Source organism: Kitasatospora sp. NPDC005856, assembly GCF_040629945.1.
GTDB lineage: Bacteria > Actinomycetota > Actinomycetes > Streptomycetales > Streptomycetaceae > Kitasatospora.
Genome location: NZ_JBEXWT010000029.1, coordinates 1 through 98,757 on the forward strand (window position 1 = coordinate 1; position 98,757 = coordinate 98,757).

Below are 98,757 nucleotides of genomic sequence, written 5' to 3' on the forward strand. Positions count from 1 at the left end.
GCCACCCAATCCGACGAACCCCCACCATCCCCAACCACCGGAACCGGCACCGACACCCAGTCCACCGCGAACAACGCCTCCGGCCCACCCACACCGGCCGACCGAAGCCCCTCCACCGACACCTCACGCATCGCGAGCGAGGCCACGGTGGCGACGGGCTCGCCCACGCCGTCGGCGAGGAGCAGCGACACGCCTTCCGCCGTGCCCTCGACCCGCACCCGGAGCACCGACGCGCCCACCGCGTCCAGCCGGACACCGGTCCAGGCGAACGGCAACCGGGTGCCGCCGGCCTGGACGACCGGGGACAGCCCGACCGCGTGCAGTGCGGCGTCCAGCAGTGCCGGGTGCAGACCGAAGCCGCCCGCCTCACCCGCCGCCTCCTCCGGCAGCGCGACCTCGGCGTAGACCGTGTCACCGACCCGCCAGGCAGCCCGCAGACCCCGGAACACCGGACCGTAGCCGTACCCGCTCTCGGCAAGGGCCTCGTAGAAGCCCTCCACCGCCACCGCGGTCGCCCCCGACGGCGGCCAGACGGTGAGGTCCGGACCGGCGTCGGCGCCGGCCTCGTCGGCCAGAAGCCCGACCGCGTGGCTGATCCAGACGGCGTCGCCGGTGCCCTCGGGCCGCGAGTAGACCTCGACGGTGCGTTCACCGGTCTCGCCGGCGGCGCCCACGCTCACCTGGATCTGCACCCCGGCGTGCTCGGGCAGCACCAGCGGCGTGCGCAGGACCAGTTCCCGGATCGCCGGGGCGCCGGCCCGGCGGCCGGCCGCCCAGACCATCTCGACCAGCGCGGCACCGGGCACCACCACCCGGCCCAGGATGACGTGGTCGGCCAGCCACGGGTGGGTGGCCGACGACAGCCGGCCGGTGAGCAGCAGGCTGCCGCCGTCGGCCACCGTGACGGCGGCGCTCAGCAGCGGGTGGCCGACCGGCTCCAGGCCGACCGTGCCCGGGTCGCCGGCCACCGGGACCGCCTCCGGCCAGTAGCGCTCGCGCTGGAAGGCGTACGTCGGCAGTTCGAGCCGTCGGCCGGCCGGCAGCACGGCCCGCCAGTCCACGTCCAGGCCCGCGACCCAGACCCGGGCCAGCGCGTGCAGCGCGGTGGCCACGTCCTCCCGGTCGCGACGGGCGACGGGAGCGAACACCCCTTCGGGGGCGGACTGTTGGGCCAGGCCGCAGAGCACCGCGTCCGGCCCCAGTTCGACGTAGCGGGTGACGCCCTGGCGGTGCAGGGCCTCGACGCCGTCGGCGAAGCGGACGGCCTCGCGGACCTGGCGCAGCCAGTACTCCGGGGTGGACAGCAGGCCCGGCTCGGCGAGTTCACCGGTCAGGTCGGAGACGACCGGCAGCTGCGGCTCGGCGAAGGCCAGACCCTTCAGGACGGCCTCGAACTCGTCGAGCATCGGCTCCATCAGGGCCGAGTGGAAGGCGTGCGAGACCGTCAGCCGACGGACCCGGCGGCCCTCGGCCGACCAGCGTCCGGCCAGCTCCTCGACCACCTCGACCGGACCCGAAACCACCACCGAGGCAGGCCCGTTGACGGCCGCCACGTCCAACCGCTCGCCGATCTCCGCCCGCACCTCGGCCTCGGTCGCCTCGACCGCGAGCATGGCGCCACCGCTCGGCAGCGCCTGCATCAGGCGGCCGCGCGCCGCGACCAGCGCGCAGGCGTCCGCCAGCGAGAACACCCCGGCGACGTGCGCCGCCGCCACCTCACCGATCGAGTGACCGAGCAGGAAGTCCGGCGCCACGCCCCAGGACTCCAGCAGCCGGAAGGACGCCACCTCCACGGCGAACAGCCCGGCCTGCGCCCAGACCGTACGGTCCAGGTCCTCCGCACCCTCGAACACCACGTCCCGGACCGGCCGGTCCAGGTACAGGTCCAGCTCCGCGCAGACCGCGTCGAAGGCGTCAGCGAACACCGGGAACGCCTCGTACAGCCCCCGGCCCATGCCCACCCGCTGCGCACCCTGTCCGGTGAACAGGAACGCCGTCTGGCCCTCGACGGCCGCACCGGCGACCACGTGCCCCGACGGGGTGCCCGCGGCCACGGTGTCGAGCCCCTCGGCGAGGCCCGCCGCGTCCGCTCCGAGCACGACCGCGCGGTGTGCGAGCGCGGCCCGGGAGAGCAGGGCGCGCCCGACGTCGGCCGGGTCCGGCTGCGGACGCCCATCGGCCCCGTCGACGGAGCCGACGAACGCCGCGAGCCGCTCGGCCTGGGCCCGCAGGGCGGGTTCCGTCCTGGCCGACAGCAGCCAGGGCAGCACCGGCGGCGCCACCGCGGTCCGCCCGGCCGGGGCGGGGCTCGGCACGGCCTCGATGATGACGTGGGCGTTGGTGCCGCTGATCCCGAAGGAGGACACGCCCGCGCGGCGCGGACGGTCCGCCTCCGGCCACGGCCGGGCCTCCGTCAGCAGCTCCACCGCACCCGCCGACCAGTCGACGTGCGGGGTGGGCTCGTCCACGTGCAGCGTGGCCGGGATGACGTCATGACGCATCGCCATGACCATCTTGATGATCCCGGCGACGCCGGCGGCGGCCTGGGTGTGCCCGATGTTGGACTTGATCGAGCCGAGCAGCAGCGGGCTGCCCTCCGGCCGGCCCTGGCCGTACGTCGCCAGCAGCGCCTGCGCCTCGATCGGGTCGCCGAGCCGGGTGCCGGTGCCGTGCGCCTCGACCACGTCCACGTCGCCGACCGACAGCCCGGCGTCCGCCAGCGCCTGGCGGATCACCCGCTCCTGTGCCGGGCCGTTGGGCGCGGTGAGGCCGTTGGAGGCGCCGTCCTGGTTGACGGCGCTGCCGCGCACCCGCGCCAGCACCCGGTGCCCGAGCCGCTGGGCGTCCGACAGCCGCTCGACCAGCAGCACGCCGACGCCCTCGCCCCAGCCGGTGCCGTCCGCCGCGGCCGCGAAGGCCTTGCAGCGGCCGTCCGAGGCGAGCCCGCCCTGGCGGTCGAACTCGCCGAAGGTGGCGGGCGAGACCATCACCGTGACACCGCCCGCGAGCGCCATCGCGCACTCGCCGCGCCGCACCGCCTGGGCCGCCAGGTGGAGTGCCACCAGGGACGAGGAGCAGGCGGTGTCCACCGTCACCGCGGGCCCCTCCAGGCCGAAGGTGTAGGCGACCCGGCCGGAGATGACGCTGTTGGCGGTGCCGGAGAGCAGGTGTCCCTCGGCGCCCTCGAAGCCGCGCGCGCCGCCCCCGCCGTAGCCGGAGGACGAGGCGCCGACGAAGACGCCGATCTGTCGGCCGCGCACCGAGCGCGGGTCCAGCTCGGCGGACTCGAAGGCCTCCCAGGCGGCCTCCAGCAGCAGCCGCTGCTGGGGGTCCATGGCGAGCGCCTCGCGCGGCGAGATGCCGAACAGCCCGGCGTCGAAGCGGGTCGCGTCCGTGACGAATCCGCCCTGGCGGGCGTACGAGTCCTCGGTGGCCGCGAGCTCCCAGCCGCGGTCGGCGGGGAAGCCGGAGATGCCGTCGGCGCCGGTGGCGACCAGCTCCCACAGCTCGTTCGGCGAGGCGATGCCGCCGGGGTAGCGGCAGCTCATGCCGACGATCACGATCGGGTCGTCGGTGCCGGTCGCTGCCGCGACGCCGGCCGGGACGGCCTCCGGGGCCGCTTCCAGGTCGTCCAGCAGCTCGCCGGCCAGGTGTGCGGCCAGCTCGCCGGGGGTCGGGTGGTCGAAGACCAGGGTCGCCGGCAGCGCCAGGCCCGTCTCGGTGCCCAGCACGTTGCGCAGCTCCACCGCGGTCAGCGAGGTGAAGCCCAGGTCCCGGAAGGCCCGGTCCGCTCCGACGGCCTCGGCGGTGCCGTGCCCGAGCACCGTCGCGACGCGTGCCCGCACCAGGTCCAGCAGGATGCGGCCGCGCTGCGGGGCGGGGGCCGCCGCGAGCCGGCGCACCAGGGCGGTGCCGCCCTCGGCGGCGGGTTCCTCCCCGGCCGGCCGCTGCGCCGCCTCGGGCAGGTCGGCCAGCAGCGGGCTGGGGCGGCTGGAGGTGAACGCCGGGGCGAAACGCTCCCAGTCCACGTCCGCGACCACCACGCAGGTCTCCCGCCGGTCCACCGCCTGGGCGAGCGCGGTGACGGCCAGCGTCGGCTCCAGGGCGGGCAGTCCGCGCTTGCGCAGGAAGTCCTCCGCCTCGCCGCGCACCGCCATTCCGGCCTCGGCCCAGGGGCCCCAGGCCACCGAGAGGCCGGCCAGGCCGCGCGAGCGCCGCTGCTGGACCAACGCGTCCAGGTAGGCGTTGGCGGCGGCGTAGAGCCCTTGCCCACCGCTGCCCCAGACGCCCGCGATGGAGGAGAAGGTGACGAACAGCTCCAGGTCCAGCCCGGCGGTGAGCTCGTCCAGGTGCGCCGCGCCGGTCACCTTGCCACCGGTGGAGGAGAGCACGTCGGCGGGGCCGGTCCAGTCCAGCGGTGCGGTCTCGGCGACGCCGGCCGCGTGCACCACGCCGGTCAGCGGGAGGTCGGCCGGGACGGCCGCCAGCAGCTCGGCCAGCGCCTGCCGGTCCCCGGCGTCGCAGGCGGCGACCGTCACCCGGGCGCCGAGCCCGGTGAGTTCGGCGACCAGCTCGGACACGCCCGGGGTGGCCTGCCCGCGCCGCCCGGTGAGCACCAGGTGCGGCGCGCCGCGCCCGGCCAGCCAGCGGGCGACGGCCGCGCCCAGCGCACCGGTGCCACCGGTGATCAGCACCGTGCCGGACGGGGTCCACGGCTCGGCCGGGGCCTCCTCGACGGCCGCCCGCACCAGTCGGCGGGAGTAGACCCCGGCGCCGCGCACGGCGACCTGGTCCAGGCCCTGGTCGCCGGTCAGCACCGAGGCCAGCCGGGCGGCCACCCGGCCGTCCACGGCGGCCGGCAGGTCGACCAACCCGCCCCAGCGGTCCGGGTGTTCCAGCGCGGCGACCCGCCCGGCGCCCCACACCTGGGCCTGGAACGGATCGCGCAGCGGGTCGGAACCGCCCACCGACACCGCACCGCTGGTGACGGTCCAGAGCGGCGCGCCGATCGCGGCGTCGCCGAGCGCCTGCAGCAGGACCAGCGAGGCGGTCAGCCCCTCCGGGCCGAGTGCGGTCAGCGACAGCACGCCCGCGTACTCGGCCGGCAGCTCCGCCAGCCGTCCGGCCAGCGCCGCGCGGCCCTCGGCCGCCGGGTCGCAGCGGAACTCGACCAGCTCGGCCCCGGCGGCGCGCAGCGCCGCGAGCAGTCCGGCGGCCACGCCCGTCTCGGCGGACTCGGAGGCGTCGGCGGGCTCCTCCGGCAGCACGACCAGCCAGCTGCCGGTGAGTTCGCCCGCGCCGAGCCCGTCCGTGACCGGCTTCCACGTGACGCGGTAGCGCCAGGAGTTGACGACCTGGTCGGCCCGGCGGCGGCGCCGCCAGGAGGACAGCACGGGCAGCAGCGGCTCCAGCTCGCCCGCCGCCTCGACGGCGAGGGTGCTGGCCAGCTCGCCCAGGTCCGCGCGCTCGACCGCGTCCCAGAACCGGGCGTCCAGGGCGTCTGCGCCGCCGTTCGCGGGCGCGGGGACGGGGCCCGGCTCGGGCCAGTACCGCTCGCGCTGGAAGGCGTAGGTCGGCAGCTCGACCCGCCGGCCGCCGCCCAGCACGGCCCGCCAGTCCAGCGGGACACCGGCCGTCCACAGCTCGGCGACGGCGCCCGCGACCGCCTGCGCACCGGTCCGGTCCCGGCGCTGCATCGGCACGAACACCCCGTCGGTGACGGTCAGTTGGGCCATGCCGCAGAGCACGCCGTCCGGCCCCAGCTCGACGAACCTGCGGACGCCGTGGCTCCGCAGGCAGGCCACGCCGTCGGCGAACCGGACGGTCTCCCGGACGTGGCGCACCCAGTAGTCCGACGTGCCCAGGGTCTCGGCGTCGGCGAGGGCGCCGGTCAGGTTGGAGACGATCGCGATCCGCGGCGCCTCGAAGGTGATCGTCTCCAGCACCGCGCGGAAGTCCGCGAGCATCGGCTCCATCAGCGCGGAGTGGAAGGCGTGCGAGACCGCCAGCCGGCTCGTCCTGCGGCCCTCGGCCCGCCAGCGGGCGGCGAGTTCGCCGATCACGGCCGCGTCGCCGGAGACCACCAGGTCGGCGGGCCCGTTGACCGCGGCGATGTCGGCCCGTCCGGCCAGCGCCTCGCGGACCTCCGCCTCCTCGGCCCGCACCGCGAGCATCGCCCCGCCGGCCGGGAGCGCCTGCATCAACCGGGCCCGGGCCGCGACCAGCCGGCAGGCGTCCGCCAGCGAGAACACCCCCGCGACGTGCGCCGCCGCCACCTCGCCGATCGAGTGGCCGAGCAGCAGGTTCGGCACCACGCCCCAGGATTCGAGCAGCCGGAAGGTGGCGACCTCGACCGCGAACAGGCTGGTCTGGGCGTGGACGGTCAGGTCCAGGTCCACGCCGTCGGCCGCCACCTCGCGGACCGGCCGCTCCAGCGCCGGGTCCAGTTCGGCGCAGACCGCGTCGAAGGCGTCGGCGAACACCGGGAAGCGCGCGTACAGCTCCTCGGCCATGCCGGCCCGCTGGGCGCCCTGGCCGGTGAACAGGAAGGCGGTGCCGCCGGGGACCGCGGTGGCGGCGGCCAGTCCGTCGAAGTCGGCCAGCCGGCCGAGGAGTTCGGCCCGGTCCTCGCCGACCAGCACCGCGCGGTGCTCCAGCGCGGCGCGGGTGGTGGCGAGCGCGTGGCCGATGTCGCGCGGGTCGGCGTCCGAGTCGGCGAGGAAGGTGCGCAGCCGCTCCGCCTGGGCCCGCAGGCCGTCCCGGGTGTGCGCGGAGAGCGGCCACAGCGCGAGCGCGGGGGTCTGTGCCCGCTCGGGCCCGGCGGCCGGCGGCTGCTCGATGATGACGTGGGCGTTGGTGCCGCTGATGCCGAAGGAGGAGACGGCGGCCCGGCGCGGCCGGTCCCGCTCCGGCCAGGGCCGGGCCTCGGTGAGCAGTTCCACCGCGCCGCGCGACCAGTCCACCTCCGGGCTGGGCTCGTCCACGTGCAGGGTGGCGGGCATGACCCCGTGGCGCAGCGCCTGCACCATCTTGATCACGCCGGCCGCGCCGGCCGCGGCCTGGGTGTGCCCGATGTTGGACTTGATCGAGCCCAGCCACAGCGGGCCGTCCTCCGGCCGCCCCTGGCCGTACGTCGCCAGCAGCGCCTGGGCCTCGATCGGGTCGCCCAGCACCGTGCCGGTGCCGTGGCCCTCGACCAGGTCGACGTCCCCGGTGGACAGGCCGGCGTTGGCGAGCGCCTGGCGGATCACCCGCTGCTGCGCGGGGCCGTTGGGCGCGGTGAGGCCGTTGGAGGCCCCGTCCTGGTTGACGGCACTGCCCCGGATCACCGCGTGGACGCGGTGGCCCTCGCGCCGCGCGGTGGAGAGCCGCTCGACCAGGAGCAGGCCGACGCCCTCGCCCCAGCCGGTGCCGTCCGCGGCGCCCGCGTAGGAGCGGCAGCGCCCGGTCGAGGAGAGCCCGCCCTGGCGGTCGAACTCGCCGAAGGCCGCCGGTGAGACCATCACCGTGACGCCGCCGGCCAGGGCCTGCTCGCACTCGCCGCGCTGCACCGCCTGGACGGCCAGGTGCAGGGCGACCAGCGAGGAGGAGCAGGCGGTGTCGACGGTGACGGCCGGGCCCTCCAGGCCGAAGGTGTAGGCGACCCGGCCGGAGATGACGCTGTTGGCGGTGCCGGACAGCAGGTGCCCCTCCCCGCCCGCCGAGCCGAGGCCGCCGGCGCCGTAGCCGGAGTTGGAGGCACCGGCGAACACGCCGATCTGCGCGCCCTGGACGGAGCGCGGGTCCATCCCGGCCGATTCGAAGGCCTCCCAGGCAGCCTCCAGCAGCAGCCGCTGCTGGGGGTCCATGGCCAGGGCCTCGCGCGGGGAGATGCCGAACAGCGCCGCGTCGAAGCCGGTCGCCCCGGCGACGAAGCCGCCCTGCCGGGCGTAGCCACCGTCGTCGCCGAGGTCCCAGCCGCGGTCGGCCGGGAAGCCGGTGACGCCGTCCTCGCCCGCGGCCACCAGGCGCCAGAGGTCGTCCGGGGACTCCACTCCGCCGGGGTAGCGGCAGCTCATGCCGACGATCACGACCGGGTCGTCGTCGGTGGTGGTGGCCACGGCGGCGCGGGCGTGCGCCGACGGCGTCTGCGGCTCGTCGAACAGCTCGCCGAGCAGGTACGCGGCCAGGGCGGTCGGCGTCGGGTGGTCGAAGACCAGGGTGGCCGGCAGCTGGAGGCCGGTCTCCGCGTTCAGCAGGTTGCGCAGCTCGACGGCGGTCAGCGAGTCGAAGCCGAGGTCGCGGAAGACCTGGTCGGGGTCGACAGCCTCGGCGGTGCGGTGGCCCAGCACGGCGGCGGCGCGCTCCCGGACCAGGTCCACCAGCACCTGGTGGCGGTGCCCGGCGGGCCCGGCGGTCAGCCGCTGCCGCAGCGCGGCGCCCAGTTCGAAGTCGGCGGCCTCCCCCTCGGCCGGCTGCGCCGCCTCGGGCAGGTCGGCCAGCAGCGGGCTGGGGCGGCCCAGGGTGAAGGCCGGGGCGAACAGGCCCCAGTCGACGTCGGCGACGGTCACGCAGCCCTCGCCGTGGTCCACGGCCCGTGCCAGGGCCAGCACGGCGAGGGCCGGGTCGAGCGCGTTCAGCCCGCGGCGGCGCAGGAAGTCGGCCGCCTCGCCCCGGACGGCCATCCCGGCCTCGGCCCAGGGGCCCCAGGCGATCGAGGTGCCGGCCAGGCCGCGGCTGCGGCGGTTGTCCACCAGCGCGTCCAGGTGGGCGTTGCCCGCCGCGTAGGCGGCCTGGCCGCCGCTGCCCCAGGTCGCCGCGATCGAGGAGAAGGTGACGAACAGCTCCAGGCCGTCGGTCAGTTCGTCGAGGTGCGTGGCGCCGGCCGCCTTGCCGGCGACGACGGCGGCCAGGTCGGCGAGGCCCAGCTGTCCGATCGGCTCGTGGGCCGCGACCCCGGCGGCGTGCACCACGCCGGTCAGCGGGAGGTCGGCCGGGATCCGCGCGAGCACCGCGGCCAGCGCGTCCCGGTCCGCGACGTCGCAGGCCTCGACGGTCACCCGGGTGCCGGTGGCGGTCAGCTCGGCGACCAGGTCCTCGGCGCCCGGTGCGGCGGCGCCGCGCCGGGCGAGCAGCAGCAGGTGCGGCACTCCGCGCCCGGCCAGCCAGCGGGCGACGGCCGCGCCCAGCGCACCGGTGCCACCGGTGACCAGCACCGTGCCCGAGGGGGTCCACGGCCGTTCGGCGGCCCGGACCGGCTCCGGGCGGCCCAGTCGGCGCCCGTAGACGGCGGAGCCGCGCACGGCGACCTGGTCCTCGCCGGTGCGGCCGGCCAGCACCGCGGCCAGCCGGGCACCGGCCCGGCCGTCCAGGGTGGCCGGCAGGTCGACCAACCCGCCCCAGCGGTCCGGGAGTTCCAGGGCGGCGACGCGACCGAGCCCCCACACCCGGGCCGCCGCGGGGTCGCACGGCGGGTCGAACCGGCCCACCGAGACGGCGCCGGAGGTGAGCAGCCACAGCGGTGCGTCGATGCCCGCCTCGCCGAGGCCCTGAACGATGGTCAGCGCCTCGGCGGCCGGGTCCGCGCCGGCCGGCAGCGCGACCACGCCGACCACGCCGGCCAGGCCGGCCGGGTCGTCCGGGTCGTCCGTCGGCCACGCCCCGGGCGCGCAGCGCAGGACGGTGGCGCCGGCGGCCCGCAGAGCCTGCTCGACGCCCTCCGCCCGCCCGTCCTCGGGGGCGGCGGACAGCAGCCAGTCACCGGTCAGCGGGGCGGCGTCGCCGAGGCCGGTCAGCGGCTTCCAGGTGATCCGGTAGCGCCACGAGTCGACGACCGACTCCTGCCGCTGGGAGCGCCGCCAGGCGGCCAGCGCGGGGACCACCTCGTCGAGCAGGCCGGGGGCCTCCTCCAGCTTCAGGGTGGTGGCCAGCTCGGCGAGGTCCGCGCGCTCCACCGCCGCCCAGAACCGCTGGTCCCGGTCCGAGGCGTCGGTCGGCGGGGCGACCGGGGCCGCCATGCTCCGGGGCCAGTAGCGCTCGCGCTGGAAGGCGTAGGTCGGCAGCTCCACCCGGCGGCCCTCGGGCAGCACGGCGCGCCAGTCGACCTCGACCCCGGCCGTCCAGATCCGGGCCAGAGCCGTCAGCGCGGACTCGGCGTCATCCCGGTCACGGCGCAGCACCGGGGCGAACACGCCCTCGGCAGCGGCCTGTTGGGCCATCGCGCAGAGCACGCCGTCCGGGCCGAGCTCGACGAAGCGGGTCACGCCCCGGGCGGCCAGGCAGGCGGCGCCGTCGGCGAACCTGACGGCCTCGCGCACATGCCGCACCCAGTACTCCGGGGTGGTGAGCAGGTCGGGCTCGGCGACGGCTCCGGTCAGGTTGGAGACGATCGCGATCCGGGGGCGGGCGAAGGAGACCGTCTCCAGCACCGCGCGGAAGTCCGCGAGCATCGGCTCCATCAGGGCGGAGTGGAAGGCGTGCGAGACCGCCAGCCGGCTCGTCTTGCGGCCCTCCGCCGCCCAGCGGGCGGCCAGTTCGTCGATCACCTCCGCGGTGCCGGAGACCACGACCGAGGACGGGCCGTTGACCGCCGCGACGTCGGCGCGTCCGGCGATCGCCTCGACGGCCTCGGCCTCGGTGGCCTGGACGGCGAGCATCGCGCCACCGGCCGGCAGCGCCTGCATCAACCGGCCGCGCGCGGCCACCACGGCGCAGGCGTCCGCGAGCGTGAGGACGCCCGCGCAGTGCGCCGCGGCGAGTTCGCCGACGGAGTGGCCGAGCAGGAAGTCGGGGGCCACGCCCCAGGATTCGAGCAGCCGGAAGCCCGCCACCTCGACGGCGAACAGGCCGGCCTGGGTCCACATCGTCCGGTCGAGGTCGCGGCCCGTGAAGACGGCGTCCCCGACCGATCCGCCGAGGTGCCGGTCCAGTTCGGCGCAGACGGCGTCGAAGGCCTCGGCGTAGGCGGGGAACGCCTCGTACAGCCCCCGGCCCATGGCCGCGCGCTGCGCGCCCTGGCCGGTGAACAGGAAGGCACAACGGCCCTCGCCCACCACGCCCGTGACCGCCGTGGTCGGCCCGCCCTCGGCGAGCGCGTCCAGGCCGGGGAGCAACTCGCCGAGCACCACCGCACGGTGGTCCAGGCCGGCGCGGGTGGTGGCGAGCGACCAGGCGAGGTCGGCCGGGTCGGGCGCCTCGTCGCCGGCCCCGGCCTCGGCGAGGTGGTCGCGCAGCCTGCGGGCCTGGGCGCGCAGCCCGGCCGCGCCCTTGCCGGAGAGCGGCCACAGCGAGGGCCGGCCGGCCGTGGGCGCCGGAACGGCCGAGTCGGCCGGAACCGCCGAGTCGGCCGGGGTGGCCTGCCCGGTGTCGGCGTCCGGCTCCGCCTCGCCCTGCGGCGTGGCCGGCGCGGGCGCCGCTTCGATGATCACGTGCGCGTTGGTGCCGCTGATGCCGAACGAGGAGACGCCGGCCCGGCGGGGGTGGTCGGTCTCCGGCCACGGCCGGGCCTCGGTGAGCAGTTCGACGCCGCCCTCGCTCCAGTCCACGTGCGGGGTGGGCGCGTCCACGTGCAGGGTCGCCGGCAGCAGGCCGTGGTGGATCGCCTGCACCATCTTGATCACGCCGGCCACACCGGCCGCGGCCTGGGTGTGCCCGATGTTGGACTTCACCGAGCCCAGCCACAGCGGGCCGCCTTCGGCGCGCTCCCGCCCGTACGTGGCGAGCAGGGCCTGGGCCTCGATCGGGTCGCCGAGCCGGGTGCCGGTGCCGTGCGCCTCCACCGCGTCCACGTCGGCCGGGGAGAGCCCCGCGCCGGCCAGCGCCTGGCGGATCACCCGCCGCTGGGACGGGCCGTTGGGGGCGGTGAGGCCGTTGGAGGCGCCGTCCTGGTTGACGGCGCTGCCGCGCACCACGGCGAGCACGGGGTGGCCCAGCCGCTGGGCGTCGGAGAGCCGCTCGACCATCAGCAGGCCGACGCCCTCGCCCCAGCCGGTGCCGTCGGCCGCCGCGGCGAAGGCCTTGCAGCGCCCGTTGCCGGCCAGGCCGTCGAGGCGGCTGAACTCCGCGAAGACGCTCGGCGAGGACATCACGGTGACGCCGCCGGCCAGCGCCAGCTCGCAGTCGCCCGCGCGCAGCGCGTGGACGGCCAGGTGCAGGGCGACCAGGGAGGAGGAGCAGGCGGTGTCGATGGTGACGGCCGGGCCCTCCAGGCCCAGCGCGTAGGCGATCCGGCCGGACACCACGCTGGCCGCGTTGCCGATGGCCAGGTGGGTGGCGGCGCCCTCGGGCAGGGAGTGGGCGCCCTCGGCGTAGCCGGAGGCGGAGGCGCCGACGAAGACGCCGACCCGGTTGCCGGTGAGCGAGCGCGGGTCGATCCCGGCCCGTTCCACGACCTCCCAGGCGGATTCCAGCAGCAGCCGCTGCTGCGGGTCCATGGCCAGGGCCTCGCGCGGGGAGATGCCGAACAGCGCGGCGTCGAACTCGGCGACGCCGTCGACGAATCCGCCCTCGTCGGCGTAGCCGGACCCGGCGGCCGGCCAGCCGCGGTCCTCGGGGAACCCGGTGATGGCGTCCTCGCCCCGGGTCACGAGCTGCCACAGGTCGGCCGGCGAGTTCACCCCGCCCGGATAGCGGCAGGCCATCGCGACGATCGCGATGGGCTCGCGCTCGCGCATCTCCGCCACCTGGAGCTGACGACGTGTGCGCCGGAGGTCGGCCGTCACCCGCTTCAGGTATTCGAGATACTTCTGCTCTTCCCCCACGCTGATCAACCCCTACTCCCGGCCCGTGGTGAACCGCAGCCGGTACCGATTACCCGTGAGACCGCAGCGATTCGCATCCTAGGAATTGAATCCGCGTGCGATACCCCTAGCCGACCCCAGAAAAAGGACTTCAGATGGCACGGGCCGTCCCGGGCCGTTCGCCACCGGAGCGGGAACCGCGTGCGCGCGATTCCCGTTCCGGAATTCGGTCCGGAAATCCGCGCCGCCGGGCGGCACGGATTTCCGTCCGGTCGTTCAGCCGATCCGCAGCGAGGTCTCCCCCGGCGCCCCGGCGTTGACCAGGGCGGCCAGGTTGCCGACGCCCTGCTGGTTCGCGTAGAGCATCTGGTGGGCCTCGCCGATCTGGTCGAAGGTGCCGCACCAGGTGATGCACGGGTCGAGCCGGCCGTCCGCCATCAGCCCGATGACCGCGCGGTTCTCCCTGGTGTTCGAGGCGTGCGAGCCCTGGAGGCGCTTGCTGCGCATCCACAGGTAGCGCAGGTCCAGGTCGCCGTTGTAGCCGCTGGTGCCGCCGCACAGGACGACCATGCCGCCGTTCTCGCAGACGAACAGCGAGGTGGGCAGGGTGTCCTCGCCGGGGTGCTCGATGACGATCTTCGGATTGCGGCGCTCCCCGAGGATCTCCCAGATCTTCGCGCCGAACCGGCGTGCCTCGGCCGTCCAGGCCTTGCCGGCCGCCTCGTCGTCGAGGTCCGGCAGCCGTCCCCAGTGGGTGAACTCCCGGCGGTCGATCACGCCCGCGGCGCCGAGGTCCAGGCAGAACCGGACCCGGTCCGGGTTGGAGACCACGGCGATCGGGATGCCGCCGAGCAGCTTCACGATCTGGATCGCCGCCGAGCCGACGCCGCCGGAGCCGCCCCAGATCAGCACCGGGTCGCCCGGGCGGACGTCGTGGGGGGCCCAGCCGGTCAGCTGCCGGTAGGCGGTGGCACCGGTGACCAGGTAGCCGCCGGCGTCCTCCCAGGACAGGTTGGCCGGCTTGCGGTGGAGCTGGTGCTCGCGCACCAGGGTGTACTGGGCGAAGGAGCCGTAGTTCGTCTCGTAGCCCCAGGCCCGCAGCGACTTCGAGGCGATGGGGTCGACGCCCATCCGGACGTCCTCCGCGGTCTCGTCCCAGGTCGCGCCGGAGAGGATGACCTCGTCGCCGACCTTGAACTGTCTGACGCCCTCGCCGACGGCCCAGACGACTCCGGAGCCGTCGCTGCCGCCGATGTGGAAGTCCTCCTTCTCGCCGAGCATCCGCTGTCTCATCGCGATGACGTCGATGGGTTCGCCCAGCGACGCCCAGACGTTGTTGTAGTTGATCCCGGCGGCCATGACGTAGACCAGCACTTCGCCGTAACCGGGCTCCGGCACGTCGACGACCTCGGTCTGCATCGCCTTGAGGGGCTCGCCGAAGCGGTCCTGCCGGATGACGGTCGCATACATCTGCTCGGGCACGTAGCCGAGCGGAGGAACCTCACCGAGTTCGTAGAGCGACTTGGACACGAACGACTCCTCTGGGCAGTTTTCCGGAATTTCCGAGGACCGCCTCGCAGAGCAGTTCTGGGCCGGTTCGGAACCGGCTGCCCTTCAACACGGTCGATTCGCGTGGATGAATGACGCGGAGGAACGACGGAGCGGTCAGCCGAGCCTGGTGCGGATCCGGTCGACGACGGTGTTCGCGTGGGCGTTGAGGTAGAAGTGGCCGCCGCGGAACACTTCGAGCTCGAAGGGGCCGGAGGTGTGCTCGGCCCACTTCCGGGCCTCGTCCACGGTGACCTTCGGGTCGTCGTCGCCGACCAGGGCGAGGACCGGCGCGGTGAGCTTCGGGCCGGGGGCGGGGCGGTAGGTCTCGGCGGCCCGGTAGTCGCTGCGCAGCACCGGGAGGACCATCCGCACCATCTCCTCGTCGTCGAGGAGGTTGGAGTCGGTGCCGTCCAGCCGCTTGATCTCGGCGAGCAGGCCCTGGTCGTCGAGCTGGTGGAACCGCTCGTCGCGGTGGGCGCCGGGGGCGCGCCGCCCGGAGGCCCACACGGTGTGCGGCACGATGCCGAGGTCCTCCAGCCGCAGCGCCAGCTCGTACGCCACGGAAGCGCCCATGCTGTGGCCGAACAGCGACAGCGGGCGGTCGGCCCAGGGCTTGACGACGTCGACCAGCAGGTCGGCGAGTTCCTGCACGGACTCCACGCAGGGCTCGTGGCGCCGGTCCTGGCGGCCGGGGTACTGCACCGCGAGGACCTCGACCTGGGGCGACAGCGCGCGGGACACCGGGAAGAAGTAGCTCGCGGACCCGCCGGCGTACGGCAGGCAGAGCAGCCGGTGCCGGGCCTCGGGCGCGGGGTGGTAGCGACGCACCCACAGATCGTCGATAGCGGCCATGGTGACTGGAATCCCTCCGGCGGTCGGCGTGGTGGGACCGCGACACCGGTGAGCCGCCGCCCGCGGACCTGCGGGCCGCGCGCGGAGAACCGTCTCACCGTGATCCGCGGGCGGGGGGCGCACGAGGGTTCGTGGCCGGCCTCCGGTCGCCCGCTGTCCTGTCGGGACCTCAACGGCTCCTACCGTGACGGCGTCGGCCCCCGCCGGACAACCCCTAGCCGCGCGGCACGGGCGCGCACACGCGGGGCCGTTCGGGCGGCCCGGGTAGGGGATGCCCGGCGGGGCCCCGGCACGTCCGCGGGCCGCTGGACTGCGGCGCCGTGCGGGTGATCGGCCCACGCTAGTCGATCGTGCCGCCCGGACAAGGGGGCCTCGTCGCGCCGGGGGGAGGTTAGGGGGCGGCCGGTGGCCAACTTTAGGGGTGTCGGCCTGATCGCTCCGGGGAACCGGACCCGCTGGTTCCACCGGCGGAACCGCAGCCGGCACCCGGCCCGGCGACTCGACGGGTCACCGGCGGAACGTGCGGGCCGGGCAGGCAGAACGTGTGCGGAACGAGCGCCTCCGAACCCATCCGGTAGTACCGGAAGGATTCGGTCCAGTTCCCCTCGCCCGGCCTGCGCGCCGACGCCGAATGCACTGTCATGTTTTCGGCCATCGAAAAGAAGCGGAACAGCCGATTCAGCCCCTTCCCACCGGTGACTTAACGGGCCGGACCGAAAGCCCTCAGCCGGCCCACCGCGTGATGGACCAGCAGGTGGCCCCAGATCTCCTGCTCGACCCCCTCGGGCGAGCAGGAGCGCAGCACCCTCACGGCGCTCAACTGATCCTCCGTCAGTTCCCGAAGGGCCGTCACCCCCGATCTCCACCCGCCGTGCAGCGCGGCCAGCTCGGCGGCGGGTGCCCGTACCGGGTCGAGGATCGTGGTGAGCAGCCGGCCGGGCTCCCCTGCGGAGCGGTCCTCGACCACCCGCACCACCGCCACCCCCGCCCGGCCACGTCCGCGTCCGCCTCGGCCTCGACCTCGGCCTCCGCCACCGTCGAGGGCGACCCCGGTCAGGTACGAGCCGTCGAGGGCCGCCCCCGTCAGGTAGGAGCCGTCGGACAGCTGCTGACACACCGGCAGCACCGCGTCCGGACCGGCCCGCCACAGCAGGTCCGCCCCACCGGCCGAGGCCGCCCGCCAGGACATCGGATCGTCGAACCCGCCGTGGTCGGCGAGCAGCAGGTCACCGCCGCCGAGGCGGTCGAACAGGCCGCGGGCCAGGTCCGGGACGGCGGCCGACGGCGGACCCGCGGCCGCCGCGGTGACCGCGTTGCTGCCGCAATCGGCCAGCGCCACCAGCCGCACCCGCGGATACCCGCCCTCGGTCTCCGGCGGCCCGAAGTGCGCCAGGTTCTCGGCACTGTCCGGCACCTCGAGCACCGCGCCCTCGACGGCGACCAGGCGCCACCCCCGGTACCGGGCTCCGCCCGCCCGTCCGGCCCCCGCGGCCCCCGCGGCCCCCTCGGCGGTCTCGGCCGGCTCCGGCCGGGCGACCTCGGCGAACAGCTCCCTGAGCGGCCCCGCACCCAGCTTCAGCCGGGCCCGCGAGATCGCCGCCGTACTGGGCACCTGCCCCGGCGCGGCACAGCGCCTCCCCCAGGCCAGGCCCCCGGCGAGCGTCCGGGCGACCTCCCGGTAGCCCTGCCCGGGGAACAGACACATCGCCAGGACGAAGTAGACCGTCACCTTCGGCGTCATCAGCCGGTTCCGCTGCCCCTCCCGTCCACACCGGGCCACCACCCGGTCCACCAGCTCCGGCGGGAACGCCCCGGTCAGCAGCCCGACCGCGATGCGATCCGGCAATCCCCCACCCGGCTCCACGCCGAACTGCCCTGGTCGCGACATCCGACACCTCCTGAAACCACGTTACCGACCCGAGGCCTAAGTCACCGGTGCGGTGCCGAACCCGATCCCTAGCCGCGGTCGTTGAAGTTCGCCTAGGGTGAAAGTAGATGCAGACCCGGGCTCTCGGACCCGTCGGCGCCGCATGTGCTGTGCACGTTGCGCATCTGATTGATCACGCAAAGTCATGGAGGCTCAAGGCATCACGGGGGAGTCAGCCTTTCCGTTGCGGTGGATGAAAGTCTTTTACACAACAACTCGGAGGCATTCTTGCTGATTCGAGCCGAACAGCATGAAGCGTTGGAGTATTTACTGGCTCTATTCGACGGACTGTCCAGCGGAAACGGGCGGGTGGTCCTCGTCAGTGGAACCCTGGGAAGTGGTAAGACCCAACTACTGCACGATTTCTCGGCACTGGCGGCGAAAGAGGGGGCGCTGGTCCTCCAGGCCACCGGTTCACGGGCGGAGCGGGACCTCCCCATGGGGGTCGTCGAGCAGTTGCTGCGCTGCGCCGAACTACCGAGCGAACTCGCCGCGGAGATCCCCGGCCTGGTCGCGGAGGCGTTCGGCGACCACCTGGGGTCCGGTCACCGGTTCGAACGGCCGAGGGCCGTGGAGAACGAGACGATCCGCCGTCTCGGCAACGTCCTCCTGGGCGCCTGCGACGGCCGCCCCGTGGTGGTCGGCATCGACGACGTGCACTTCGCGGACGCCGCCTCGCTCCAGGCGCTGCTGTACCTCCAGCGGCGCATGCGCCCGCAGCGCATGCTCATGGTGCTCAACGAGTGGGACCGGCCGCAGCCCACGCTGCCGATGTTCCGCGCCGAGGTGACCCGCGCGCCGCACAGCAGGATCCAGCTCAAGCCGATGTCCGAGCCCACCATCCGCGACATCCTCGAACGGACCGCGGACCACGCGATCGAGCCACGACTCGCCCCGGCCGTCCACCGGCTGAGCGGGGGCAACCCGATCCTGGTCCACGCGCTGATCGAGGACAACCACTTCGACGCCGGCCACGGCCGGGCCCGGCCCGACGACGCCCCTCACGTCGGCCGGTCGTTCGAAATGGCCGTACTGGCCTGCCTCTACCGCTGGGAGCCGCAGATCCTCTCGGTCGCCAGCGGCATGGCCGTCCTGCGCGAGCACGCCTCCCCGGCGCTGCTCGGCCGGCTGCTCGACCTCGACCGGCAGTGCGTCGGGCAGGCGTTGGAGATCCTCACCAACGCCGGCCTGGCCAACGGCGACGAGCTCCGCCACCCGAACGTCGCGGCCGCCGTCCTGGCCTCGCTCTCCCCCGAGGAGCGGACGGCGCTGTACACCCGGGCCACCAGGCTCCGGCGCGAACTGGGCATGGCCACCACGGACATCGCCGCCCAGATCGTCGCCGCGGGCGAGGCCGGCGGCGACTGGACCGTGCCGATCCTCACCGACGCCGCGGAGCAGGAGCTGGCCTCGGGGAAGACCTCGACCGCACACCTCTACCTCAACCTGGCGCTGGCCGCGGCCAACGACGACCAGCACCTGGCCACCCTGCGCACGTACGTCCGCTCCACCTGGCAGACCAACCCCAGCGCGGTCGCCCCGCACACCACGGCGCTGCGCGAGGCCCTGGTGGAGGGAAAGCTCACCGGCCGGGACGTCGTCACGCTGATCCGCGCCCTGCTGTGGCGGGGCGACCTCACCATCGTCTCCGCCGTCCTCGCGGAGGCCAAGCACGCGGACCTCACCCTCGGACACGAGGACGGCGCCGAACTCCTGCACGTCTTCCACTGGTTCTTCGGCCCCTCCTTCACCCGGTCCTGGAACCTCGACGAGCTCTGCGGCCCCACGACCGGGGGCGCCCGCCCGCCCACGGCGGCGGAGGCGATCGACGTCTTCTCCCGGGCCTGGTCCCGGGGCGGCGACGCGGCGAGCGCCTCGCTCGCCGAACGCGTCCTGTCCTCCTGCCGGGTGGACGAGATGCCGCTGGAGGCGATCACCACGGCGATCCTCGCCCTCGCCGACGGAGACCAGACCGGCCGGGCACTGCTCTGGTGCGACGAACTGATCGGCCACGCCACCCGGCGGGGTGCGACCACCTGGCTGGCCCAGCTCAAGGCGGCCCGCGCCGACGTCTGCCTGCGCGACGGCGACCCCGGCACCGCCGCCGAACTGGCCTCGGACGCCCTCTCCTTGGCGGGCGAGGAGAACTGGGGGGTGTCGATCGGCTATCCGCTGTCGGTGCTCATCCAGGCCCACCTCGCGCTGGGCCGGACGGACGACGCCGCCAAGGAGGCCGGCCGGGAGGTCCCGAGCGCCATGTTCGAGACCGTGATGGGCATCCGCTACCTGCACGCCCGGGGCCGTCTCGCCCTGGCGGCCGGTCGGACCTCGGAGGCGCTCGACGACCTCCGGACCTGCGCCCGACGGCTCAGGGTCTGGCAGTTGGACATCTCCGCGCTCATCCCGCTGACCGCCAGTCTGGTCGAGGCCACCTTCCAGGCCGGCGATCCGGAGGCCGCCCGGGACCTGGCGGCCAGTCGGCTGGAGGAGCCGTCGCTGGACGACCGCGCCCGCGGCGTCCTGCTCCGCATCCTGGCCGACCACGACGGGGGCCGGGGCCGGGAGGAGCCCGCCCTGCCACCCCGGGCGGTCGACGGCCTGCGGGCGTCCGACGACCGGCTCGAACCCCTCCGGACGGAGGCCGCGTCAGCGGCCCGGGCGGAGGCCGGGTCGCGCCGGGTCCGGACCGGGTTCGTCGCCGCGGCCGAGCACGAGCGGTCCGGCCACGGCGACGGGTCCGGGCGCGACGAGGAGCCGCGCCCGGGCGGGGCGGCACACCTCGGCACCGACCGGCACACCGGTGCCGGCCTCGGCGACGAGGACGGTCCCCGGGACGGCGGCGGACTCCCCGCGGACGACGGGCCGCGCGACGACGTCCCACACGTCGCGGTACCGCACAAGGTCCCGCACGACGACGACGGCGCGCGCGTCGCCGTCCCGCACGACGGCGTCTCACGTCTCGCCCTCTCGAACGACGACGGCGAGGCGGCGCTCCTGCTGAGACCGGCGCCGACGACCGTCGCGGGCGGCGCGGCGGCGTGTTCGGTGCTCACCGGCCTCAGCCGGGCCGAGCTCCGGGTGGCGAGGCTGGCCGCACAGGGCGACAGCAACCGGGAGATCAGCGACAAGCTCTGGATCACCGTCAGCACGGTGGAGCAGCACCTGACGCGCATCTACCGGAAGCTCAACCTGAGCGGCCGGGCCGGCCTGGCGGGCCTGCTCCGCGCGGAGCTGCTCCCCGCCGATGCCCCCGTCTTCCGGGACCCGCCCGGCGGATCCGCCCGGATCGGGCCCGAGGTCGGCTTCCACGCCGTGGAGCTGGTGGGCTGCGCCGCCTCCGCGGTGGAGGCGCTGGAGGCCGTCGGCGACGCGGCCGGCCTGGCGGCCGACGGGGTCGCCGTGGGCTGAACAGCCCCGGCCCGCAGCCGATTTCACGGCACGGCGGACAGCGCTCGAACGACACCGGGCACCCTCGCGGACCCTCCGCGGCGGTGCCCGGTGGCGTGTCCGGCGCCCTGCCCCGTGCCCTGCCTCCGCCCCGTCCGGTGGTGCCCGGGCGCGGGTGCCGCGAGCGGCACACTGACGACGGGCCGCCTCCGGCCCCGTCCCGACGCACCGGGCGTCCGCACAGCCGCCCGGGTCCTGACGTGTCCCTGCCCACCCCACCCGCCGCCCACACCCCAAACACCCCACCACGGCCGGCCCCGCACACTTGGCCGAATCCCGCCGCACACCCCGACTCGGCCCGACCCGGCCCCTCGCGCAACCGACCCGCCGGCGACACCCGGCACCGGCCCACACGGCCGACCATCTCGCGACCCAGCCCCACCAACCCGCCGTCCACCCCGCAGCCCGCAACCACCCCCGCCGGAAACCGTCCGGAAGGACCGGTTCCAATTTGTGACGTGACCCTGTCTAGTTCGTTCCCGTCCTGGTGTGGTGGGATGAGGCCTCACGGGGATGAAACCGCTGACGGGGGTGTACTGGTGCGGAGTGGATGGCTGCGGGAGCTGGACGGGGACGCGGCGCGCCTGGCGGCCGTGGGGCTGGTGCGGCTGGGGGCCCAGGACTGGCTGAGCACGGAGGCCGGGGTGCCGGCCTGGGTGGGCGGACTGCGGGCGGCCTCGTTCGCCGATGCCTGGCTGGCGTTCGGTGACGGACCCGCGTCCGGGCTGCGGGTGCCCGCCCCGGCGGTCCTGCGGGCCGTGGTGGCCCGGGCCGCCGAGCTGGTGCTGCGCTCCTGCCGGGAGGACGGGCCGGCGGCGCTGGAGTGGCTGGGGCAGCGCTCGGCGGAGACCCGTGAGCAGGCGCAGCGGGAGGGCGCCTCGCACCCGGCCGAGCCGTGCGCGCTGACCATGGTGTGGCACGGCGTCCAGGCGCTGACCACCGAGGACGGGCCGTGCCACGCCCGCCGGATCGAGGAGCGCGGCGAGGCGTACGTCCGGGAGCGGCACCGCCGCCAGGACACCCTGGCGCTGGTGCTGTGCTGCACCCGGATCGCCGCGGCCGCGCTGGTGGAGCTCTGCGAGGGCGATCCGGACCGGGTGGGCGGGTGGCTGGAGCAGGACGCGGCGCGTTCCATGCCGCGCGGCGGCCGGGTGCCGCTGTGGGTGCCGGGTCGGCCCGCCCTGCCGGCCGGCTGAGCGCGCCGAACGGGCCGCGCCGCCCGTACGGGCCGGTCAGGCCGCGTCGAGCAGCCGGGCGACCTCCGTCATGGCCTGCCCGAGCGGCAGGTCGAGCCGGAGCGCCGCGAGTTCGTCGCCGCGCGTCGGCCCCTGGTTGACGATCGCGACCGGCAGCCGCGCTCGGGCGGCGCGGCGGACGAAGCGCAGCCCGGAAAGGACCGCCAGGGAGGAGCCGAGGACCACCAACGAGCTTGCCGCGTCGACCAGTTCATAGCAGTGCTCGACCCGGGGCGCCGGAACGTTCTCGCCGAAGAAGACCACGTCGGGCTTGAGCACTCCGCCGCAGTCCGTGCAGGCGGCGACCCGGAAACCGTCCACCACGGGCTGCGGCAGCTGGGCGTCGCCGTCGGGCCGCAGCTCCGCCCGGGCCGACCGGAAGCCCCGGTTGAGCTCGTCCAGCCGCCGGTCCAGCTCGGCCCTGGTGCTGGTGCGGCGGCAGCCGAGGCAGACCACCCGGCGGAGTCCGCCGTGCAGTTCGACGGCCTCCCGGGTGCCGGCCGCATGGTGGAGGCCGTCCACGTTCTGGGTGATGACCGCCGCGACGTGCCCGGCCCGGCGCAGCCGTTCCACGGCGTGGTGCCCGGCATTGGGCCGGGCCCCGGCGATCGCGGGCCAGCCGGTGTGGCTGCGGGCCCAGTAGCGGCGCCGCGCGTCCGCGCTGCCGGTGAATTCCTGGTACGTCATCGGGGTGCCGCTGCGGCGCCGGCCGGTGGCGCCACGATAGTCGGGGATGCCGGACTCCGTGGACAGCCCGGCCCCGCTGAGCACCACCGTGCCGCGCCGGTCCAGCAGCCGCACCAGGGCTTCCAGCTCCTCCCCCGGCGGAACGGCGGCCCGTCCGCCCGGGTGTTCGAACGCGTCCATACCGTCGAGGTTAGACCGACGGCGGCCGGTGGCTCCCCGCCCGGCCGGAGAGCTCCCCGACGGCGCCGGTGGCGAAGGCCGTGATCCGCCTCAGGGGCGGGTTCCGCGCAGGCGGCGGCTCCGCCGCGCGGCCGGGCCACGGCGCGGCTTGTTGACGAAAAGTCAGCAAGTTCGTCCCATCGCCTTGACGGCACCCGGTCACGGCTGGACCCTATGGACCCGGAAACGCCGCGCGCTCCCCGGTCCCCACCGCTCGGGGGAGCCGCGAGAGGACGTCTTCTCGCCCCTCACCGAGGAAGAGGTTTTCCCATGCGCTTCAGCCGTCACCTCGCCGTCACCGCCGCCGCCGTCTGTGCGGCCGGCGCGCTGGCCGCCGCCCCCGCCTCCGCGTCGCCGCAACCCCTCTCCGCCGGTCCGGTGCTCACCACCGGGAGCGCGGGCGGCAGCGCCGTCGCCGTGGGCGACGCGCTGGCCGTGCCGCTCGCCACCGGCACCAAGGCCACCTTCTACTCGACCGCGACCAGCACCACCGGCGTCACCTGCGCCACCTCGCAGCTCTCGGCCTCGGTGCTGAGCAACCCGGCGGCGCCGGGCAGCGCGACCGCGTCGCTGACCGGGCTGACCTTCGGCTCGTGCACCGCCAACGTCACCGGAGTCACCTCGGTGCGCAGCCTGACGGTCGGCAACCTGCCGTACGGCGTGACCGTCTCCGACGCGCCCGGCCTGCCGGTCACCCTCACCGGCGGGTCCGCCGGGACGATCCAGGCCACCGCCGTGCTGGACACCTGGTTCGGCACCATCACCTGCTCCTACCAGCTGAGCGGCGCGTTCACCGGCAGCGCCGACAACGCCGCGCACAGCCTGGCCTTCCGCACCGAGCACTTCGCCAAGAGCGGCGGCTCGACGCTCTGCCCGGCCGACGGGTACTTCTCCGCGACGTACGGCCCGGTCAGCGACACCAGCCAGGCCGGCGGTCCGGCGGTCTTCGTCAACTGACCGCTCCCGCAGCACTGTCGGGGCGGTCACGGCACCGCCGCCGTGCCCGCCCCGACAGGCCGCTCAGGCGCCCGGCTCCCGGTGACGCCACCGCACCGGGTCCACGGCCCCCGCCGTGCCCGGTCCGGACCGCACCGGCGCGGTCCGGGCCGGCGCCCGGTGGCCGGCGGTGGAGAGCACCAGCATCTCGTCGGCCCCCGGCTGGAACTCGTAGGCCACCCGCTCCACCCGGCTGGGGACGCCGATCCGCGCCAGCTCCTCGCGCAGCGCCGCCAGCCCCTCGTAGGGCGCTCCCGTGTCGTACACCACCAGCGGGAAGATCCGGACCTCCCGGCGCGCCACCCGGGCGAGCTCCAGCAGGGCCGCCCGGTGGAAGTCCTCGTCCAGCCGGTTGCCGTACGAGAACAGCAGGTGCGAGCTGAGCACCAGGTCGAAGGAGTCGTCGGCGAAGGGGAGTCGGGGCAGCGAGCCGGCCACGTAGCGCTCCGGACGGGCGGCGATGTCGGCGCGGAAGGTGCGGGCGTTGGCGGTCCACCGGCGGATCATGTCGTCCGCGTCGGCGTACCAGGTGTGGACGAAGCCGGCCGTCTCCTTCGCCAGCCGCTCGCGTTTGAACGCGGTCTCCCGCTCTACCAGCAGGCCCAGCTCCTCGCGGTGCTCGGCGTACTGGCGGTCGGCGGCGACGGCGTCGATGCCGCGCCGCCCGGCCTCGGCGACGAAGCTCGCCGCGCCGGCGGGGCAGTCCAGGATGCGCCGCTCCAGGTCCCGGTCGCCCAGCGTGAACATCGCCCGGTACTCCGCGAAGGAGCGCGCGCTGACCAGCACGGCTCAGCCCCTTCCGACGAACGGCATGGTGGTCGGCAGCACCACCAGGGACTGGATGGTGGTGTCCGGCGGCTGCGAGGCCATCAGCAGCAGCGCCTCGGTGAAGCGCTCCACCGGGATGGTCGCCTCGACGGCCATGGTCCGGTCGGCCTGCATCGCGGCCGGCTGCGGGCCGCCGTCCACCGGGGTGACGTTGCCGACGTCGATCTGCCCGCAGGAGATGCCGTACGGCCGGCCGTCCAGGGCGAGCACCTTGGTGAGGCCGAGGACGGCGTGCTTGGCGGCGGTGTAGGCGATCGAGTCGGGGCGCGGGACGTAGGCCGAGGGCGCGCCGTTGTTGATGATCCGCCCGCCTTGCGGGGACTGGCTGCTCATCACCCGGAAGGCCTCGCGGGCGCAGAGGAAGCCGCCGGTGACGATGGTGTCCAGCACCCGGTTCCAGTCCTCGAACGGGGTCTCCGTGATCGGCCGGCGCGGGGCGGCGGCCCCCGCGTTGTTGAACAGCAGGTCCAGCCGGCCGTACCGGTCGACGACGGCGTCGAAGAGCCGGGCGACCTCCTCCGGGCTGCGGATGTCGGTCGGAACGGGCAGCACCCGGTCGGCGGCCGGGCCGGCCAGGGCCGCGGTCTCCTCCAGCGCGTCCTTGCGGCGCCCGGCGACGGCCACGGTCCAGCCGGCCGCCAGCAGGGCCAGCGCCGAGGCCCGGCCGAGCCCGCTGCCCCCGCCGGTGACGATCGCCACCCGGCCGTGCGGTGCGGTCACCGCGCCGGGGTCTCCTCCGGTGGTCACGGCTCCAGTGGTCACGGCGCCCACTCCTCCCCCTCGTTCACCCAGACCCGCAGCATCCGCCGGGCGTACGGCCCTGGCTCGTCGACGAACGGCGAACGCCCGTGCAGCACCCGGCTGTTGCGGATGATCAGCAGGTCGCCGGCGGCCATCGGCAGCCCGAAGGCGATCTCCGGCCGGTAGAGCACCTCGTCCAGCACGCCGAGCGCCTCCCACTGACGGTCCGTCAGTTCCGGCCCGCCGCGGTCGGGGGAGGAACGGACGGTGCGGGTCTGGTAGTAACAGCCGATCGTCCCGTCCTTGCGGTCGTACAGGATGGGGGTGACCACCACCTGCGGACCGGCCCGGCCGCTGCGCTCGAAGGTCCAGTTCTCGCGGAGCGTGGCCAGCGCGTCCGGCCGCTCCCGCTCGATCAGGTCGTGCACGTGCCGGGCGCTGGCCAGCTTGGTCAGCCCGCCGCCGTCGAAGGCGGGCCGCAGGCAGAGCAGGACCAGCAGGTCGCAGGTGTCGCAGTGGAAGCCGAGTTCGGTGTTGCCGTCGCCGTCCTGGTCGTGCAGCACCGAGGTGAGGTCGCCGCGCCCGTTCTGCGGGACGATCCGGCCGAAGTCGCCCAGCAGGAAGGAGAGTACCTCGGTGATCTCCTGTTCCGGGTGGGCCGGATCCACCAGCCCGCTCACATGGGTGACGCCGACCGAGTCGGCGGCGTTGCGGACGAACTCCCGCAGTCGGGCCCGCACCTCCTCGGCCGCGTCCCACCGCCCGGCCCGCGCGTCGGCCCAGAGCAGCCGCCGCTCCCGTTCCCCCAGCGGGAGCGACCAGAGCTCCCGCCGGGCATCCAACTCCAGGCTGCTCCAGCCGATTTCGGTCACCGCGTCCATGTCCTCTCCTTTCCCTACCGGCCGCCGGCCGAGGCGGCCTTCGCCCACAACTCCAGGCCCTCGTCGATCTGTTCGGCCGTGACGACCAGCGCCGGGATCATCCGGACGACATTGAGGTGGATCCCGCACAGCAACAGCAGCAGCCCGTGCTCGGCCGCGCTCTGCTGGGCGCGCCGGGCCGCGTCCGGGTCCGGCGTGCCGTCGGGACGGCAGAACTCGCTGGCGGCCATCAGTCCGAGCCCGCGGACGTCGGCGATCCCGGGCGTCCCGGCGGCCACCTCCCGCAACCCGGCCAGCAGCCGGGCGCCCTGCTCGGCCGCGTTCTCGACCAGCCGCTCCTCGCGCAGCACGTCCAGGGTCGCCAGGGCGGCGGCGCAGGCCACCGGGTTCCCGCCGTAGGTGCCACCCTGCGAGCCCGGCCAGGCGCGCCCCATCAACTCGGCCGGCGCGGCGATCGCGGACAGCGGGAAGCCGCTGGCCAGCCCCTTCGCGGTGATCAGGACATCGGGGCGCAAGCCGGCCCCGTGCGGATGGGCGCTCTCGTGCTCGTGGGCCCAGAACCGGCCGGTGCGGCCGAAGCCGGTCTGCACCTCGTCCACCACCAGCAGGATGCCGTGCCGGTCGGCCCGCTCGCGCAGACCGGCCAGGAAACCGGGCGGAGCGGGGACGTAGCCGCCCTCGCCGAGCACCGGCTCGACGAACATGGCGGCCGTCTCGGCGGGAGCGGAGACGGTGGCGAGCACCTCGTCCAGCCCGCGCAGGGCGTACGCCACCGCCTCGTCCTCGGACAGGCCCAGCCGGAACGCGGCCGGGAAGGGCGCCACCGCGACCCCGGGCATCAGCGGGCCGATGCCGGCCCGGAACCGGGTGCCGGCCGTGGTGAGCGAGGCCGCGCCCATGGTCCGGCCGTGGAAGGAGCCCTCGAAGACGATCACGTTCTGCCGCCCGGTGGCGTGCCGGGCGAGCCGCAGCGCGGCCTCCACCGCCTCGGTGCCGGCGGTGGCGTAGAACAGCGAGTCCAGGCCGGACGGCAGCACCTCGCCGAGCCGCTCGGTGAGCGTGAGGAGCTGGTCGTGCAGCACGGTGGTGTACTGCCCGTGGATCAGCCGGCCGGCCTGTTCCCGGACGGCCTCGACCACCTTCGGGTGACAGTGGCCGGTGCTGGTCACGCCGACGCCGGAGGTGAAGTCGAGGTGGCGGCGTCCGTCGGCGTCGTAGAGGTGGAGTCCTTCGCCGCGTACGGCGACGACCGGGGTGGCCTGCTTGAGCGCCGGGGAGAGCTGGGACACGGGGCCTGCCTTCACGAGTTGGTCCTGCCTTCGGGGATGTCTTCACCGATGTCGTCACCGGCGACGTCACGGATCCGGTCGCGGGCGACATCACTCATGTCGTCACGATCGGCCGGGCTCGGGCCGACGGGCGGCAGGTAGCCGGCCTCGGCGGCCCAGGTGAGCGCGGCCGACCACCACTGCGGGGTCGGCGCGGCGAAGCGCACGCCCAGCCGGTCGAGCACCGCGGTCGTGTACGCGCTGTCCACCACCACCCGGCGCTCCTCCTGCGCCGCCCACGCGGCGGCCACCCGGGCGGCCGTCGGATGGCGGCGCTCGGCCCGGGCCAGGGCCGCCGCGAAGCCCTCCTCGTCGGTGAGCCGCACCCGGTGGCCGTGCCCGGACAGCCACCGCACCAGTTCGTCGTGCGGAACGGAGTGCGGCGTCTCCACGTGGTACGCGCCGGGCGCGGCGTACGGGTCGAGGGCGATCGCGGCGATCCCGGCGGCCACCGTGTCCACGTACGAGAACGCGAAGGCGGTGTCCGGCCGGCTCGGCGCGGCGCCGGCCAGCAGGTAGCCGCGGATCAGCTGGTAGATCCGGTTGTCGCCGGCGTTGGCCTGGAAGGCGCCGGTCCTGCTGTGCGCCGCGATGTGGCCGCTGCGGTGCAGATAGGCGGCGTGTCCACGGGCGGCCCAGGCCCGGACGGCCTGCTCGGCCCGGTACTTGGTCCGCTCGTACGGGGTGCGGAAGTGCTGGCCGATCTCCAGGTCCGCCTCGCTGAACCGGCGCTGCGGGCCGTCGACGCCGCCGGAGACGGCGAGCGTGGAGACGTGGTGGACCCGGGCGTCGGGCGCGTTCTCCCCGACCCAGTCGAGCAGCCGCCGCACCGCCGTGTGGTTGGTGCGCTCCAGGTCGTCGGGCGAGGCCACCAGCCGGACGTCCGCGGCCGCGTGCACCACCAGGTGGGCGCCCCGGGCGAGTTCCCGGGCGGCCGGGGAGAGGCCGAGGCCGTCCCGATCGATGTCCCCGGCGAGCGCGCGGGCGGGGCCGGCCGCCCCGGCACCGAGCCGCTTCAGCGCCTCGGCGTCGTCCCCCGCCCGCACCAGGCAGGTGACCTCGGCACCGCGCCGGAGGAAGTCCGCCAGCAGGTGCCGCCCGAGGTAGCCGGTGGCGCCGGTGAGCAGCACCCTGGCGGGTTCACGCACCCTCGCCCGGGCGGCCGGGGCGACGCCGGGGTGCAGCAGCTGGCCGGAGGTGGACAGCCGCGACCGGACGGGCGGCGCGGCCTCCGGTTCCCGGGCCTCGGCCGCCACGGCCCCGGCGAACCGCGCGGTGATCCGCTCGGCGGCGGGGTGCGGCAGGCCGGGCCGGCCGTACACCAGGTCGGCGACCAGCCGCTGTTCCACCACCCGTGCGGTGAGGCGCAGTTCGTACAGCGGGTCGCCCCCGGCGCAGCGGGCCGTGCCGGCCTGTTCGGCGGCGACCGTCCAGTCCAGCGCGGGCTCCTCGGGCAGCCGGAAGGTGCCGAGGAAGTTGAAGCCGACGACGGGCCGTTCGCCGAGTGCGTCCATCGGCCGGACGGGCGCCTCGCGCAGCCGCCGCGCCACGGTGTCCGGGGTGGCCCCGGCGTCCAGCCCGATGTGCTTGACGGCGGTGAACCAGCCGACGGTGTCCAGGAATTCACCCTCGTCACCGGCCGTGTCCCGGCCGTGGGTCTCGACCTCCACGGCAAGCCGGGACCGACCGCGATCGGCGGTGACGGCCCCGGCGAAGGCGGCCAGCAGTACGGCCTCCAGCCCGGCCCCGGCGCCGTGCCGGGCGATCAGCCGGGCGGTGGCCTCCGGGTCGAGCGCCCAGCTGAGCGCACCGGGCTCCTGGAGCTCCTCGGCTGCGGTCTCTCCGACGGCGGTCTCCTCCGGCACCGGCTCGCCCCCGGGAGACGGGTCCGCGGGAGACGAGACCGCGGGAGACGAACCCGCCGCCCAGGCGTAGAAGTCCGCGGTCGGCGGCAGGTCGGCCGGCTTCCGGTCGAGCACCGCCCGGTACGCGTGCGCCAGGTCGTCCAGCAGGATCCGCCAGGACAGTCCGTCGACCACCAGATGGTGCGCGATCAGCGCGAGCCGGTCGTCCGTCCCGGGCGGACCGGTGAACAGGTGGGCGCGCAGCAGCCGGCCGGCCGACGGGTCGAGGCTGCGGTGGAGCTCGGTACAGACCCCGGCGACGGTGTCGGCGATCTCCCCGGCCGCGCACGGGATCCGGGAGAAGGAGACCGGGTCGAGCCCGGCCACCGCCCGGAGCTCGCCGCAGCCGTCCGGGGTGACCGGCCGGCGCAGCGCCGGGTGCCGCTCCAGGACGGCCGGGACGGCCGCCGAGAGCGCCTCCGGGTCGATGGCGGTGCGGCAGCGCAGCAGCACCGACTGGTTCCATTGCCGCGGCTCCCGCAGCGACCGCTGCCGATACAACCAGCGCTGCGCCGGGGCGAGTCGGCGCCGGCCGGCGTCACCGCGCGGGACCGGGACGGACGGCGCCACGGGGACGGCCGCCGCCGCCAGGCCCTCGGCCGTCGGGTGCCGGTAGAAGTCCTCGTAGGCGACCCGCAGTCCGGAGCGCCGCAGGAAGGCGATGGTGCGCATGGCGAGGATGGAGTCCCCGCCGAGGCTGAGCACGTCGGTGCGCGGCCCGACCGTGGGCAGGCCGAGGGCGCCCGCCCAGAACCGGGCGATCTCCCCGGCCGGGCCGCTCCCGGCCGTGCCGCTGGACTCCGCCCGGGCCTCGACCAGGTCGGCCGCCAGCTCGGCCAGCCGCTGCCGGTCGAGCTTGCCGTTCGGCCCGACCGGGAACCGCGGCAGCACCAGGATCGGCTGCGGCACGGAGTAGCCGGGCAGCCGGTCCCGCAGGTGCACCCGCAGGCTCTCCAGGCCCTCCTCCCCCGCCGGCCCCGCCGAGGTTTCCGACAGGCTGACGACGCCGATCAGTTGGTTGCCGAGCGAGGTCTCCCGCAGCAGCGCCGCCGAGCGGGCGACGCCCGGGTGACCGTCCATGGCCCGCTCGACCTCGGCGAGGTCCACCCGGTAGCCGCGGATCTTCACCTGGCGGTCCACCCGACCCAGGAAGACCAGGTTTCCGTCCGCCCGCCGGCGACACAGGTCACCGGTGCGGTAGACGAGTCGGCCGTCGTGCCGGACGAAGCCGCGCGCGGTCTCGGCCGGCCGTCCGTCGTACCCGGCGGTCACCCCCCGGCCGCCGATGAGCAGTTCGCCCACCGAGCCGTCCGGCACCGCCCGGCCGGCAGCGTCCACCACGGTCAGCAGCACCTCGCCGATCCCGGTGCCGATCGGTACGGTCGGCTCCTCGGTGGGCAGTTGACGGGCGGAGGTGACGAGCAGGCAGGTGGCGCCGACGGTGGTCTCGGTCGGGCCGTAGTGGTTGGCCAGCCGCGCGGTGGTGCCGCCGTCGAGCAGGGCGGCGGCCAGCGGGCGGGGCAGCGGCTCGCCGCCGAGCAGCACGGTGTGCAGCGGCGGGGAGTCGACCGGACGGCCCTCCAGCAGGGCGGTCAGGTGCGAGGGGGTGGTCTTCAGCACATCCACCCGGGCCCGCCGCAGCGAGGCCCAGAAGGCCTCCGGGTCCCGGACCTCACGGTCCGGCACGAGGTGCACCGAGCCGCCGGTGGCCAGGGCGAGCAGCCAGGCGGTGTGGCCGAGGTCGGCGGCCAGGGTGGTGACGTGCGCGGCGCACGGCGCGTCGGCCTCGGTGAGGTCGAGTCGCCCGGCGAGCGCCCGGGCGTAGTGCACGGCGTTGGCGTGGGTGACGGCCACCGCCTTGGGTTCGCCGCTCGACCCGGAGGTGAAGGAGAGGTACGCGAGGTCCTCACCCCGCACCTCGGGGGCCGCCGAAGCGGGCGCCGACGGCGCCCCTGCCTCCGCGGCCTTCCCGCTGTCCGCCGCCTCCCCGGCCGCGACGTCCGCCACCGTCCCCGCGTCGACGTCCACCACCTCTCCGTCGAGCCCGCCCTCGGTGGCCAGCACCCGGGCCACCCGGACGGACGCCAGCCGCCGGGCCAGGTCGGCCGCCGACCAGTCCGGGTCGGCCAGCACGGCCACCGCGCCCGAGCGCAGCACCCCGTGCAGCAGCACCAGCATCCGGGCGTCCCGGGGGCCGACCAGGGCGACCCGGTCACCCCGGCCGGTGCCGGCGGCGGCCAGCCGGGCGGCGATCCGGTCGGCCGCGGCGTCGACCGTGCGGTAGTCGAAGCTGCGGACCCCGTCGCCCAGGGCGGGCCGGTCGGGGTGGGCCCGGGCGAGGTGCGCGAGCAGCTCGGGCAGTGAACGGGCGCGGCGGACGGGGTCGGCCGAGCGGCCGCAGGACGCGGACGGGAGGTGCTGCGTCGCGGAGGTCACGCCGATTCGTCCTCCGTCCGGCCCGTCCGGCCCGCCGGGGCGGGCCCGGCGACCACCTCCGGGTCGCCCACCAGGTAGCCGTCGAGCAGCGCCCGCTCGGGCAGCCGCCCGGCCAACTCCCAGGCCAGCATGCGGTGCAGGCCGTCGAGGTGGATCAGCCCCGACCGGACCGCGAGGTCCCCGTAGTCGGAGTGGTCGACGGGGGCGGTGCTGAGGAAGAGGGGCGTGAACGGCGCCCACCGCAGCAGCCGCAGCTTCGCCGCGCAGACCGGGTTGGCGGCGGTCCAGGCGGCTCCGCCGAGGCGGACCCGCTCGGCCGCCTCGGCCACCGTCAGCCCGGAGCGCGGCACCATCTCGAGCTCCCCGCCCTCGCTGAGGTGCCAGGGCAGCACGACGTTCAGGACGTCCGCCCGGGAGAGCCGGATCCGCCACCAGCCGCCGGGGATGCGGTCGGCACGTTCGAGGTTCTCCTCGCCGTACATGTTGCTGTTCGCCTCGTGGGCCCGCTCCACCGGGTGGTCCCGCAGGTAGGCGTCGTGGACCTCGGGGAAGGCGACGGCGGTGACGATCTCCACGGCAGTGCTCCTCAGACGGTTCCGGTGAACTCGGTGCGAGCGTGGTCGCCACGCGTGCACTCGGTGCGAGCGTGGTCGCCGCCGCCCGCGTACTCCGTGCCGGCGCGCTCGCCACCGCCCGCGTACCCCGTGCCGGCGCGCTCGCCGCCCGGGTACTCGGTGAAGTGCCGCTCGGCGAACAGCTCGGGCCACTGGCCGTCGGCCAGGTCCAGTTCGCGGGCCCGGGCGAGCATCTGCCGCCAGTACGGCTTCACCGGGCGCCAGCGCGCCCCCACCTGGCAGTAGGAGGCGTCGACGAAGTACCGGGGGTGGCCCGGGCCCTCGGGCGCCGGCCTGCGGGTGTGGAACAGCGCCGAGTTGAGCAGCACCGTCGTGCCGGGCGGCAGCCGGTCGATGACCACCTCGCCGGGCAGTTCCGCGGTGCCGTGGTGGGCGAGGGCGGACTTGCCGGCGGCGCGCAGGTGCGAGCCGGGCAGCACCGCCAGGCTGCCGACCTTCTCGTCCAGTCCGCCGAGGTAGTGCAGTGTGTGAACCATCAGCAGCGACGGGTCGGAGCGGTCGTTGGGCTCGCAGTCGTGGTGCCAGGCCTTGCCCGGGATCCCCGGGTCCTGGCGGTCGCTGTGCAGGTGGTGGAAGACGAAGTCCGGCCCGAGCAGGCGGGTCAGGGTGCGCAGCAGCGGCGGGTGGGTGAGGAGCTCGCCGTGGGCGGGCAGTTCCAGTTCCAGCAGCGGGGGTGGTCCGAGGCGTAAGGGGTCGGCGCACGCGGCGATCGACCGGGCCCGCAGGCCCTCGTCCACCCATCGGTCGACCTCGGGGGCGAGCCGTTCGCGCAGTGCTTCCGGCAGCAGGCCGGGCAGGACCAGGTACCCGGATTCCAGGAACTGGCGGCGGTGCTCGGTGTCGAGGGCCTCACGCCCTCCGGAGGACAGCGTCACCGAACCGATCCCCTCCTTCCGTCGGGCGGGCACACACAGAGACGTGGCGCCACGGGGCGTGGCGCGGGCAGTGGGGGCACACGGGTCCGTCCAGACCTCGGGTGGCGGGGGAGCGTCCGTCACGGGCGTCTCGGCCGCCACGGCTGAATCGCGATCACCACGAAGAGGAATGCGTTGATCACGCAAGGTAGTCCGCCTCAGGAGTATGAACCCGTCATCGCGTCCACGACAAGGCCGATGCCGGCTCGTGGACACCTTCCCGCCACCGTGCCGTTCAGCTCCGGCCACGACTCGACTCCCGCCCCACCGGGAACTCCGGGCCGTCCGCGCCCCGGGGATTCGCCGCCGTCACGACGGATGCGGCACAGTGAGGTCATGAGCGACAGGAGTCACCCCGTCCCGGGGCCGGTCAGGCGCCGTCCGGTCCAGCAGCGCAGCCTGGAGCGGTACGGCCGCATCCTGGACGCCTGCGCCGGGCTGCTGGACGAGGTCGGGGCGACCGCGCTCACCACCAAGGAGGTCGCCCAGCGCGCCCAGGTGCCGATCGGCACCCTCTACCAGTTCTTCGCCGGCAAGGAGGACCTGCTGGCCGCGCTCGCCACCCGCAACCTCGACCGGTACCTCCAGCGCCTGGACGCCCGGCTGGCCGCCGCCGCCCCGGTCGGCCCGGCCGTCTTCACCGACCTCGCCGTGGAGGAGTTCGTGGCGATGAAGCGCGCGGTGCCGGGCTTCGGCCAGCTGGACTTCGGCCTGGCGGGTCCGGCCGTCCCCTCCGGCGTCCAGGACGACCTGCACCTGCTGGACGCGGGTGTGGACAACAACACCGCCGTCGCGCTGCGGCTCCAGGCACTCGGCGGCGAACTCTTCCGGGCGGGCGACCCGAGGGCCACCACGCTGGCCCTGCGGGTGGCCCTGGAGGCCGCCGACGCGGTGCTCAAACTGGCCTTCCGGGAGGCCCCCGACGGCGATCCGGCGCTGATCGCCGAGTGCAAGCGGTTGGTCCGCGGCTACCTCGCGCAACAGTCCGCCGCCCGCTGACGCCCGGCCCCGCGGCGCCGGCGCGTCCCGGAGCGTCCCAGCGCGTCCCGTCCGCCCGAGGCGTTGCGAGCTCGCCCCACCCGCAGCACAGTGGATAGCGGGAACGGCCGTGGAGGCGGCCGGGCACACGACCCGAGGGAGCAGACCATGCACGCATCGGTAGGCGACCAGCTCCACATCCACAGCAGGTCGGTGGGCATGACGGACCAGAAGGGCGAGATCGTCGAGGTGCGCGGCGTCGACGGAGAGCCGCCGTACGTGGTCCGGTTCGAGGACGGCCACGAGGGCCTGATCTACCCCGGCCCCGACTGCAACATCGAACCCCGCAAGGCGAACCGCTGACCGAAGCCCCCGCCACCCCGCCCCGCGCGAGGTGGTGAGGAGCGGTGTCCGCTCCCACGACTCCCCTGCCCGGGGCACTCGCCGGGCTCGCGCCACTGCTGGACCACTACGGGTACCTCGCGGTGGCATTGCTCGTGCTGCTGGACAACTGCGGCATCCCGGTGCCCGGGCAGACCATCCTGGTGCTGGCCTCGGTGTACGCCGGCACCGGGCACCTGGACTTCGCCACCGTGCTGGTGATCGCGGCCGGCGCCGCCACGCTCGGCAACAGCCTCGGCTACCTGATCGGCCGCACCGGCGGGCGGGCCTTCGTCCACCGCTGGGGCCGCTACGTGCTGCTCACCCCGGCCCGGATGGAGCGCGCGGACGGCTTCTTCGCCCGGCACGGCGGCCAGGTGGTCACGGTCGCCCGCTTCGTGGACGGGCTGCGCCAGTACAACGGGATCATCGCCGGGACCACGGAGATGCCCTGGCGCCGGTTCTGGCCGTTCAACCTGCTGGGCGCGGTGCTGTGGACGGCGGTCTGGGGCACCCTCGGCTACGTCGCCGGGGCCAACATCGGCACCGTGTACCGCACGGCGCTGCGCTACCAGGTCTGGTTCGCGGTCGGGCTGGGCGTCCTGGTCGCCGCCTTCCTGCTCCGGCACGTGCTGCGGCGCCGGCGCCGGCGCCGCACGGGCACCGACGCCGGGTCCGAGTAGCCGCGGGTCGACGCCGGCCGCCGGTCAGCACAGCGGGTCAACGCAGCGGGCCTGCACAGCGGGCCTGCGCAGCCGGTCAACGCAGCCGGTCAACGCAGCGGGAACACCTCGAACGGCACCGCGAAGCGCGTCCCGAGCCGGGTGCCCGCGCCCCGGCTGGCGCCCTCCAGGAACTCCCGCGGCTCCGCCATCGCCCCGCCCAGCCCGGCCAGGTACGCCTTGTGCTCCTCCAGCGAGGCGACGCCCCGGTCGAAGTGCTCGGTGGTGTCCACCGCGTGCTTCGCCTCCGGCGAGGCCGCCGCCCAGATCTGCCGCACGCCGTTCCACGGCTCGTGGCCCTCGGCCAGCAGTTCGCGGAACACCCAGCGGTTCCCGGCGTCCCGGACCCCGTCCAGGGTGGCCCGGCCGACCGCGATGTGGTCGGCCTGGTTGAGGAACACCCCTCCGTAGGTGTCCCGGAAGTTGCTGGTGATCACGATGTCCGGCCGGTGTCTGCGCACCACCCGGGCGATGTCCCGGCGCAGCGGCAGCCCGTACTCCACCACGCCGTCCGGGTAGCCGAGGAACTCGACGGTGTCGACGCCGACCACGCGCGCCGAGGCGACCTGCTCGGCCTCCCGCAGCGGGCCGCACTCGGCCGGGTCCAGCGAGTCGATGCCCGCCTCGCCGCTGGTGACCATCGCGTAGACGACCTTCTTGCCCTGCGAGGTCCAGCGGGCGACGGCCGCGGCCCCGCCGTACTCCATGTCATCGGGGTGGGCCACGATCGCCAGCGCGGTCTGCCAGTCCTCGTCGACGGGCTCGAAGGGCTCGGGGGCCTGCTCGGTCATGCTGCTCGTTCCTCTCGGTGCGGCTCACGGTCGTACATCCGCACTTCGGCCGTACGGTCGTACCGCACGCGACTCTAGAAGACCCGCGTCCCCCACGCCCCGTCAGACACCGCCGCACCCGTACGACTTGCCCCTGACGCAAGCGGCAGGGGTTACCGTCCGGCGTCCCGCGGCGCCGCCGAGTGCCGCCTCCCCCTGCTCCGAGGAGTGCCGCCATGGCCCTGCCCACCACCGCCCGCGTCGTCCGGCTGTCCGCCGCACCGGTCGGGCTGCCCACGCCCGGGGACTTCGCCGTGGCCGAGGAGCCGCTGGCGGCCCCCGGCCCCGGGGAGGTGCTCGTCCGCAACCGGGCCTTCCTGGTCTTCTCCGGCCTGCGCACGCTGATCGGCGGCGCGGGCTCCGGCCTGCCGCTGTCGCGCATCGCCCCGGGGGACGCCCTGTTCGGGCCCGCCCTCGCCGAGGTGCTGGCCGCACCGGAGGACGGGCCGCTGCGCCCGGGCGACCTGGTCACCCACCTGTACGGCTGGCGGAGCCACGCGCTCGCCGAGGCCGCGCGGTTCACCCCCGTGCCGTCGGACTTCCCGGACCCGCTCGCCCTGGTCTCCACCGCCTCGGCCGGCTACGGCGGGCTGACCCGCTCCGCCGGGGTGCGCCGGGGCGACGTGGTGTTGGTGACCGGTGCGGCGGGCGCGGTCGGCACGGTGGCCGGGCAGGTCGCCCGGCTGCTCGGCGCCGCCCGGGTGATCGGCACCACCCGCTCGCCCGCCAAGGCGAAGCGGCTGACCACCGAACTCGGCTACGACGCGGTGCTGGTGCCCGGCGAGCGCCCGTTCGCCGAGCAGCTGGCCGAGGCCGCTCCGGACGGCGTCGACGTCGTGCTGGACCTCGTCGGCGGCGAGCAGCTGACCGCCGCCGTGGACGCGGCCCGGCGCGGCGCCCGGTTCGCCCTGGTCGGCGCGCTGGCGGGTCAGCTCGCACCGGAGCGCCCGGGCGGGGACGCGCCGTCCGTGGTCGACGCCTTCCGGGTCGTCACCCTCGGCCTGACCCTGCGCGGCCACACCGGGCTCGACCACCCGGACCTGGAGGCCGAGTGGCGGGAGCGCCTGGCCGGCTGGCTGCGCGCCGGGAAGATCGCCATTCCCCGGACACCGGTGGCGGGCATCGACCGGGCCGCCGAAGCGTTGACCGGACTGTTCACCGGGAACACCTTCGGGACGACGATCGTGGAACTCTGACGACCAGGGAGCGGGCATGCGGATCGGGGACGCGGCGGCAGCGGCGGGCACCACACCCAGGGCGCTGCGCTTCTACGAGGAGCGCGGTCTGCTCCACCCGCCCGCCCGCTCCGCCTCGGGACAGCGCGAGTACGGCCCGGCCGAGGTCGCCCGGGTCCGGGTGATCCGCCGACTCCTCGCCCTGGGGCTGACGGTGGACGACCTGGCCAGCCGCGCCCACCGCCTCGACCTGCTCCAGCAGGACCCGCCGGTACGCTGCTCCGGCTCCCCCGGCCCCGACACCTACGCACCCGTCGTCCACGCCCGACTCGCCGCCCTCGACGCCGAGATCGCCCGCCTCACCGAGCTGCGCGCCAGGCTCGCCCGCCACATGGCCACCGGCGGCGCGGACGTGCCGGCCGGGAGCTGACGGGGTCCGGAAGAAGGAGAACCCGCCCGGGCCCTCGCGACGGGGGTGCGAGGGCCCGGACGGGGGTGCGGGGCCGGCCTCAGGTCGGATCGGCTTCAGGTCGGATCGGCCTCAGGTCGGGTCGGCCTCACGTCGGATCGGCGGCGAGTCCGGGGTCGGCGGCGGACGCCGGGGTCTGTGGGCCTGGCCAGCCGATCCGGGTGGCGCAGAGCGAGACGACGGCCGCCGAGGCGGCGACGGCGGCCATGCCCCAGAGCAGGCTGGTGGCGCCGGCGATGAAGCCGATCACGGCGGGGCCGGCCAGCAGGCCGGTGGTACCCATGGCGGCGACCAGCGAGAGGGCGTCCGCGCCCTGCCGGGCGGCGGCGACGTAGACGCACGGGGTCACCGCGGCCACGCCGAGGCCGACGCAGGCGAAGCCGAGCAGGGTCGGGACGACGCCGCCGACCGCCAGGGCCAGGGCGAGTCCGAGGGCGGCCAGCAGGCTGCCGGTGCGCACGATCCGACCGTCGCCGAAGCGGGTGCGCCAGCCGTCGGCGAAGATCCGGGCGCAGACCATCATCACCGAGACCACCGCGATGCCCATCGGGGCGAGCCCGGCGCCGGCCTGCACGTAGTCCTTGAGGTAGAGCGCCGACCAGTCGTTCATGGCGCCCTCGGTGACGGTGCCGAACACCATCGCCAGACCCATCCAGAGGGTCGCCACGGTCGGCAGCACGAAGCCGCGGCGCTGCTTCTTCTTCTCCTCCTCCTGCTGCTGCGGTTCGGAGGTCTCGTCCGGCCGGTCCGCCAGCAGCCCCGGCCGGGCGGCCGCGACCAGCACCGCGAGCAGCGCGGCGGCCACCCCGAAGTGGGCCGCCAGGGTGCCGGTGACCGACGTGACGCCCGAGGCCAGCAGTGCGGCGAGCAGCGAGCCGGCGCTGAAGGTGGCGTGCAGCCTGGACATCGTGGTCCGCTCGAAGCGGGCCTCCAGCGCGGCGCCCTGGGCGTTCATCGCGACGTTCAGGCAGCCGACCGCGATGCCGTCGAAGAACAGCACCAGCAGCGTCACCGGGTAGTTCGGCACCACCGACAGCGCGAGCAGGACCACGCCGAGGGCGAGCGCGGACAGCACCGAGAGCAGGCGGGAGCCGAGCCGCCGCGTCAGCACCGCGACCAGGGGGAAGGACACCGCCGCGCCGATTCCGCAGGTCATCAGCAGCAGGCCGATCTGGGCCTCGCCCAGATCGAGCCGGGCCTTGAGCGCGGGCACCCGGGAGACCCAGGTCGCGTACTGGAATCCGAGGACGAAGAACAGCGCTCCGATGGCCACTTGGGACCGGCGGAAGTCGTCGCGAACGGGGGACATCGGTATCAGCCCACTTCGGCTCTGGAGTACGGCCCGGGGACCGGCTCCGTGGAGTACGGCCCGGGGCGCTGGTCGGTGGAGTGCGGCAGCGGCCGGACCGGGACGGGCTCCAGCGGCATCGCCATGTAGACCGCCCGGGTGCCGTAGCTCTCGGGCAGGTCGATCTCGGGCCGGGCGCGGTAGCCCAGCGGCGTCCACAGCACGTGCGAGCCGCGGACGGCGACCAGCGAGGCGGTGCGGTAGCCGGCCGTCCGGGCGGTCTCCTCCAGGTGCCGCAGCAGCCGCAGGGACAGGCCCCGGCCGCGTAGTTCCTCGGAGATCACCAGGTCGTGGGCGTGCATGTTGGTCGGCCGCTCGCCCGCACCGGCCCCGTCCTCGCTGCGGCTGAGGTCCGGGCAGCGGAACAGCGGGTACGGCAGGGCTAGCAGGTAGCCGCCGAGGCCGCCCGGGTGCTCCAGCACGAAGCAGGTGTCCGGCGAGGCCCGGTGCCGGGACTTGAGCGCCTCGCGGCCCTCGGACAGGCCGCTGGCGGCGTAGGCGCGCTCCTCCAGCGCGACCACGGCGTCCCAGTCCTCCTCCTGGAGCAGCCGGATGCGGTACTCGCTCATGTGTCTCCTCCGTTGCGGTGCCCGCCGATGCAGCTGTACGGCAGCGGCGCGAAGCCGTTGAACCCCCGGGTGGCGTAGGCGGTGGCGTACGCGCCGCAGGAGTGGACCCACACCGGTTCGCCGGAGCCGATCGCGCGCGGGACGCGCACCAGGCCGCCGTCCTGCGCGTACGCGTCGTCGCTGTCGCAGGTCGGGCCGGCCACCACGGCGTTGACGAACTGACCGCCCGGGTGGGTGGGGAACTCCAGCCGGTACTGGAGCTGGTCCATCTCGTACAGGCCGTTGAACTTGCCGCAGCTGAGGTAGAGCCAGTCCTCCCGGGTGCCGTCGGGGCGGTGGCGGGAGGTGAGCCGGGAGACGTGCGCGCGGATCGCGCCGTGGTCGGCGACCAGGTGGCGTCCGGGCTCCAGCAGGAACTCCAGCGGCCCGGCGTTGACGGCGCGCAGCCGCTCCATGCCCTCGCGGATCACCGCGAACATCTTGTCCAGCGGCGGGTCGAGCGGACGTCCGCCGCGGTCGAGGACGCCGAGGGCGGGCAGTCCGCCGCCGAGGTTGATCCGGGTCGGGGTGATGCCGCGCCAGTTGAGCGCCTCCAGTACGGCGGCCAGCGACTCCACGGCGGCGCCCCAGGCCTCGGCGGTCATCTGCTGCGAGCCGACGTGCACCGACAGCCCGGACGGCACGAGCCCGGCGTCGCGGGCCTCGCCGAGCACCCGCAGCGCGTCCTCGGGCGAGCAGCCGAACTTGTGGCTCAGGCCCCACAGCGCGCCCTCGCCGGTGGTCGCGATCCGGCAGAACACCCGTGCGCCGGGCGCGTGTTCGGCGATCGCCGCGACGTCCTCCAGGCTGTCGGTGGCGAAGTCCCGCACGCCCAGCCGGTGGGCCTCGGCGATGTTGCGGTCGGACTTGACGGTGTTGCCGTAGTGGATCAGCTCGGGCGGCACGCCGGTGCGCAACGCCTGCGCGATCTCCTGCGGGCCGGCCGCGTCGAAGCCCGAGCCGAGGGCGGCGAGGTGGTCCAGCACCTCGTCCACCGGGCAGGCCTTCATCGCGAACCGGACGGCCACGCCGGGCAGTTCGGCGATCAGCGCGGCGTACTGGCGGCCGATGCCGTCGAGGTCGTAGATGATCCGGTCGTCGGTGGCGGCGGCGAGCGCGGCACGCAGCGCGGTGTGGTCGTGCTCGTCGGAGCGGGGTGCCTCGGTGTGCACCACGGAGACGGCCGGGGCGCGGTGGGCGGGCGGGTGGCCGGCGCCGTGGCCGGCCGTCGGGCCGCCCGCGCGGCCGGTGGTGCGGGCCGCGGCACGGCCGGCGGCATGGCTGGTGTTCTGACGTATCACGTGGGGTTCCCCGTCCGGCTAGCGCGGCGGCCGGACGGCGGGGGTGGCCTTGCTCGCCCGCACCAGCGGGCCCCACGCGTCGATCAGCGCTGCGAAGTCCTCGATGTCCGCCTGCGCCTCGTCGAGCAGGCGCGCCCGCAGGGGCGCCAGGTGGTCCGCGAACTCGGCGTACTTCCCGCCGAGCCGCCGGTAGCAGCGGTCCAGCTCGGCGAGCCTGCGGTGGTTCTCCGCGCGGTCCGTCGCGGCACTGCGACGGGCGGCGTCGGCGATCGGCTCGGGGCGGACGCGGTGCTGTTCGTCCAGCAGCGCGTCGCCGGCCGCCTCCGTCTCGGAGTAGACCGGGTAGAGGTAGAGCATGGAGAGCAGGAACTTGGCGTAGCGCAGCTGGTAGGCGGTGAAGCCGGGGCCGGTGCGCCGTTCCGGGGTGTGGTAGTTGACGATGTGGCGGTTGTGGGTGACACCCGGCAGGGTCGCGTCCCGCACCAGGTGGTGCAGGAAGTAGTCGCTGCCGATGGTGTCGGTGGCGGGTGGCAGTGGCACCCGCTCGTACACCTCGTGGTGGAGGCCGATGTTGCACATGTCGATGTGCCAGATGTCGGGCAGGTCGAGCACCGCGCGGTCGGCGGTGAACGGCTCGGTGCCGCCGCCGGTGAAGGAATCGGCGACGAGTTCGCGCTTCTCCTGCTCGCTCGCTCCGGTGGGCGCCCAGAGCGCGACCACGTCGTGGTAGGCCTCGGGGTCGAGTTCCCGGATCTCGCCGACGTCGACGGAGAGTTCACCGACGAAGGAGGCGCCGACCAGCGCGACCGGCTTGTCCGCATGCGCCGGGTCGAGGCTGTTCCCGGTGACGGCGGCGGCCGCGTCGGCGGCCTTCACCCCGAGCGTGGCCAGCTCGTGCTCGATCGGGAACACCGGTTCGCCGTCGAGCAGTTGGTAGCGGCTGTCGGAGTCACGGCGGTGCACCGACTCGCAGCCGAGGGCGGCGGCCAGCAGGAACGCCCGGTTGGTGCAGGCGCCGTAGGAGACGGCGTCGGGCAGCATGAGGCCGAGCAGCCGCTCCGGGCCGGCCGCGCCGGAGCGGTCGATCACCTCGCGCAGGAAGGCGCGTTGGGCGTCCTCGTCCAGGTGGTGGACGACCACGCCCTCGACGACCGGCAGGTCGGCCAGGGCCCGGGCGTGCCGGGCGCGGTCCGCCGGGTCGGCGGAGTCCAGCACCAGCAGGTGCACCCGGACGCCGAACCGCCGTACGGCGTAGGCGGCTTCGGCGCCGATCGCGGTGACGGTGTCCGCGCACTCGCGGTTGGTGGGCAGGGTCAGGCAGACGTCGCGCATTCCCGCTCCCCCGTGGCACCCCGGCGGTCTTCCCCGTCCTGCTCGAACGGCTTGCCGCTCCACGACCGCAGCCCGAGCAGCTTCTCCCCCAGCTCGGTGAGGTCGGCGGCACCGTAGCGCTGCGCCTCGGGCCGGACGGCGTCGCCGACCAGGGTGCGGTTCCAGTCCGGGGTGGCGAGCGTGCGCCAGGACTCCACGCGGGAGCGGCGCAGCTTCTCGGATTCCTCCAGCGCGGGCATCATCGACAGGTACTGCACCGCGCGCACGCCGTTCACGGAGGTGTTGGGCGCGACGCCGTGGGCGAGCAGGCCGTTCCAGATCAGCAGGTCACCGGCCTTCAACTCGGGCCGCACGACGGGGAACTCGGCGCGGTCGACGTCCGGGCGGATCGGGTCGCGGTCGGCCGGCTGGGCGGCCTGCCACTCGTTGAAGCGGCGGAACAGCTCGGGGTCGCACTGGAAGCCTCCGTGGTCGGGGGCGGTGTCGTCGAGCGCGATGATGCCCTGGACGCGCTGCGGCAGGATGCTCCGGGTGGTGTCGACGTCCCAGTGCAGCTCGATGTCGAAGCCGCGGTCGGTGGGCTCGATCAGCGCGCGGTCGCGGTTGCGGACGTTCGGCGGGTTGAGGTTGAGCCGGTCGAGGGTGACCCAGAGCTCCTCGCAGTCCCACACGTCCACGAAGGCGTCGTAGACGCGCTGCGACTGGCGGCTGTCCCAGATGAGCTGGTGGTGGTAGGCCTCGACGAAGCCGTAGACGTGCAGGTGCCGGTCGAGTTCGTCGCGGTACTCGCGCTCGCGGTACCAGTCCTCGGGGCGGTCCGGCGACATGCCCTGGAACTCCCAGGCGAAGTCGAGCAGTCGGCGCGCGGCCTCGGCCGGGACGGCCTGCTTCACCACCACGTAGCCGTACGTCCGCCAGAACGCGTGGTCCTCCTCGGAGAGCACCCGCAGCGGGTGCTTCTTGCGGATCTCGCGCAGCGCCGTCGGGGCGAGGTAGCTCTCGGTGTCGGCACTGAAGTAGGGGCGCTCCGACGCGGCCCGGTACAGGTATTCCCCGGCGGGTCCGTCGGGCTGTTCGACGGGGCTCGGCATGGGCAGTCACTCCACGGTTCGTAGTCGACGCGCTGCTTCCCCACCCGCTCGGTGCGGGCACGGCGGGTCGACGGCCGGTCACCGGCCACAACAGGAATTCGAGCGCGGGCCGGAGGGCCGTCCGCACACGGCCCTTCTCGCTTCGGGCCACGGTCGCGGGACAGCGCCACGTCAGGGGGCCAATCCGCCCGCCCGGCAAGGTCTCTCACCCCGCATCAGTCTGTGCCGAACCGCGCTCCCCATACGTTGGACTAGACCAACTAATGGTGTCAACCCTTTCCCGTGGGTTACCGATTGGGAAATCCGCGCAGCTCACGGCGCCCCTCGGGGTTCGCTTTATGTTTCGGAGACTGACATAAGCGCGGGTATGTTTCCGGAATTGACATAATCGCGAGAGGGTGAACCGTCCGGGCCCGCCGTACGTTGGCCGCATGGCACGCGCGCTGACGGCTCCCCCGTGGCTGACCGAGGGCCTGCGGCCCCGGGCCGCGCCCGTCCCCTGGGCCGCGGTCGCCCGCGCGTCCGTCGCCCTCTCCGCCCCGCTCGCGGTGGGCACCGCCACCGGGCGGCCCGCGTACGGCGCGCTGGTGTCCATGGGCGCGCTGTCCGGAGTCATCGGGGACACCGCCGACGCGTACCGGATGCGGGTGTACAACATCGCCGTGCCCCAGCTGTTCGGCGCCCTCGGGCTGCTGTGCGGCACCCTGGTGTTCGGCTCCGGCTGGACGGCCGTCGCGGCGGTCACCCTCGTCGCGCTGGTCTCCGGCATGATCTCCTCGATCGGCGCGGTCGCCTCCGTCTCCGGGCTGCTCCTGCTGCTCAACGCGGTCGTCGGGGCCGGCCTGCCGCTGCCCTCCCCCTGGTGGCTGCCGCCCGCCCTGCTGCTGCTCGGCGGCCTGGTGGTGCTCGCCCTGACCCTGCTCGCCTGGCCGCTGCGGGTGGGCGTCCCCGAGCGGGCGGTGGTGGCCGGCACCTACCGCGCGGCCGCCGACCTGCTGGAGGCCGCCGGCACACCGGAGTACGACGGACGCCGCCGCGAACTCACCCGGTCGCTCGACCACTCCTACGACCTGCTGCTCGCCCGCCGGGCCCGCCGGCACGGCCGCTCACCCACCCTGGTGCGGCTGCTCGCCCAGCTCAACGCGGTGATCCCGGTGGTCGAGGCGGCCTCGGCGGCCCAGCTGCGCCCGCCCGAGTTCGGCCCGCTGCCCGCCGACTACCCGGCCGCCGTGCGCACCCTGGCAATCGCCGTCGAGACGGGCCGCACCGGCCCGACCCCGCCGCTCGGTCTGCCGGTCCCCGCCGGCCCGTCCACCCGCGCGCTGGTCGAGGCGATCGGACATGCCGCCACCGTCGTGCACGAGGCCGAGCCCGACCCGTACGCCACCGACGACCGGCTGGGCCGCCCGGCCGGGATCGAGGTCCGGGCCCGGCGGGCGGCCAGGGCGCTGCTGCTGTCCGGCGCGTCCTGGCGGTACGGGCTGCGCCTCGCGCTGTGCGTCGGACTGGCGCAGGTGCTGGTCTCGGTGATCGCGGTGCCCCGCTCGTACTGGGTGACGCTGACCGTGACCTTCGTGATGAAGCCCGACTTCGGCTCGGTGTTCTCCCGCGCGGTGCTGCGCGCGCTCGGCACCGCGGCCGGGCTGCTGATCGCCATCCCGGTCCTGGCCGAGGTGCCGCACGGCTGGTGGGACGTCCCGGTGATGGCGGCGCTGGCGACGCTGATCCCGGCCCTGTCCGCCAAGGGGTACGCCTTCCAGACCGCGGCCATCACCCCGGTGATCCTGCTGCTCTCCGACCTGCTCAACCACCAGGGCTTCCACCTGGTGCTGCCCCGGCTCTACGACTCGCTGATCGGCTGCGCCATCTCGCTGCTGGCCGGCTACCTGCTGTGGCCGGAGTCCTGGCACACCCGGATCGGCGACCGGCTCGCCGACGCCGTCCAGGACACCGCCTCGTACGTGTCGCTGGCCCTCGCCACCGCGCCCGGACGGGACGAACCCGCCCGCGCCCGCTACCGGCGCCGGCTCTACCGGGACCTGTCCACCGTGCGCGGCGAGTTCCAGCGGGCCCTCACCGAGCCGCCGCCGGTCGGCACCCGGGCGGAGGCCTGGTGGCCGGTGGTGATCGCGGTCGAGCGGATCGTGGACGCCACCACCGCCACCCGGGTGCGGATCGAGCACGGCGCGCCGGTGCCGACCGGCGCCGAGGTCGCCGCCGTCACCCGGGAGCTGACCGGCCTGGCCGAGGCGCTGCGCACCGGCGAACCGCTGCCGGTGGCCGAGCCGGACACGCTGTCGCCGCACTGCGCGCTCGCCCGGCTGCACCACGAGGTGCACGCCGCCCGCTCGGTGCTGGCGCCGGCGCTCCGGACCCCGACACCGGCACCCTGAACGCGGCCCGCCCCGGCGCGGCCCGGCGCGGCCCGACCGGCCCGACCGGCCCGGCGGCTTCGGTCCCGGGCCTGGCGGGGTCGGCCCCGGACCCGCCGGGTTCAGTCCTGGATCCGCCGCCAGGGCCGCTCCTCCTCCAGCGCGAAGGCCAGTTCCAGCAGCAGCCGCTCCTGCCCGTGCGCCGCCGACAGGTGCACCCCGACCGGCAGTCCGCCGGGCTCCGAGCCCACCGGCAGCGCGATGCCCGGCCCGCCGGTCACGTTGTTGACCGGGGTGAAGGCGACGTAGCGCATCAGCCGGTCCATCAGCTCGTCGAAGTCCACGTTCGGGCTCAGGTACCCGATCGGCGGGGCGGTGTGGGCCAGCACCGGGGAGAGGATCACGTCGTGGCTGTGGAAGATCCGCGCGTACACCCCCTCGGCCCGGCGCAGCCGCCGCAGCACGCCGGGGGTCTGCGGGAACTCCGACTGGAACCGGCGGCGCAGCCCGGTGGTCAGGCCGTCCAGCTTCCCGGCCCGGAAGCTCGGGTCGATCAGCAGCCGGCCGGTGGCCGCGATGGCCCAGGCGATGTAGCCCCAGTAGCTGACGAAGTCGCGGGAGAACTCCTCGCCGAAGGGCAGCTCGGTCGGCTCGACCAGGTGGCCCATCGCCTCCAGCCGGGCGGCGGTCTCCTCGACCACCTGCCGGGTCGGCGCGTCGGTCTTGGCGATCGGCGAGTCCACCACCAGGCCGATCCGCAGGCGCCGCTCGCCCGGCCCCTCGACCAGGCCCAGCGGGGGCAGCCCGGGGTTGCCGCGGTGGCGCTCGGCGGCGGCGAAGAAGGCGGCGGTGTCGCGCACCGAACGGGTCAGCACGCCGTCGGTGACCAGGTCGATCGGCAGTTTGCCGCTCTGGGCGTTGGTGACCAGCCGGCCCCGGGTGGGCTTGAGCCCGACCAGCCCGCAGCAGGCCGCCGGGATGCGGATCGAGCCGCCGCCGTCGTTGGCGTGCGCGATCGGCACCACGCCGGAGGCCACCAGGGCCGCCGCGCCGCCCGAGGAGGCGCCGGGCGAGTGCGAGGGCTTCCACGGGTTGCGCACCGGCTGGGCGGTGGCGAACTCGGTGGAGGCGTTGAGGCCGAACTCGGGCAGTCTGGTCTTGCCGAGGACGGCCAGGCCGGTGGAGAGGAACTGGTCGGTGAAGCGCGCGTTGCGGCGGGCCGGGCGGGCGCGGTAGGCCTCGCTGCCCATCGCGGTCGGCAGGCCGCGCAGGTCCACGTTGTCCTTGAGGTAGGTCGGCACGCCCCACAGCGGACCGCCGATCCCCTCCCGGCTGATCTGCGGCTTGTCGTACGAAGCATGGGCGACGGGCATCAGCGCGCCGTCCACCCGCGCGGCCCGGTCGACGGCCGCGCCGACCAGTTCCCTCGGGTCGACCGCACCGGCCCGGACCAGCGCGGCGAGCGCCACCGCGTCATGGGCGCCCAGGGCGTCGTCGGCGAACGCGTGGACCCGCTCGTCGGTCATCCGATTTCCCCACTCCCTGCCGGACGATCCGCCGTCCGGCGATCACAACGACTGGTCGTACCTGCCCGGCTCTACCGGCCGGTAATCTCGCTGGGGCTCCGAGTGTAGGCACGACCGGTGGCCGCGGCCCGGCCGGGGCCGACTCCAAGGGGTAAACGCTCCATCAAATCTTGCAGGGCGCACGGCCGTTCGGCCCGCGCCCCCACGTTCACCCCGTCCGCCGGTCCACGATCGTTTCGCCGCACGCCGCCGGGAAAGATCACGTTCGCGATTCGTCCCGGTCCTCCCGCCCCAACCAAGGTGACGCCCGTGCCGACCCCCTTCTTCCCGACCACCCGGTTCACCGCGGCCACCGCCCCCGGCGGTCTCCCGCTGCTCGGCCACGCCCCCGCCTTCCTCCACCGCCCGCACGAGTTCGTCGCCGGCCTGCCCGCCCACGGCGACCTCGTCCGGCTGCGCCTCGGCCCGCTCCACGCGTACGTGGTCTGCCACCCCGAGCTGGTCCGCCGGATGCTCGCCGACGACCGCACCTTCGACAAGGGCGGGCCCCTGCTCGACCGGGCCCGGGAGGTCTTCGGCAACGGCCTCGCCACCTGCCCCGCAGCCGCCCACCGGCGCCAGCGCCGGATGCTGCAACCCGCGTTCCACCGCGACCGGCTGCCCGGCCACGCCGCGCTGATGGCCGAGGAGATCGCCGGCGCCACCGCCCGCTGGCGCGACGGCGAGGTGATCGACGTCCCCGCCGCGATGTATCGCCTCACCACCGCCGTCACCGCCCGCTGCCTGTTCGCCGCGCACGAACGGGCCGGCGCGCTGCCGGTGCACCGGAGCATGGACGTCGTCACCCGCGGCGTCGGCCGACGGATGATGCTGCCGCTGCCCGGCGCCGACCGCCTCCCCACCCCCGGCAACCGCCGCTTCCGCCGCGCCCAGCAGGACCTGCGGGAGATCACCCGGCGGCTGATCGCCGACCACCGCGCCGCCGGCACCGACCGGCACGACCTGCTCTCCACCCTGCTCGCCGCGACGGACCAGGACGGCCGGGGCCTGTCCGACGCCGAGGTCCACGAGCAGGTGGTCACCTTCCTGCTGGCCGGCACGGAGACCACCGCCGCCACCCTCTCCTGGGCCTGGACGCTGCTCGCCGCCAACCCGGCCGTCCGGATGCGGCTGCACGCGGAACTCGACACCGTCCTGGACGGCCGGCCCGCCCGCCACGAGGACCTGCCCGCCCTGCCGCTCACCGCCCGGATCGTCAGCGAGACCCTGCGGCTCTACCCGCCGCCGTGGATCCTCAGCCGCACCGCCACCACCGACACCGAGCTCGGCGGCCACCGCGTCCCGGCCGGCGCCACCCTGCTGTACAGCCCCTACCTGCTGCACCGCCGGGGCGACCTCTTCCCCCGCCCCGACCGCTTCGACCCGGACCGCTGGCTCACCACCGCCCGCCCCGCCCCGGGCACCTACGCGCCCTTCGGCCTCGGTGCCCGCCGCTGCATCGGCGACGTCTTCGGCACCACCGAGGCCGTCCTCGCCATCGCCACCATCGCCGCCCGCTGGACCATCGCTCCCACCCCCGGCCGACCGGTCCGCCCCACCCGCGGCGCCTCCCTCGCACCGCGGCCCTTCACGGCGACGCTCACCCGCCGGGCCCGCTGACCGGACGGCGACGCTCACCCGCCGGGCCCGCCGGGTCCACCGATCCCGCCGGGCCCGCCGACCGGACCCGCCCCGGCTTCGGTACTGTCCCGGCGTGGCCGGCCGCACGGGCGCCGGCCCGAACCAGGCCACTCGACCGGGACACCACCAGACCATGAACGCACCAACCCCACGGGGGCTCCTGCCCGGGCTGCTCCGCACCGTCCGGACGTACCCGCGCCGCTCACCGCTGACCTTCGGCTACGTCGTCCTGCTCCTGCTCGGGCACGTCTGGGTCGAGAACCTGCTCACCGCGGACCGCGCGGACGCGCTGCGCGACCACATCAGCACCAACCTCGACAACCTGCACGACCACCCGGTCACCGCCCTGTTCGGCAGCGCGCTGCTCTTCGACGGCACCCTCACCGAGATCCTCAGCACCGGTTTCGGCAGCACCCTGATCACCCTGGGCCTCGGCGTCTGCTGCTGCCTCGCCTGGGCCGAACGCCGCTTCGGCGCCCTGCGCGCCGCCGCCGTCCTCCTCGGCGGGCACATCGGCGCCACCCTGATCACCGCTGCGGTGATCCTGCTCGCCCTGCGCCACGGCTGGTACCCGGAGAGCGTGCGCCAGGCCTCGGACTACGGCATCAGCTACGGCGCCCAGACCGTCCTCGCCCTGGCCATCCTCGCCGTGCCCCGCTGGGCCCGGCTGCCCTGGGCCGCCTTCGTCGTCGCCTGGCCGCTCTCCGGCGGCGACTGGCCCGGCCCCCTCCCGGACTTCACCACCGTCGGCCACCTGCTCGCCGCCGCCCTCGGTTTCGCCGTGGCCGCCGCCGTCGCCCTCACCGCTGCGCGCCGCCGCCGTGCCGAGGGCCGCGCCCCGGCGGACGTCCGCCGCTGATCGGCCACCCGGACGTCCACGCCGTCCGGCCCGGGCCCGAGCGCCCGTCAGCGGGGCGGGCGACGGTCGGCGGCGATGGCGACGAGCAGCCGCTCGATCTCCGCCAGTCGGCGCCGCAGATCCTCGACGTCACCGCGGGTGGCGCTCTGCTCGCCCGCCTTGAGGGCGACCAGCAGCTGTCCGTCCGGCTCCAGGCGGGCACGGGCGACCTCGCTGAGGTCGTCGCCGTTCTGGATCCGGATGGCTCGGACGGGCGCAGCGCCAGGTCGCGCAGCGCGCCGGGCACCAGCCTGCCGTCCTTCACCACGGTCGTGGCGGTGCCCTCCAGGATGCGGGCGGCCCGCGGGTCGCGGGCGAGCCAGCGGGTGACGGCGGCGTTCACCGCGACCAGGGTGACCGCCCCGATGACGCCGCCGAGCAGGCTGTCGTCGTTGCCGATGACGGCGTTCTGCACCACGTTGGAGAGCAGGAAGACGACCACCATGTCGAAGGTGTTCAGCCCCGCCAGCCCCCGCTTCCCGGCGACCCGGAACAGCAGCAGGATCAGCACGTAGACGGCGATCGTGCGGAGGACCTTCTCCACGATCGGCATCTGGACGGCCACCAGGTCGTGCCACACGGCCCCGCTCCTTCCGCCTCGACAGCAGGGAACGGGGCAGACGCTACGCCACGGTCACCTCTTCGGCCTGCCGCGCCGGGCCGCCGCGCCCCGCCCACCGGCCTTGGCGCCCCCGGCCTTGGCTCCGCCCGCCTTCTGGCCGCCGCTCCGCTGCCCGCCGGACTTCTGCCCGCCCGCCTTCTGCGCACCGGTCTTCTGCCCGCCGGCCCTCTGCTGCTGCGGCCCGCCCCGGCCCGCCGCCTTCTTCGGCTGCGCCTCGGGGGCGGCCTGCCCGGCCCCGCGGCCGCGCGAGCTGTTGACCGTACGGCCGCGGACGATCCCGATGAACTCCTCCACCAGGTCCGTCGTCCGCTCCTGCGGCCAGGCCAGCGCCACCTGGGACTGCGGTGCCTCCACCACCGGCCGGTAGGTGAGGTCCCGGCGGTGGTGCAGCCGGGCCAGCGACTGCGGCACCAGGAGCACGCCGACGTTCGCCGCGACCAGCTCGATCGCGTCCGCCGTGCTGTCCGGGCGGGCGATGGCGGGACGCCCGGGCAGGGTGTCGGCGGTGAGGCCGAGGGTGTCGTCGAGCGGGTGGAAGACCACCTCCTCGGCCAGGTCCGCCAGCGGAACCTCCTCGGCGGCGGCGAGCCAGTGGTCCTTGGGGAAGACCACGACGGTGGTCTCGGTGTAGAGCGGGATCGCGCTCAGCACGTCCTTGTCGACCGGCAGCCGGACCAGCCCGGCGTCCGCGCCGCCCTCGCGGAGGGTCCGCTCGCCGTCGCCGGGCTCGACCGCGAGGAGGTCCAGCGGCACGTCCGGGAGCCGCTCGCCCCAGACCCGGACCCATTTGCCGGGGGTCACGCCCGGGACGTACACGAGCCGGAAGGACGGGTTCACCTGCATGTCTGTCACAAGGCAAGGCTACCGACCGTGACCGGAAGCGCCCGCGCGCTCCCTTACCCTTGTCACCATGACATCGCTCAAGCAGAAGACCAGCCAGACCATGAAGCCGGCCACGGCGGCCAAGAAGCTGGGGATCTACCTCGACGCCGCGCCGACCGACTTCCAGGAGGGCGTGGTCTCCCGCGAGGAGCTGAACGCGCTGCAGGCCGAGCCGCCGCAGTGGCTCCAGGACCTGCGCAAGGACGGCCCGCACCCGCGCCCGGTGGTCGCCGCCAAGCTCGGCATCTCGATCTCCGGCCTGGCCCGCGGCGGCGTGACCGAGGCCCTCACCACCGAGCAGATCGAGGCGATCAAGACCGAGAACCCGCTCTGGCTCCAGCACGAGCGCGCCAACCAGGTGGACGTCCGCAAGGAGGCCGTCCGGATCAAGGAGAAGCACGAGAAGGAGGCCGCCACCAAGGCCGCCAAGGAGGCGAAGGCCCCCCAGGCCCGCTGACCGCCTCCCCGGCCCGGCAGGGCGGCGCTCCGGCGCGGCTCGCCGGGCCCGTTTCTCGTCGCACCGCGACCGTGCCGACGTCCGTCCCGACGGGCGTCGGCACAGTCGTGCGCGGGTCCGGCGGGTGAGCGAGCGGGACTCCGCCCACATTCGCCCGGGCCCACCTTCTTCACCACATCGACAGAACCGGAACCGGCCACCGGCGGCGGCCTGATCCCCTCCGCCGCGGAAACGGTTCCGCGCGCCCGGCAAAGGCTTCCCGCGCCCACACGTGGCGTCACCCCTTCGGCCCCGCAGGCACGGTAGTGTCCGCTGGCGCAGCCCCGGCATGCCCGGCGGCCGCCGCCCGCGCTCACCCCGATGGAGGAACCCGTGTCGGCTCCCGTCCGCCGCGCCCTGGCCATGGCCGCGGCCGTCCTGCTCGCCGCCGCGGCCGCCGGCTGCTCACCCGGCGGCGGCCACGCCGCCAAGGGGGCCACGTCCGGTTCCGCCCCTGCCGCGGCGGGCGACGCCGCCGCCGCAGGCGCCCCTCCCGCACCCGCCGCGATCGTCACCGGCCCCGGCCCGAAGGGCGGTTACGACGTCCAGCCGCAGCCCGCGCCGGGCAGCTGCCACTACCGCTACACCGCGGACAAGCAGCCGCTGCCCGACCCCGCCTGCACCCCGGGCGCGATCAGCCCGGCGGTGAGCCAGGACAACCTCAAGGACACCATCTGCAAGCAGGGCGGCTACACCTCCACCATCCGCCCACCCTCGAACATCACCGGCAAGGAGAAGGCCGAGAACGCCAAGTCCTACGGCTACACCGGCCCGATGGGCGACGCCGAGTACGACCACCTGATCAGCCTCCAGCTCGGCGGCGACCCCAACGACCCGCGCAACCTGTGGGTCCAGCCGCCCTCCCCCGGCCACGTCCCCGGCAAGGGCCCGAACAACCCCAAGGACTCGGTGGAGACCCACCTGCACACCGCCATCTGCAAGGGCCAGGTCACCCTGACCGCCGCCCAGCAGGCGATCGCCACCGACTGGACGACCGCCGAGGCCGAACTCGCCCTGCGCACCGGCTCCTCCCCGGCCCCCGAGCCCGACGCCGACGGGGACTGACCGGCCGGTTCGCCCGACTCGGCGGCGATGTGACTCAACGCCCCAGCACCGCACCGCCGTTGAGCCCGATCACCTGGCCGGTCAGGTACCCGGCGGCCGGGGAGGCGAGGTAGGCGACCGCCTCGGCCACGTCGGCCGGGGTGCCCGCCCGCCCGACCAGGGTGTCCGCGACCTTCCGCGCGTGGAACTCCTCGCTCCAGCCGTCCCCGAAGATCTCGGTGTCCTCGATGTAGCCGGGCGCGAGCACGTTGACCGTGATCCCGTCCGGCCCCAACTGCCGGGCCAGACCGAACGCCCAGCCGTGCAGGGCCGCCTTGGCGGCGGCGTACGACCCCGCCGAGTGCGGGCCCGCGCCACCGCGCTGGGCCGCGGCCGAACTGACCACCACCAGGCGGCCGCCGGGACGGCGCATCCCGTCCTGGAGCGCGGTGGTCAGCAGCACGGCGGTCAGGAGGTTGCCGTCCAGGTCCCGCCGCCAGGAAGCGGCCAGCGCGGCCAGAGTGCCGTCGACCGGCGGGGTGACGATCGCACCCGCGTTGTTCACCAGCACGTCCACCGGCCCGAGTCCGGCGATCCGGGCCGCGGCCGCCTCCACCGCCGCCGGGTCGGTCGGATCGGCCGCGACCGGCACGATCCGTCCCGGGCCGGCGGCCCGCTCGATCTCCTCCCGGGCCTGCTCCAGCACGGCCGGCCTGCGGCCCAGGATCACCACCCGGTGCCCGTCCCCGGCCAGCCGCGCGGCGATCGCCCGGCCGATCCCCGTACCGCCACCGGACACCACCGCGAGCCGATCCACCGTCATCACTCCGCCCCCGCTCGTCGACCGGCCGCACACCGGTCGTGCCGACCCCGGATCGGGCCGCGCCCGCCCATGGTGGCACTCCCACCCCGCCGGGCGATGCTCGGCACTTTCCTCTGCCGGCTGCTGATGCCGCTGCTCCCGGGCATCGCGTTCCCGGCCGTGCTGAAGAACGCCCGGCTCCCCCTGATCGGCGTCACCCGACCTCCCCGTCCGTCAACCTCCTTGCCAGGTCGACCAGTTCGGCCGCGCGCAGCACCCGGCCGCCGAAGCCGGGAAGGCTCACGTGCAGCGGCTCGGTCCAGCGTTCCGGGATCGCCGCCAGCCCGTACCGGGCCCCGGCCAGGCCACCGGTGACGGCGGCCACGGTGTCGGTGTCCCCGCCGAGGTCGATCGCGGCGCGCAGCGCCTGCTCGAAGCCGTCGGTGGTGCGCAGCGCCCAGACCGCCGAGCCGAGGCAGGGCCAGACCGCGCCGTTGGCCTCGGTGGCGCGCTCCGGGTGCCAGTCCGGGGCGAGGACGGCGGCGTAGCGCTCACGATCGTCGGCATCGACGTGGGCGAGGACGGCGGGGAGTTCGGCCAGCGGGTCCGCGCCGTGGAGCGCGAGCCGGACGAGCTCGTGGAAGATCGCCGTGCCCTCCCAGGCGGCCCGGTCGCCGTGGGTCAGCGCCGCGATGCGCCGGGCCGCGTCCATGGTGGCCTGCCGCCCGGCGCGGGCGAACGCGACGGCGGAGGTCGAGGCCCGCATCAGGGCGCCGTTGCCGGCGGCGCGCAGCGTGGTGTTGAAGTGGACGGCGGCGGCGAGGTCCCAGGGCAGGCCGCTGGTGAGGACGGCTTCGGTCTGGATACCGATGTCACTGGGCTCGGCGGCGGCCCAGCGACGGAACCGGTCGAAGACGTCCGGAAGGTCCGGGCCGCCCCGCTCGATCAGGGACTCGGCGACCAGGACGGCCATCTGGGTGTCGTCGGTGGCCTCGCCCCGGGCCCAGCCCCCGCCCGCGACCAGGTCACCCGGGGTGTCCGGGAAGCGGGCGGAGAAGGCGCCGGCCGGACCGAACTCGTACGGAGCTCCGAGGGCGTCGCCCACGGCGGCTCCGAGGACGGCGCCGGCGGCGCGCTCGGCCGGGTCGGTCATGCCACCGGCGGGACGACCGGCAGGTTGCGCTTGTGCTCGGTGCGGCGGTAGTGGCCGAGGACGGTGCGGAAGACCTCGTCGCTGACCGGTCGGCCCTCCAGGAAGTCGTCCAGGGCGTCGTAGCTGACGCCGAGGGCGTCCTCGTCGGGGCGGCCGGGGGCGAGGTTCTCCAGGTCGGCGGTCGGGACCTTCTTGACCAGCTCGGCCGGCGCGCCCAGCGCCTCGGCGATCGCCCGCACCTGGCGCTTGGTCAGGCCGGACAGCGGCATCACGTCGGCCGCGCCGTCGCCGAACTTGGTGAAGAAGCCGACGGCGGCCTCGGCCGCGTGGTCGGTGCCGACGACCAGCCCGCCCTTGGCGCCCGCCGCCGCGTACTGGACCACCATCCGCTGGCGGGCCTTGACGTTGCCACCGACGAAGTCCTCGTGGCCGTGGTCGGTGTAGGTCAGGCCGGCGGCCTTCAGGGCGGCGATCGCGCCGTCGGTGGCGGGCTTGACGTCCACGGTCAGCACCTCGTCGGCGCGGATGAAGCCGAGCGCGAGCTGGGCGTCCGCCTCGTCCGCCTGGACGCCGTACGGCAGCCGCATCGCGGTGAAGGTCACCTGGCGGCCCTCGGCCCGCAGCCGCTCGACGGCGAGCTGGCAGAGCCGTCCGGCGGTGGTGGAGTCGACGCCGCCGCTGATGCCCAGCACCAGGCTGCGCGCGCCGGTGGCCCGCACCTGGTCGGCCAGGAACTCCACCCTGCGCTCGGCCTCCTTCGCGGGGTCCGGCACGGGCACGACCCCGAGGGCACGGGCGATCTCCCGCTGGACGTCGGCGGGCAGGGGCTCGGTCATTCCGACTCCTCGGGACGGTGGTGGGTGACGCGGTCACGAGGATACGACCACCGGCGACGCGGCCGTCACGGGCGGGGGGTCTCCCCCGGTTCCGCCGGCCCCTCTGTCGCCCCGGGCCCCTCGGCCTCCGTCGGCCCGTCCGTGTCCGCCGGCCCTGGCACCTCCGCCTGCCCTGGCACCTCCGCTGGCCCTGCCACCTCCGCCTGCCCTGGCACCTCCGCCGGCCCGTCCGCCTTCCGCAGCGAGAGCGGCCGCTCGGCGCCCGGCGCCGGGTGCGCCAGGATGTCGAGCACCACCGCGCCGTCCACCGTCTCCTGGGCGACCAGCAGCGCCGCCAGCTCGTCCAGGTGGTGCCGGTGCTCGGTGAGCAGGTCGAGGGCGCGCCGCTCGGCCCCGCGCAGCAGGCCTGCCACGGCCTCGTCCACGGCGCGCTGGGTCTGCTCGGAGTACGGGCGGCGCAGCAGGTCCTCGGGGTTGTCGCCGAGGTAGTGCGGGGTGCCGCTGGAGTAGCCGACCGGTCCGAGTTCCGGGGAGAGGCCGAACTCGCGGACCATCCGGGTGGCGACCGAGGTGGCGTTGGCGAGGTCGTTGGCGGCGCCCGTGGAGCCTTCGCCGAAGACCACCAGCTCCGCCGCGCGGCCGCCGAGCTGGACGGTGAGCAGGTCGGTCAGGTAGCCCTCGCTGTACAGGTGCCGCTCGGCCTCGGGCAGCTGCTGGGTGGCGCCGAGGGCGACGCCGGCCGGGAGGATGGTCACCTTGGCGACCGGGTCGGCGCGCTCGCACAGCGCGGCCATCAGCGCGTGTCCGGACTCGTGCACCGCGACGGCGTGCCGTTCCTCGGGCAGCAGTGCGTTGGAGGACTCCCGGCGGCCGAGCAGCACCCGGTCGCGGGCGGCGTCGAGGTCGTCGGCGGTGAGGGTGGCCCGCTCGGCGCGCACGGCGTTGATCGCGGCCTCGTTGACCAGGTTGGCGAGGTCGGCGCCGGAGAAGCCGGGGGTGCCGCGGGCGAGCCGTCCGAGGTCGACGTCCGGGGCGAGGGTCTTGCCGCGGGAGTGCACGACGAGGATGGCGGCCCGCTCGGCCTGGTTGGGCAGCGGGACGGTGACCTGCCGGTCGAAGCGGCCCGGGCGCAGCAGGGCCGGGTCGAGGGCGTCGGGGCGGTTGGTGGCGGCGATGACGACGATGCCGGTGCTCTGGTCGAAGCCGTCCATCTCGGCGAGCAGCTGGTTCAGGGTCTGCTCGCGCTCGTCGTTGCCGCCGATCCGGGTGCCGCCCGCACGGCGGCCGCCGACGGCGTCGATCTCGTCGATGAAGATGATCGACGGCGCGCGTTTGCGGGCGTCCTCGAAGAGGTCGCGGACCCGGGAGGCGCCGACGCCGACGAACATCTCGACGAAGCCGGAGCCGGTCACCGAGAGGAAGGGCACCGAGGCCTCGCCGGCGACCGCCCGGGCGAGCAGGGTCTTGCCGGTGCCGGGCGGCCCGACCATGATCACCCCACGTGGCCCCTTGGCCCCGACGGCGGCGTACCGCTCCGGACTGCGCAGGAAGTCGACCACCTCACTGACCTCCTGCTTCACGCCCTCGTACCCGGCCACATCGGCGAACCCGGTGTTCGGCCGTTCGGCCTCGATGATCTTGGCCCGGGACCGGCCGATGGCGCTCAGGCCGCCGCCCAGCGAGCGGGCGGCCATCCGGCCGGACCAGAGGAAGAGCGCACCGAAGATCAGCAGCGGCAGGAACAGCAACAGGGTCGACAAGATCGAGCCGCCGCTGCTGGCCCGGCTGCCGGTCACGGTCACGTTGTGCTCGGCGAGCGCGCTGCTGAGCTGGGAGGTGTCCAGGGCGGTGGGGATCTGGCTGGTGAAGTGGGTGCCGTCCTTGAGCGTGCCGCTCACCCCGCCGGTGTCGCTGACGTCCACGGTCTGCACCTGTCCGGCGTCGACCCGGCTCACGAAGTCGGAGTAGCCGTAGCGGGCGCCGGGCTTGCCGGGATTGGAGGAGAAGAGCACCAGCAGGAGCAGCGTGACCAGCACGGCGACGGGCAGCAGCCAGCGGCGCCACGAGGGTGGCGGAGGCTTGGCCGGGCCGCCGGGGCCCTGGTTCCGGCCCTGGCCGGGGCCTTGGCCCTGGTTGCGGCCCTGGTTGCGGCCCTGGCCGGGGTCCGGCCCCTGGCTCGGGCCCCGGGGTTGGCCCCAGCTCTGCTTCGGGCGCGGGTCGGGGCCGGAAGCGGAGACGGGGCCGGAACCGGGACCGGGCGGGGTCACGGGGTGACGGGCAGCACGCAGTCGGATTCGTACGATCATCCACGCTCACCGCCTCTCGGGGGGCCGAACAGCCTCCGCCCCTCCATGGTCGGACGGTCCGGCCCCGGACGGGAGCCCGAAGCTGGTGGCAGCGGTCCACTCGGGCGAGAACGACCCTCTCGGCACCCCGGCCCGCGACGCCGGAACGCGCTCGCCGAAGGCCGGCGCGGCCGCCCGGGCGCGGGGCGATCGCGGGCGCCCGGGGAAGCCCGCCGGGCGACGCGTCCACCGCCCAGGCGACGCGTTCGTCCGGCCACGCTCTCGGCCCTGCGCTCGATCCTGCTCTCGACCACCCCTCGGTCGGCCCTCGACCGCCCCTTCAGCCACTCCTTCAGCAGCTCCTTTCGGTGTGCTCAAGATCCCTCCGAGCACCGGGAGTTGGCGATCAAGTCGCCACGCTGGGCGCTTCGTGACCTAGAGTAGCCACATGGTCAACGAGGAACTGCCAGCCACACGTAGGACGCCCGGGGCCGCCGTGGAAGCCCGGGCCGGGGACAGCGACCGGGAGGCGGTGGCCGAGCAGCTGCGGGTAGCCGCCGGCGACGGCCGCATCGACCTCGGGGAGTTGGAGGAGCGGCTCGAGCAGGCCTACGCCGCGCGGACGTACCGCGAACTCGACGCCCTGGTGGCGGACCTCGGCGGCCGGGCGAAGACCCGGGAGCAGTCCGCGGCGGAGGAGGTCCTCGTACTCCGGCCCCGGATGAACAACATGGTGCAGGGCGGCCGGTGGTCCGTGCCCCGCCGGATCGTCGCGGAGACCAAGATCTCGCTGCTCACGGTCGACTTCACCGAGGCCGTGTGCCCCCACGAGGAGATCACCGTGACGGCGTCGACCGGCCTGGGTCACATCCGGCTGATCGTCCCGCGCGGTTGGGGCGTACGGATCGACCCGTCGAGCACCAACACCGGAAACATCGTCAACAAGGCCTCCGCGCAGGCGGAGCCCGGCGCCCCGACCCTGACCGTGATCGGCCACCCCCGCTCGGGGCCGATCAGGATCAAGCAGCGGCGCCGGGGCTGACGGGCCGTCGGTCGGGACGGGCCGTCGGTCGGGACGGACTGGCCGGGCGGGGCGAACTGGCCGGGCGGGGCGGCCGGGCCGGGGCGGGCCGGTTCAGGAGAAGTCGAGCCCGCCCGTCCGGGTCCGCTTGAGCTCGAAGAACTTCGGGTACCCGGCCAGCAGCCGCACGCCGTCGAAGACCCGTACGGCGTCCTCACCGCGCGGGATGGCGCTCAGCACTGGGCCGAAGAAGGCGACGCCGTCCACGTGGATGGTCGGCGTGCCGACCTCCTCGCCGACCGGGTCCATGCCCTCGTGGTGGCTCTTGCGCAGGGCCTCGTCGTACGCGGTGCTGTTCGCCGCCTCGGCCAGTTCCTCCGGCAGGCCGGCCGCCACGAGCGCCTCCCGGATGACGGCGTCGTCGGCCGCCCGGTCCTGGTCGTGCAGCCGGGTGCCGAGCTCCGTGTACAACTCGCGCAGCACCTGCGGGCCGTGCTGTTCGGCGGCGGCGATGCAGACCCGCACGGGGCCCCAGCCGGTCGTCATCAGGCGCTGGTAGCGCTCGGGCAGGTCGGCGCGGCCCTCGTTGAGGACGGACAGGCTCATCACCCGGAAGTTCAGGTCGAGTTGGCGCTGCCGATCGACCTCCAGGATCCACCGGGAGGTTATCCAGGCGAAGGGGCAGATGGGGTCGAAGTAGAAGTCGACCTTGACGGTGTCGCCGTCGGCGCGGTGGCCGTTGCCGGTCCGGGGGTCGCTGTCGAGCTGCTGGTCGAGGTGCTGGTGGGCCGCGCTGGTCGTCACATCGTTCGTCACATCGTTCGTCAGATCATTCGTCACACCGGAGAGACTAGTGTCCGAGTGGCCCACTCTCCAGAGCCAATCGACGGCCATCACAGTGGGCCACTTTCCCATCACTCAGCCGCCCGCCTGCCCGCCCGGCCGCTCAGCCGCAGGTCGTCCCGTCCGCCGGCACCGTGCCGTCCAGGAGGTAGGCGTCCACGGTCTGCTTCAGGCAGGGGTTGCCGGTGTTGTAGCCGCCGTGCCCCTCGCCCTGCAGCGTGACGGTGACGCCGACGCCCGCGCCGAGCTGCTGCGCCATCGTACGGGCGCCCTCCACCGGGGTGGCCGGGTCGCCGGTGGTGCCGACCACCAGGACCGGGGCGGCGCCCGGCGCGGAGACCTCCGGGTGGGCGGCCTTGCCGGGGACGGGCCAGCCGGTGCAGCCGGTCAGGCCCCAGGCGGTGAACGAACCGAACACCGGGGAGGCGGCACGGAACTGCGGCAGCTGCTGTTGCACGTCCTGGTCGGAGTAGCGCTGCCGGGCGTCCACGCAGCTGATCGCCCGGTTCGCGGCGTTCAGGTTGCTGTAGTGTCCCTGCGCGTCGCGTCCGTTCAGCGCGTCGGCGAGCTGGAGCAGCGTGTCGCCGGTCCCCAGCTCCATCGCCTCGGTGAGCCCGGTGGCCAGCACGGGCCAGGTCTCCTGGCTGTACAGGGCGCCCGCGATGCCGGTGACGGCCAGGCTCTCGGTGAGCTGCCGCCCCTGCTTGGTGGGCAGCGGCGACCGCGCCAGCTTCTCCACCAGCGCGGCGACCTTCGCGGTGCCGTCGTCGCCGCCCGAGCCGGTCGGGCAGGCGGCCCCGGCCTGGGCGGCGCAGGCCTTCATGAAGTCGCCGAGGGCGAGCTGGAAGCCCTGGGCCTGGCCGAGCGCGGACTGCTGCGGGTCCTTGGTCGGATCGACCACCGAGTCCAGCACCACCCGTCCGACCTGCTGCGGGAACAGGTGCGCGTAGACGCCGCCGAGCTGGGTGCCGTAGCTGATGCCGAAGTAGGAGAGCTTCTCGTCTCCCAGCGCCTGCCGCATCAGGTCCATGTCGCGCGCGGCGCTCTCGGTGTCCACGAACGGCAGCACCGCGCCGGAGTTGTGCTCGCAGGCGGCGACGAAGCGGGCGTTGCCGTCGTCCAGCACCTTCACCGCCTCGGGGGTCTCGGGGGTGCCGTCGGCGGCGGTGGCGGCGTCCATCGCCCGGTCGTCCAGGCACGCCACCCCGGCGCTGGCACCGACCCCGCGCGGGTCGAAACTCACCAGGTCGTAGCGGGAGTTGAGGGAGCTGTAGCTTGCGGCGAGGGCGGGCAGGGTGGCCACTCCGGAGGCTCCGGGGCCGCCGAAGTTGAACAGCAGCGAGCCGATCCGGTGCTGCTCGTCCTTGGCCCGGCTGCGGATCAGCGCGAGGTCGATCGTCGCACCGTCGGGCTTGCCGTGGTCCAGCGGGGCCTTGAGGGTGGCGCACTGCCACTCGTCGCCGGCGGGCGCGGTGCCGGTGCCCTGGGCGTCACTGGGGGCGGAGCAGGCGTGCCAGTCCAGCTGTTGGGCGGCCGGTCCGGTGGCGGCGCCGGTCCCCGCCCCCGTGCCGACGGCCGCGGAGGTGGGCGCGGGCTCGGCGGTGGAGGAGCCGCCGCCCTGGCAGCCGGTGGCGACGGTGAGCAACAGGGCGGTCAGGCCGAACGCTCCGGCGCCGCGGACGACGGTGTGCATGGGGTGGGTCCACCTCTCGGGTTGGCCGGGCACCCGGCGCTCGGTTCGTCGACGCACCACAGACCCTAGGGGCCGGACGCCGCCGATGCCCCGTGGAGTCCCCTGGAAGGGGGCGTGCGCCGAACCGGCTGCCACCGGCCGACCGGGTGAAGGACCGGTTGGCGTGGCCCGACCGCCGCTAGACCCTGCCGATCGGCAGGGTCTCACCAGGGGTTGTACCCCGGGGACCTCCCGATCGGCACATGTGCGAGGAGCAGACGGCGCGCAAGGATTGCGGCCATCGAGGCCTCGCGGTGGGGCCCGGAAAGGAGCCCTCCCGTGACCGCCCTGTTCTCGTCGTCCCTGTTCCCGTCGTCCCCGGCCCCGTCGTCCCCGGTCCCGTCGTCCCCGGTCCCGTCGTCCCCGGTCCCGTCGTTCCCGGTCCTACCGGTCCCGTCGCTCCCGTTCCTGCCGCTCCCGGTCCTGGCGTTCGCCGTGCCCGCTGTCGGCTGCGTCCTCCTCCGCGCCTGCGTCAACGCTTCGCGGGCCACGGGCCCCACGGGTCGCCGGCGCACCGTCTCAGGTCAGCGCCATGCCCGGGGTTCCCCGCACCGCGTACGCCGGCAGGCGCAGCCCGCCGAGGGCGGCCCGGGGCAGGCTCAGTCCGAAGCGGCGTTCGACGGCGCCGAGGGTGCGGCTGCGGGCGGCCCCGTCGGGCTCCCGCCCGGGGTCGCAGGAGGTCACGCCGTCGGCCTCCAGGACTTTGGCGGCGACCAGGTCCGGCACCAGCAGGTCCGGCTCCTGGCCCCAGCGCCAGCGCTCCTCACCGAGGCCGAAGCCGCACAGCACGGCGCCGTCCCGGGCGTAGTCGAGCAGGGCCGGGCGCTGCTCCGGCATCGGGCGGAAGTGCACCACCTCCACGCCGTCGCGCGCTATCTCGATGAGCAGTTCGCCGCCGGTGGAGTCGCCGTACTCGATCGCGAACGACCAGCCGGCGCACTCGCCGACCCGGATCACGCCGTCGCCGTCGTCACCGGGGCGGTAGACCTCGATGTCCAGACCCCGGATCTCGGTGTCGCTGATCGGCTCGGTCGCGGTGGCCGGGTCGGCGCCCATCCGACGGGCGAGTTCCTCGGGCGTGATCTCCCGGGCGAAGACGACGCCGCCGACCTCACCGCCCGTGTCGGGTCCGCTCGTTGACCGCCCGCCCGCTGACCGTCCGCTCGTGAACCGTCCGCCCGCTGACAGTCGACCCGTTGACGGTCGGCCCGTGGCCGGCCGGCCGATCTCCACGAGCCACTGAATGCCGTCGCCGTCCTGCCCCACTCCCCCGTGCGTACCGTCGGTCATGCCACCCTCCCCTCGCGCATGGCCTGCGGTGACCGGGCGCTCCCGTGGGCACCCTAACCGACCCTGCCGACACCCGGTCGCCGGTCGCCGCATCGATGCCGGAACCGGCCGTGCGCGGGCCGACAACCACCCCTGATCGATCGGAAGGAGGCCGATCCGGCCATGAACTCACCTGGCCCGCGCCGCCGTTCACCCGCAACCTGCGCGGCCCTGGCTCCCCGAACACTCACCCGGACACGTCCGGCACCTGCCGGCCCACCGCTGCGAACAGCAGCTTCGCGGCCACCGTCGCACCGTCGGTGCGGATGCCGCCGGCCACGGCCCCCGCCCGTGCCCGGGTCTCGGGCGCCAGGGCCGTGCCGAGCGCGGCGGAGAGCGAGTCGACGGTCGGCGTACGGTCGAGGTGGGCCGCGCCGATGCCCAACTCGGCGACCCTGGCGGCCCAGTACGGCTGGTCGGCGATCAGTGGGACGACCACCTGGGGCACGCCCGCCACGGCCGCGGTCGTCGTGGTGCCGGCGCCGCCGTGGTGGACGACGGCGGCCACCCTGCGGAACAGGACCTGCTGGTTCACCTCGCCGACGACATGGCAGTCCTCCCGGTCGTCGATCGGGGCGAGCCCGACCCAGCCGCGGGCGAGCAGCACCCGGCGACCGTGCGCGCGGCTCGCTTCGACGGCCACCCGAGCGATGTCCTCCGGGGCGTACGCGGCCATGCTGCCGAAGCCGACGTGCACGGGCGGCTCACCGGCGGCGAGGAACTCCTCCAGGTCGGCCGGGAGCGGGCGGTCGTCGGGCAGGATCCACGCCCCGGTCGGCACCACGTCGAGTTCCGTCATGCCCTCCGACGGGCAGAGCGTCGGGTCCGCCGCCAGCCACGGCCGCTCGGTGAAGACGTGGTCGCGAACGTTCTCCACCGGCGGCAGACCGATGGCCGCCCGGTGGCTGTTGAGCGCCTCCCCGTACAGCGCGTCGACCCGTTGGGCGTCCTGCTCCCAGAGCTTCCGGTAGTCGGTCTCGTCCTGCGGGGACGGCGTGCCCGGCCGCCGCCCGGGCCGGAAGTGCCTCGAGGGCAGTCCGAGGATGTGGAAGCAGGCCAACACGTAGCGCAGGCCGAGCTTCTCCGCGACGTCCCGCGCCCCGGCCGGCATCAGGCCGGTCGCCAGCACCACGTCGCAGCCCTCGGCCGCCGCCGTCAGCGTCTCGAACCTCGCGGCGACCAGCTCACGGGCCAGCCGGAACGCGTCCTCCGCGGTCGGCGGCTTCGGCCCGGCGACCACCGAGCGCACCGACGGGCCGAGCGGCACCAACGGCACCCCGACCCGCGCCAGCAGGGCCGCGAACTCCTCGTCCGGCGGCGCGCACACCCTTACCTCCGCACCGAGCCCCCGCAACGCCGTCGCCAGCCCGGCCAGCGGCTCGACATCCCCGCGCGATCCCCACGTCGTCATCAACACGCGCATTTCACGACTCCCGTTTCCGCAGGTCATGGCCTTACGGTCGGGATTCTGCGGCACCACGGGGGCCTTGCCGCAAGCCCCGGGTGACGCTATGGCTTGATAGTGGCAGGGAGATCGGCTCTCCTTGCCGTTTCCTTTGGCCGCCCGGTCCCACCCGCTGCCCCGAACCGGCCGAACCGGCCCGACGCCATCCCCAGCGGCCACCCGCGCCGTGCCACCCACCGGTCCGCCCCACTCTGGACCGGGCCCCGCACCGGGCCGACGGCCTGAACGCCCGCCGGCCCCGCCGCGTACCCCTGGTCGGGGGGACGCGGGACCGCCCGGTCCCGCGCACGTGCTCGACCGAGGAGGCATGATGCTCCGCACCGCAGCCACCGGGCTGCTCGCCGGACTCCTCTGCCTGGGTGGCGCGTCCGCCGCGTTCGCGAACCCCACCCCGAACCAGCCTGGGCCACCGAACCAGACCTGCCAGGACTTCCTGGCGGCCGGCGGACAGGCCCCGGGCCACTCCGCTTCCTCCCCCGGTTCCCCCTTCGACGAGCCGGGCTTCGGCAGCCAGCCGAACGGTGGCCAGGGCGGCCAGGCGTACAGCAACGCCGGCGCACCGTCCCAGTACGACGTCGCCTGCTTCCAGCAGTTCGTCCACTCGTCCTGAACCACACAGCCCCCGCCTTCCGTCGTCTTCCGCGTCCGTTCTCCGTACGGTGGTCCCGCGTTCCGCCCCACCCGGCCGGTTCGCGGGGCCACCCGGGGGTTGTCCCCCGGCCGGATCCGGTGGCATTCCCCAGCGCGTCGCTGCCCCTCGGTGATCGACGATTCGTTGACCGACACTCGTCGGCGAGCCCATCACACCCGTCGAACCGACTGAACCGACTCCCTGACTCATCGACTCGTCGACCCATCGCATCGACGGGTCGACGCGTCCACGGGTCGACGCGTCCACGGGTCCACGGGTCGAGGAACCGAGGAGCAGCCCGACATGACCGAACGCAGCGAGGACCGCGGCAAGCGCATCGGCCGACGCGCCCTGCTGACCGCCACGGCGGCCGCCGTGACCTCCACCCTGCTCGTCCCCGCGGCCCACGCGGACCGGCCGGGGAGCGCCGATCAGCCGGAGAGCACGAATGGAACCTCCCGTCAGATCTCCACGGTGGTCCGCGAACTGAACACCCTCTCCCATCCCCTGCGGTCCACGGAACCCACCGGCAGCAGCACCGACCTGCGGCCGCTGGACGCGATGATCGGTGGCGCTGCGGTGGTGGGGCTCGGTGAGGCCACGCACGGCGCGCACGAGTTCTTCACCATGAAGCAGCGGGTGCTGCGCCACCTCGTCGAGGAGAAGGGATTCACCGCCTTCGCCCTGGAGGCGAGCTGGTCCGGTGGTCTGCGGATCGACGAATACGTCCAGGGCCGCACCGGCGGTGACGCCCGGCAGCTCGTGAAGGAGACGATGGGCAGCTCGCCCTGGGAGCGCCGGGAGTTCGCCGACCTGATCCAGTGGATGCGCGACCACAACCGTGAACACCCGCGGCGCCCGGTCCACTTCCTCGGCAACGACCTGGACTTCCCCGCCATCGACGACCGGCTCTTCGACCGGGTGACCGCCTACGTGCGCGAGGCCGCCCCCGGGTCGCTGCCGCTGCTGGAACAGCTGTACGCCGTCCTGCGCCCGTTCGACGACGCCATCGGCTACCTCACCACGCGTCCGCTCGCCGAACGCCGGCAGAACGCCGCCGTGGCGCAGCGGACGCTGGAGCTGGTCACCGCCGCCAGGGGCGAGAACGACGAGGCGTACGCCTGGGCCGTGCAGAACGCCCGGAGCATCGCCAGGACCTTCGCCTTCAGCGCCGTGAACCTGGAGGACACCGCCGACCTGGCCGCGATGCAGAACCTCCGAGACCAGGCGATGACCGACAACACCCTCTGGTGGCAGCGTCGCACCGGCGGGAAGGTGCTGCTGTCCGCGCACAACGGCCATGTCGGGTACCGGAGCACCGATCCCGAGCTCTACCCCAGGACCCAGGGCGAGTACCTGCGCGACGCCCTCGGCGCGGACTACGTCGCCATCGGTCTCACCTTCGGCCGCGGTTCGTTCCTCACCAAGGACGCCCCGTTCGCGCCCGACTGGAAGGAGGTCACCGTGCCCCCGGCCACCGTCGGCATGAACGAGTACGTCCTCGACCGGGTCCGTCCCCGCGACTACTACGTCGACCTGCGCTCCGCCCCGCCGGCCACCCGCGCCTGGCTGGACACCGCCCGACCGACCTACGACGCCGGAACGCGGTTCCGCAACGACCCGCTGCCGCGTCTGGCGATCGGTCCGGCCTACGACGCGCTGGTCCACCTCCACGAGACCAGCGCGGCCCGCCGCCTCTAGACGGTGTCAGCGGTCGCCGCGCGGGCCGGCCGGCGCCGCCCCTCGTCGCCGCTCAGCCCGTGAACCGCCCGTCCCGTGCCACCACCCGGCCCGCGCGGACCACCAGTTCGCGCGTCGGCAGGTCGACGACGACCTGCGGCAGGCACTCGCCCGTGACCAGCATGAAGTCGGCGGGCGAGCCGGCCTCCAGCGTGGCGGCCGGCAGGTCCAGCAGTTCGGCGCCGCCGTCGGCCGCCACGGCGAAGCAGTCGGCCAGCTGCTCGTCGGTGCGGGCGTCGGTGGTCCAGCCGAGCAGATGGGTGCGGTGCAGCATGTCGGCGTTGCCGAACGGGCTCCAGGAGTCGCGCACCCCGTCCGAGCCGAGCCCGACCCGCACCCCGTGCGCCCGCAGCTCGCGGAACGGCAGCACCTGGTGGGCCGAGGGCGCCACGGTGGTGAGGCCGACGCCGGATTCGGCCAGCTCGTCGGCGAGGTCGGCGAGCGGGGCGCCGACCAGCTCGGGGACGCAGAAGGCGTGGCTGACGACCACCCGTCCGGACAGTCCGGCCGCCCTGGTCCGCGCGGCGATGTCGCGGATCGGTCCGAGGCCGCGCTCGCCCCGGTCGTGCAGGTGGATGTCGAGGCGCAGTCCGTGCTGTTCGGCCAGGCCGAACAGCAGCTCCAGCTGGGCGGGCCCCTCGCCGTCGGTGCCATCGGCCGGGACGCCGTCGAAGCCCGCCGGGTCGATGCCGCCGATGGCGTCGACCAGTCCGCTCGCCGCCGCCTCCGCGAGCAGCGCGCCCGCGCCGGGCATCCGCCGGACCCCGTGCTGCGGGAAGGCCACCACCTGGACGTCCAGCACGCCGGCCAGCCGCTCGCGCACCTCGGCGAGCGCGGTCACCCCGTCCAGGCCGAACGCGGGCGCCACGTCCACGTGGGCCCGCACGGCGCGGGTGCCGCGGGTGACGGCGTGGGTCAGCAGCCGGAGGGCCCGGTCGGCGATCGGGGTGCGCTGGTGCCGGTGCAGGTCGACGTCGCCCTGGACGTACTCGGGCAGCGAGCCGGCCGGGCGCCGGCTGTACCAGGGCTCGCCCCACGCGGTCTTGTCGGGGTGGATGTGCGCGTCCACCAGGGTCGGCAGCGCGATCCGGCCGCCGCCCTCGACCAGCTCGGGCACCACCCCGTCCGGCACCCGCTCGGCCAGCAGGCCGTCCACGGCGATCAGGTCGACGGCCCGCTCGGCACCGTGCGGGCGGACGTCCCGGAAGACGGTGACGGAAGGCGTGGTCATGGGCTGCTCGCTCTCGTTCTGGTTCCCGAGGTGGTCCGGCTGCCTGGACGGATTCCGTCCGACAGGCAAAACATCCTACGTTTCATTCAACAGTCTGTTTATCATCTCCGGGTCCCCGTTCCCTGTCCGGAGTCGCTCACGCATGCCCACGCCACCGCCCGCCGCCACACCCCGACCGCACCCGCTGCACGTCCTGCGGGCCACCGTCTTCGCCATCGGCGCCCTGCTCCTGCTGGTCGGGGTGGGAGTACTGCTCGACCAGCCGCTGCTGATCCCGCCGTTGGCCGCCAGCGCCGCGCTGGTGCACGGCGCGCCCGGGCTGCCGATCTCGCAGCCGCGCAACCTGGTCGGCGGTCAGCTGATGTCGGCCCTGATCGGCTTCGCCACCCTGGCCGTCACCGGCAGCACCACCTGGGGCGCGGCCGTGGCCGCCGGGCTCTCGCTGGGCGCGATGATGCTCACCCACCTCTCACACTCCCCGGCCGCGGCCACTGCCGTGATCGTGGTGCTCCAGGCACCGCGTCCGCTTCCCTTCCTCCCGCTGCTCGTGCTGGCCACCGTGCTGCTGGTCGCCATCGGTCTGCTGCCCGGCCGCATCGGCGGGCACCCGGTCCGCTACCCGGTCTCCTGGTGACGGTCGCACCGCCCTGACGACCGGCTCTCCACTCTCCCGCCGAACGCCGACGGCCGGGTCGTCCGATCGGACGACCCGGCCGTCATCCGTTCCGCCCGACCAGGACGGCCACCCCGCCGACGCCGCCGAACGCCCGCGACGGCGGCCCGGCCCACCAGGCGATCGTGGACCTCCTGCTCGCCCACGGCGCCGACCCGCACCTCCCCGACGCCGACGGCGTCACCGCCCGCGCCCACGCCGAGCGCCGCGGCTTCCGCACCGTCGCCGAGGCGCTGCGTCGCCCCGGTGCCCGGGCGGCCGGGCGGCCGGGCGGCCGGCTGACGGTCGGCCCCCGCGGATCGGCTACTCCCATTCGTCCGTTCCGCCCAGCAGTTCGACCAGCAGCAGGCCTGGATCGTCCTGCTCGGCGTCCCACCGGTCATAGGTGGGATCCAGGAGGATCATCACCGGGACCAGCCACGACAGCCGGTAGCGGAACTCGACCGGTGGCTGTCCCGGCCGGTTGACGGTGAGGCGGCAGCGCACCAGGCCGGTGTGGCGGATCTCGGTCCGGTCGTCCACCACCGTGGACCAGTCGTCGATGTGCAGGATCCGCTCACCGTCCGCCTCGCGCACCACGGCGAGCAGCCGGCCGAGCTTTCCCGTCCAGATGACCTCGGAGCCCGCCCCGTTCACGCGTGCCACGTCACCGTTCCTTCCGTGCGGACGGCACGGCCCGGTGGACGTGCCCGTGGTGCCGGCCGCCCGGTTCCCGGCCCGAGAGCGGCGGACCGGGCGGCCGGACGGGGTCAGCGCTCCTGCTCGGCCAGTGACTTGATGCCTTCGAGTGTGGTCGTCATGCCGGTGCGCAGCTCGTTCAGCCGGAAGTCGACGATCCGCTCCTCCAGCTCCGGCTTGGCGTCGATGACCAGGCTGGCGCCGCTGCGGCCCGGGCCGATCACCACCGACTGGAGCAGCCGGGTGCCGCCGTTCTCGGGAGTCAGCTCGAAGCGCCACCGGGCCAGTGCCCCACCGAGGTCGGACACCGGCTCGCCGTAGCGGCCGTCCACGTCCATCACGCCCCAGGCGAAGACACACCGGCCGTCCGGCCCGTCCGGTCCCGGCCCGTCGGCCGTCCCGTCATCCGACCCGGTCAGCTCCGTCACCTCGGACACCGTGCGCCAGTCGGGCATGTCCGCGCGGCTGTTGTGCCCCTCGAAGCGGGCACCCACCGCGGGGGCGTCCGCGCCGCCCAGCCAGGCGACCCGCCGCAGCTCCGGGCTGAGCCGGGCCGGCAGTCCGATGTCCGTCACCAGCTCCCACACCCGCTCCACCGGTGCCCCGACGAACACCTCGCACTGCGTACCCGGACCATCGGAGTACCGCATGTCCGCTCCCCCTCCGTCACTTGTCACCGCTCTCGCACAGCGAGGTGCACACAAGTGCGCACCGGCGTGCTCGCGTCCTGCAGAAATGCGGGTCGACACCCGCCCGTGCCCCCGCCACGGCGTCCGGAACGCCGACGAGGACAGCGGGCGGGTTGCCGCCCTGGGCCCTGGATCGATGATCGATCCGACGGAACACCCAAGTCAATCCGCCGATTTACTGGGGAACCCCCAAGCGATACCTTGGACCTCCGTGACCATCGACGACCTCCGCGTCTTCGCCGCCGTCTGCCGGGCGGGCTCGCTCAGCGCCGTCGCCCGCGACCTCGGCTGCACCCAGTCCGCCGTCAGCCAGCACGTGAAGCGGCTCGAACGGGAGATCGGCGTCGCCCTGATCGAGCGCCATCCGCGCGGGGTCGTCCCCACCAAGGCGGGGAGCCTGCTGCGCGCGGCGGTCGCCACCGGGCTCGGCGGCATCGACCACGCGCTGCACCGGATCGCCGAACTCGCGCGCGGCGAGGGCGGATCCGTACGGATCACCACCGGGGCCACCAGCATCCGGCACTTCATGTCCGCCGCCGTGGTGGACTTCCGACGCCGCTTCCCCCGGGTCAGCCTGGAGTTCCAGACCGAGGTCTCCAGCCGCAGTTGCCTGGAGTCGCTCAACGCCGGCCGGGCCGACCTCGCCTGGATCACCCTCGGCGTCCCGGTCCGGGGCATCGACCAGCGGCCGGTGGTCGACCTGCCCTGGGTGCTCGCGGTCGCGGCGGGCGACCCGCTCGCCGCCCGGGACCGGATCGGGCCCGCCGACCTCCAGGACGCCCGGCTGATCGGGCTGCCGCAGAACTCCGTCTCCCGCTCCCAGGTCGAGGCCTGGCTGGGGAAGTCGGGAGTCCGGCCGGTCTTCGACACCAGCGTCGCGGACTGGGACACCGCGATCCTGCTCGCCGAACTCGGCCTCGGCCACGCCGTCGTCCCCGCCCTCCCGCAGTGGCAGGGCCCCGGCCATCCCGGCCTGCGGCTGCTGCCGCTGCCCGACCTGCCCGCCCTCACCGCCGGCTGGGCCGTCCGGGACTGGGACAACCTCGGCCCGCTCGCCCGCGCCTTCGCCGACACCGTCGCCGCCCACTGCGGCCGCGGAACCCCGCCGGCCGTCGGACCGGAGGAGGGGAGCGCCCGGGTGTGACCGGCCGCCGCTACCCCTCGTCCGGCCGGGCCGTCCCGTCCCCGGCCGACAGGACACCTCCGAGCGGCATCCACACCCTGTCCCAGGACGTCGCCGTCCGCAGAGGGGCGAAGTCCTCCGGCAGGACGTCCACCAGGCCGCGCACGCGGTCCCCGCCCAGGACGGCGATCGCCACCTCGCAGCGCAACTGCCGTGGCAGCTCCGGCCGGTGGACCGGTGGATGCCACAGCGTCGGCCGAAGCCAGTGCCGCCCCTGCGGATCGGCACGGGCCCGCACCCACGCCCGGCCCGACCGCCGGTCGAGGCCGAGCCCTTCCGCCCGCTCCTCGAGCCGCAGGAGCGTGGGTGTGTCGATCACCTTGACGTCGCCGGGGAGTTGCTCGTAGGTGTCCATCGCTCCATGATGACCGGTGCCACCCGATGACCACCGCACGAGCGTCGCCCCGCTCACCGCACCAGCGCCGTCCGCTCACCGCGCGTGCGCCGCGCGACAGCCCGCAGCCGGGCCGCCCGGCGGCCGCCGAAGCTCAGCGGCCGTAGAAGGAGTGGCCGCACCCGATCTCCGTGAAGCCCCGGCGGCCGTACCAGGCGCGCGGCCAGTCCGCCGTGTCCGCGAGCAGGAACAGCCGGGGGATGCCGGCCTCGGCGGCCAGCGCCAGGCCGGTCGCCAGCAGGGTGTCGCCGTACCCCGCGCCGCGGTGCCGCGAGCCGGTCACCAGGTCCTCCAACTGGGCGAGCCCGACGTCCGGTTCGAGGTAGAGGTCGCTCCAGGCCGCGACCTCTCCGTCCGGTGTCCGCGCGGCCAGGAAGTGCACCCGCCCGGCACCGCGCAGCCGGGCAGCGCGGCAACGGCTTTTCCGGTGCCGCCTCAGGAGGCCGCGCCGGAGGACGAGCGCTCCAGGAAGCGCCGGATGCCGTCCCGAACGCCGTCGGTCGGCACGGTCCCCGCGAAGGCCGCCGCCTCCACCGCGAGTCCCTCGTCGATCGGCAGGTTGATGCCCCTGGTCACGGCCCGCAGGCAGGCGGCCACGGCCGTCGGCGCGTGACGGACGATCCGCTCGGCCAGGTGCCGCGCCGAGTCCAGCAGTTCGTCCGCCGGGACGACCGAGTTGACCAGGCCGATCCCGGCGGCGCGAGCGGCCGGGATCGGGTCACCGGTGAGGATCATCTCCAGGCCGCGCTTGCGGCCGACGTGCCGCGGCAGCCGCTGCGAACCACCGAAGGGCGGCGGGAAGCCGAGCGAGATCTCCGGCTTGGCGAAGGTCGCGTGCTCGGCCGCGACGGCCAGCGGCGCCGCCTCGGTGATTTCACAACCACCGCCGTAGGCAAGGCCGTTGACGGCCACGATGACCGGCTTGGGGAACTCCTCGATCCGCCGGGTGAGGGTGTGCCCGCGCCGGACGAACTCGCGCAGCGCCCGCTCGGGACCGCCCGCGATGCTGGCCGCCAGGGACGGGATGTCGGCACCGGCGCTGAACGCCCGGCCGCCGGCACCGGTGAGGATCACGGCGCGGACGGTGTCGTCGGCGTCGATCCGGTCGAGTTCGGCGAGCAGCGCGTCGATCGTCGGATAGTCGAGCGCGTTGAGCTTCTTCTCCCGGTCGATGGTGAGGGTGACGACGTGCCGGTCCCGCTCGCTGCGGATGGTCATGGGCGCGTGCTCCGTTCCTGCTCGCTGCTGGATGTGACGAGGCTAGGAACACCCGCCCAGGACAATCCACTTATTGTCCTGGATACACTCGGGCACACGCCCGTGCACGCCCGTGCACCCCCGTGCACGCCCGCACCTCCACTCCCGGGAACGGCAGGTGACCCGACCCGTGCGACCGCCCTCCTACAAGGCCATCGTCGACGAGTACGCGAGCGCCATCCGCTCCGGCGCGCTCCCGGCCGGCACCCGGCTGCCGACCCACCGCACCCTCGCCCGCGAGCGGCGGATCGCCCTCGCCACCGCCACCCGGGTCTACGCCGAACTGGCCGCCGCCGGACTGGTGGTGGGCGAACAGGGCCGTGGCACCTTCGTCCGGCTGCGCGCCGGCTACGACGGCCTCGAACCCTCCCGCGCCCTCCCGGTGCCCCGGGTGGCCGACCTCTCCTTCAACCAGCCGCTCACCCCCGGGCAGGGCGACCAGCTGCGGCAGGCCCTGCGCGCGCTCGCCTCCTCCGGCGACGCCGAGGCCCTGCTGCGCCAGCACCCGCCGGGCGGTCACCGGCACGACCGGGCCGCGGTGGCCACCCACCTGCTGGACCGCGGGATCGACACCGCCCCCGAGAACGTCCTGCTCACCAGCGGGGCGCAGCAGGCCCTGGACTGCGTGCTGCGCACGCTCACCCGCCCCGGGGACGTCCTCGCCGTGGACGCGCTCGGCTACCCGGGCATCAAGCTGCTCGCCACCGCCCACGGGCTGGACCTGGCCCCCGTCCCGGTCACCGAGGCGGGCCCGGACCTCGACGCGCTCGACCGGCTCTGCCGCGCCCGGCCGGTACGGGCGGTGTACACCCAGCCGACCGTCCACAACCCGCTCGGCTGGGTGCTCGGCCCGGCGCAGCGCGAGCGCCTCGTCCGACTCGCCGCCGACCACGGCTTCACCCTGATCGAGGACGGCACCTACGCCTTCCTGGAGGCCGCGCCGCCTCCGCCGCTGCAGGCCCTGGCCCCCGGACGCACCTGCTACGTGGCCGGCCTCTCCAAGAGCGTGGCACCGGGCCTGCGGTTCGGCTTCGCCGTCCTGCCCGACCACCTGCTCAGGGCCGCCACCACCACCCTGCGCACGGCGGCCTGGGGTGCCCCCGGCCTGATCACCGCCCTCGCCACCGGGTGGCTCACCGACGGCACGGTCGCCCGCCTGGAACGGGAGCGCCGCACGGACGCCGCCGCCCGCCAGGCCGTCGCCCGCACCGCCCTGGCCGGCCTGACCACCACCGCCCACCCCACCTCCTACATCCTCTGGCTCTCCCTCGAACCCCATCAGCGCCCCGACCACGCGGCCGCCGCCCTGGCCGCCGAGGGCATCCTGATCTCCACCGCCGACGCCTTCGCCACCACCCCCCACCACCCCAACGCCCTGCGCCTGGCCCTCGCCACGCCCGCGCTCCCCACCCTCCCCGCCGTCCTCACCCGCCTCCGCACCACCCTCGACGCCATCGCCCCCTGACCGCCACCCGCCGAACCGGCCCCGCGCGCCGCCGAACACCAGAAGTCGGCCTGGCCGACTTCCCGCTCCGCCCTACTCCGCCCCCGCCCCCGCCCCCGACGCGCGGGCGAAGCGGGCGCTCCAGTCGGCGAGCAGGCTCCTGAGGGCGTCCGGCGCGAGCACCTGGAACTCGGCACCGAGCGAGCCCAGGGCCATGGCGGGCCAGTCGAGCGAGTCGGCGGTCATCCGCAGCCGGCAGCGGTGCGGGGTGACGGGCTCCACGGTGGCCCAGCGGCCGACCCTGGCCCGGACGTGGTCCGCTGACGCCTCGATCACGGCCTCCACCTGGTGCGGCCGGGGCATGCCGTGGAGGCCCGCGCGGACGAACTCCACCGCGTCGGTGGCCGGGAGGGCGCGCGGAGCGAAGCGGGCGCCGCTGCCGGAGGGCGCGGTGAGGCGGTCGAGGCGGAAACTGCGCCAGTCGGCCCGGTCGAGGTCGTACGCGACCAGGTACCAGCGGCGGTTCAGGCAGACCAGCCGGTGCGGTTCGACGTGCCGTTCCGTACCGCGCCCGTCGGCGGCCGTGTAGGAGAACCGCACCCGCTCGTCGTCCCGGCAGGCGAGCGCCACGACCGTCAGGACGTCCGGGTCGACGCCCGCGCCCGCCCGCGTCCCCCAGTCCACCGGGACGGTCATCGCGCGCAGCGCCTCCACCCGCCGCCGCAGCCGGGCGGGCATCACCTGGACGACCTTCGCCAGCACCCGCACCGAGGCCTCGGCGACCCCCTCCACCGGGCTCTCGGCCGCCGCCTGCAGCCCCACCGCGAGGGCCACCGCCTCCTCGTCGTCGATCACCAGCGGCGGCAGCGCCGCGCCCGCCGCCAACTGGTAGCCGCCGTCCACGCCGCGCTGCGCCTCGACGGGGTAGCCGAGTTCGCGCAGCCGGTCGACGTCGCGGCGCAGGGTGCGGACGGAGACGCCGAGCCGGTCGGCCAGTTCCCCACCCGGCCAGTAGCGGTGGGTCTGGAGCAGGGAGAGCAGTCGCAGCGTCCGGGTGCTGGTGTTCGCCATGCCGTCGATTCTCCCCGGGATTCAGGACAGGAAGTGACCGCAATGGTCCGTAGCGTTGTACCTGTCCGAGGGAGCAAGGAACCGAACGGAAGGCCATGACGATGACCACGACCCCCACCACCCCCGAGCTGACCGGCGAGCGGGCCGACCTCCTGACGGCCCTGCAGAAGCAGCGGCACTTCCTGCGCTTCACCACCCGCGACCTCACCGACGAGCAGGCCGGCCTGCGGACCTGTGCCAGCGAGCTCTGCCTGGGCGGCCTGATCAAGCACGTGACCAGCGTCGAGCGGATCTGGGCGGAGTTCATCGTGCAGGGCCCGTCGGCGATGCCCGACTTCACCAACTGGACCGAGGAGGACCTCGCCCGCCGCGCGGACGAGTTCCGCATGCTGCCCGGCGAGACGCTGGCCGGTGTCCTCGCGGCCTACGCCGAGGTGGCCCGCCGCACCGACGAGCTGGTGGCCGAGCTCCCCGACCTGGACGCCACCCAGCCGCTGCCGAAGGCCCCCTGGTTCGAGGCGGACGCCGAGTGGTCGGCCCGCCGGGTGCTGCTGCACGTCGCCAACGAGACCGCCCAGCACGCCGGTCACGCCGACATCATCCGGGAGTCCCTGGACGGCGCGAAGAGCATGGGCTGAGCCCCGCCCGCACCACGGAAGCGGCACCACGGAAGCGGCGACACGGTTGCGGGGGCCCGTCGGCGACACACCCGACGGCCCCCGCCGTCGCCCTCAGGCCCGCCCGACGAAGGTGAACCCGGCCCCGTCGACCACGCTGCGGACCAGGCCCTCGTCCAACGGCTGCGCGGAGGCCACGGTGACCCGGCCGCTCGGCGCGTCGGCGCTGACGTCGGTGACGCCCGGGAGCACGGCGAGCCCGGCGCTGACCGTCTTCTCGCAGTGGCCGCAGCTCATGCCGTCGACGGCGAATACGGCGGTGGTGGACATGACGGCGCCTCCGATGGCGTTCCGGACGGGACGGGCTCGACCCGGACGGTTCGATCCGGGCGGATCGAACCCGACGGGCCGGCTCCGACGGATCGACTCCGACGAGCCGACCCGCCTACGACACCCGAATCCGACGGCGCCGCCCAGGGACACGCCGCCCGGGTGACACCATCGAGCGGTTCCGGGAACCGTCCGGGCCTCCCGTCCGACAGGACCCGTGCCGTGGCGCCCGCCACGCCCTGAACCGCTGCCGAGCCACGTCCCGTTGCTCCAGGTACAACCCTTTCGCACAATCGGGCGAAGGCCCGGCCACCGCGGCCCGCCGATCCCGTCCTGGAGCACTTCCGCCATGTCCACCCCGGCCCCGGTCCACGCCCGCCCGGACACCACCACCCAGCCGACGGCCCACGCCGCCCGCCCCACCGAGGCCCAGGTCGCACCGAGGCGCGGCACATCCGACCGCCCGGACGCGGCGGGAGCGGGCCGTTGAGGGCGCTCGCGCGGCTGCGCCACCGGAAGCCCTGGCACGGCGCGCTCGTCCTCGCGCTGGTCGCCGCACTGACCGCCGGGCTGCTCTGGTGGCAGCCCTGGAACGGCGGCGGGGACGGGGACCGGCTGGCGTTCACCACCGCGCCCGGCGGCTCCGCCCGCTTCGGCAGCGGCGAGCGGCTGTACCGCTACAAGGTGCGGGTGGAGGACGGGATCGCGGAGAGCCCGGCGCAGTTCGCCGCCGAGGTGGACGCGGTCCTCGGCGACGTCCGGCAGGGGTGGGCGGCCGGCGGCACGGTCTCGTTCCAGCGGGTGTCCGCGGATCCGGTGGACTTCACCGTCTACCTGGCCACCCCGGGGTCCACCGACCGGATCTGCGGCCAGTACGGGCTGGACACCGGCGGCTGGGTGAACTGCGGCGTCACCCACCAGGTGGTGGTCAACCTCAAGCGGTGGACCGAGCTGTCCGAGTTCTACCAGGGCCGGCCCGAGCTGTACCACGCGCTCGCCGTCAACCACGAGGTCGGCCACATCCTCGGCCACGGCCACGTCGACTGCCCCGGCCCGGGCGCCCCGGCGCCGGTGATGATGCAGCAGATCAAGGGGCTGCACGGCTGCGTCCCCAACGGCCGGCCGTACTCGGACACCGGCACGCTGCTCACCGGCCCACCCGTCCAGGCCCCCACCGGCGCGCCCTGACCCGCCGGGCCCCCACCCCCCGTCCCCGGTCCCCGCCCCGAACACGGATAATCCTGGTCGGACCGGACGCACCCGCACCGCGCGCCCGGTCCCGGTCGTGTCCGCAGTCGGTGCCGGTGGAGGAGAAGCGTTGAACGGTGTGCCCGGCGGGGAGATCCTGGACTGGCCGGTGCTGCTGGAGGCCTCCGAGGCCGCCGCCCGGGCGACGGCGGGCCGGGGGCGGGTCGCCGACTACATCCCGGCGCTCGCCACCGCCGACCCGGAGGCCTTCGGCATGGCCGTCGCCACCGTCGACGGGGAGCTGCACGGTGTCGGGGACTGGGAGCGGCCGTTCTCCGTCCAGAGCGTCTCGAAGCTGTTCTCGCTCGCCCTCGCGGTGGCCTACGGCGGGGACGCGCTCTGGCAGGGCGTCGGCCGCGAGCCGTCCGGCAACCCGTTCAACTCCCTGGTGCAGTTGGAGACCGAGCACGGCATCCCGCGCAACCCGTTCATCAACGCGGGCGCCCTGGTGGTCACCGACCGCCTCCAGACCATGACCGGCGACGCCTCGGGCGCGGTACGGGAGTTCCTGCGCCGCGAGTCCGGCAACCCGCTGCTCGACACCGACCCGGTGATCGCCGCTTCGGAGGCCGAACACGGCCACCGCAACGCCGCGCTGGCCCACTTCATCGCCAGCCACGGCAACCTGCGGAACCCGGTCGAGACCGTGCTGGAGCACTACTACGCCCACTGCGCGGTGGCCACCAGCTGCCGTGACCTGGTGCTGGCCGGTTCCTTCCTCGCCCGCTACGGCGTGCGCGCCGACGGCACCCGGTTGATGACCCGCAGCGAGGCCAAGCGGATCAACGCCGTCCTGCTCACCTGCGGCACCTACGACGCCGCCGGGGAGTTCGCCTTCCGCGTGGGCCTGCCCGGAAAGAGCGGCGTCGGCGGCGGCATCCTCGCGATACTCCCGGGCCGCGCCGCCGTCTGCGCCTGGGGCCCGCGCCTGGACCAGGCGGGCAACTCCGTCGCCGCGGTCGCCGCCCTGGACACCCTGACCACCCTCTCCGGGTGCTCGGTGTTCTGACCCCCCGGAACCGCCGCGCCCCCGAGATCCCGGCCCTCGAAATCCCGGCTGCGGGAAGAGCCGGAACGGGAGGAACGCGGGCCCCGGCCGTCCGCACAGCGACCGGGACCCGCGGGTCCGGTGCGAGCGCCCTCGGAGCGGGCGCCCGCACCGGAGGGCCCTACTCCACCGTCACGCTCTTCGCCAGGTTGCGCGGCCGGTCCACGTCGCGGCCGAGGGCGACGGCGGCGTGGTAGGCCAGCAGCTGGAGCGGGATGTTGAGCAGCAGCGGGTCCAGCTCGGGCTCGCTCTTGGGCACCAGGATGCAGTGGTCCGCGAGCTTCTCGTCCGGCCGCCGGTGGGCGACGGCGATGACGCGCCCGGAGCGGGCCTTGATCTCGCCGAGCGTGGTCAGGTTCTTGTCCAGCAGCTCGTCGTCCGGAACCAGTGCCAGGGTGGGCAGTTCGGGGCTGATCAGCGCCAGCGGGCCGTGCTTGAGCTCGCTCGCCGGGTAGGCCTCGGCGTGCACGTAGGAGATCTCCTTGAGCTTCTGCGCGCCCTCGCGGGCCACCGGGTAGCCGCGCACCCGGCCGATGAACATCATGCCGGTCGAGCCGGCGTACTCGGCGGCGAGTTCGGCGATGGCCTCGCTCTGCTCCAGCACCTCGCGGATCTGGTCGGGCAGCGCCTGGAGCGCCGAAACGATCCGGCGCCCGTCGGCGGGCGACAGGTCGTGGATGCGCCCGAAGTGCAGGGCGAGCAGCGCGAAGGCGACCACGGTGGAGGTGAACGCCTTGGTGGAGGCGACGGAGACCTCCGGGCCGGCGTGCAGGTAGATACCGCCATCACACTCTCGGGCGATAGCACTGCCCACGGTGTTGACGACGCCGAGCACCCGGCCGCCCTTGCGCTTGATCTCCTGGACGGCGGCCAGCGTGTCGTAGGTCTCGCCGGACTGGCTGACCGCCACGTACAGGGTGTCCGCCTCGATCACCGGGTTGCGGTAGCGGAACTCCGAGGCCGGCTCGCTGTGGGCGGGGATGCGGGCCAGCTCCTCGATCAGCTGCGCGCCCATCTCGCCCGCGTAGTAGGCCGATCCGCAGCCGAGGATCTTCACCCGGCGGATCTCGCGCAGCTCGCGGGCGTCCAGGTTGAGGCCGCCGAGGTGCGCGGTGGCGAAGCGCTCGTCGAGCCGCCCGCTCAGGGTGCGCTCGACCGAGCCGGGCTGCTCGTGGATCTCCTTGAGCAGGAAGTGCTCGAAGCCGCCGGTGTCGTAGGAGTCGACCTCCCAGTCCACGGTGGACGGCTGGCGGTGCGTGGTGCGGGCGTCCGCGGTGAAGGTGCGGAAGCCGTCGGCCCGTACGGTGGCCAGCTCGCCGTCCTCCAGGTGGACGACCTGGCGGGTGTAGCGGACCAGCGCGGAGACGTCCGAGGCGGCGAACATCTCCTTCTCGCCGATGCCCAGCACGATCGGGCTGCCGTTGCGGGCGACCACGATCCGGTCCGGCTGCTCGGAGTCGAGCACCGCGATGCCGTAGGTGCCGACCACCCGGCCGAGCGCGGCCCGGACCGCGTCCTCCAGCTCGACGCCCTCGGCGACGTTCGCGGCGATCAGGTGGGCGAGCACCTCGCTGTCGGTCTCGGAGCGGAACACCGCGCCGTCGGCGACGAGCTTGGCGCGCAGCTCGTCGGCGTTCTCGATGATGCCGTTGTGGACGACGGCGATCCGCTCGGCGTCGTCCAGGTGCGGGTGCGCGTTGGCGTCGCTGGGGACGCCGTGGGTGGCCCAGCGGGTGTGGCCGATGCCGGTGGTGCCCTTGAACCGGGCCGGCACGGCGGCGGCCAGGTCGGCGACCCGCCCCTTCACCTTGCGGAGCTTGATCCCGCCGGTGCGCCCGGTGACGGCGACGCCGGCCGAGTCGTAGCCGCGGTACTCCAGCCGCGCCAGCCCCTCCAGCAGGAAGGGGGTCGCGTCCTTGGGGCCGATGTAGGCCACGATTCCGCACATGCGTGGTCTCCTCTTCGAAGTCTTCGGAAGGTCGGGAACGACGGCTCAGCCGTAGACGATCCGCCGCAGCTGGCGGGCCGAGAGCTCCGGCGCCGAGACCCGGCGCTGCGGCAGTTCCTCGGCGAGCCGGGCGAAGATCCGTTCGTTGGTCAGACCGCGTGCCTGGAGCTCGGTGTGGCGGCGGCGCACGTACTCCTCGGTGCTCTCGGAGAAGTACGCCAGCACCTCCGCCACGACCCGCGCCGCCTCCCGGGGCCCGAGCGGGCTGGTCCGGGTGAGGTGGGCGAGGAGGTCTTCGTGAGGGTGGGGTGAGCTGGGCACGAGTGAGGAGCCTAGGTCGGCCGGACCGCCGAAGCCAAAGTTTCTGCCCGAAATCGGGCAGACATTACGACTTTCAGACCAGCTCCACTCCTCCTTCACATTCGACCGCCGGGCGGCCACCCGATCACCCGCGTTCGCGAAAGCCCCCTTGAAGCGGCAGCAACTCCACACGTAGCGTGACCCCCTGAACACGAAGCGGAAGACCGGAGGCTTGCTGATGTGCGGGATCACCGGATGGGTCGCGTTCGAGCGCGACCTCACCGCCGAACGGGGTGTCCTCGACGCGATGACGGCCACCCAGGCCCGCCGCGGCCCCGACGCCGGCGGCGTCCACCTGGAGCCGCACGCCGCGCTCGGCCACCGCCGGCTCGCGGTGATCGACATCGCGGGAGGCGTCCAGCCGATGACGGCCGAGCACGACGGCCGGACGCTGGCCGTGCTCACCTACAGCGGCGAGGTCTACAACCACCGCGAACTGCGCGCGGACCTGGAGGCGGCCGGGCACCGCTTCCGCACCCGCAGCGACACCGAGGTGGTGCTGCGCGCCTACCTGGAATGGGGCGAGCACCTGGCCGAACGGCTCAACGGCATGTTCGCCTTCGCGGTCTGGGACGTCCGGCGCGAGGAACTGCTGCTGGTCCGCGACCGGATGGGCGTCAAGCCGCTGTACTACCACCGCACCCCGGACGGCGTGGTCTTCGGATCCGAGGTCAAGGCCCTGCTCGCCCACCCCGACGTCCGCCCGGTGGTGGACCTGGACGGGCTGCGCGAACTGCTCGGCTACACCCGCACCCCCGGCCTCACCCCGTACCGGGACATCCACGAGGTCCGGCCCGGGCACGTCGTCCGGGTGCGCCGCGAGGGCCTGTCGGCCCGCCGCTACTGGGCGCTGGAGGCACGCGAGCACCGCGACAGCCTGGAGGCCACCGTCGCCACCGTCCGGGCCCTGCTGGACGACATCGTGCACCGTCAGCTGGAGGCGGACGTCCCGCTCTGCTCGCTGCTCTCCGGCGGCCTGGACTCCAGCGCCGTGACCGCCCTCGCCGCCCGGACACTGGGTGCCGCCGGGGCCGGCCCGGTGCGCTCCTTCTCCGTCGGCTTCGCCGGGCAGAGCGAGACCTTCCACGCCAACGACGTCCGGCAGACCCAGGACGGCCCGTTCGCCCGGCTGCTCGCCGAGCACGTCGGCGCCAACCACAGCGTCGTCGAACTGGACGCCGCCGACCTGACCGACCCGTCCCGGCGCTCCGTCGTGCTGCGCGCCCGCGACCTGCCCAACGGCGTCGGCGACATGGACACCTCGCTGCTGCTGCTCTTCCGGGGCGTGCGCCGCCACTCCACCGTGGCGCTGTCCGGCGAGTCCGCGGACGAGCTCTTCGGCGGCTACCGCTGGTTCCACGACCCGAAGACCATCGCCGTCGAGGACTTCCCCTGGGCACTCGGCCTCACCGGCATCGCCGGCGGCGGAGCCACCCCGCGCGAGCACCTCCTGGACGCCGACCTGCTCCGCAAGCTCGACCTGGACGGCTACCGCAGGGCCCGCTACCGCGAGGCGGTCGCCGAGGTCCCGCACCTGCCGACGGCGGATCCGCTGGAACGCCGGATGCGCGAGATCTCGTACCTCAACCTGACCCGCTTCGTCTGCATCCTGCTCGACCGCAAGGACCGGATGAGCATGGCCAACGGCCTGGAGGTGCGGGTGCCGTTCTGCGACCACCGGCTGGTCCAGTACGTCTTCAACGCCCCGTGGGCGATGAAGTCCTTCGACGGACGGGAGAAGAGCCTGCTGCGCGCCGCCGTCCGGGACGTGCTGCCGGCCGCGGTCGCCGAGCGGCCGAAGAGCCCGTACCCGGTCACCACCGATCCGCACTACCCGGCGAAGCTGCGGGCCGAACTCGCCCGGCTCGCCGTCCAGGGCACCTCCCCGGCCCTGCACCTGCTCGACCGGCGGCGCCTCGCCGACGCGCTCGCCCCGGACACCGACCCGCAGTCCGTCCGGCTGGCCGTCGACCTCGCACTGGACTTCGACGCCTGGCTGACGGACTACCAGGTGACGCTGGAGCTGTGAACGGTCGGGCCCCGGGGCCGTGAACGCCGGCCCCCGGACCCCGGCCCCGACCCCCAGAACTCCGGGCGCCGCGGAACGCCGGGAGCCCCGGAACGGCGGCGCGCCGGGAGCCGGGGCGCAGGCTCTACCCCCCGGACAGCGCAGGCGCCACCCCCGGACGGCGCAGGCGCCACCACCCGGACGGCGCAGTGGCCGACGCCCACGCCCCCATACTCCGTCCGGGTGATTGTGGAGGAGCCATCCCGCCCGTCCCGGACCTCCCACCGTGCGGTAGCGTCGCCGACACCTCCCGAATGGCGGGCGAATACGCGGATTACCCGCTCATCTGCCGTCAGGATGGGAGCGAAACGTTCACCTCGATCCGCCGGGGGATCCCGTCATGCAGCCGCGAGTCTTCGCGATTCTCACCGCCCTGCTCCTGGGCGTCCTGGGCCTGGGGTCGGTGGCCGTCACCGACTGGTCGCCCGCGGCGGCCGGCACGGCCCCCGCCGCCGTCACCCCCGGGGCCCCCGCCACCGGCGCCCGGCCGGCCTCGGCCGGCCCCGCGAGCGCCACCCCGACCGGCGACCCGGCGGTGTGGACCCGCTCCACGCTGCGCAACAAGCTGATGGCCGAGATGGACGCCACCGACCCCGGCATCGCACTGGCCGACCTCGACAAGATCACCAAGGAGAAGCCGTACACCGTGCGCTTCTGCCACCCGATCGCGCACGAGCTCGGCCACGCGGCGGTCAAGCGCTTCAACGCCGACTTCCAGAAGGTCATCTCCTTCCCGCACGAGACCTGCGCGGCCGGCTACCTGCACGGCGCGGTCGAGGAGATGCTCAACGCCTCCGCCCAGCCCGAGACGGACCTGCTCAAGCTCTGCGCGCCCAAGAACAGCGGCCCCTGCATCCACGGCGTCGGCCACGGCACGATGTTCGTCGTCAAGCAGGACGTCGCCAAGGCCCGCGACCTGTGCAACAAGTTCCCCTCCGACCAGAACAGGATCCGCTGCTCCGAGGGCCTGTTCATGCAGCTCTTCGGCCCGGACGAGGAGGACGAGCAGGCCAAGGCCAACCTGCCCGCCGACAAGCTGGCCCAGGACCCGCTCTACCCGTGCAAGGACCAGCCGGCACTGTTCCAGTCCGCCTGCTTCTTCTACGCCCCGACCTTCTTCCTGTCCTCGCACGACTACCCGAACCACCCCGAGGTCTACGCCGAGGCCCTCAAGTGGTGCCTCAACGGCAAGGGCAGCGGCGGTGCGGTGGACTGCAGCCGCGGCGTGGGCTCGCGCACCATGAAGTACAACCTGGACCGCGAGGACTGGGCGGCCGAGCAGTGCGCCACCGCCGCCGACGGCTGGCAGCGCAAGGCCTGCGCCGAGGGCCTGGTGAGCTACTACACGGTCAACTACACGGACGGGGGCGCCGCCGGGCGGCTCTGCTCCAAGATCACCAACAAGGAGATGCAGGGCTACTGCCGCTCGGCGAGCGGCCTGTCCGGCTCGCTGGACTGACGCCCCCGGTCTCCCGGACCGGCATCCCCGGTCTCAGCATGAGGGCCCGCGCCGTACGGCGCGGGCCTTCTTGCGTAGGATCGCCCGATCATCGCCTGATCAGGGTGCGCCAAGGGCGCCGCGCCTCGCCCCAGCCCGTCCCCGGCCTCCCTGGAGCACGCCATGACCACCGAGGACCTCCCCGGCACCGACTTCCGCCGTGCCGCCCACGCCACCGCCGACCTGGTCTCCGACTACCTCGCCGAACTGCCCGGGCGCCCGGTCTGGCAGCCCATGGACGAGACCGCCCGCCGGACCCTGCTCGACGCCCCGCTGCCCGCCGAGGGCCGCCCGCTCGACGAGCTGATCGCCGCCATCGGGCGGGACGTCCTGCCGCACCCGATGGGCAACGGCAACCCGCGCTTCTTCGGCTGGGTCAACTCCGCCCCCGCCCCCGCCGGGGTGCTCGCCACCCTCGCCGCCTCCGCGATGAACCCCAGCTCGGCCGGCGGCGACCACGCCGACGTCCACCTGGAGCGCGCCGTGGTCCGCTGGACGGCCGAGCTGGTCGGCTTCCCGCATCCGGCCGGCGGCGGCCTGCTCACCTCCGGCACCTCGATGGCGACCATCGTCTGCCTCGCCGCCGCCCGCGACCGCGCCGCCCGGCGGGCCGGCCGGGACGTCCGCGAGGAGGGCCTGGCCGGCCTGCCGCCGCTGGTCGGCTACGTCACCGGCGAGACCCACTCCTGCGTCCGCAAGGCCGCCGAACTCCTCGGCCTCGGCAGCCGTCACCTGCGCACCGTGGCCACCGGCCCCGACGGCCGGCTGGACATCGCCGACCTGCGGGCGGCCGTCGAGCGCGACCGCACGGCCGGCCTGCTGCCCTTCCTGGTGGTCGCCTCGGCGGGCACCGTCGGCACCGGCGCGGTGGACGAGTTCGGCCCGATCGCCGACCTCTGCGAGGAGCAGGGCCTCTGGCTGCACGTCGACGGCGCGTACGGCGCCTTCGGCCGGCTCGACCCGGCCATCGCCCACCGCTACGCCGGTCTGGAGCGGGCCGACTCGCTCGCCCTCGACCCGCACAAGTGGCTCGGCGTCCCGGTCGACTGCGGCTGCGCGCTGGTCCGCGACCCCGAGGCGCTGCGCGGCACCTTCAGCCTCGTCCCGTCCTACCTGCGCGACGAGGCGGCCGGCGCGCTCGGCTGGTTCTCCGAGTACGGCACCGAGCAGACCCGCCCGTTCCGGGCCCTCAAGGTCTGGGCCACCATCGCCCACAGGGGCCGCGCCGGCCTCGCCCGGGACATCGCCCGGTGCACCGCGCTGGCCCGTCGGCTCGGCGAACTCGTCGAGGCCGACGAGGAGCTGGAGCTGCTCGCCGAGGTGCAGACGTCGATCGTGGCGTTCCGCCACCGCGCCCCCGGCCTGGACGGGGCCGCCCGCGACGCCCTCAACCGCGAGCTCCCGGTCGCCGTCCAGCGGCGCGGCCGGGTCTTCGTCACCGGTGCCCGCCTCGGCACCGCCGAGATGCTCCGCGCCTGCCTCCTCAACGCCAGCACGACGGAGGCCGACCTCCACCTCCTGCTCGCCGAGGTCAAGGCCGCGGCCCACGACCTGCTCGGGTAGGCACCGGGAGCGGGCAGCGGTTCGCCGGTGCGGGCCCCGGGGCACGCACCGGCGAACGAGGGGGCTGCTCAGCCCTGGTCGGCGGGCTTCACGGCGCAGACGGCGTTGCCGAGCATCGCGCCGAAGCCGCCGAGCAGGGCGCTGGTGACGGACTTGCAGGCAGCGGCCTCCTCCGCGGTCTTGGGCCCCTGGTTGCCCGAGGGATTGACGGTGGAGGAGGCGACGGCCGCGGCCGGCTGGGCGAGGGCGAGCGGGGCGACGAGGAGCAGCGCACCGCACGCGGCGGCCCGTACGGACTTCTGGAACACGGGGAACCCCTTCGGTTCGGGACGGGATCGGCGGAAAGCCGAGCCATCCCTATCCGAAGGGGCTCCCCCGCTCACGGATCCTGGGCCGTTCGTGAGCATCCACATCATCCGATCAGCGGTCCGGGAGCTCCCCGGGGGCCGTCCGCTCCACCTCCCGGATCGCGGCGGCCAGCTCGGCCACCCCGTGCTCCCGCAGCACCCCGTAGTGGTCACCTGCCAGGTCGACCACGGTGGGCGGGGCGGCCGAGTAGCCGGTGCTGCCCTCGATGAAGGAGTAGTCGTCGCCCGCGGCCTTGAAGAGGGTCACCGGCGCGTCCAGCCGCCGCTCGGCGAGCTCGCGGAAGCTGTACTCGAACTCGTACGTCTCACCGACGATCCCGGTGATCCGCCGGATCAGCTCCTCGTCCAGCTCGGGCAGCATCCGGTGCACGCCGGCCACGAAGGTGGGCTCGTCCACCGTGTCGGCCAGGCAGCGCTCCAGGTCGGGGCCGCTGATCCGACCGGCGAACACCCCGAACAGGATGGTCAGGTAGGCCGGGTTGGCGTACGAGGCCTCGCGGCCCCACCGCCGGCCGTCGGCCTGGCGCACCTTCGGGTTGCCCGGGCAGATCAGCAGCAGCCGCTCCACCCGCTGTCCGGCCCGCTCCAGCTGCCAGGCCGCCTCGAAGGCGACCCGGGCGCCGAAGGAGAAGCCCCACAGCGTGTACGGCCCCCGCGGCTGCACCCGGCGCAGCTCGGCGACGTCGGCGGCGGCCATCTCCCGGATGGTCGGGTACGGCGTCTCGCCCGGGTTGATGCCGTACGCCTGGATGCCGTAGAAGGCCCGGCCCCCGCTCGCCTCCCGGCCGAGCGGCCGCAGGTTCATCGGGTAGCCGCCCAGTCCGGGCCAGCAGAACACCGCCCGGCCGGCATCCCCCGGGTGCAGGGGTATCAGCCGGGAGGCCGTGGCCGCCCCGGCGCGCCCGTCGACCTCACCGCGGACCCGCTCGATGCGCGCGGCGAGGTCGCCCAGCCGGGGGCACTCGAAGAGCACCTGGAGCGGCAGGGCGATGCCGAACTCCCGGTTGATCCGGTTGACGAGGGCGACGGCGATCAGCGAGTTCCCGCCGACGGCGAAGAACTCGTCCGTCACCGACACCTCCTCGTACGACAGCGCCCGCCCCCAGGCCTCGGCCAGCCACCGCTCGCACCCGGTGGCCGGCGCCACGTACTCGCCGCGCACGTCGGCCGTGCGGACGGCCTCGGAGGCGGCCAGCGCCTTGAGGTCCACCTTGCCGCTCGCGGTGAGCGGCAGGGCGTCCAGCACCAGCACCCGGTTGGGCAGCATGTAGTCGGGCAGCAGGGTGGCCAGTTCGTCCTTGATGATCTCGGCCGGGCCCTTCATGTGGACGGTGTCCTCGCGCATGCCCTCGCTGCGGATCTGCTCCTCGCTCACCTTGCCGCCGAGGAAGAAGTACGACGGGCCGGGGGTGATGCCGCGGCCGGCCAGGATCTCGTCGATGCGCCGCGAAGCGGGCAGCGGGTGACCGGACCTGGAGCTGTAGCCGGAGGACATGAAGCCCAGCGCCAGGCCGTTGCGCTGGAGACGGTGCAGCACCGTGCCGAGCTCGACGTACTCCAACCACTCCTCCTCGGCGCGGCCGACGGCCGTGATGCCGAACGCGGCCCGGGCGTAGACCGCCTGGTTGATCGCGATCACGTGCCGGGACTCCACCACCTCGTCCGAGACGTGGGTCAGCTCGCCGTCGGCGTACCGGTAGAGGCCGCCCGGCAGGCCCTCCACCCGGCCCTCGTGGGCCTGGACGTAGAGCTCGGTGCGCTCGGCCCGGGCCGGGCCACCGGCCCGGACGACCGCGAAGCCGCCCAGGTAGTGGTCCTCCTCGGCGACGTCCAGTCGGTCCTTGACCGCCGGGTCGAGGCCGAGCGGACGCACGTCCAGCCCGTACTCGGGCAGCACCTCCTCCAGGACGCCCAGCATGTGGCCGGTCTCGAACTCCAGCACCTCCCGGATGTTGTTCCGGTAGACCGGCTCGATGGCGCCGTGCTTCCCGCAGAAGTGCAGCGTCAGGTAGGCGCCGGCCGCAGGGCCCGCCGTGGCCCCGGCCGGCCCGATCCGGACCAGGACGTGCTCGACCGGGTGGTAGTAGTACAGCCCGGCCGCGAGCCCGTCCAGGCCGCCGGTCTCCAGGTAGAGCTGGGTCGCGTACAGCGCGCCGGGCGAGGCGTAGGAGTACTTGGGCAGCAGCCGCTCCTCGCTGTGGAACTGGCCGAACCACCGCAGGACGCGGCCGAGTTCGGGCAGGCTCAGCAGTTCCAGGTCACGGTCGAAGGTGCCGGTCGCGCACGGGGCGAGCAGCGCGGTGAGGTCGTCCCTGGTGACCGCGCCGCCGTCGTAGAACCGGTAGGTCTTGCGGGCGAAGGCCGCCCGGCGCTGGGTCTCGGTCTCCTTCCGTCCGGGCAGCTCGATCCGCCCACGGCCCGCCAGCGCGGCCCGGTCGCGCAGGCCCGGGTCGGACAGCTGGGCCCTGACCTGGAGCTTGCTCGCCTTGGACTGGTGGTGGCCGCCGTGGTCGCCCTGGTCCATCAGGGCGGCCTCGCGCGGGTTGAGCTCGACGCAGGCGACCAGGTTCTGGTGCCCGGTGCGGCCGTCCCCGGTGACGACCGCGGCGGAGCGGCGCACCCAGGTGTGCTCCTCGATCGCGCGGGCGATCTCGTCCAGCTCGACCCGGTACCCGCGCAGCTTGACCTGGTTGTCCACCCGGCCGGCGAACTGGAGGGTGCCGTCCGGGTTCCACTGCACGAGGTCGCCGGTGCGGTACAGCCGCTCGTCGGGGGCGAACGGGGAGCGGACGAACCGCTCCGCGGTCAGCTCCGGCCGGTTCAGGTAGCCGCGGGCCAGCTGGACGCCGCCGATGTACAGCTCGCCCACGCCGTCGGCGGCAACCGGCACCAGCTCCTCGTCGAGGACGTAGCACTGGGTGTCGGCGACCGGCCGGCCGATCGGCACCGAGCCGGCGCCGTCGGCCGGGTCGGCCGGGTCTGCCCGGTCGACCAGGTGCGAGGTGGCGTTGATGGTGCACTCGGTCGGGCCGTACAGATTGACCAGCGCGGCCTGCGGCAGGGCCCGGCCCAGATCGCGGGCGAGCCGCCGGGAGAGTGCCTCGCCACCGGAGAACACCCTGGTCAGGCCGGTGCAATCGGAGAAGCCCTCGGTGTCCAGCAGCGCCCGGAGCAGGGTGGGCACGCACTGCAGCGCCGTCACCGCGTGCTGCCGGACGGCGCCGACCAGCGCCTCCGGGTCTCGGTAGAGACCGGGCGTGCCGGCCACCACCCGGGCGCCCACGGCGGGGGCGAGGATCTCCCACTGCGCGGCGTCGAAGCTCATCGGGGTCTTCTGCAGCACGGTGACCTCGGGGTCGAGGTGGCCCTCGGAGTGCATCCAGCGCAGCTGGGAGACCACCGAGCGGTGCTCGATCATCACGCCCTTGGGCCGGCCGGTGCTGCCCGAGGTGTAGATCACATAGGCCAGCGACTCCGGCTCGACGGCCTCCTGCCCCGCCGCGTCCCCCGCCGGCGGGACGTCCTCGAAGGTGACGACCGCCGTCCCGGCCGGGGCCAGCGCGGCCAGCCGCTCGCGCAGGTGCGCCTGGGTGAGCACGATCCGGGTTCCGCTGTCCTCGATCATGTAGCGGAGCCGGTCCTCGGGGTACTCGGGGGACAGCGGGAGGTAGCCGGCCCCGGCGTACAGCACGCCCCAGGCACCGGCGACCAGCTCGACGGACGGCTCGACGTACAGGCCGACGCAGCCGTCCGGGCCGGCGCCCAGGCGGCGCAGCCGCTCGGCCAGCCGGCGGGCGGTTCCGGACAGCTCCCGGAAGGTGAGGCCGCCCACGGCGCCGAGCACGGCCGGCGCGTCGGGCCGCAGGTGCGCCTGCCCGTCGAGCAGGCCGGTGAGCGCGGTGCCGACCGGAGCGCGGCGGGCGTGCGGGACGGCGGGGGTGGCGGTGCCGGTGGTGGTAGTGGTGGGGACGGACGGGGTGTCGCGCATGGAAACGGCCTTCGGTGCGTGGACGTACGGGGACGGCCTCCTGCTCACCAGGAGTGCCGGGAACGCCACCCACCGTCGGCCGCCCGCCGTCCCGTGCGCATGAGGCACCGGTCGGGACCTGCGCCGGCCCCGTCCCGGCCGGTCGGCCCGGCGGTCCCGGGCCGGGGGCCGCCCTGTCCCGACCCGCCGACCACGCCGTCCCACCCCGCCGACCGCCCGGTCCCGATCCGGCGACCACGCTGTCCCGACCCGCCCACCGCGCTGTCCCGACCCGGCGGCCACGTCCCGGGGCATTCACGCGTTCACGATCACGTAACCGAACGGAAGCGCACCGTCGGTAGCGTCGGCGGCATGAAGGCATCACGCACACGCCCCGAACGGCTCTGGCACCGGCCCTTCCGCAGGTCGGACCGCAGGTGCGCGGCGCCCGAGGGCCAGGCCACCCGGCTGCCCGCGCTCACCGGCGGCCCGTACCGGACCGTCCGGCCGCACCCGCCCGCGCCCCGCGCCGCCGGCCGGACGCCGGAGGCCCCGTCCCGGCTGTCCCTGCCGGACGGGACCGGGCTGCTGCTGCGCCCGGCCGGGCCGGCCGACCGGGCGGCGGCGCTGGCGATGCACGGCCGCTGCTCCCCCGCCGCGCTGCGGCAGCGCTACCACGGCCCGGTCCGCGACGCCGGCCGCTACCTGGACCACCTGCTGGACCCCCGGCACGGCCGCAGCTACGCGGTGACCGCCCCGGACGGGCGGATCGTCGCACTCGGGCACCTGATGTGGGACGACGGAGAGGCCGAGCTGGCCGTCCTGGTCGAGGACGCCTGGCAGCGGCACGGGCTGGGCCTGGCGCTGCTGCGGCGGCTGTCGGCGGAGGCCCGGGCGGCCGACGTCCGGACGGTGTACGCGGTGACCCACGGCACCAACGCCGGGCTGATCGCCGCGATGCGCCGGCTGGACGCGCCGCTGGACTTCCAGGCCGAGGACGGCTCCCTGGTGATCACCGCCACGCTGGCCGCCGGTGCCCCGACCGACCGCGCCCACCGCCCGGGCCGCTGATCGTTTCTTCACCAGATCCTTACCCTGGCGGCTCGGGAACCCGGCGATGCCCGTCGAGCGTCGTCAAGCAGTAAGGCATCGCTCCGTACACCGCCCTCCTTGACGGGCCCTCAGCCGCACCCGCGAACGCGTCGCAGCAGGCGGCGCGGGGTCCGGATCGTCCGGCCGGGCGACGGAGTCGGTAGGCTGGCCCCCGTCCCCGCCGCCCGACGGCCCGTTATCCGGCCGCGTGCGGTGCCGCAGCAAGGAGGAACCACTGAGCATGGCAGGCACCGAATCGGAGCCCACAGGCGCACGCGACGCCTCGCTGCCGGCCCGCGCCAAGATCGCGGTCACCGCCGGCCGGGTCGCCGCCGCCGTGTCGCGCAAGGCCGGACGCGGGAGCGGCTCGGTGATCGGCGGCAAGGTCGCCCTCAAGCTCGACCCCGACCTGCTCGCCACCCTCGCCGACCACCTCGACGTGGTCCTGGTCAGCGCGACCAACGGCAAGACCACCACCACCCGCCTGATCGCCGAGGCACTGCGCGCCGCCGGCCCGGTGGTCTCCAACGCCCTGGGCGCCAACATGCCCGCCGGCATCACCTCCGCCCTGGCCGGCGGCACGGACGCCCGCTTCGGCGTGATCGAGGTCGACGAGAAGTACCTGGCGACGGTCGCCCGCGACACCCGACCCAAGGCGATCGCCCTGCTCAACCTCTCCCGCGACCAGCTCGACCGCGCGGCCGAGACCCGGATGATGGCCGAGAAGTGGCGCGAGGGCCTCCAGAACACCGAGGCCGTGGTCATCGCCAACGCCGACGACCCGCTGGTGACCTGGGCCGCCTCCTCCTGCAAGAAGGTGGTCTGGGTGGCCGCCGGGCAGGCCTGGAAGGAGGACGCCTGGTCCTGCCCCGCCTGCGGCGGTGTGATGCAGCGCCCCGGCGACGACTGGTTCTGCCAGGACTGCGGCTTCCGCCGGCCCAACCCGCACTGGGCGCTCCAGGGCACCCACGTGATCGACCCGCAGCGCGGCGCCTGGCCGATCCAGCTGCAGCTGCCCGGCCGGGCCAACCTGGCCAACGCCACGAGCTCGGCCGCCGTCGCCGCCGTCTTCGGCGTCGCCCCGCAGGTCGCCCTGGAGCGGATGCGCTCGGTGGCCGCCGTGGCCGGCCGCTACGACGTGGTCCAGTACCAGGGCCGGGACATCCGCCTGCTGCTGGCCAAGAACCCGGCCGGCTGGCTGGAGACCTTCTCGCTGATCGACGGCCCGCCCGCCCCGGTGATCCTCTCCGTCAACGCCCTCGACGCCGACGGCACCGACACCTCCTGGCTGTGGGACGTCGACTACGAGCGCCTCGCCGGGCACCCGGTCTTCGTGATGGGCCAGCGCAAGCTGGACCTGGCCGTCCGCCTGGAGGTCGCCGGGCTCCAGTTCCACGTGGTCGACACCCTGGAGCAGGCCGTCCGGATGGCCCCGCCCGGCCGGATCGAGGCCATCGCCAACTACACCGCCTTCCAGCAGCTGCGGAAGGTCGTGGCCGGCTGATGCCGCGCCCGCACACCAGTCTTTACGTGACGGAAGGCCTTCGAGGATGAGTGAGAGCAGCCTGCGCGTGGTCTGGGTCTACCCGGACCTGCTCAGCACCTACGGCGACCGGGGCAACGCCCTGGTCGTGGAGCGCCGGGCCCGCCAGCGCCACCTCAACGTGACCCGGATCGACGTCCGCTCCGACCAGGCGATCCCCACCAGCGGTGACATCTACCTGATCGGCGGCGGCGAGGACCGCCCGCAGCGCCTGGCCGCCGAGCGGCTGCGCGCCGACAGCGGTCTGGTGCGGGCCGCCGAGAACGGCGCGATCATCTTCGGCGTCTGCGCCGGCTTCCAGATCATGGGCCACGAGTTCATCAACGACCTCGGCGAGCGCGAGCCGGGCCTGGGCCTGCTCGACGTCTGGACCACCCGCGGCGAGGGCGCCCGCTGCGTCGGCGACGTGCTCGCCGACGTCGACCCCCGGCTGGGCCTGCCGCAGCTGACCGGCTTCGAGAACCACCAGGGCGTCACCCACCTCGGCCAGGGCGTGCAGCCCTTCGCCACCGTCTCCGTCGGCCGGGGCAACGGCACCGGTGACGGCACCGAGGGCGCCTGGCGGGACACCGTGTTCGGCACCTACCTGCACGGCCCGGTGCTGGCCCGCAACCCCGCGGTGGCCGACATGCTGCTCAAGCTGGCGCTGGACGTCAACGCCCTGCCGCCGGCCGACACCACCTGGTACGACGCGCTGCGCGCCGAGCGCATCGCGTCCGCGACGCGTCCCCAGTAGTACATCCGTACGCCCCGGCCGGGTGCCCGCCATGCGGTCACCCGGTCCGCGGGTGGCCCCGGACGTACCACAATGGGGCTGCCTACTGCACACCCTCCTCGGCAGCAGGCTGCAATTCCGCGCGGGGGCGCCGACGGCGCCGCTCCCGCGTCGGCTCCTGCCCGGCCGGACCAGGGGCCGTATGCTCGACTTCGCGGCCGTTTTCGGGCGTTCTGTCCGGATCGGCCGGTCCTTCACCCCGCGGCCATCTCCCCGCCACCCCGGCGTGGGGGCACCCCGTTACGGTGACGGCTCGTCGTCCCAGCCTGTAGTCCGGCCGTTCCTCGGTTCTGCTCGGGAGTTGCAAAGTTCATGCGTATTGGAGTGCTGACCAGCGGCGGTGACTGCCCCGGCCTGAACGCGGTGATCCGCTCCGTGGTCCACCGGGGGGTGGCCGACCACGGCGACGAGATCATCGGGTTCGAGGACGGGTGGCGCGGATTCCTGGAGGGCCACCACCGCCCCCTGACCCTGGACTCGGTGAGCGGCATCCTGGCCCAGGGCGGCACCATCCTCGGTTCCTCGCGGGTCCAGCCGAGCCACCTGCGGGACGGCGTCGAGCGGGCCAAGCGGTACTGCGCCGACCTCGGCCTCGACGCGGTCATCCCGATCGGCGGCGAGGGCACCCTGAAGGCCGCCAAGCTGATGAGCGACGCGGGCCTGCCGATCGTCGGTGTGCCCAAGACCATCGACAACGACATCGCCGCCACCGACGTGACCTTCGGCTTCGACACCGCCGTCTCGGTGGCCACCGAGGCGCTGGACCGGCTGAAGACCACGGCCGAGTCCCACCAGCGGGTCATGGTCGTCGAGGTCATGGGCCGGCACACCGGCTGGATCGCGCTGAACGCGGGCATGGCGGCCGGCGCCCACGCCATCGTCGTCCCGGAACGCCCGTTCCACATCGACAAGCTCACCGAGGTCGTCCGCGAGCGCTTCGACCGGCAGAAGAAGTTCGCCATCGTGGTCTGCGCCGAGGGCGCCAAGCCCGAGCCCGGCACCATGCACTGGGAGGAGGGCACCAAGGACATCTACGGCCACGAGCGGTTCACCGGCATCGCCACCCAGCTCTCCCGCGAACTGGAGCACCGCCTCGGCAAGGAGGCCCGCCCGGTGATCCTCGGCCACACCCAGCGCGGCGGCACCCCGACCGCCTACGACCGGGTGCTCGCCACCCGCTTCGGCTGGCACGCCGTCGAGGCCGTCCACAAGGGCGCCTTCGGGCACATCACCGCGCTGCAGGGCACCAACATCAACCTGGTGCCGCTGGCCGAGGCGGTCGCCGAGCTGAAGACCGTGCCGCAGGACCGCTACCTGGAGGCCGAGACGGTCATCTGACCGCCCGCCGCCCCGCCGGAGGCCCCCGGACCGCACCGCGCGGACCCGGGGGCCTCCGCGCGTTCCGTCGCGCGGCTTCCCGATCCGGCCTCGTATCCGGTTCCGCATCCGGTTCCGCATCCGGCGGGCGTCCGCAGGTCCCGGCCGTTAGCGTGTCCGGCATGGAGATCCTCGCGTACGGAGTACAGGCCGACGAGCGTCCGCTGCTGGAGCAGGCCTTCGCCGGCCGGCACGGGCTGCGCTGCCTGGACGTGTTCCTCAACCGCGACACCGCCCCGCTCGCCGCCGGCTACCCGGCCGTCAGCAGCAGCGTCAACGCCGTCCTCGACGCCGAGACGCTCGCCGCCCTCGCCGCCGGCGGCACCGAGCTGATCGCCCAGCGCTCCACCGGGTTCAACAACATCGACCTCGACGCCGCCGCCAAGCTCGGCCTCACCGTCGCCCGGGTCTCCCACTACAGCCCGTACTCCGTGGCCGAACACGCCTGGGCCCTCGCCCTGGCCGTCAACCGCCGCCTCACCCGTGCCGCCAACCGCTCCCGCGAGTTCGACTTCCGCCTCGACGGCCTGCTCGGCCGGGACATCCACGGCATGACCGTCGGCGTGATCGGCACCGGCAAGATCGGCGAGTGCTTCGCCCGGATCGCGGCCGGCTTCGGCACCGAGCTCCTCGGCTGGGACATCGCCCCCAACCCGGCCTGCCTCGACCTCGGCATGGCGTACACCGAGCTGCCCGAACTGCTCTCCCGCGCGGACCTGGTGAGCCTCCACGTGCCCCTGCTCCCCGCCACCCACCACCTGATCGACGCCGCCGCGCTCGCCCGCATGAAGGACGACGCCATCCTCGTCAACTCCAGCCGCGGCGGCCTCGTCGACAGCGCCGCCCTGGTCGAGACCCTGCGCGCCGGCCGGCTGTCGGGCGTCGGCCTCGACGTCTACGAGGAGGAGACCGGCGTCTTCTTCACCGACCGATCCATCCAGGGCATCACCGACGACGTCCTCGCCCGGCTGATCACCTTCCCCCAGGTCCTGGTCACCAGCCACCAGGCCTACTTCACCCGCACCGCCGTCGGCCAGATCATCGACGCCACCGCCCGCAACATCGACGACTTCGCCACCGGCCGCACCAACGAGAACACCCTGGTCCCCGCGGCGCCTCAGGCCTGACCCAGGACCCGGCGGTACCAGGCGGCTGCCTCCGGCAGACCGGCCAGCGGGCCGGGGCCGGGCGGGCAGGCGGCCAGGCGCCAGATCTCCTCGCTGCGGTACCAGTGGTCGCGGGCGATCAGGGCGAACTGCCGCTCGGAGACCCGGCCGGGCGCGGCGGCCAGCAGCCGTCGGCACTCCTCCCACGGCACGGCCGGGCCGTCCAGGGCGGGCAGCAGGCCGAGGGCGGCCAGGGCGTCGAGCAGGTCGCCGGCCCGGACCGGGTCGGGGTGGGAGGCGTGGTGGACGCCGGGCGGGACGGCGTGGTCGTCCAGGGCGAGCACGGTGACCAGCCGGGCCAGGTCGGTGCGCTCCACGACCGAGAGCCGGGCCTCGCCGCCCTCCCAGCGGGCCGGAACCCGGCGGACCAGCTCGGCCAGCGCGGGCACCACCCAGCGGTCGCCGGTGCCGGTCACCAGCCCGGGCCGCAGCACGTACCCGCCGGCCGCCAGCGCGTGGCGCTCGCCGAGCAGCCGGGTGCGGCTGGCCTCGGACAGCGGGGCGGGCGTCACCTCGTCCACCGCGATGCCCGCGTGCGGGCCCTCGCCGTAGACCGCCGCCGTGGAGAGGTGGACGATCCGCCGCACCCCGGCGCGGGTGGCGGCCGCCATCAGGGCGGCGGTGCCCCGGTCGTTCACCGCCTCGCACTCCTCGGCGCCGCCGGCGACCCGGGACGCGAGGTGCACCAGCGCCCCGGCGCCCGTGCAGAGCTCCTCCAGCACGGCCGGGTCGGCGAGGTCGCCCGGCACCCAGGCGGTGCCGGGAGCGGCGTCCTGCGGCGGTTTGCGGGCCAGCGCCCGCACCCGGACGCCACGTGCCGCGAGGGCCGCCAGCACGCCGGAGCCGATGAAGCCGGTCGCCCCGGTCAGCGCGACCGTTGGGCGCGCCGCGGTTCCGTGTTCCGTCGCCATTTCCGATCCTCCCTGCCGACCGGTCGGTCAGTCTAGCCAGGGGACGCCCCGGTGGGGAGACACCCGTACGGAGGGGGTGGGGGATGGCCCGAGGTAAGGCCCGCCTAGGCTGTATGCCAAGCAAAAGGGGCGAACCGGACCCGCACCGGGGACCACGAGGACGGAAAGCAGGACCCGCCGATGGGCGACGGAATGTCAGGAATGCACCACCACGGCGGGATGACCCAACTAGGCCCGTTCACCTTGTCCAACGTCTGGACCTGGTCCCCGGACTGGGTGTTCCTGATCGGCAGCCTGGCCCTCCTGGGACTGTACGCGGCGGGCGTGGTGCGGCTGTACCAGCGCGGCGACCGCTGGCCGATCGGCCGGATGGTCGGCTGGGTGCTGGGCGTCGCCAGCCTGCTGCTGGTGACCTGCACCGGGCTGAACGACTACGGCATGGTGCTGTTCAGCGCGCACATGATCCAGCACATGGTGGTGACCATGCTGACGCCGATCCTGTTGCTGCTGGGCGCCCCGATCACCCTGGCGCTGCGTGCTCTGCGCCCGGCCGGCAAGGGCCGCCCGCGCGGGCCGCGCGAGCTGCTGGTGGCGCTGCTGCACAGCCGGTACGTCCGGGTCGTCTCACACGCGGCGTTCACCATCCCGATGTTCATCGCGAGCCTGTACGGGGTCTACTTCACCCCGCTGTTCGACTTCCTGATGCAGTACCGCCTCGGGCACATCTTCATGATGGTGCACTTCCTGGCCACCGGTCTGGCCTTCTTCTGGCCGATCATGGGCGTGGACCCGGGCCCGCACCGCCCCGGCCACGTGATGCGGATCATCGAGCTGTTCATGGGGATGCCGTTCCACGCCTTCTTCGGCGTGGCGGTGATGATGGCCGCCCACCCGCTGGTCACCACCTTCACCGTGGAGGGCGCGCCGCCGGGGACGAACCTGCTGGAGGACCAGAAGCTGGCCGGTGGCATCACCTGGGCGTTCGGCGAGATCCCGACCGCGATCGTGCTGATCGCGCTGGTCTACCAGTGGATGGGCTCCGAGCAGCGGCAGGCCCGCCGTCGCGACCGCTCCGAGGACCGCACCGGTGACGCCGAGCTGGAGGCGTACAACGCCTACCTGGCCTCGTTGCACAAGCGCGACCGGCGCCCGGGCGCGACCCCGGCCGCCCCGGCCGCGGGTGCCGCGGGTGCCACCCCGGCGGCCGACGTCGGCTGAGGCCGCCGCCCACCGCCGCCGCGGAACCCCCGTTCCCGGGAACCCCCGTTCCACCTGGCGGTTTCTAGGGGTCGTTGCAACACGTGGTCGGTTGATCAGGCCGCGATGAGTTTATGCAGGCGCTCGGCTGGGGTTTCCCAGCCGAGCGTTT

74 protein-coding genes are annotated in these 98,757 nt (G+C 74.7%); 32 read left to right on the plus strand and 42 right to left on the minus strand.

The window, feature by feature from the left end:
* The 4 genes from ABZ449_RS19130 to ABZ449_RS19145 form a co-directional block, all read right to left on the minus strand.
* On the minus strand, positions 1-12,737 hold a 12,737-nt coding region (locus ABZ449_RS19130; RefSeq protein ID WP_360347063.1), incomplete at its 3' end, for a type I polyketide synthase.
* A 255-nt stretch (positions 12,738-12,992) separates the two neighbouring features.
* Positions 12,993-14,246, minus strand: a complete 1,254-nt coding sequence (ccrA, locus tag ABZ449_RS19135; RefSeq protein ID WP_360347065.1) for a crotonyl-CoA carboxylase/reductase — start codon at positions 14,244-14,246, stop codon at positions 12,993-12,995.
* Positions 14,247-14,381: 135 nt separating this feature from the next.
* Positions 14,382-15,119, minus strand: coding sequence for an alpha/beta fold hydrolase (locus tag ABZ449_RS19140; protein WP_360347067.1), 738 nt, complete (start codon positions 15,117-15,119; stop codon positions 14,382-14,384).
* A 700-nt stretch (positions 15,120-15,819) separates the two neighbouring features.
* Positions 15,820-16,965, minus strand: a complete 1,146-nt coding sequence (locus ABZ449_RS19145; RefSeq protein ID WP_360347069.1) for a transposase domain-containing protein — start codon at positions 16,963-16,965, stop codon at positions 15,820-15,822.
* Positions 16,966-17,304: 339 nt separating this feature from the next.
* Here ABZ449_RS19145 and ABZ449_RS19150 point away from each other — a divergent pair, with 339 nt between their 5' ends.
* Together ABZ449_RS19150 and ABZ449_RS19155 are read left to right on the plus strand one after the other, a co-directional pair.
* Complete coding sequence (locus ABZ449_RS19150; RefSeq protein WP_360347071.1) at positions 17,305-20,454, plus strand: AAA family ATPase; 3,150 nt, start codon at positions 17,305-17,307, stop codon at positions 20,452-20,454.
* Between the two features lie 578 nt (positions 20,455-21,032).
* A complete protein-coding gene (locus ABZ449_RS19155) occupies positions 21,033-21,689 on the plus strand; it encodes a hypothetical protein (RefSeq protein WP_360347073.1) in 657 nt (218 codons plus the stop codon).
* 36 nt (positions 21,690-21,725) lie between these two features.
* Here the strand turns inward: ABZ449_RS19155 and ABZ449_RS19160 are convergent, their stop codons facing one another.
* Positions 21,726-22,595, minus strand: coding sequence for an NAD-dependent protein deacetylase (locus ABZ449_RS19160; RefSeq protein ID WP_360347075.1), 870 nt, complete (start codon positions 22,593-22,595; stop codon positions 21,726-21,728).
* A 309-nt stretch (positions 22,596-22,904) separates the two neighbouring features.
* On the opposite strand from ABZ449_RS19160, the gene ABZ449_RS19165 reads away from it, so the two are divergent.
* Positions 22,905-23,591 (plus strand): Tat pathway signal sequence domain protein, encoded by a 687-nt coding sequence (locus ABZ449_RS19165; protein WP_360347077.1) that lies wholly within the window; start codon positions 22,905-22,907, stop codon positions 23,589-23,591.
* Positions 23,592-23,654: 63 nt separating this feature from the next.
* Here ABZ449_RS19165 and ABZ449_RS19170 read toward each other — a convergent pair whose 3' ends face one another.
* The 7 genes from ABZ449_RS19170 to ABZ449_RS19200 are packed head-to-tail and all read right to left on the minus strand — an operon-like array spanning position 23,655 to position 33,258.
* The gene (locus ABZ449_RS19170; RefSeq protein WP_360347079.1) at positions 23,655-24,416 is read right to left on the minus strand and encodes a methyltransferase domain-containing protein; all 762 of its coding nucleotides are present in this window, start codon (positions 24,414-24,416) and stop codon (positions 23,655-23,657) included.
* 3 nt (positions 24,417-24,419) lie between these two features.
* A complete protein-coding gene (locus tag ABZ449_RS19175) occupies positions 24,420-25,220 on the minus strand; it encodes an SDR family oxidoreductase (RefSeq protein ID WP_360347081.1) in 801 nt (266 codons plus the stop codon).
* Entirely contained in the window at positions 25,217-26,080 is an 864-nt protein-coding gene (locus ABZ449_RS19180; protein WP_360347083.1) for a TauD/TfdA family dioxygenase, read from the minus strand. Before ABZ449_RS19180 ends, ABZ449_RS19175 begins: the two co-directional genes overlap by 4 nt.
* Positions 26,081-26,094: 14 nt before the next feature.
* The gene (locus ABZ449_RS19185; protein WP_360347196.1) at positions 26,095-27,369 is read right to left on the minus strand and encodes an aminotransferase class III-fold pyridoxal phosphate-dependent enzyme; all 1,275 of its coding nucleotides are present in this window, start codon (positions 27,367-27,369) and stop codon (positions 26,095-26,097) included.
* An 11-nt stretch (positions 27,370-27,380) separates the two neighbouring features.
* Entirely contained in the window at positions 27,381-31,748 is a 4,368-nt protein-coding gene (locus tag ABZ449_RS19190) for an AMP-binding protein (protein WP_360347085.1), read from the minus strand.
* Complete coding sequence (locus ABZ449_RS19195; protein WP_360347087.1) at positions 31,745-32,323, minus strand: DUF6309 family protein; 579 nt, start codon at positions 32,321-32,323, stop codon at positions 31,745-31,747. The genes ABZ449_RS19190 and ABZ449_RS19195 overlap by 4 nt, the downstream gene beginning before the upstream one ends.
* An 11-nt stretch (positions 32,324-32,334) precedes the next feature.
* The gene (locus ABZ449_RS19200) at positions 32,335-33,258 is read right to left on the minus strand and encodes a phytanoyl-CoA dioxygenase (protein ID WP_360347089.1); all 924 of its coding nucleotides are present in this window, start codon (positions 33,256-33,258) and stop codon (positions 32,335-32,337) included.
* Between the two features lie 375 nt (positions 33,259-33,633).
* On the opposite strand from ABZ449_RS19200, the gene ABZ449_RS19205 reads away from it, so the two are divergent.
* The 3 genes from ABZ449_RS19205 to ABZ449_RS19215 all read left to right on the plus strand — a co-directional run bounded on the left by ABZ449_RS19205 (position 33,634) and on the right by ABZ449_RS19215 (position 35,339).
* Positions 33,634-34,296, plus strand: a complete 663-nt coding sequence (locus tag ABZ449_RS19205) for a TetR/AcrR family transcriptional regulator (protein ID WP_360347091.1) — start codon at positions 33,634-33,636, stop codon at positions 34,294-34,296.
* A gap of 147 nt (positions 34,297-34,443) precedes the next feature.
* Positions 34,444-34,638, plus strand: coding sequence for a DUF1918 domain-containing protein (locus tag ABZ449_RS19210; RefSeq protein ID WP_360347093.1), 195 nt, complete (start codon positions 34,444-34,446; stop codon positions 34,636-34,638).
* Between the two features lie 44 nt (positions 34,639-34,682).
* Positions 34,683-35,339 carry a DedA family protein gene (locus tag ABZ449_RS19215; protein WP_360347095.1) on the plus strand — a complete coding sequence of 219 codons (657 nt, stop codon included), beginning with the start codon at positions 34,683-34,685 and terminating at the stop codon, positions 35,337-35,339.
* A gap of 89 nt (positions 35,340-35,428) precedes the next feature.
* On the opposite strand, the gene ABZ449_RS19220 is transcribed toward ABZ449_RS19215, so the two are convergent.
* Positions 35,429-36,169 (minus strand): PIG-L deacetylase family protein, encoded by a 741-nt coding sequence (locus ABZ449_RS19220; RefSeq protein ID WP_360347097.1) that lies wholly within the window; start codon positions 36,167-36,169, stop codon positions 35,429-35,431.
* A gap of 215 nt (positions 36,170-36,384) precedes the next feature.
* On the opposite strand from ABZ449_RS19220, the gene ABZ449_RS19225 reads away from it, so the two are divergent.
* Both ABZ449_RS19225 and ABZ449_RS19230 read left to right on the plus strand, forming a co-directional pair.
* The gene (locus tag ABZ449_RS19225) at positions 36,385-37,404 is read left to right on the plus strand and encodes an NADP-dependent oxidoreductase (protein ID WP_360347099.1); all 1,020 of its coding nucleotides are present in this window, start codon (positions 36,385-36,387) and stop codon (positions 37,402-37,404) included.
* A 16-nt stretch (positions 37,405-37,420) separates the two neighbouring features.
* Complete coding sequence (locus ABZ449_RS19230; protein WP_360347101.1) at positions 37,421-37,813, plus strand: MerR family transcriptional regulator; 393 nt, start codon at positions 37,421-37,423, stop codon at positions 37,811-37,813.
* 127 nt (positions 37,814-37,940) lie between these two features.
* Here the strand turns inward: ABZ449_RS19230 and ABZ449_RS19235 are convergent, their stop codons facing one another.
* The 5 genes from ABZ449_RS19235 to ABZ449_RS19255 form a co-directional block, all read right to left on the minus strand.
* Positions 37,941-39,161, minus strand: coding sequence for an MFS transporter (locus ABZ449_RS19235; RefSeq protein ID WP_360347103.1), 1,221 nt, complete (start codon positions 39,159-39,161; stop codon positions 37,941-37,943).
* A 5-nt stretch (positions 39,162-39,166) separates the two neighbouring features.
* Positions 39,167-39,769: a GNAT family N-acetyltransferase gene (locus ABZ449_RS19240; RefSeq protein WP_360347105.1), complete on the minus strand. Its 603-nt coding sequence runs from the start codon at positions 39,767-39,769 to the stop codon at positions 39,167-39,169.
* A complete protein-coding gene (locus ABZ449_RS19245) occupies positions 39,766-40,980 on the minus strand; it encodes a type III PLP-dependent enzyme (RefSeq protein WP_360347198.1) in 1,215 nt (404 codons plus the stop codon). Before ABZ449_RS19245 ends, ABZ449_RS19240 begins: the two co-directional genes overlap by 4 nt.
* A 147-nt stretch (positions 40,981-41,127) precedes the next feature.
* The gene (locus tag ABZ449_RS19250; RefSeq protein WP_360347107.1) at positions 41,128-42,441 is read right to left on the minus strand and encodes a DUF6271 family protein; all 1,314 of its coding nucleotides are present in this window, start codon (positions 42,439-42,441) and stop codon (positions 41,128-41,130) included.
* Positions 42,423-43,532, minus strand: a complete 1,110-nt coding sequence (locus tag ABZ449_RS19255) for a phytanoyl-CoA dioxygenase family protein (protein ID WP_360347109.1) — start codon at positions 43,530-43,532, stop codon at positions 42,423-42,425. The genes ABZ449_RS19250 and ABZ449_RS19255 overlap by 19 nt, the downstream gene beginning before the upstream one ends.
* A 431-nt stretch (positions 43,533-43,963) precedes the next feature.
* Between ABZ449_RS19255 and ABZ449_RS19260 the strand changes: the two genes are divergently transcribed.
* Entirely contained in the window at positions 43,964-45,925 is a 1,962-nt protein-coding gene (locus ABZ449_RS19260; protein ID WP_360347111.1) for an FUSC family protein, read from the plus strand.
* 101 nt (positions 45,926-46,026) lie between these two features.
* On the opposite strand, the gene ABZ449_RS19265 is transcribed toward ABZ449_RS19260, so the two are convergent.
* Positions 46,027-47,430: an amidase gene (locus ABZ449_RS19265; RefSeq protein WP_360347113.1), complete on the minus strand. Its 1,404-nt coding sequence runs from the start codon at positions 47,428-47,430 to the stop codon at positions 46,027-46,029.
* Positions 47,431-47,739: 309 nt separating this feature from the next.
* Between ABZ449_RS19265 and ABZ449_RS19270 the strand changes: the two genes are divergently transcribed.
* Both ABZ449_RS19270 and ABZ449_RS19275 read left to right on the plus strand, forming a co-directional pair.
* Positions 47,740-49,089: a cytochrome P450 gene (locus ABZ449_RS19270; RefSeq protein WP_360347115.1), complete on the plus strand. Its 1,350-nt coding sequence runs from the start codon at positions 47,740-47,742 to the stop codon at positions 49,087-49,089.
* Between the two features lie 154 nt (positions 49,090-49,243).
* On the plus strand, positions 49,244-49,969 hold the full coding sequence (locus tag ABZ449_RS19275) for a rhomboid-like protein (RefSeq protein ID WP_360347117.1): 726 nt from the start codon (positions 49,244-49,246) through the stop codon (positions 49,967-49,969).
* Here ABZ449_RS19275 and ABZ449_RS19280 read toward each other — a convergent pair.
* Entirely contained in the window at positions 49,911-50,588 is a 678-nt protein-coding gene (locus ABZ449_RS19280; protein WP_360347119.1) for a hypothetical protein, read from the minus strand. The two genes, ABZ449_RS19275 and ABZ449_RS19280, sit on opposite strands and share 59 nt — an antisense overlap.
* A gap of 54 nt (positions 50,589-50,642) precedes the next feature.
* Positions 50,643-51,473 (minus strand): LysR family substrate-binding domain-containing protein, encoded by an 831-nt coding sequence (locus tag ABZ449_RS19285; protein ID WP_360347200.1) that lies wholly within the window; start codon positions 51,471-51,473, stop codon positions 50,643-50,645.
* Between the two features lie 67 nt (positions 51,474-51,540).
* Here ABZ449_RS19285 and ABZ449_RS19290 point away from each other — a divergent pair, with 67 nt between their 5' ends.
* Together ABZ449_RS19290 and ABZ449_RS19295 are read left to right on the plus strand one after the other, a co-directional pair.
* A complete protein-coding gene (locus ABZ449_RS19290; RefSeq protein ID WP_360347121.1) occupies positions 51,541-51,969 on the plus strand; it encodes a DUF5997 family protein in 429 nt (142 codons plus the stop codon).
* Between the two features lie 372 nt (positions 51,970-52,341).
* Positions 52,342-53,073 carry a hypothetical protein gene (locus tag ABZ449_RS19295; RefSeq protein WP_360347123.1) on the plus strand — a complete coding sequence of 244 codons (732 nt, stop codon included), beginning with the start codon at positions 52,342-52,344 and terminating at the stop codon, positions 53,071-53,073.
* A 34-nt stretch (positions 53,074-53,107) separates the two neighbouring features.
* Here the strand turns inward: ABZ449_RS19295 and ABZ449_RS19300 are convergent, their stop codons facing one another.
* The 4 genes from ABZ449_RS19300 to ftsH form a co-directional block, all read right to left on the minus strand.
* Positions 53,108-53,875 carry an SDR family oxidoreductase gene (locus ABZ449_RS19300; protein WP_360347125.1) on the minus strand — a complete coding sequence of 256 codons (768 nt, stop codon included), beginning with the start codon at positions 53,873-53,875 and terminating at the stop codon, positions 53,108-53,110.
* Positions 53,876-54,068: 193 nt separating this feature from the next.
* A complete protein-coding gene (locus tag ABZ449_RS19305; RefSeq protein WP_360347127.1) occupies positions 54,069-55,007 on the minus strand; it encodes an ADP-ribosylglycohydrolase family protein in 939 nt (312 codons plus the stop codon).
* On the minus strand, positions 55,004-55,843 hold the full coding sequence (gene nadE / locus ABZ449_RS19310; protein ID WP_360347129.1) for an ammonia-dependent NAD(+) synthetase: 840 nt from the start codon (positions 55,841-55,843) through the stop codon (positions 55,004-55,006). Before nadE ends, ABZ449_RS19305 begins: the two co-directional genes overlap by 4 nt.
* Positions 55,844-55,908: 65 nt before the next feature.
* On the minus strand, positions 55,909-58,110 hold the full coding sequence (ftsH, locus tag ABZ449_RS19315) for an ATP-dependent zinc metalloprotease FtsH (RefSeq protein ID WP_360347131.1): 2,202 nt from the start codon (positions 58,108-58,110) through the stop codon (positions 55,909-55,911).
* A 466-nt stretch (positions 58,111-58,576) separates the two neighbouring features.
* On the opposite strand from ftsH, the gene ABZ449_RS19320 reads away from it, so the two are divergent.
* Positions 58,577-59,170: a DUF1707 domain-containing protein gene (locus ABZ449_RS19320; protein ID WP_360347133.1), complete on the plus strand. Its 594-nt coding sequence runs from the start codon at positions 58,577-58,579 to the stop codon at positions 59,168-59,170.
* A gap of 93 nt (positions 59,171-59,263) precedes the next feature.
* Here the strand turns inward: ABZ449_RS19320 and ABZ449_RS19325 are convergent, their stop codons facing one another.
* The 4 genes from ABZ449_RS19325 to ABZ449_RS19340 form a co-directional block, all read right to left on the minus strand.
* Positions 59,264-59,836: a DsbA family protein gene (locus ABZ449_RS19325; RefSeq protein ID WP_360347202.1), complete on the minus strand. Its 573-nt coding sequence runs from the start codon at positions 59,834-59,836 to the stop codon at positions 59,264-59,266.
* 259 nt (positions 59,837-60,095) lie between these two features.
* Positions 60,096-61,685: an alpha/beta hydrolase gene (locus ABZ449_RS19330; protein WP_360347135.1), complete on the minus strand. Its 1,590-nt coding sequence runs from the start codon at positions 61,683-61,685 to the stop codon at positions 60,096-60,098.
* Positions 61,686-62,243: 558 nt separating this feature from the next.
* A complete protein-coding gene (locus ABZ449_RS19335) occupies positions 62,244-62,807 on the minus strand; it encodes a DUF6461 domain-containing protein (protein WP_360347204.1) in 564 nt (187 codons plus the stop codon).
* Positions 62,808-63,240: 433 nt separating this feature from the next.
* A complete protein-coding gene (locus tag ABZ449_RS19340) occupies positions 63,241-64,476 on the minus strand; it encodes a glycosyltransferase (protein ID WP_360347137.1) in 1,236 nt (411 codons plus the stop codon).
* A gap of 349 nt (positions 64,477-64,825) precedes the next feature.
* Here ABZ449_RS19340 and ABZ449_RS19345 point away from each other — a divergent pair, with 349 nt between their 5' ends.
* A complete protein-coding gene (locus ABZ449_RS19345) occupies positions 64,826-65,128 on the plus strand; it encodes a hypothetical protein (RefSeq protein WP_360347139.1) in 303 nt (100 codons plus the stop codon).
* A 324-nt stretch (positions 65,129-65,452) separates the two neighbouring features.
* Complete coding sequence (locus ABZ449_RS19350) at positions 65,453-66,850, plus strand: erythromycin esterase family protein (protein WP_360347141.1); 1,398 nt, start codon at positions 65,453-65,455, stop codon at positions 66,848-66,850.
* A 52-nt stretch (positions 66,851-66,902) separates the two neighbouring features.
* Here ABZ449_RS19350 and ABZ449_RS19355 read toward each other — a convergent pair whose 3' ends face one another.
* Positions 66,903-68,120 carry an amidohydrolase gene (locus ABZ449_RS19355; RefSeq protein WP_360347143.1) on the minus strand — a complete coding sequence of 406 codons (1,218 nt, stop codon included), beginning with the start codon at positions 68,118-68,120 and terminating at the stop codon, positions 66,903-66,905.
* 142 nt (positions 68,121-68,262) lie between these two features.
* Between ABZ449_RS19355 and ABZ449_RS19360 the strand changes: the two genes are divergently transcribed.
* On the plus strand, positions 68,263-68,754 hold the full coding sequence (locus tag ABZ449_RS19360; protein ID WP_360347145.1) for an HPP family protein: 492 nt from the start codon (positions 68,263-68,265) through the stop codon (positions 68,752-68,754).
* A gap of 342 nt (positions 68,755-69,096) precedes the next feature.
* Here ABZ449_RS19360 and ABZ449_RS19365 read toward each other — a convergent pair whose 3' ends face one another.
* Both ABZ449_RS19365 and ABZ449_RS19370 read right to left on the minus strand, forming a co-directional pair.
* Positions 69,097-69,438: a hypothetical protein gene (locus tag ABZ449_RS19365; protein WP_360347147.1), complete on the minus strand. Its 342-nt coding sequence runs from the start codon at positions 69,436-69,438 to the stop codon at positions 69,097-69,099.
* 104 nt (positions 69,439-69,542) lie between these two features.
* A complete protein-coding gene (locus ABZ449_RS19370) occupies positions 69,543-70,121 on the minus strand; it encodes an SRPBCC family protein (RefSeq protein ID WP_360347149.1) in 579 nt (192 codons plus the stop codon).
* 250 nt (positions 70,122-70,371) lie between these two features.
* Here ABZ449_RS19370 and ABZ449_RS19375 point away from each other — a divergent pair, with 250 nt between their 5' ends.
* Positions 70,372-71,304 carry a LysR family transcriptional regulator gene (locus tag ABZ449_RS19375; protein ID WP_360347151.1) on the plus strand — a complete coding sequence of 311 codons (933 nt, stop codon included), beginning with the start codon at positions 70,372-70,374 and terminating at the stop codon, positions 71,302-71,304.
* 10 nt (positions 71,305-71,314) lie between these two features.
* Here the strand turns inward: ABZ449_RS19375 and ABZ449_RS19380 are convergent, their stop codons facing one another.
* The 3 genes from ABZ449_RS19380 to ABZ449_RS19390 form a co-directional block, all read right to left on the minus strand.
* Positions 71,315-71,698, minus strand: a complete 384-nt coding sequence (locus ABZ449_RS19380) for a hypothetical protein (RefSeq protein ID WP_360347153.1) — start codon at positions 71,696-71,698, stop codon at positions 71,315-71,317.
* Between the two features lie 133 nt (positions 71,699-71,831).
* A complete protein-coding gene (locus ABZ449_RS19385; protein ID WP_360347155.1) occupies positions 71,832-72,119 on the minus strand; it encodes a GNAT family N-acetyltransferase in 288 nt (95 codons plus the stop codon).
* 53 nt (positions 72,120-72,172) lie between these two features.
* A complete protein-coding gene (locus ABZ449_RS19390; RefSeq protein WP_360347157.1) occupies positions 72,173-72,955 on the minus strand; it encodes a crotonase/enoyl-CoA hydratase family protein in 783 nt (260 codons plus the stop codon).
* Between the two features lie 157 nt (positions 72,956-73,112).
* Here ABZ449_RS19390 and ABZ449_RS19395 point away from each other — a divergent pair, with 157 nt between their 5' ends.
* Positions 73,113-74,459, plus strand: a complete 1,347-nt coding sequence (locus ABZ449_RS19395) for a PLP-dependent aminotransferase family protein (protein ID WP_360347159.1) — start codon at positions 73,113-73,115, stop codon at positions 74,457-74,459.
* A 72-nt stretch (positions 74,460-74,531) separates the two neighbouring features.
* On the opposite strand, the gene ABZ449_RS19400 is transcribed toward ABZ449_RS19395, so the two are convergent.
* Positions 74,532-75,509 carry a YafY family protein gene (locus ABZ449_RS19400; protein ID WP_360347161.1) on the minus strand — a complete coding sequence of 326 codons (978 nt, stop codon included), beginning with the start codon at positions 75,507-75,509 and terminating at the stop codon, positions 74,532-74,534.
* 95 nt (positions 75,510-75,604) lie between these two features.
* Here ABZ449_RS19400 and ABZ449_RS19405 point away from each other — a divergent pair, with 95 nt between their 5' ends.
* Positions 75,605-76,147, plus strand: coding sequence for a DinB family protein (locus tag ABZ449_RS19405; RefSeq protein ID WP_360347163.1), 543 nt, complete (start codon positions 75,605-75,607; stop codon positions 76,145-76,147).
* A 93-nt stretch (positions 76,148-76,240) separates the two neighbouring features.
* On the opposite strand, the gene ABZ449_RS19410 is transcribed toward ABZ449_RS19405, so the two are convergent.
* The gene (locus tag ABZ449_RS19410; protein ID WP_360347165.1) at positions 76,241-76,456 is read right to left on the minus strand and encodes a heavy-metal-associated domain-containing protein; all 216 of its coding nucleotides are present in this window, start codon (positions 76,454-76,456) and stop codon (positions 76,241-76,243) included.
* Between the two features lie 349 nt (positions 76,457-76,805).
* Between ABZ449_RS19410 and ABZ449_RS19415 the strand changes: the two genes are divergently transcribed.
* From ABZ449_RS19415 to ABZ449_RS19425, 3 genes are all read left to right on the plus strand, one after another.
* Positions 76,806-76,946, plus strand: coding sequence for a hypothetical protein (locus tag ABZ449_RS19415; RefSeq protein ID WP_360347167.1), 141 nt, complete (start codon positions 76,806-76,808; stop codon positions 76,944-76,946).
* A complete protein-coding gene (locus tag ABZ449_RS19420; protein WP_360347169.1) occupies positions 76,943-77,644 on the plus strand; it encodes a DUF3152 domain-containing protein in 702 nt (233 codons plus the stop codon). Before ABZ449_RS19415 ends, ABZ449_RS19420 begins: the two co-directional genes overlap by 4 nt.
* 169 nt (positions 77,645-77,813) lie before the next feature.
* A complete protein-coding gene (locus tag ABZ449_RS19425; RefSeq protein WP_360347206.1) occupies positions 77,814-78,713 on the plus strand; it encodes a glutaminase in 900 nt (299 codons plus the stop codon).
* Positions 78,714-78,873: 160 nt separating this feature from the next.
* On the opposite strand, the gene glmS is transcribed toward ABZ449_RS19425, so the two are convergent.
* Together glmS and ABZ449_RS19435 are read right to left on the minus strand one after the other, a co-directional pair.
* Entirely contained in the window at positions 78,874-80,700 is a 1,827-nt protein-coding gene (gene glmS, locus ABZ449_RS19430) for a glutamine--fructose-6-phosphate transaminase (isomerizing) (RefSeq protein ID WP_360347171.1), read from the minus strand.
* 45 nt (positions 80,701-80,745) lie between these two features.
* Entirely contained in the window at positions 80,746-81,021 is a 276-nt protein-coding gene (locus ABZ449_RS19435) for a hypothetical protein (protein ID WP_355254796.1), read from the minus strand.
* A 217-nt stretch (positions 81,022-81,238) separates the two neighbouring features.
* Here ABZ449_RS19435 and asnB point away from each other — a divergent pair, with 217 nt between their 5' ends.
* The 3 genes from asnB (at position 81,239) to ABZ449_RS19450 (ending at position 86,189) form a co-directional block, all read left to right on the plus strand.
* Positions 81,239-83,089: an asparagine synthase (glutamine-hydrolyzing) gene (gene asnB, locus ABZ449_RS19440; RefSeq protein ID WP_360347174.1), complete on the plus strand. Its 1,851-nt coding sequence runs from the start codon at positions 81,239-81,241 to the stop codon at positions 83,087-83,089.
* Positions 83,090-83,468: 379 nt separating this feature from the next.
* A complete protein-coding gene (locus ABZ449_RS19445) occupies positions 83,469-84,587 on the plus strand; it encodes a hypothetical protein (RefSeq protein ID WP_360347176.1) in 1,119 nt (372 codons plus the stop codon).
* A gap of 162 nt (positions 84,588-84,749) precedes the next feature.
* Positions 84,750-86,189: a pyridoxal-dependent decarboxylase gene (locus ABZ449_RS19450; RefSeq protein ID WP_360347178.1), complete on the plus strand. Its 1,440-nt coding sequence runs from the start codon at positions 84,750-84,752 to the stop codon at positions 86,187-86,189.
* A 68-nt stretch (positions 86,190-86,257) separates the two neighbouring features.
* Here ABZ449_RS19450 and ABZ449_RS19455 read toward each other — a convergent pair whose 3' ends face one another.
* Together ABZ449_RS19455 and ABZ449_RS19460 are read right to left on the minus strand one after the other, a co-directional pair.
* Positions 86,258-86,497 (minus strand): hypothetical protein, encoded by a 240-nt coding sequence (locus ABZ449_RS19455; protein WP_360347180.1) that lies wholly within the window; start codon positions 86,495-86,497, stop codon positions 86,258-86,260.
* Between the two features lie 112 nt (positions 86,498-86,609).
* Entirely contained in the window at positions 86,610-90,545 is a 3,936-nt protein-coding gene (locus ABZ449_RS19460; RefSeq protein ID WP_360347182.1) for an amino acid adenylation domain-containing protein, read from the minus strand.
* A 351-nt stretch (positions 90,546-90,896) separates the two neighbouring features.
* Between ABZ449_RS19460 and ABZ449_RS19465 the strand changes: the two genes are divergently transcribed.
* The 5 genes from ABZ449_RS19465 (at position 90,897) to ABZ449_RS19485 (ending at position 96,438) form a co-directional block, all read left to right on the plus strand.
* A complete protein-coding gene (locus ABZ449_RS19465) occupies positions 90,897-91,595 on the plus strand; it encodes a GNAT family N-acetyltransferase (RefSeq protein ID WP_360347184.1) in 699 nt (232 codons plus the stop codon).
* A gap of 262 nt (positions 91,596-91,857) precedes the next feature.
* On the plus strand, positions 91,858-93,120 hold the full coding sequence (locus ABZ449_RS19470) for a MurT ligase domain-containing protein (RefSeq protein ID WP_224281748.1): 1,263 nt from the start codon (positions 91,858-91,860) through the stop codon (positions 93,118-93,120).
* 46 nt (positions 93,121-93,166) lie between these two features.
* The gene (locus ABZ449_RS19475) at positions 93,167-93,895 is read left to right on the plus strand and encodes a glutamine amidotransferase (RefSeq protein ID WP_360347186.1); all 729 of its coding nucleotides are present in this window, start codon (positions 93,167-93,169) and stop codon (positions 93,893-93,895) included.
* A 351-nt stretch (positions 93,896-94,246) separates the two neighbouring features.
* Positions 94,247-95,272 (plus strand): 6-phosphofructokinase, encoded by a 1,026-nt coding sequence (locus tag ABZ449_RS19480; RefSeq protein ID WP_360347188.1) that lies wholly within the window; start codon positions 94,247-94,249, stop codon positions 95,270-95,272.
* A 161-nt stretch (positions 95,273-95,433) separates the two neighbouring features.
* A complete protein-coding gene (locus ABZ449_RS19485) occupies positions 95,434-96,438 on the plus strand; it encodes a 2-hydroxyacid dehydrogenase (RefSeq protein WP_360347190.1) in 1,005 nt (334 codons plus the stop codon).
* Here ABZ449_RS19485 and ABZ449_RS19490 read toward each other — a convergent pair.
* Entirely contained in the window at positions 96,429-97,388 is a 960-nt protein-coding gene (locus ABZ449_RS19490) for an NAD(P)-dependent oxidoreductase (protein ID WP_360347192.1), read from the minus strand. The genes ABZ449_RS19485 and ABZ449_RS19490 overlap by 10 nt on opposite strands.
* A 201-nt stretch (positions 97,389-97,589) precedes the next feature.
* On the opposite strand from ABZ449_RS19490, the gene ABZ449_RS19495 reads away from it, so the two are divergent.
* Positions 97,590-98,606 carry a cytochrome c oxidase assembly protein gene (locus ABZ449_RS19495; RefSeq protein ID WP_360347194.1) on the plus strand — a complete coding sequence of 339 codons (1,017 nt, stop codon included), beginning with the start codon at positions 97,590-97,592 and terminating at the stop codon, positions 98,604-98,606.
* The last annotated feature ends 151 nt before the right edge of the window (positions 98,607-98,757 follow it).

Excerpts from the sequence above, each read along its gene's own strand:
- ABZ449_RS19445 (WP_360347176.1), top strand. The coding sequence starts at position 83,469 with ATGCAGCCGCGAGTCTTCGCGATTCTCACCGCCCTGCTCCTGGGCGTC.
- ABZ449_RS19290 (WP_360347121.1), top strand. The coding sequence starts at position 51,541 with ATGACATCGCTCAAGCAGAAGACCAGCCAGACCATGAAGCCGGCCACG.
- ABZ449_RS19320 (WP_360347133.1), top strand. The coding sequence starts at position 58,577 with ATGGTCAACGAGGAACTGCCAGCCACACGTAGGACGCCCGGGGCCGCC.
- ABZ449_RS19160 (WP_360347075.1), bottom strand. The coding sequence starts at position 22,595 with ATGGACGCGTTCGAACACCCGGGCGGACGGGCCGCCGTTCCGCCGGGG.
- glmS (WP_360347171.1), bottom strand. The coding sequence starts at position 80,700 with ATGTGCGGAATCGTGGCCTACATCGGCCCCAAGGACGCGACCCCCTTC.
- ABZ449_RS19235 (WP_360347103.1), bottom strand. The coding sequence starts at position 39,161 with ATGTCCCCCGTTCGCGACGACTTCCGCCGGTCCCAAGTGGCCATCGGA.
- ABZ449_RS19285 (WP_360347200.1), bottom strand. The coding sequence starts at position 51,473 with ATGCAGGTGAACCCGTCCTTCCGGCTCGTGTACGTCCCGGGCGTGACC.
- ABZ449_RS19255 (WP_360347109.1), bottom strand. The coding sequence starts at position 43,532 with ATGCCGAGCCCCGTCGAACAGCCCGACGGACCCGCCGGGGAATACCTG.
- ABZ449_RS19300 (WP_360347125.1), bottom strand. The coding sequence starts at position 53,875 with ATGACGGTGGATCGGCTCGCGGTGGTGTCCGGTGGCGGTACGGGGATC.
- ABZ449_RS19230 (WP_360347101.1), top strand. The coding sequence starts at position 37,421 with ATGCGGATCGGGGACGCGGCGGCAGCGGCGGGCACCACACCCAGGGCG.
- ABZ449_RS19180 (WP_360347083.1), bottom strand. The coding sequence starts at position 26,080 with ATGGACGCGGTGACCGAAATCGGCTGGAGCAGCCTGGAGTTGGATGCC.
- ABZ449_RS19340 (WP_360347137.1), bottom strand. The coding sequence starts at position 64,476 with ATGCGCGTGTTGATGACGACGTGGGGATCGCGCGGGGATGTCGAGCCG.
- ABZ449_RS19380 (WP_360347153.1), bottom strand. The coding sequence starts at position 71,698 with ATGGACACCTACGAGCAACTCCCCGGCGACGTCAAGGTGATCGACACA.
- ABZ449_RS19415 (WP_360347167.1), top strand. The coding sequence starts at position 76,806 with ATGTCCACCCCGGCCCCGGTCCACGCCCGCCCGGACACCACCACCCAG.
- ABZ449_RS19350 (WP_360347141.1), top strand. The coding sequence starts at position 65,453 with ATGACCGAACGCAGCGAGGACCGCGGCAAGCGCATCGGCCGACGCGCC.
- ABZ449_RS19480 (WP_360347188.1), top strand. The coding sequence starts at position 94,247 with ATGCGTATTGGAGTGCTGACCAGCGGCGGTGACTGCCCCGGCCTGAAC.
- ABZ449_RS19275 (WP_360347117.1), top strand. The coding sequence starts at position 49,244 with ATGAACGCACCAACCCCACGGGGGCTCCTGCCCGGGCTGCTCCGCACC.
- asnB (WP_360347174.1), top strand. The coding sequence starts at position 81,239 with ATGTGCGGGATCACCGGATGGGTCGCGTTCGAGCGCGACCTCACCGCC.
- ABZ449_RS19495 (WP_360347194.1), top strand. The coding sequence starts at position 97,590 with ATGCACCACCACGGCGGGATGACCCAACTAGGCCCGTTCACCTTGTCC.
- ABZ449_RS19240 (WP_360347105.1), bottom strand. The coding sequence starts at position 39,769 with ATGAGCGAGTACCGCATCCGGCTGCTCCAGGAGGAGGACTGGGACGCC.
- ABZ449_RS19210 (WP_360347093.1), top strand. The coding sequence starts at position 34,444 with ATGCACGCATCGGTAGGCGACCAGCTCCACATCCACAGCAGGTCGGTG.
- ABZ449_RS19250 (WP_360347107.1), bottom strand. The coding sequence starts at position 42,441 with ATGCGCGACGTCTGCCTGACCCTGCCCACCAACCGCGAGTGCGCGGAC.
- ABZ449_RS19410 (WP_360347165.1), bottom strand. The coding sequence starts at position 76,456 with ATGTCCACCACCGCCGTATTCGCCGTCGACGGCATGAGCTGCGGCCAC.
- ABZ449_RS19485 (WP_360347190.1), top strand. The coding sequence starts at position 95,434 with ATGGAGATCCTCGCGTACGGAGTACAGGCCGACGAGCGTCCGCTGCTG.
- ABZ449_RS19220 (WP_360347097.1), bottom strand. The coding sequence starts at position 36,169 with ATGACCGAGCAGGCCCCCGAGCCCTTCGAGCCCGTCGACGAGGACTGG.
- ABZ449_RS19305 (WP_360347127.1), bottom strand. The coding sequence starts at position 55,007 with ATGACCGACCCGGCCGAGCGCGCCGCCGGCGCCGTCCTCGGAGCCGCC.
- ABZ449_RS19355 (WP_360347143.1), bottom strand. The coding sequence starts at position 68,120 with ATGACCACGCCTTCCGTCACCGTCTTCCGGGACGTCCGCCCGCACGGT.
- ABZ449_RS19360 (WP_360347145.1), top strand. The coding sequence starts at position 68,263 with ATGCCCACGCCACCGCCCGCCGCCACACCCCGACCGCACCCGCTGCAC.
- nadE (WP_360347129.1), bottom strand. The coding sequence starts at position 55,843 with ATGACCGAGCCCCTGCCCGCCGACGTCCAGCGGGAGATCGCCCGTGCC.
- ABZ449_RS19330 (WP_360347135.1), bottom strand. The coding sequence starts at position 61,685 with ATGCACACCGTCGTCCGCGGCGCCGGAGCGTTCGGCCTGACCGCCCTG.
- ABZ449_RS19140 (WP_360347067.1), bottom strand. The coding sequence starts at position 15,119 with ATGGCCGCTATCGACGATCTGTGGGTGCGTCGCTACCACCCCGCGCCC.
- ABZ449_RS19465 (WP_360347184.1), top strand. The coding sequence starts at position 90,897 with ATGAAGGCATCACGCACACGCCCCGAACGGCTCTGGCACCGGCCCTTC.
- ABZ449_RS19475 (WP_360347186.1), top strand. The coding sequence starts at position 93,167 with ATGAGTGAGAGCAGCCTGCGCGTGGTCTGGGTCTACCCGGACCTGCTC.
- ABZ449_RS19460 (WP_360347182.1), bottom strand. The coding sequence starts at position 90,545 with ATGCGCGACACCCCGTCCGTCCCCACCACTACCACCACCGGCACCGCC.
- ABZ449_RS19265 (WP_360347113.1), bottom strand. The coding sequence starts at position 47,430 with ATGACCGACGAGCGGGTCCACGCGTTCGCCGACGACGCCCTGGGCGCC.
- ABZ449_RS19260 (WP_360347111.1), top strand. The coding sequence starts at position 43,964 with ATGGCACGCGCGCTGACGGCTCCCCCGTGGCTGACCGAGGGCCTGCGG.
- ABZ449_RS19400 (WP_360347161.1), bottom strand. The coding sequence starts at position 75,509 with ATGGCGAACACCAGCACCCGGACGCTGCGACTGCTCTCCCTGCTCCAG.
- ABZ449_RS19370 (WP_360347149.1), bottom strand. The coding sequence starts at position 70,121 with ATGCGGTACTCCGATGGTCCGGGTACGCAGTGCGAGGTGTTCGTCGGG.
- ABZ449_RS19450 (WP_360347178.1), top strand. The coding sequence starts at position 84,750 with ATGACCACCGAGGACCTCCCCGGCACCGACTTCCGCCGTGCCGCCCAC.
- ABZ449_RS19490 (WP_360347192.1), bottom strand. The coding sequence starts at position 97,388 with ATGGCGACGGAACACGGAACCGCGGCGCGCCCAACGGTCGCGCTGACC.
- ABZ449_RS19165 (WP_360347077.1), top strand. The coding sequence starts at position 22,905 with ATGCGCTTCAGCCGTCACCTCGCCGTCACCGCCGCCGCCGTCTGTGCG.
- ABZ449_RS19205 (WP_360347091.1), top strand. The coding sequence starts at position 33,634 with ATGAGCGACAGGAGTCACCCCGTCCCGGGGCCGGTCAGGCGCCGTCCG.
- ABZ449_RS19470 (WP_224281748.1), top strand. The coding sequence starts at position 91,858 with ATGGCAGGCACCGAATCGGAGCCCACAGGCGCACGCGACGCCTCGCTG.
- ABZ449_RS19225 (WP_360347099.1), top strand. The coding sequence starts at position 36,385 with ATGGCCCTGCCCACCACCGCCCGCGTCGTCCGGCTGTCCGCCGCACCG.
- ABZ449_RS19390 (WP_360347157.1), bottom strand. The coding sequence starts at position 72,955 with ATGACCATCCGCAGCGAGCGGGACCGGCACGTCGTCACCCTCACCATC.
- ABZ449_RS19345 (WP_360347139.1), top strand. The coding sequence starts at position 64,826 with ATGATGCTCCGCACCGCAGCCACCGGGCTGCTCGCCGGACTCCTCTGC.
- ABZ449_RS19405 (WP_360347163.1), top strand. The coding sequence starts at position 75,605 with ATGACGATGACCACGACCCCCACCACCCCCGAGCTGACCGGCGAGCGG.